Genomic DNA, 115,343 nt, shown 5'->3' with positions numbered 1-115,343 from the left:
AGTTTTTAGAGTTTTGTATGCGTCGCGCGTGGTTAACGGTCGTGGTTTTGATTGTTGGGCTTGGTGCAAGTGTTTATGGGTTTACCTTGGTAAAACAGTCGTTTTTCCCATCTTCAACCACGCCAATTTTCCAACTGGATGTGTGGCTACCGGAAGGTACAGATATTCGTGCGACTAACGATAAGCTAAAAGAACTGGAATCTTGGCTTGCTGAGCAAGAGCACGTAGATCACATCACAACAACTGCGGGTAAAGGTCTGCAACGCTTTATGCTGACGTATGCTCCGGAAAAAAGCTATGCCGCTTATGGTGAAATCACTACGCGAGTTGATAACTACGAAGCGCTTGCGCCGTTAATGGCACGGTTTAGGGATCACCTAAAAGCCAACTATCCAGAGATCAATTACAAGCTCAAACAGATTGAATTGGGCCCTGGTGGCGGCGCGAAAATTGAAGCGCGTATTATCGGCTCTGATCCAACGGTGCTTCGCACGATTGCGGCGCAAGTAATGGATATCATGTACGCCGATCCGGGCGCGACCAATATTCGCCACGACTGGCGTGAGCGTACTCAAGTGCTTGAGCCTCAGTTCAACGAGAGTCAAGCGCGTCGTTACGGTATCACTAAATCTGATGTGGATGATTTCTTATCGATGTCGTTCTCGGGAATGACGATAGGTCTTTACCGTGACGGTACTACGTTGATGCCGATTGTGGCGCGTTTACCAGAAGACGAGCGTATCGATATTCGTAACATCGAAGGCATGAAAATTTGGAGCCCTGCGCAGAGTGAGTTTATCCCACTCCAGCAAGTCACAATGGGTTACGACATGCGTTGGGAAGACCCTATCATCGTGCGTAAGAACCGTAAGCGCATGCTTACTGTGATGGCGGACCCTGATATTCTCGGTGAAGAAACCGCATCGACGTTGCAAAAACGCCTACAACCGCAAATCGAAGCGATTCAAATGCCACCTGGCTATTCTCTAGAATGGGGTGGTGAGTATGAGTCTTCAGGTGATGCTCAAGAGTCTCTGTTCACAACGATGCCAATGGGCTACTTGTTCATGTTCTTGATCACTGTGTTCCTATTCAATTCGATTAAAGAACCGCTGATTGTTTGGCTCACTGTGCCACTGGCATTGATTGGTGTCACCACGGGCTTGTTGGCACTCAATACGCCGTTTGGCTTTATGGCGTTGCTGGGCTTTTTGAGCTTATCCGGTATGGTACTTAAAAACGGCATTGTTCTGCTCGACCAAATTGAAATTGAGATGAAGTCGGGGAAAGAGGCATATGACGCAGTGGTTGATGCGGCAGTCAGTCGTGTTCGCCCAGTGTGTATGGCAGCGATCACCACCATTTTGGGTATGATTCCTCTTCTACCTGATATCTTCTTTAAACCGATGGCGGTAACGATTATGTTTGGTTTAGGTTTTGCCACCATCCTGACACTTATTGTCGTGCCAGTGTTGTATCGTCTGTTCCATAAAGTGTCGGTGCCGAAATAGGCTTAATGTAAAGTAACGATGTAAAGTTCAGCGCCTCTAGCTGGTGAGTTAGAGGCGCTTTTTATAAGGACGAAAAATGACAGAACACAAAACGTGCGCGTGGGCGATGAACCACCCTCTAGAGCGCGAATATCACGATGCAGAGTGGGGCGTTCCAGTTTATGACGACAAAGTGTTGTTCGAATTTATTACGTTGGAAGGTGCGCAAGCAGGATTGAGTTGGATTACGATTCTGAAAAAACGTGAAGGATACCGAGAAGCGTTTGAAAACTATGATTTGGACGCGTTGGAACAGAGAAATGAAGAGCGCGCCGAGTACATCGTCGAAAACTTCGATGTAGTGAAGCATCGCGGCAAAATCAATTCGGTATTTAGCAACGCTAAAGCAGCCAAAGCACTTATTGCTGAATATGGCAGCTTATCAGAGGCGTTGTGGCAGTTTGTCGATGGCAAGCCTGTGGTAAATCAGTGGCATGAAATGAGTGACGTACCTGCTTCGACAGAACAGTCCAAAGCCATGAGCAAGTTTCTCAAAAAGAAAGGCTTTAAGTTTGTCGGTGAAACCATCTGTTATGCCTTTATGCAAGCCGTTGGCATGGTGGATGACCACATCGTTGGATGCCCTAAAAAACAAAACCAGTAACGTTTCGTTTATATAATTGCTCAGTTTATACAGCTAGTTCTGGCTGTCATGAATACGTTCCAAGGCTTCGATACGGCGCCATTGAGTTGTCTCGAAGCTTTGCTTCCTCAAATTAGCAATTTCTAACTGCTTCTGTTCGCTGTCCAAAAACTCATCATCAAGAATATCTGCACGTTTTTCTAGGTAATTTGTTAGCTCTGTTTCAAACGCCGCTCGTTGTTCATCCAATTTTTGCAGCCTTTGCGCGCCTTCTTCTCCTACCAACTCGACGCGAGCAAGATACTTATCCTGTGAACTGAGTAATGCGGTTTGGTCGAGTTGCCTCGTTAAGGCATTGTTGCGTTCACTTTGCTGGATGTACTCAGGTTGTTCAGATAACGCTTGGTTGAGTAGTAGTTGCTGAGAATCAGAGTCTTGCTCGTACGTTTTAATCACCAGTTTCTCTATTGCGAGTTGGCGTAGTCGATTTTCTTCATCAAAGAGTTGGGAAATATGTTGATCGTTAAAGTATTCAAGTTGCAAATTTAGAATGGCTTCATTCAGCCGTTGCAGTTGGTTTAACGACAACGTCGTATCTTCAAGTGGTTCTAATTTAGAAAGCGCCCGTTTGTACGCGAGATAGGTTTGAAACAACTCAACATCAATGCCTAGTGAGTTTTGCTGCGAGATACTTTCTTCAATATTTTCTTGGATTTCTTCAAGGCTATATTCCCCCAAACCACTTAATGAGTACTCAAAAAAGTCTTTCTGAGAGGAGAGGTCGATAGTAGTGTCATGTTGCGATTGAGCCATCTTGGATTGTGGTGAGTCCGATACGTAGAGGGAAGCCGCTCCCACACCGAGAAGCAAACGAATGGGCACAGCGATAAGAGCGACTTTCTTCATGAGGAATTCCTGTTACAGTCCTTGCAGTTTCAAACGATTCGCATGCTGGCGATACAGCGTGACGGGGTCGGTTTCAAAAAGATGGTGGATACCGAGTAAACCGTTAATTTCGTCCAAGTGATTCATTTTGTAATCATCACGAATGACTTTTCCTAAATGAGTGCTGCATGCGCCAACGAGCCCATCGTTTGGCCCATCGAATGCCAAGCCGAGTACCATCATGGCTGCGTCTGTCGGATCGAAAACGTTGGAAAAAGTGGATGATCCGGTCCATGAGTAGTAATACACGCCGTTGGGAGCCAGCAAATCACCGTCGCCACATTCGCTGGTTGGAATGCCTTCAGGGTAATGTTGGTTAAAAGCTAGCGAGCCTTCCGTCGTTAATGCGGCTAACGAAGCCAGTGGATCTTGATCAAGATCTGAACCACCCGAAAGCAGATTGATCAGAGTGGTTAACCCCTGCGCGAGTTTAACGGCCAACTGTTCTGTCCCCGATCCTTCTGGAACGGTGCCACGTACTAAGTCTGCGACTTTTGAGCCTTTGTTCACTCCGCCGATACTGGTGACAGAAGCCACTAAATCAGGGCGTACAGAGGCTACATAACGCGCTGTTGGGCCACCATGGCTGTGACCAATGAGGTTCACTTTGCTAGCACCTGTGGCGGCGAGTAAGGTTTCGACTTGAGAAAGAAGCTGCTCACCGCGGGCTTCGCTACTGTTTGTCGCAGAAACTTGTGCCACATAAACTGTAGCGCCATCTTTGGTTAATGAGTGAGGGATACCAAAGAAATAATCCACGCCAGCCAGCGAGTCAAAGCCGAATAAACCATGAACCAACACAATGGGGTATTTGGTTTGCGTATAGCCAGTGGCGGTGTTGGCTGAAGCAATCGGCAGGGTAATTAGAGTAAAAAGCAACACTGCTATGAGTTTGAGTTTCAAAGTTATCTCCTTGTGGTATGACCTCTTATGAGTGGTAAAAGGTAGGAGACAAATTGAGAAGATGGGAAGTCTTCATGAAGCACATGTTTTTATTCTGTGATTGCTCAAATGAAAAACAACACAAATGATGAACATTGAAGGAGAGTAAGATGGGAGGCGGTAGATATCCCAGTTATTTCATTGGCTTATAAAAAAGCCCTGCTGAGCAGGGCGATAACATGAGTTATTTCAGAGAGACTTCTTTTTCAAGCACTAGGGCGTTGTATCGAGCAAATCCGGCTTCTAAATCGGCGACTAAGTCTTCAACATCTTCCAAGCCTACATGAATACGAATCAGAGTGCCTTCAAAGTTCGGATTGGCGACCGTGCGTAAGCTGTTAAAGCTGCGAGGTTCGTTAGCCAAAATCAAACTCTCATAACCACCCCAAGAGTAACCCATGCTGAAGTGTTTCATGCCATCAAGCAAAGCTGTGGTCGCTTTTGGATACGAGGTTTTCAGCACAAATGAGAACAAGCCATTGCCGCCAGTAAAGTCACGCTCAAAGAACTCATGACCAGGGCAAGTCTCTAGGGCAGGGTGACGAACATGATCCACTTCAGGGCGGTTTGCCAACCACTGTGCGACTTTCAAACTGTTTTCAGCATGCTGGCGTAAGCGAACATCCAAAGTGCGAATGCCACGTAGGCCAAGGTAAGCGTCATCAGGAGAAACGCATTGACCCATCAGGTAGCTTTGTTCGCGAAGTTGATCCCAGTATTTCTCAGACGCCACTGCGGTGCCGAGCATGACGTCAGAGTGTCCAACGATGTACTTTGTCGCCGCTTGAATAGAAATGTCCACGCCATGTTCGAAAGGTGAGAAGTTCACGCCTGCGCCCCACGTGTTATCGAGCATCACAATGATATCGTGCTCGTGAGCGATGCGCGCCATAGTTGGAACGTCTTGAACTTCCATCGTGATTGACCCCGGCGATTCAAGAAACAGTATTTTGGTGTTTGGTTGAATCAAATCACGAATGTTTTCGCCGATCATCGGATCGTAGTAAGTGGTTTCTACGCCCATCTTTTTCATGATCACGTTGCAGAAATCACGTGTTGGTTCGTAACACGTATCAACCATCAAAATATGGTCGCCAGCTTCAACGAAAGAAAGGATCGCGTTAGAAATAGCTGCCGTTCCGCAAGGGTAAAGAGCACAACCCGCACCGCCTTCGATCTCGACCATTGCATCTTGAAAAGCAAAGTGAGTGTTAGTACCACGACGTCCGTAAAACAGCGTTTTGTTTGCGCGGTTTATTGCGGCTTGGTTTTTCTCTGCAACAGTATTAAACACGACAGTAGAAGCGCGTTGTACTGGTGGGTTTACCACGCCGTTGGTCCACTTCTTATCGCGGCCTGCGGTAATGAGTTTGGTCTTTTTGCCCTCTGACATAAATATTCCCTGTCTTAAATATTACAATTTGGATTATTTAAAACATGGACGACATAGAGTTTGCAAGGGAAAAGTCACATATCGACCAATAACCGTTTGGATTGAACGTTTAGAGCGCCGTGTGGTAGAGATGATTACATGAGATGTATTGGGGAAAGCACAGAATAGTCGATGCGAAAAGTAAGACGCAGATAAAATAAACCTCCAGCATGGACTTTCATTACTGGAGGTTTGAACTGAAATGGTCACTGATTTAGAGCAATGGGTTGAAGAGGTAGAACACACGCTCAAGGAAACGAGAATAAAGGCTACGTTTTTCCCACTCGTCCAAAACGACAGGATGAGATTGCTTGATATAACCATCTTGCAACCATGACAATTGCTTAGTGAACTCTTCATCGTCGACAGCCAGAGTGACTTCAAAGTTCAGCCACAGGCTGCGCATGTCCATATTCACCGTACCAACCAAACAGAACTGGTCGTCGATAACGACCGACTTGGTGTGCAGCAAGCCACCATAGAACTCGTAAATTTTCACGCCAGCGGCCAAAAGCTCGCTGTAGAAAGCGCGCGATGCCCACTGAACCATAAGTGAGTCATTTTTGTGCGGTATGATCAGTTCAACATCAATACCGCGCTGCGCTGTCATTTTTAACGTCTCAAGCAAGTCGGTATTAGGTACAAAATACGGTGTTGTGATTCGTACCGAACGATTGGCTTGGTTAATTGCCAAAGTAAGCACTTGATAAATCAAATACTCTGGCATGCCGGGGCCAGATGGAACGACCTGAATCGGATGTTGGTATTTGCTGTTGTCAATTTTGCACTCCGGCAACTTCGGCAGATAACGTTCGCCCGTTTCTACTTCCCAGTCCCAGCAGTGAATCGCACTCAGTACGTTTACGGTTGGCCCTGTAATTCGCACCATGATATCGATCCAACGCCCAACGCCGCTGCTCTGTTTAAAGTATGCAGGATCGACAAGGTTCATTGAGCCTGTATAGGCGATTTCATCATCAATGACGATGATTTTACGGTGCTGGCGAAGATCAAGACGACGTAAGAACATACGCCACATCTTCACTTCGAGCGCCTGAATAACCTCGATACCCGAATCTTTCATCATTTTGTACCAAGGACTTCTGAAGAAGCGCGGACTACCCGCAGAGTCCAATAGCAGCTTCACATCCACACCGCGTTTAGATGCTTGGATAAGAGCGGATGCTACCGAATCGGCCAAGCCGCCTGGGTGCCAAATGTAGAACACCATTCGAATGCTCGTTTTGGCATTCTCGATGTCTTCGATGATGGAGTGCAGAATTTCATCAGGAGATTGTTGCAAGGACAGAGTATTCCCGCTCAGAGCCGGTAGCCCAAGACGGTTGTTACACAGTTCATCGATGCGGTAGATATGGCGACCCATGGTTTCAGGCATGTGCGCGTGGCAATCATTGAGTTGACTAAACCACTTGGCAAAAGGGGTAAACATCTCTTTTGCTCGTTCAGCTCGTTTTCTGCCTAAGTTCAGCTCACCAAATAGGAAATAGCACGCGACGCCAAGCACGGGAAGGATATAGATGATCATTAGCCAAGCTAAAGACACGCTCACCGCACGGCGCTTCAAAACAACGCGTAAAGTAACACCAGCAACTAAGAACCAATACAGTCCAATGCCAGTAAGAGTAAGAAAATGATAGAACTTGTCCATATACGCTCAAAGTAATATGCCCATCTAGGATATTAAGCATAAAAGTGGGTTGGGGGAACAGATTTCCCAATGAGAAGTGGGATTGACCCTACATGAGGAACAAATTTCATAACAGGTGATTCTGTTATTTTAATGTGAAAAACAAGGCTATTCTTTAACTTTTGAACAAAAAAGCAGCATTTAACGTGCGTAATACTACACTTGTGCAATAAATGTACTTTTTGGGGTTCCAATTCTAATGGGGAACTGCTTTACTTGCTATACATAGAGCGTCGAACAAACTTCTTATAAGTGTATATAAATATTTACACAAACATTTTAGACGCCTATCTCTATGCATACACAACACAACAAATCTTTGGAGAATAAGCGTGGCTACAACTAATACAGCAGCACCACGTGATACGTGGGGGTCTAAATTAGGCTTCGTAATGGCAGCAGCGGGTTCCGCTGTTGGTTTGGGTAACATCTGGAAGTTCCCGTACACAGCAGGTGAGAGTGGCGGCGGTGCGTTCGTTGCGATCTACCTTTTCTTTGTTATTTTTATCGGCTTTAGCGTCATGCTTACTGAGTTCGCTATTGGTCGTAAGACAGGTCTATCAGCAGTAGGCGCATTTAAATCCACTGACCGACGCTGGACGTTCACTGGCGTAATTGGTGTATTTAGTGGGTTACTTATCATGGGTTTTTACCCAGTCGTAGGTGGTTGGGCGTTAGCGTACATTTTTAAAGTCGGTGGTGGTCTACTAAGCACGCCGGAGGCAATCGGTGACAGCTTTGGTGGTTTCATTTCTGATCCGCTACAACCGCTGTTCTGGATGGGGGTGTACCTTTTCCTTAACGTACTGATCGTAATGAAAGGTATTTCTGGCGGTATCGAAAAAGCGGGTAAAGTTCTTATGCCGCTGCTGTTTGTCATCTTGATCATCGTATCGGTGAAAGGTTTGATGCTTCCAGGTGCGATGGCAGGCCTTGAATTCTTGTTCATGCCAGACTTCTCAAAAGTAGACAGTAACGTGGTACTTGCAGCATTAGGTCAGGCGTTCTTCTCATTGAGTCTTGGTATGGGTTGTATGATGACTTATGGCTCTTACTTGAAGAAGAAAGAAAACCTCGTTCAAACAACAGGTATGGTTACGGCAATGGATACCGGAGTAGCGATCCTTGCTGGTGTCGCGATGTTCCCGGCAATGTTTGCTTTTGGCATGGAGCCAGCAGCCGGCCCAGGTCTGGTGTTCGTCGTTGTTCCTCAATTGTTCGCGGAAATGGGCGGTGTGATTGGTTTGCTACTTGCGCTTCTGTTCTTCATCGGATTAACGGTAGCGGCGCTTACCTCTTCGGTTTCATTGTTAGAAGTAGTGGTTTCTTACCTTATCGATGAGAAAGGCATGAAACGTTCTAACGCAGTAGTTTCGGCAAGTGTCGTGATGGCATCACTTTGTGTCTTTGCATCGCTTTCGCTAGGCGGTATGGGACCAACGCTATTTGGTACCGGCGCATTCGATATCTTCGACCTACTGACAGACAAAATCTTCCTAGCGGTTGGGGGTATGTTGGTATGTATCTTTGCTGGCTGGCGTTTAAACCGTGCAGAGCTTGAAAAAGAAATCACGAATGATGGCGAAGTATCATTCCCACTATTTGGCTTATGGTACAACCTCGTTAAATACGTCATTCCGGTAGCGATTGCTATTGTTGCCTTCATGGGAATTAAGTCTGGCTTCGATAGTGGCAAAGGCGAAATCATGGTTTTAGGTATCGCGATTATTGGTTTTGCAGGATTACTTTCGAAGAAACTGTAAACGACTTAAAAAGATAAAGAAAAGCGGGGGCTTAGTAAGGCTCCCGCTTTTTTTGTGTCTGTAGGATAAGACTGACATTTTTAGATTAATTGTGTCTTTTTATAAAACTTTAATTGCAATGTGATGTCTGTCACATAAAATGCGCAACCACTGCAAAGGGGTGTCTATCGTCCCGAAATAATTCATGTGCAGATTGATACAGCAATGTCTGCACAGAACATAATTTATAAGGAACCTTGTCAGTGAAAATGTCAGTTCGTAAAAAGTTATATGCGAGCTTTGGTGCCATTTTGGCAACAATGTTGGTGATGATCGCGATTATTACGTTTGAAGTGATTAATTCACATAAAGTGGCACAAGAAGTCAGAACAGACGACGTCCCAGAGACCATCGGATACATGGCTTTGATCGATGAAGCTGGGGATATTTATCGAGATGCTGTCGGTATGATCATCAATACCAGTGGTGCACAACGTGAATATCAATCGAACAAGAAAGAGTTTGCCTCTGCGTTGGCTGATGTAAAACGTCTTGAAACCGCTGGTGGAGAAGACTATCGCAATATCGAAAAAATTGAGCAGCTTATGGCGAATTTTACGTCGAGCTTTGAGAGCCAAATTCAGCCGAATATTGGGCATCGCAGTTTGGAAGAAAACGTTGAGCAAGTCCGTCAGTTGTACGAGGTGAATCTAGCTCCAATTGAAGACATGCTCAATGCGGCAACGGCAGAAGGTCGACAAAGCACACATGATGCGCTTCTCCAATTGACCGATTCATTCAACGATATTGAGAACACCATTTACGCGCTAGGTACGCTTGCGGCGATCGCAACAGTGTTCATTGCATACTTGTTGTCTAATTCAATCACAGGGCGTTTGACCGCACTGGATACTTTGGCACAACGTGTGGCGGAAGGCGATTTGACAGCTTCTCCTATCAAAGACGAATCGGGTGATGAGCTTTCTAACTTAGCGACCTCTTTAAATAAAATGCAGGCATCTCTAACGGGGTTGATCGGCTCTATTTCAGTCGTGTCTGAAGAAGTTAAGTCGGTAACGAGTGAGTTGTCTGTTGTTAGTCAAGACATTGTTTCTGGTGCGAGTAGCCAAGCCGACAAAGCGAACCTCATCGCAACGGCGGCAGAAGAGCTGAGTTTGACCATTTCACAAGTGGCGGAACAAGGTGCGTCTACGTTTGAAGAAGCTCGTAAATCAGAAGCCACAGCCGAGCAAGGCCGTACCGTCATTGTTGAAATGGTAGAGAGCATTCAACAGGTATCGAAGCAAATGGCGGACATGTCGGTTCAGATTAATCACCTTGGTGCTCATGGCGAGAAAATTGGCGCAGTGATTAAAGTGATTGAAGACATCGCAGAGCAAACTAACTTGCTTGCGTTAAACGCTGCCATTGAAGCTGCGCGTGCGGGTGAGTTTGGTCGCGGGTTTGCGGTTGTGGCTGATGAAGTCCGTGCACTTGCTGAGCGTACGACGAAAGCAACACAAGAAGTAGGCGAGATTATCCAAGCGATTCAAGTTGGCACGCAAGAAGCCGTGACTTACACCGAAGATGGTTGCCGTTTGGTGGAAATTGGTGTTAGCCAAAGCTCGGGAGCGGTGGAATCATTGGAAGAAATCGTTGCTGGTGCAGGGCACGTGCAAAGCATGGTTAACTCTATTGCGACCGCAGCCGAAGAGCAAACTGCGGTGACAAAAGAAATTGCCGCAGATATTACGTCGATCAGCGATATTTCGGTTCGCTCACTGCAACTAGCGAATGACAGCTCACAAAGCGTAGAAGGTTTGAACCGCAAGGTACAAGAGTTGGAAACGTTAGTGGGTAAGTTTAAGCTCGCCTAATCAATCAGAATCGGTATACTTCTGGCTCCAAACGTGGAGCCAGTTTTTTATGTTCGATATTCTACATACCCATCCCGATTTTCTGATCATCAATAAGCATCCCAACGTCTCTGTTCATAAAGACGATGGCGATACAATGCTGCTGCAAGAAGTGGCTAAGCAGAGTGGTGATGAGCAGCTCTATCTTATCCATCGCTTGGATAAAATGACATCGGGTATTCTGCTCCTCGGACGCAACGCTAAAGCGGCCAGTGCGTTATCGCAAGCCTTTGCTGACCGCCAAGTGGAAAAGTTCTATCTGGCGATTGGCTCTAAAAAGCCGAAAAAGAAACAAGGTTTGGTCGCTGGTGATATGGAGCGTTCGCGCCGTTCATCATGGAAGCTGGTCAACAGCAAAAACAACCCAGCCGTCACCCAGTTTTTCTCTCTTACGGCAGAGCCCGGAGAGCGCCTATTTTTATGTAAGCCACACACTGGTAAAACGCATCAAATTCGCGTGGCATTAAAATCGGTTGGCTCAGGTATTGTTGGCGACCCGATTTACAATGCAGGCAATGAGGCTGATCGCGGTTACCTGCATGCATTTTCACTTTGCTTCCAATACCGAGATGAGCAATATCGCTTTGTTTGCGATCCACGAGAATACAAAGTGCTTGGTAACAAATGGCACAGTGAAATCGTCTCTCAGGGTTTGGATACTTGGCTTTCCCCTTGGGAACTGAACTGGCCTACGATCAAATAACCGTCACAAAGAAAACTAATAAGAGAACTCGATGCAAGCATCACAACTTCCGCTGTTCTTTCAGCATCTAGAAACCGAGCTCGCGCAAGCTCCGAATGAAATTCGTCGACTGTTTCATGGTCGTGGCCGTCGTTTTGAGGGCCTAGAGCAAATCACCTGTGATTGGTTACAAGGTCAGTTGATTATCAACTTGTTTAAAGAAGTCGACGACGCGTTTCTCGCTGAGCTGAAAAGCGGCCTGAATGCGTTGGCACAATCACAACTGTGGGCAGACAAGCAAGGTCGCACTATGGTTCTTCAGCACCGTTATGCCGATGGTGCGCCTTCAGAAGTACTTGTCGGTGAATTAGACGCTCGCCCTGTCGTTGAAGAAAGCGGTTTGAAATACCAATTGGATATTGGCCGCAACCAAAACTTCGGTCTGTTTTTGGACATGCGCTACGGTCGTGATTGGGTTCGCGAAAATGCGAAGCACAAAAACGTGCTTAACTTGTTTGCTTACACCTGTGGCTTTTCTGTCGCTGCCATTGCGGGTGGCGCAGATAAAGTGGTTAACGTCGACATGGCAAAAGCGTCGCTGTCTAAAGGTCGTGAGAACCACAAGCTAAATGGTCATAACATCAACCAGGTAAGCTTTATGGGGCACGATATATTTAAATCGTGGGGTAAGATTAAAAAATCTGGTCAGTATGACTTGATTATCATTGACCCACCTTCATTCCAGAAAGGCAGCTTTGCGCTGACGAAAGATTACAAAAAGATTCTACGTCGATTGCCGGATTTGTTGGTAGAAGGCGGTCAAGTGATGGCATGTGTGAACTCGCCATCTGTGACAAGCGACTTCTTGATTGAAAGCATGAAAGAAGAAGCGCCAGAGTTGACATTCCGTGAGCGTCTGGATAACCCACCAGAGTTTATGGACGTAGACAGCGAAGCAGCATTGAAAGTGTTGTTATTTAGTTAAAAGACTTTTGTTGCAACAGAAGTAACATCAAAAAAAGCGCCGCGAAACAACTAGACAGACGTATCGCGGCGCTTTTTTGTATTTGGAAAACTAACCAATCTGCACTTCAAGATCCGCTTCGATGGTTGATGAGCAGGCGAGCACATAACCTTGTTCAATTTCTTCTGGCGTTAATGTTTCTAGGCTGGTGGAAGAGACGTTGCCTCGACGAACCTTGCATTTGCACGAGCCACAAATGCCGCTACGACAAGCGACGATTAATGGTAAACCTGCGCCTTCAAGCACATCGGCCAGTACCTGACCTTTTTGCGCATCGATGCTTTGAGCAAAGTCAGGAACAGAAACACGAACAGCTTCATCGGATACCGATGTTTCTGCGCCAGTCGCTGGCGTAAAACTCTCTTGGTAGAAGTTCGTCATGTCAAAACCAAGGTCATTCAAATAGCCGTGAACATCTTGCATAAACTGGCTTGGACCACACAGGTAAACGGTACGTTGCTTGAAATCAGGAACAAGCTCTTTAAGCCAGTCGGCATTCAAACGACCTTGTGGGTGTGACGTTCCTTCGCGGTTTTTCAGCAACAGCTTTAAATGGAAGTTGGGATACACAGCGTCGAACGTTTCTAGCTGGTCGTAGTAAATCGTCTCTTCTGGGCTGCGTGCGATATGAAGAAATGCGATGTCCACATCGTTGTCGTTTTCATCTTGATTACTCAGCCAGTGTTTTGCCATCGAAAATACGGGCGTGACGCCGCAACCTGCACTGATAAGCAAGGCTTTTGTTTCGCCATCACGTAAAACGGGTGGATGGTCAATGCAGTTAAATTCGCCCGCTGGTGGTAATGCTTGAACGGTATCACCGAGCAGCAGCGAGTCAACGATGTAGTTCGATACTTTACCGCCAGATACTCGTTTGATGGTGAGTTGAAGGTGATCGTCTTCATTGGTCGAGCTGATTGAATAGGCACGAAACTCCATTTTTCCATCAATTTCGACGCCCAAGTTAATAAACTGGCCAGGTTTAAACTGAAACAGAAGTGATTCGGTTAGTTCGGCCAATTTGATGCTGACGGTGTCGTGTGTTTCGAAGTATTTGTCGATGCAACGGAGTGTGACGGGTTGGTTACCTTGCCATTCAAAAAACATAACAATCTCTTTGGTTGTGGCTATTTTTAGTTCGAAATAGAGAGCGCCTCCACGTAAGGAGGCGCGAACAAGCAAGTTTATTAAGCTGCTAGGATGGCTTTTAGATCATCCTGAACATTGCCAATACTGCGCATATCGAACTTCTCTTGGATTATGGCGATTAGGTTTGGCGTTAGGAATGCCGGTGCAGTAGGGCCTGTGTAAATGCCTTTCACGCCCAATGCAAATAGTGTTAGCAAGATAACGATCGCTTTTTGCTCGAACCAAGAAAGCACAAGCGTGAGTGGTAGTTCATTGATGTCACAGTCAAACTCTTTCGCCAGTGCAAGTGCAAGCTGGATTGCAGAGTAAGCATCGTTACATTGGCCCACATCCAATAGGCGAGGGATGCCGTTGATATCTCCGAACGTATTCTTGTTGAAGCGGAACTTACCACACGCCAACGTCAGGATGAGCGTATCTTCTGGCGCTTCAGCCGTAAAATCGGTGTAGTAGCTACGTTCCGCTTTATCACCATCACAACCGCCGACTAGGAAGAAGTGTTTGATGTTGCCTTGCTTCACTTGGTCGATAACCGCAGGGGCGGCGTTCATCAGTGCATTGCGACCAAAACCAACCGTGATGTGGTGTTCGATTTCATCGTGTTGGAAACCGTCTTGCGCTAGAGCACATTCAATCACTTGGCTAAAATCATCGCCTTCGATGTGAGCCACACCAGGCCAGCCAACAATACTACGAGTGAATAAACGGTCTGCGTATTGACCCACATTTGGGTTTAACAGACAGTTTGATGTCATCACGATTGCGCCAGGGAAGTTGGCGAATTCTTTCTGTTGGTTTTGCCACGCGCTGCCGTAGTTACCGACTAGGTGAGGGTATTTCTTCAGCTCAGGGTAGCCGTGTGCAGGCAGCATTTCACCGTTGGTGTAAACGTTGATGCCCTTGCCTTCGGTTTGTTGCAGAATTTTTTCTAAGTCATGCAAATCATGGCCAGAGACAAGGATACACTTGCCTTTTACTGGCTTGACGTTCACCGTGGTTGGTTCTGGATGGCCGAAGGTCGTTGTTTCACCTTGGTCGAGCATTTCCATCACTTTGTAGTTCATCAGGCCAATGCGCATTGAGCAATCAAGTAGTTCGCCGAGATCTTCAGGATCGGTGCCCAACCATGCCATGATTTCATGGTATTCGGCATAGATATCGTTGTTGGTTTGCTCAAGAACACGTGCGTGCTCCATGTACGCGGCTGCACCTTTAAGTCCGTATAGGCAAAGTAGGCGTAGGCCAATAACATCTTCATGTACTTGGTCTTTACCACGGTTAACCGCGACTTGAGGGGCAAAAGCTAAGATCGCTTCTGCGCTGTTTGGTAGCTCAAAGTGAGCAACCGCAGGAATGTCAGCGACTTCGGTATCGGCAAGCGTTGCTGCAGACATCACTTGCTCTTTTAACAATGCTTTGTACGTTGCAGCTTGAGAAGTTAACTCTAGGATGCGTTCAGGGTCGAAGTTAACGTTCGTCAATGTAGAGAAAAATGCCTTGGGTGCCCATTGGTTGACTTCATCGTTAATGATGTTGAATTCAAGTGCTTTTGATGCCCAAAAAGAAACCCCTTGCAGTGTGTAAACCAACACGTCTTGTAGGTCTGATACTTCAGAAGTTTTGCCACACATGCCTTGTGCAAAAGAACAACCTTTAACAGCAGGGGTTTGAATTGTCTGTTCACATTGAATACAGAACATATTGGGTTCTCCAGTGATTGTTTTAATAGTCGTGATGTTGACCACTAGAGAGCAGAATGCGTGCCAATTATTATCTTGTTGATTTTTAATGGTTTTGTTTGCTTTTGATAGGGCGGGTGATGTAATTAAGACAACGTAAATGATGTCTTAATTACATCGGATTCTTGTGGTTGGTTATTTATTGATCCCGAGCTTTTTACCCATTCGATATAAGTTACCGCGATCCATTTGCAAAAACTCCGCCGCTTTTGCCCAAACGCCACCAGTTTGGCTCAAAGCATGTTCAATTAAATCACGTTGATAGCTTTCTATTAGCTCTCGCATTGGTTGGCTTTCTTTGGGTAAATAATGTGATGTGTTTTTTACATCATCGAGAGCCAATGAGGTGTCGAAATGGTTAAGCATGATCGTGCTTGCGCCTTGTTGAATGGCGTGCAAAGCCGCGCGAGTTAAAGTATGTTCGAGCTCGCGCACGTTTCCGTACCAAGGTAAAGATTCCAATTGAGTCAACACTTTAGGGTGAACGTGCAGATTGGGTGCATTGAATTGTTGGCGTACTTTTTCTAACAGGTATCCTGCTAAAACGGGAATATCACCGTCACGGGCACGCAGTGGGGGGACTTGGATTGGGAACACGTTCAAACGGTGGAAAAGGTCTGCTCGAAACGTGCCAGCTTCGACCTCTTTTTCTAATTGTCGATTGGTCGCGGCGATGATGCGCACATTGACCATCAAATGCTGATCGCTACCTACACGTTGCAGCTCGCCTTGCTGAATTACGCGCAGCAATTTTGCTTGCAAAATCAAAGGCAGTTCGCCTACTTCATCAAGGAAAATCGTTCCACCGTCTGCCAGTTCAAACTTACCGGCACGGTGGCTATTAGCACCTGTAAATGCGCCTTTTACATGGCCAAACAGTTCACTTTCAGCTAGACCTTCAGGCAGGGCCGCACAGTTGACGTAAATCATCGGCTTATCGCTACGATGAGATTGCGCGTGCACCGAGTGCGCGACCAGTTCTTTACCCGTACCGGTCTCTCCTGTGATAAGTACCGCGTAATCTGATTGAGCAACGGTCGCAATGTTGTTTTGTAACTGGTTGATCTGCGGACTCAAACCCACCATTTCGCCATGTTGAGAACGGGCTTGCTGGATAAGGGTTTGAGTGACGCTTTTTTGCTTCTGGTTTTGCGCTTTGAGTGCTTTTAATTGAGCAATGTTACGCAATGTCGCAGCGGTCAAAGCCGCAAAGGTTTCGATAGCGACAGGGTCAATGTCATCAAATGCGCCAATGGTTAGGGCGTCCATGGTTAACGCGCCAACAAGTTGGCCTTCCACATACAAGCTAAAGCCCATGCAATCGTGAACATCAATGCACTGGTCTTCGGTTAATAGTGTGCCGTCAAAAGGATCAGGCAATGAACAATCGGCATCGAAACGCACCGGCTCACGGCTATGAATAATGGCATCTAAGCGTGGATGTGCTTTGGGGAAATAGCGACGACCTAAGACCGAGCTGGATAAGCCTTTTACCGCGACAGGAGTCAAAAAACCATCCTCATCAAAGATAAACAGGCAGCTCGCATCACATGGGAATACTTGCGCGACCCCATCAATGAGGTTTTGATATTGCTGCTCGTGAGAGCGATTTGAGCTGAGGTTTAGCGCGATATTAAGGAGTACGTGGTCAACAGTCGGTGTCATAACAAGCCCAAAGTTATCTGGAATGGGCTCATGCTAGCAACTTGATGTCATTTGAACATCGAAAGGTATGGGAGATTGATGTTCCATTGACGACGATCAAACTTGATACAAATAGAATCGCGCAAGCCGATGAGTAAGCAACGTACGCTTGCGCGGATTAAGCTCTTTGAGCCAAAACAGCAGACCAATGGAACGGAGTCATCGTGTTCAAATTAGCGAGGTACAACCCTTGCGTCATTACCAGACATGTTGATTTGAACGGCTTGGCCTGGCTGGAAAATCATGTTTGGGTTTGCTTCTTGAACGACAGATATGATCTTTCCATCCTCTAAGCGAATAGTCAGGTTCACACCATTTCTTTTCGCGGTTGCTTCGGCGGCTTTACTACCTGCATAGCCACCTAATAAACCACCACCAATGGCTGCGATATCCGAGCCAGAACCGCCCCCAATTTTCGAACCCAAAATGCCACCCACGGCAGCCCCTGCTATTGTACCGATGGCGTTGGATTGGGTAGAGGCATCAATGGTTACGGGTTCTACTTTTTCTATCGTGCCGTAGTAAACCTGCTGAACTTTGCGAGTGTCGGACGAGCCGTATGCATCTCCGTACGGGTTAGGTGAGCTACAGCCGCCAAGCACGATCGCACAAGTAATGGTGAGCAACATGCCTAACTTGATGTGTTTTTTCATATAGCCTCCGAATGGTTTCTCCACCCAAAGAGTATATACCTCAATTTAGCATGTGCTTTGATGCGTTAATAAACAGCCGCTTAGTGATGTTCTTTCTCAAGAATACGTACATTTCTGAGCGGTGTTAACGGCCTTTGAGCGTATGAAACCCAGAGTAAATTCGCGTGAATGTGGTAAACCAACATGCCGCACCGAAGATGTATGCAATGACCGAAAAATGTTGTGGCATCAGGCAAAACAGCACAAAACAGCCGATGGTTTCCGTGCCTTCGGTTAAGCCGCTCATGTAGTAGAGAGATTTGTGTTTATACACCGGATTATCGATGCCTTGTTTCCCTGCCATGATGGCAAAAGCCAAAAAGCTGCTTCCCGTTCCGACAAAGGAAAAAATCAAAAATGCCCCTGCAATGGCATTTTGTTCTGGATTTGCTAACACAAAACCAAAAGGAATTAGGGAATAGAACAGAAAATCCAAGCTAATATCGAGAAAACCGCCCGCATCGGTAATGCCTTGAATCCTCGCCAGTGCGCCGTCTAATCCATCACAGATTCTGTTCAGCAAAATAAACAGCAATGCCAACAAGTATTCTTCGGTGATCAAAGCCGGTAGGGCAAAGCAGCCAAGCACAAAACCAAATACTGTCGTTTGGTTTGCGGTGATGCCACATTTGTCGAGGTATGTCGCACTGAGTGCCAGCGGTTTGCGGATGAGCTTTATACTCAGGCTATCAAGCATGATTTGTCTCCCACGGCCAGTTTAGGCAGCGGCTGCCATTGGGAATATCGTCTTCATCGTGGGTTACCATCAAAGTAGGGATGTTCGCTTGCTGCAATTGCTCTACCACCCAATTGCGAAATTGTACGCGCAGATCTTTATCTAACTTGCTGTAGGGCTCATCGAGTAGCGCAACTTTCGGCTTTGCCAACAGCATACGAGTTAAAGCAATCCGAGCACGTTGTCCTCCGGAGATTTGATCTGGGAAGGATTCGGCAAGTTTGGTCAATGCAATGTTCTTCAGTGCTTGCATGGCGTGAGCTTTACGCTCATCACCTTTGATTGAGTTTGGTAGCGCGAAGGCAAGGTTTTCCCACACCGTTAAGTGAGGGAAGAGCAAATCGTCTTGGAATAGAATACCGACCTGACGCTTATGGGCAGGGAGGGCATCCAACTTTTCGTTATCAAGCGTAATGGATCCAGAGTAGTTGAACTCGGCGGATAGGTGCCCAGCTATGGCATCCAACAAAGTGGATTTACCACAACCACTTGGCCCCATCAGAGTAACAATTTCACCTTTCTCTACGGTCATGTTGAACGCAGAAAAAAGCGTGTCGCCATTGGCTTTACGGATGGCGAGGTTTTTGAGACAAAGACTCATTCAGTAGTAAACCTTTTATAGACAAGCGGCGATACTTCACGTGTAAGCGGCTTAGTAGTATCGCAAAAGAGAAGAACAAGAAAGGCAAGAGTGCTTGCCAAATGGCGTAAATCGCGGTGACACGTCGGTCAAAACCACTGGATAGCGCAACGGCTTCGGTGGTGATGGTGCTAATGCGCCCAGCCCCTAGCACCAATGTCGGCAGGTATTGCGCCAGACTTACGCTAATCCCAACCGCCCATGCGAATGCAATCGCAGGTAGGAGGATTGGCAGTTTCACTTTTAACCAAGCTTGCATCGGTGTTTTACCCAAGCTGAGTGCGACGCGAGTTAAGCCGTTATCGAAGCTGCGCCATGGACCGTCTAGCGAGAGGTAAATAAATGGGAACGCGAAGAATACGTGCGCCCAGCATACCCAAAAGAAATACGCGTTACTGTTTAAGTACAGCGTCACTACTTGCATACCGAATAGCACGGATAGCTGAGGAATCAGCATTGGGATGGCGATGATGTAACCGGGCACCTGCCAGCGATAACGAAGGCGATACTCATGTGCGATCAAGGCAAGGGCTAGAGCGACGGTCGCGCTGATAACGGCAATTAGCATGCTCTGCTCCAGTGTGCCAAGAATGTTGTGCCATTCGTATTCCCAAAAACGCAGGCTATAGCGGCTCGGTAGTAAATCTGGAAAGCGCCAGCGTTGAGCAAAGCTCCACACCACCATGAGTGGAATCATTAGAAGTGCGAGTAGCGCAATCAGTGAAAATAGGGTTTTACCGGGTAAACGAAACCCGTTTCGACCAGAGTACTGCCAGCGTTTGAAGCCTTTGGTAATACACCATTCCATTAAGCGTGCAAATCCAATCAAAAGGCTAGCGATAGCAAACAACACGACCGCGCCTGCGGCAGCTCTTGGTAGAAGTGATAAATCAGGATCGTTAAACCACTGCCATACCAAAACTGCAAACGTCGGTGGGTTGGTAGGGCCAATAATCAATGCAACATCAACAACCGACAAGCTGTAAGCCAATACCGCCAGCATTGGAAAGCGCAATTTTGCTATCCATTGTGGGAATACGCATTTCCACCACGCTTGCGCCGAACTGTAGCCCATCGAATGACTGACTTTTTCAATCTTATCGACTTTCAATTGCTGAAGAATTGGAATACTCATCAACAATAAAAACGGCACTTCTTTAATCGCAAGCATGATGACCAAACCGAGTGCATGCGGGTCTTTAATCAGCAATGCTAAGTCATTCACCGTTTGTGCATTGGGATCGTAACCAAACAGTTGGTTGAGAACACGAACGCCCATACCAGTTGGTGCAAACAAGAACGCAAAGCCAATTGCAAACGCGACATGCGGCATAGCGAGAAGTGGCGAGAGGCTAACTTCAATTTTTCGCCAAAACTTGCTGCCCCACGATGCTTGCAAAATTGCAAATGTGATCAAGCAAGCCAAGTAGCTACTAAAAATGGCAGAGTAGAAAGTCAGCCCGATGGATGTCCAAATACCCTCCCAATCAAAAACAGCGTTAAAGCCATCCAAAGAAAAGTGGTGCAAGCCGATAGGAGGTACATAACCGAGCGCAGAAACCACCACTCCGAGTAGTCCCGGAATGGTAGGTAAAATACAAACAGTGATAATGACTAAATATAGCGCTCTTAACATGGGCTCTTATTAATTCCCGTAGCGTTTCAACCATTCTTTTTCTAAGGCAGATTGCCAACTCGGATGCGGCTCAGCGATAGATTTGAATTGTTGAGTATTTTTAGCCGAACCTGTTAGGTATTGGCTGCTTAGCACTGAAGGATCGCCCCAGATGTTAAGGTTACCTTTGCGAGATTGTGCTTTAGGGCTCAATAAAAAGTTTATCGCAACTTGCGCACCGGCACTGGCATTTGCGTTCCAAGGAATCGCTAAGAAGTGAATGTTTGAGAGTGCACCTGCGTCCATCGCATACGCTTTGGTGGTTTCTGCAAGATTACCGCTCGATTGTGCAGAGAAAACCGCGTTTGGGTTAAAGGTAATCGCAAGATCAATCTGACCATCATCCAGTAATTGAAGCGTTTCAGCCGTCCCTCCTGGGAATTGCTTACCGCCACGCCAAGCAACTTTATGGAACTCATCTAGGTAAGCCCATAGCGGTTGAGTGATTTGCTCAAATGTTTCACCAGTGACTGGTTTTTGCAAAGCGGGATCGTTGTTGGTCAACTCAATCAACAAGGCTTTAATAAAGCTTGTCCCATGAAACTCTGGTGGGCGAGGGTAAGTTAGGCGATTTGGAAACGCTTTTGCGTAACTCAGCATTTCAGCAAAAGATCGAGGAGGGTTATGCAGGGTTTGCTCATCGTGAATAAACACTAATTGCCCCACACCCCAAGGTGCTTCCAGACCTTCAGTCGGCTCTGAAAAATCCACATCAATTGGCAATGATTTATCAACGTACTGCCAGCTTGGCAAACCTTCAACAAAAGGACCAAACAGTAATTGGTTATCCTTCATTGATTTGAAGTTCTCGCCATTAATCCAAACCATATCAACACTGCCACCGCTGTTTTTGCCTGCGGCTTTTTCTGCGATTAGGCGAGTGGTAGTTTCAGAAATATCAGTGACTTTCACGTGATTTAGCGTCACGTTGTAGCGAGATTTAAGCTCTTTGCCTGCCCATTGGATATAGCGGTTGATCTCTTGGCTACCACCCCAAGCATGAAAATAGACGGTTTGTCCGTCGGCTTGTTGTTCGATTTTTTGCCATTCACTAGTGGCCGATGAGTCAGCAAAAGATGAAGTCGCAAAAGTGGTGGCTAAAATGCCAATGGTACTGAGTAGCTTTTTCATACGTAGTCCGTGTTTTTCTTCTGGTTCTTGTTTGAAGCTTCGCTGAGTTTGTTCGCGAATGGCCCCTGTCCTTCTCAAGGATAGTAATCTATCTCGCGGTATTATCAATGTGAATCCCAATAGGATTTATTAATTGATTCAGAGAATTACTATCAATGATGTAAAGGGTAGAGCGCAGCACGATAGCTGCACTCTTTTAGCATCAATGTTGGATAGACCGGACTACTTCGCTAATTCTTCCATGTTGATGCCTTTTTTCTTCGCGATGTATTTTGGAATCAGAGACATACCAAACAGCACAAGACCCGCAACCGCAAATTTCACTAGTAGCATCACAGACACGCCGTTTGTCGCAATATCACCCGCCATGTAAGCGAAGATGAATGCACCTGGTGCCATTGTTAGTAGAGAAACCAGTGCGTAAGTGCCTAGGTTTAGGCTGGTTAGACCGTAAGCGTAGTTCTGTAGGCTGAATGGGAATACAGGTACTAGACGCGTTAGGATCAAGAAGCTTGTACCATTTGCTGCTACACCGTCATCGATTTTCTTGAAGATTGGGTTGTCGCCAAACTTCTTCATGATGGTATTACGCAGTAGGAAGCGCGCCACGATGAATGCCGCCACCGCGCCAAGCGTTGCAGAAAACAGCGCTAAGATACCGCCTTTGATAGGGCCAAATACGATACCTGCCACAATGGTGAACGCGCTGCCCGGTAGTAGGAAAACACACGCAAACACGAATGCTGCTACGAATACGGCGTAGCCCCACACACCAAAGCTGGCGATCCAATCTTGTAGGCTCTTGATGTCTGTGATGATTTCAAGAATGCCAGTTTGTTTAGCCGCGAACAGAGCAATAGCTACAACAGCGACAATAAGAGCGATTTTTACGAATTTCATAAGTTCAACTTCACTTAAACCTAATAATTAAAAAGATATAGCTACACAGACATACACTTGATCAGACCCGCTTTTGATTTGTAGCGGTTGAACCAAGCTTTTACAGGGCTAGCGAGTACGTTTACTGGCGGTTCATCACCTTGCATGATCACAGGGCCGAACATCAGGTCTAGAATGTGCCAAGATTTCGTACCAACACCCATCATGGATGCACGACAAGCTGAGCAATAAACCACGACGTAGTCTGTCTCGAACTCTTCAACACGGCGCTTGATTACGCGTGTTGCCACGTCTGGGTTTGCAGGTACAACCATGCCGCCGAAACCACAACAGCGCGTGTTTTCACGTGTGTGTTCTGGTTCAGAGGTTTTGTAGCCAAGCTCGTTTAAGATCCAGCGAATGCCGTCTTGCAGTTCTTTCTCGTAGCGAGTCGAACAAGAATCATGAATGGTAAACACCACGTCACTGTTTTTTGCTTTGCCGCGTAGCGCTTCTGGCAAACCGATTTCTGGAAGCAGTTTCCATAATGAAACCGGCTTTTGTGTGCCGCCAGACTTCTTGATCATGCCGTAGCAGCTTTGGCACGCCACGATGACTTCTTGTGCATCTAGCTTGTCGAAGTCGGCTTGAAGCTGGCCGTAGCGTTCTTTGAACTTCTCTGTTTGACCGATAGCCGCGGTCGGTTTGCCACAGCATTTCTGTACTGCGCCCATTTCTGGGAATACTTCTTTTAGGTAGCTCGCAATGGCCGCTACGCCTTCTGGTGAATAGGATGGCAAACTGCATCCTGGCATAAATACTTTATTACTCATTTTGTCGATACCGCTCGTTTTGCCATAGTGAAGATTTTTGAGAAGCCCAGTTTCTGGTGCATATTGATCGCTTTATGACCCGGCATTGGTGATTCACCATTGTTTGCCCTAACAAAGTCAGCACGTGCGCCTAGGAACATTTCCTTCATCGGGAAGTCTTTCGGACACACGATGGTGCACTGGTCACAGGCGTTACATGAGTAAGCCAGCAATGGATCCATCGACTTGTTGTTCACAAAGTCAGAGAAGATGGTCTTTGGACAGTCACTGAAGTCGTTCATCATGATGCACTCGGTCATACATAGCTTGCAGCTACATTGCAGACAGCGAGATGCTTCTTGTTTGATTTGTTCTTCAGTAAAGCCTACATCCACTTGTGCAAAGTCTTGTTTACGCTCTTCAGCATCACGCAATTCACCGTGTAGGCGAGGGGTATCTACCGTACCTTTTGGTAGTGGTACGTCTAGACGAGATGAGTAGCTGTATTCTTGCTCGAAGTCGCGATCTTCAGTTAGTGGACGAGTTGTTAGGAAACGCTCAACACTCATTGCTGCTTTGCGACCTAATGCCATCGCTTCAATTACGATGTTACCGCCACACGCGTCACCGGCTACAAAGACGTCTTCTAGGCTTGAAGCTAACGTTTGTTTATCGACTACGTAACGGCCGCCGCGAGTTTGCTCTAGTGCACCGTCAGTAATGTCTGCCACGATTTGACCCGTAGCGAAAACAACGGTATCCACAGAGATGGTTTTACTTTCTTCGCTGTATTGAGGTGCAAAGTTGCCTTGCTCATCAAAGATAGACAGGACTTTCTTGATAGTGATGCCGGTTACTTTACCGTTCTCACGTTCAATAGCTACTGGGCCCCAACCTGCGTTGAACTCGACACCTTCTTCTAGCGACTCGTCGATTTCGATTTGGCTTGCCGGTAGATTTTCAAGGCTCTCAAGTGAACATTGGTAAACGTCGCTTGCACCGATACGCCATGAAGAGCGCGCACAGTCCATAGCAACGTCACCACCGCCGATAACCATCACTCGTTTACCTGCACGTGGAAATTGGCGAGTTTCAGAAATCTCTTTTAGGTATTCAACCGCAGAAAACACGCCATCGTTGTCATGACCCGGCAGAGGGATGATCGAACCGACGTGTGCACCGTGAGCCAGAATCACAGCATCATGTTCGCTACGTAGAGTGTCGAAGCTAATGTCTTTGCCGATCTCAACGCCAAACTGAGTTTTAATACCCAGCATCGCGAGGTAGCTGTATTCGAAATCGATAACATCGCGTGGTAGACGGTATTCAGGGATACCCACACGCATCATGCCGCCGTAAACGTCTAGCTTTTCGTAAATCGTTACTTCGTGGCCTTGACGACGAAGCTCAATAGCCGCTTGCGCGCCAGCAGGGCCTGCACCAACGATCGCGATGTGTTTGTTCGTCATAGGGGCAATGTTGAGATCCCAGTGATCTTGGTTATCCATTTTCTCTGCGACGAAACGTTTGATGCCTGCAACGCTGATCGGCTGGCCGAATTCAGTGTTACGACGACAAGAAGCCTCGCAAGGGTGTGCACAGATGCGGCCAAGCGTTTGAGGAAGAAATAATTTGCTGCGGATCAGATCCAGAGCACCTTGAAAATTACCTTCACCCGCCATGCGAACGTACTGTTTTACGTCTGTGTGCATTGGACATGCGGTTTGACATGCCGGATCGGCATCACCCATACAGCCATCGACAATCATTTGCGCGGTGTCGTATAGCTTTTGGCTAAAAATTACATTGTTCATTAACTGCGGTTTCCGTGTTGATTAGCTCTTGCCGTTGATAACGTTCACTTCAGGATTCTTTTGCTCGTAGTGAGCATGGCTGTACTCGATCCATGAGCCGTCGTAGTTGTAGACGCCTTCTGCACCTAATACTTCAGTAAGAATCATGGTGGTGTGGGCAGAGCGAACACCAGACTGGCAGTAAGCGATAACTTTCTTACCTTTGATGATGTCGCCGTAAAGGGCTTGCAGTTCTTCTGCTGATTTCAGCGTCGTGTCTTCGTTTAACGCTTTGGTCCAGTTAATGTGAACACTGCTTGGGATAGTACCCGGACCGTATGCGCCAGAAACCGCAACTTCACCGTTGAACTCGTCGTTGCCGCGAGTATCTAGGATCACCCAATCAGGGTTGTTTTGCGCTGCGATAACCATGTCTAGCGTTGCTAGGGCATTGTTCTCTTGTTGTGTGTTAGGTGCGTTGTATTCAACCGCAGCAACGCTTTGGTTTGCAGAGCTAGTTGGGTAGCCAGCGCCCATCCAAGCGTTCAAGCCCCCGTCAAGGTAACGAACATCTTGATGGCCAAGGTTATGGATTTGCCAGTAAAGACGCGCAGCATCGTGGTGTGAGCCCGCAGCGTAGACGACGATTGTGCTGTCTGTTGTTGCGCCGAAGCTGCCTAGGATTGTCTCCATTTCTTCTGTGCTATTACTCATACCTCCGAAGTCGTAGGCGTCTTCAGTCGCTGAGTAATCGTTACGCCACATAGTGTAAGAACCAGAAATAGGACTATCTGGTTTGATAGGGTTTAGCGTACCGATCACAACCACGTCTTTGTCACCATCCATCAGCGATTTCAGTTGTTGTGCAGAAATGAAGTGTTCTGGGTGAGCGTATTGTGTGAACTTCTGCTCTTGAGCAGCAGCATCCACTATTACAGCCTCAGCTGAGAACATCGTATTGTAAGCTGAGTAGCCAACCGCTGCGACAGCGGCCAACACACCCAGCGCAATTGTCGATTTTTTCATGAGTTGCTTCCATATTTTAATTTAAAGTTTTGCTGCCGAATCCTTGATGTTTCGACAGATAGAATGCTTTTGAAGGGGGAGTACAGGCATGAACGTTTCTTAATCATTTTTGGTGTTCATGGCTTAAAATAAGCGGAAATGCGTTCTACCCCTTTGTGGGTAAGGCATTCTGAGGAAATCAATAGTTAGGCGGTATTGTGGTTTCCCACAATAATGATGTGGGATTGATCTAAAGCAACAAAGTTAGAGAGGGGAACGGTGCTAAAATGCGAAACCAATACGCTGTCGTTGTGCTTTATTAAGTGACTAAAAACTATTTTCAGAAACTCCTTTATTCTATTGTATTTGTTTGTTTTACCTGTATTTCTCAAGTCAAAGCAGAACATCAGTCTGATAGGACAACATTTGATGTAGGTGTGCTGGCATTGAGAGGGCATTCTCACGCTAAAGTATCTTGGCAACCCACAATGACATGGTTGGAAGAACAAAATCCCAGCTATGAATTCAACTTACATACTTACGATTTTGACCAACTAGAAGAAGCCTTTTTACATGGTTGGTTGGATTTCATATTAACGAGTCCAGGACAGGCAACTAAGCTTGCTCGTGAGTACCCTATTAACTGGCTAGCAACGCAGAAAACGGCCTACAGTAATGTGCCGAACAAGTCGATAGCATCAGTCGTTGTTGTGCGTGAAGAATCACCTTTTAAAACACTGAGAGACATCAATGAAGCCAGTATTGCCGCTGTATCAGAAAAGGCGTTTGGTGGTTTTCTTGCTCTACGTTATGAGCTCGACAAACTTGGGTATTTCAACTCATCGTTCTTTGAAACAATCCATTTTACTGGCCCACCGACCGATCAGTTGATTCTCGATGTGATCGACGACCAAATTGATGTTGCAATTGTTCCTGCTTGTACGCTGGAAAACATGGCGGCCGAAGGCAAGATAGAGCTGCATAATTTGCGAGTGCTCAACGAAAGAAGACCTGCTGATTCGGTTTGCGCAGTTAGTACTCCTCTGTACCCAAATTGGACCATGGCCATGACGGAGCGTGCTCCGGTAGATGTTGGGCAAAAGGTCGCACAAACCCTGTTTGCAATGCCTGCATCGCATTCAGCCGCTATTGCTGCCAACAATGTGGGTTGGACGCTACCTGCGCCTAGCGTTAACGTAGATAAAGTCTACAAGCATTTGGACTTACATCCCTTACAGAAACCTTGGGCGCAAAAGGTTCAAGAGTGGCTACATAAAAACCAAGCAGTCGCTATCGCAGCGCTGCTAACATTGGTGTTACTGACTATCTATCACTTTTGGCTAGAGTGGACGTTCAAACGTAGTAGAGAAAAGTTGAAAGCTACCCTCAATGATTTACGTCGCAAGAGTAGCATGTTGGAACACGCTCAACGTATTACGATTGTGGGAGAATTAGGCAGCAGTATCGCACATGAAATTAATCAACCATTGGCTGCGATTAAAAACTACAGCCAAGGTGCAAAGATGCGGATGGAGCAAGGCACTACACCCGAGGAAATGTTGCCGATAATAGAGAAAATTCAACAACAAGTGACGTCTGCGAGTGACATAGTGCAGCGTTTACGTAGTTTGATTCACCGGACGCCAATCGAGAAAAGCTGGGTTGACTTACCTGCCGTCATCAATGATGCAATGAAGTTGGTGGATTATGAGTTCCAACGTCACAATATCCAACTAGGTGTGATGTATTCGGGCGAGGTACAAAACGTTTATGCGGATGTGACTGGATTGCAGCAGGTGATCATTAATGTGCTTAATAACGCCAAAGATGCCTGTCTTGCTCATTCGACTTCGCAAAAAGAGTTGTTTGTTGATCTCCATGTCAGCTTTTGTGATGACGTTGTCATCATTGATGTCATGGATAACGGGGTCGGGCTCGAAGAGCAAAATCCCCCTCTTGATCAGCCTTTTTATACCACGAAGGAAAATGGCCTAGGGCTAGGGCTTGCTATTTGTCGCGATGTAATTGAAGCGCACCAAGGTTCCATCAATTTTAGGTCAATTGACCCATCTGGGTGCCAAGTGACTATCGTTTTACCGTATCAGGAAGCTCAGAATGAGTCGTAATCTTTGTCCACTTTATATCGTTGACGATGAAGTGCCTGTTTTAGAATCAATGGCTTTTATGTTAGAAAGTTATGGTTATAGCGTCGATGTCTATTCAAACGGGCAAGATTTCTTACAGAGTGTGAATCTGCATCAAGCTGGATGTGTATTGTTGGATTGCCGAATGCCAGAAATGCGTGGGCAGGAGCTTCACCTGCTAATGCGTAATCAATGCAGTCCAATCAGCGTTATATATCTGACTGGGCATGGTGATATTCCAATGGCAGTCGACGCCTTAAAAGAAGGCGCGTTGGACTTTTTTCAAAAGCCTGTGGACGGTAATGCTTTAGTGGCGGCAATCGATAATGCTATGGAATGTTCACTAAAAAACCAAGAAAAACAAAGTGCAAAACTAACTCTTCAAAGCCTTACTAGAAGAGAAAAAGAAGTACTGATTCTGGTGGTTAAAGGGATGAAAAATCAGGATATGGCGAACCAGCTGTGTGTTTCGCTTCGCACTATAGAAGTACATCGTTCCAATGTAATGAAGAAGTTGGAAGTAGAAAGTTTAGCGGCATTGATTCATAAAGTAGGGCACGTAATTTAGGTATAAAAAAAGCAGCCCGTTGGCTGCTTTTAAAAATGATTTTGTTTACTGACTTGGGATTAATTTACCCAGTCACGTAAAGTAAACTTCAACTCATGATCGGCATTTTTCAGAACAAGACCATCTTTAGTTAGAGTGATGTCACTCCAGTTAGATAGTGTTTGTGTCATTGCATTTTCGATCTTCATTTGATCTTCCATACACATCTTCATGGTCATGCCCATTTTCTCGATGCGTAGTTGGTTGTTTTTCAGCTCAGCTTGACCGAAGAAGTTGTTACAACCCGCATTGCCGTTTGCTGTTAGGTTTTCACCGATTTCTAGGCGAGCCGCTTTTTGGTTTTCGTCTAGAACGATGTTTTTACCATCAACTTGAACAAGTTCCCAGTTGTGGTGCTGTAAATCTTGAGCCGTAATTTCTTTCACATCATCACCGTTGCTAGCACAAGCAGTCATAAGAACAGGGAGAGAGATTGCTGTAACTAACGTTTTTAGGCTAAGCTTCATTTTATAGACTCCGTTTTTAGAAACGCGGTAAGTATAAGTAATAAAACACTGTTTTTGTCAGCATACGGTTATGGTTTCGTATGTTTTTGACATAACGAAGTGTATAACAGATTTTGTCGGTGAGTAATCTTCTCGTTTAGTTATTTAAACTAGGCAAATACGCCCTAACATGGAAAGAGCGTTTATAGTATGGAGCAACTGGAATTTTTCACTGTCCCAAGCCCTTGTGTTGGAGTATGTACCTCCGATGAAAAAGGGTATTGCAGGGGGTGTATGAGAAAAAGAGAGGAGCGGTTTAATTGGCTGAACTTAACCCCCGCTCAGCAGTTGCACGTTATTAAGTTGTGTCGTCAAAGATACAGAAGAAAGATGTTGGCAGGGAAGACGAAGCCAGAACAGCTTCAAGATAATTCATCACCTCAACAAGATTTGTTTTAGAAGCATTTCTAATTAAGGTGCGGACACGCCATTGTTCTTGTTTCTGCTTTTTACATATTCCCGGCCCGGCAAGGTATCCTTTAAGAACCGGGAATCTCCTATCCATTTTTCCCTATAAATCGGTAATTGGCGTTATTTCATCGACCAACGGTCGCTAACCCAGCCTCCCGCTTGTTCGTCAAAGTGATTTCCTGCAAATCGATGGTTGAGCTCAACCTCTAATTTACTTGTTGGAAGCTCATCCATTAACTGGTGAATGTACCTTGCCATAGGGTCGGTACATGCTTCACGCTCTCGGCGGATGACCACTTCTTTGATCATTTGGAGTCTGTAGCTATTGCTGGCTCGTTTCATTTTTGACCTCCAGAACTCGATGGCAGCAGTTTGAACACATTGACGTCCAGATCGCTGCTCATTGGCGTGCGCGTGGAGGCACATCACCATCGTTTGAAGTCCAAAGACAAATTGTTTGAGAGCAGTGTTTGTAACGCCATTCACATCTTTCTCAGAATCATTGACTATGCGAATAAAAATGTCTCGCGAAATTTAGCCGATGAGCCTGCATATTTGAAAGACCTTATCAAACATAGAAGCCCAGCACAGGGGCGTCAACAACACAAGTGAACAATTTTTAAACAGATTGTGAAGGTGGAGAATTATCAGCAATTTATCGAAAATAAAAAACCGAAGCACAAAGCTTCGGTTTTGATTTAGGAGCTCTGACGGATTGATTCGATAGAACCATTCTAGTCAGAGCGTAAGGTGTTGAGTATCAGCTACCAGTTGCAGGACAGCCTTTCACTGCTTGGCTATTGCTGAAGTACTTGATGTTGTCTAGGTTCTTGTTGTAGCTATCCGCCGAGATTTGCGGGTTGTTTACGAAGAACTCACGCAGTACTGATGCGTCTGTCATTTGAGTTGATTCAACTTGGATTACTGGGTAGTCATCACCGCCTGCTGCGCTGAAGCTAATTACAGCAAACGTGTAAGTTGCGTCTAGGTTGAAGCCTTTACCATTAATGTCAGTAATAGTTACTGAGCCAGCATCACAATCTACATCTAGAGTGATGTTGTCTAGTTGAGCGTAAGCACCAGAACCCGCAGATTTCGTAGCAACGACGTCTAGGTATTCTTTTACTTCTTTACCTGTCATGGTCGCTTTTGTTACGAAGTTACCAAATGGTTGTACTGTTAGTACATCACGGTAAGTGATATCGCCAGCTTGGATTGAATCACGAACACCACCGGAGTTCATCACACCAAAGTCTGCTTTCACTAGCTCGTATGTGCGGTACGCTTCACCTAGTAGGTGGCCAAGGTTTGTTTGCTGTGAGCGAACTACACCGCGGTCGCCTTCAAGTTTGCCATCCGTAGAAGATACTTTAACGTCAAGCAGATCTTGACCTTGCTCTTGGTAAGTACGAAGAATTTGCTTAACTACAGCATCTGGCTTGATTTCTTCAGCGATGAATTGGTAGTCACCGTTCGCATCTTTTGCCTTTAGGTTAACTGGAATCAAAGCGTAGTTTGCTAGGTGCAGTTTGCCATCGTAGTATTCGAAGTCTGCACGACCTACATATTTACCCCACTCATGCGCTTGCATGATGTATGTGCCGTTTTGTTGGTCTGGAGCACACTCGTCACCTGGTTTGAAGTCTGCGTATTCGTTAGTACCCGGCTCCATACATACTGGGTTTTGTGAGTGGCCACCAATAATTGCATCTAGTTGGCCTTCTTCAAGAGAACGCGCTAGTAAAACGTCACCTGGTGCTTCGCTACCATGGTTACCATCTTGGTAGTGACCCATGTGTGTTGTTGCAAAAACTAGATCGACAGTTTCGTTTGCTTCGATTTCCTTAAGTACTTTTTTGATTTCAACTTGAGGATCTTCGAAGTAGATATCAGCAACGTTACTTGGGTTTACCAGTTTCGCTGTATCTTTTGTTGTTAGGCCAACAACCGCAACTTTAAGTCCGTTAATCGTGAAGACTTTGTAAGGCGCGAAGTAACGTTCGTCGGTTACTTTACCATCGGTGTCTTTCTTGTAGATGTTTGCAGCGAGCATAGGGAAGTCAGCCCATTGGATCTGCTTGTTCAAAACATCTAAAGCGTTATCAAACTCGTGGTTACCGACAGCCATTGCGTCGTAACCAAGCAGGTTCATCCCTATGAAGTCCGGTTCTGCATCTTGCATGTCTGACTCAGGAACACCTGTGTTGATATCACCGCCAGACAATAGAATGGTTTCGCCACCGCTTGATTCCACTTCTGCACGAATAGAGTCGATCAAAGTTTTGCGTGCAGCCATGCCGTATTCGCCTTTGCTGTTTTCCCAAAAGCGGCCATGGTTGTCGTTAGTGTGTAGAACGGTGAATTTAGTACAAGAATCTGCAGTCTCACAGGTTACTGGTGAATTGTCGCTGTCTGAGCCGCATCCTGCTAGCGCAGCGCCCACTGCCACTACCAATAGAGATTTGGAAAACTTCATAAGGGATCCTTTCTTTGTGATTTTGTTATTGTTACGGCGTGAAATATACGGAATTAATGTGAAAGTTTAGTGATCTATCTCTTATTTATACTTCTATCGAAGATACGAATTAATAAGCATGCAAACTACGTCTATAAATAAACAGAATTGGTATTTAGCATTTATTTTATGTGGCTTAAGCTATTTTTTGTGAGGCAGTTAATTGAATGCGTGTTGTTTATGTGAATCAATACGCATTTTGGTGAGGTATGACGCTAAGTTTGGTTATTATTTTGCCAAATTCATGTTTTTCTAAGTTCCTACGAAACAAATAGTTATAATTTTCTACTGCAAAGGTAGAGAGGTAGGGATGCTTATAAAATCATCTGCGAAAACAGCAGAAATCGATTGCTCTTGGCGCAATCAGTTTGAACTCAGTCAAAAACCGTACAACGGTTATTACTATGACTCCCAATTTTGGAAAAGGTTTTCCGAACACACCGCTGTTTATTTATTCCAATCTGATGCGTTTACTCTTTTATCCTGTCCGGAAAATCTCTGGCATAAAATTAAACATTTTCAGCCGAGTGAGCTAGAGATAAAATTAAATAACCTGCAATTACTCTGCGAATATGACGACGTCGACTATCATTTATTTAATGATAATACCTTCAATAAAGATGCTGATGTTTTCACTTTGAATATTGAATCTGACAATGAGTTGCTTGACGCATTTTTACGTAGTAACAGCGCAGAAGATATTGAGAAAGCCGATTTCGAGCTCGATAGCCACTTCTTCTATGGCATTTTAGAAGAGGGTAAATTGGTTGCGGCATTAGCGTCATATTGCTACGAAGGAAAGGAGCCATTTGAGTCGTTATCGTTACTAGTCAGCCCTAAAGCGAGAGAAAAAGGGTACGGTAAGCGCTTGCTTTCACACTTAGTGGCGGAGGTTAAAACGCGAGATCGTAAAGTGAGATACCGAGTAAATATCGAAAATATACCTTCGATTAAGTTGTGCGAATCTTTGGGATTTGAAGCTTATAACCGATTGCGCGTATTTACTCAGGATGAATAGAAAGGAAAGTAATGGGATACACAGTAAGGAATGCTGTCAGAGAAGAAGCAGCTCAAATTGCTAAAATACATGTCGATTCGTGGCAGGTGGCGTACAAAGGGTTAATGCCACAAAGCTATATAGAGCAGTTTATCATTGAGCGCCGAGAAAGGATGTGGATACGAGTTATGACGGAGCAACTGGCTCAATTGATCGTGGTTGAGAAGCAAGGGGAAATCGTCGGGTTTTTAAGTTACGAGTTGCCTAACCACACCAGTGAAGATAAAACGGCGTTGGTAACGTGTTGTTATGTCTCGCCGTTACATTATGGGCAAGGGGCAGGAAGTGCACTGTTAGATGAGCTCGAAACACGTCTACTCTCCACGCCAGTTATGCAGATAAGTCTGAAAGCACTGAACACCAATAATCAAGGGCTGAACTTTTACAAGAAGTGTGGTTTTGTGCGTATCGGGGAAGAAGAATCCGAAGTCATTGATAGCATGACGCTGACTGACCTCACTTTAATGAAGTACATTGCCCGTTCGTAAATCAAATGCCATATATAGTAAAACCCCGGAGGTGGTAAGACTCCGGGGGTTTGAAATTTTTTAGATGTCTCGGTTGGTAAATCCGATTATCTTTTATGCAAAAGGTCTGGATTTAATCCGATTAATTCCTTGGTAGGGAATTAGATACGGATGAAGTCCATGTGTTCAACTTTTGGCTTGAACGCGTGACGTTGAACGTCTTGTGGCTTAACTTTAACTTCTTTGCCATCGATAACTAGAACGATGCCTTCGTAGAATTCAGGCTTGTCCATTTGGTTTACGATGTCGTCGTGGTTAAGAACGATAGCTACTGCTGCTTCTTCACCGCCGTATACAACTGCAGGGAATTTGCCAGCGTGACGTAGGCGGCGGCTCGCACCTTTACCTAGTTCAGTACGTACTACTGCTTCGAATTTCATAGTATTTACTCTCAAATTAGTAAAAATCAAATGTTCACAATCAACAATGCGACCTTGTTGTTCGTGGTAAAGCTTGAAACAGGAACTGTTCAAGCGAGCGCGGATACTATCATTCCACTTAGAATTGGGCAACCCAAATCGTATCTAAATCAATAAAAACACATCATTTGGCGGATCCGAAGTTGATGGTTTTCATCACTTAGCGTGAAAAATGCTCGTATCGCTTCTATTTTCATCGGTTTGATTAGCGTTTACCGATGAAAAAGAGTCTTTCGTGATTCGTTTTAAGTACGGCTACGGTGCAACGTTAATGTGGCTTTTAAGCCACCCATTTTGCTCTTTTCCAAAGCCAATTGGCCTCGATAGCTGTGCGCCATTTCACTCACAATATTTAAACCGAGCCCAGAACCTGGCGTTGTTTCGTCTAATCTGACACCACGTTTGATGACTTGGCCTAATTGCGCTTGAGGGATTCCAGGCCCATCGTCTTCGATAATCAGGTGGATACTATCCTTATCCTGAGTAGAGTGGACGCGAATCATGCTATTTGCCCATTTATAGCCATTTTCAAGCAAGTTACCGATCATTTCATCGAGGTCGGTTTTTTCGACTGCAACATTCAACTCAGAATCAAGCTCATTAACTAAGGTGATGTCTCGCTCGGCATAGACTTTATCGAACGCCATTGAGATAGCATCCACTCGCTCTGCTGGATTGGCTTTGACAGAAAGGATGTTCATGGAACCCGCCATTCGAGCGCGACCTAAATGATAGTCAATGTGATCTTGAATCTGGTTGAGTGGGGCGTTTAAGCGGGCTTGCGTTTTGGGCTCTAGCGTTTGCACTTCATTTTTTAACACAGATAGCGGCGTTTTAAGTGCGTGTGACAAATTACCCGCGTGGTTACGCGCACGTTCCAGTAACTCCTGATAGTGGAAAAGAAGAGCATTGAGGTCAGAAATAAGCGGCGAAATCTCTTTCGGATAAGTTTCTTCTAAACTCTTTTTATTTCCAGCTTTGAGCTCTGCCAGCTCTTTTTGCAGTTTAGTTAATGGACTCAATGACCAAACGATTTGCAAGAGAATGACAGTCAAAACGCCAGCAAACAACAATCCTAGAATTAGCCAGAGTTGACCAATAAGGGTTTGCAGTGTGCTTCTTATTGGCTCTTCGTCGATACCTACGATGATATGAATTGGACCATCGTAGTCGGGTAGATATAGCGCTTTTTCCAGAGTAATCAGTTTTTCGTCTCTTGCACCATAAGCATCTTTATCGAGTCCTTTATACTCGATTCTTTTATCCCACAACGAGCGAGAGCGTTCGAGGCTTGAGTCTGTCGATGCACTCCAATATAAGCCGCTGTACGGGCGACTAAAGCGAGGATCCGACAGCTGAGCTGCTAACGAAAGATGGCCTGTATGATCGACTTCCAATTGAGCGGCGATTTCATCCATAAAGATGCTCAGCTGGGAGCGCGTGTCGTCCACCATATAGTTATAAACTTGGGTAGGAATGGTGACACCCGCAGCAAGGATCATGGCGGTGAGCCATACAACCGCCGCCAACACCAATCGGCTTTTGATACTTAATCGCTTTAAGGCATGCAGCGGCAGTTTGTTCTTATTCGGCATTCAGTTGATACCCTAAGCCACGCACGGTTTTGATGATTTTTGGGGCGATTTTCTTACGAATACGACCGATAAATACTTCAATCGTGTTGGAGTCACGATCAAAGTCTTGCTTGTAAATGTGCTCCACAAGCTCCGTGCGTGAAATGACTTTTTCAGGATTATGCATAAAGTAAGCGACTACTTTATATTCCAGCGCTGTTAGGCTCACTGCTTGGCCTTGCCACATCACTTTTGAGGTTCTGGTATCTAGGCTTAAATCGCCTATTTGCATGACCGGAGAAGCGTTACCAGATGCTCTGCGCAGTTGGGCGCGAAGACGAGCGATAAGCTCAACCATTTCAAACGGTTTAGTCAGGTAATCATCTGCGCCAGCGTTTAGGCCTTCTACTCGTTGAGTTAAGGTATCACGCGCACTTAGGATCACGACCGGAGTGTTGATGTTTTCATCTCGAATGCCTTTTAAAACGGTTAAGCCATCGAGTTTCGGTAGACCAAGGTCGAGCACAATCGCGTCCCATTCTTCGGATGTCGCTCGGTAGAGCGCGTCAATGCCATCTTGTGATAGCTCAGGTACCCAACCGTTATTTTCCAACGTTTCGATAATTTGCTCGCCTAGACGAGGATCATCTTCGACAACAAGTATTTTCATGGCAGCGTTTCTTATTATTTAGTTTTGTGGTGGTTTTAAAGCTTTATTGAAGTTTCGACCTTTGACTTCCAGCATTTCCAATGTGGCAGCGTCATATTCGACCTTCAACACACTATTGTTGAAGAGTATTTTCAGTTCGTAAACCCATTCATTGTCATCTTCTTCAAGCTCGACTTTGATGATGCGACCATAAAGGTCATTTTCGACGGCCGCGTAAAGCTCAGAGAAGGGACGAATGTAGCCTTTTTGTACGGCGCGGTAGACCTCATCCTGGTCTTCATCAAATTCGATACGTGTGCCGGGCTTTTCGACATCTTGCACGATGGCGTGGCCATTTTGCGTGGTGTAAATATCATTTTGCTGCGCGAAGCTTGGTGCAGAAAGCAGCATCGGGGCGAGGCTGAAAAACAACGCAAGATTTTGAGAAGTCACTGGTTTATACATAGCAAAACCTTTTCTGAAGAGTTGGCAAAATTATATCTAGCTGTACATGAACAGAAAGTGAATCATCGTGTGAACTGTCGGTTCAGTCACATTCACTTTGCTCTTGGCAAACTCATTGGTGCGAATCGAGCGTTATTTAAGTTCATCTTCAAAAATCTTGTCGCGCAACTTCCAAAAGCGCCCAGACTTTCTGGCAATGACAAACTGTGGTAAACGGAAACGGTGTTGATTGGCGACGACTCGTGTAGGCGATGCTTCTTCAAACGGGCGATGTTTATCTGCAAGGTGAGGGCGCACAAACTGGTCTTTAAAAGTTTGCTTCTGTTTCTTGGTGTTTAATGACCAAAACTCATGAACTAATGCATGACCTTCGCCTTGGTATGGTTCCCCAGAATACGTGACTTTGAGCTGTGATTTGCCGTCATTTGATTTGAACACGGACAAGTCCATTTCTGTGCACTCGAAGATCAGTGCGTCTTTCAAATTCAGTGCTTCTTTTAGTTTCTTATCTGGGTCGACCAATGTTGCATCACATTCATGGCATATACGAGCGGCAATATCATTATCTGCGCCACATTCGCTGCAATATTTGGCACGAAAACGGTAGCCACAATGTTCGCGTTCGCCCGTGTCTTCATCTTCAAAGTAACCTTGGCATCGTCGGCCAAAGTGTTCGAGTAAAAAGCCATTGCTGTCCAATTTACCCCAGAAATTGTTGTTAAATCCGCAAGCAGGGCAAGGGATAGTAATGATCTCGCTGGTGGAGTCGGGTTTTGGATCTCCCACTTCTGGCTGATACAAATCGTAGCTGTTACCCGCGTAATCGAGTACCAGACATTCATTTTTACCTTCCGATAAACGCAAACCTCGTCCAACAATTTGTTGATATAAGCTGACCGACTCAGTGGGGCGCAAGATGGCAATCAAATCTACATGAGGCGCGTCAAATCCGGTGGTTAACACAGAGACATTAACCAAGTATTTGATTTCGCGATTTTTGAAAGCTTGAATGATCGCATCGCGCTCTGGCGTTGGAGTATCACCAATGACGATGGCGGTTTCGCCTTCTGGCAGCAGGCCGTGAATTTCTTGAGCATGTCGAACTGTTGCAGCAAAGATCATCACGCCTTTACGATCTCTCGCGTATTGAATGATTTGCTCCACAATCTGAGGAGTGGCGCGTTTGGCTTTGTCGATAACCATGTCCATTTCCGCTTCTTTGTAGCGTCCGGTATTAGCGGGTTTCAGCTGCGAGAAGTCGTAAGACAAAACGGGCGCATCCATCATGCGTGCGGGGGTGAGGAAGTTTTCGTCCAGCAAGTAACGGATCGGCAGCTCGAAAATGCAGTCGCGGAAAAAGCGCGACTCTTCGGTGCGTACTTGACCTCGGGTGTGGTATTGATAAATCCATCCCATTCCTAAACGATAGGGTGTTGCCGTTAAGCCCAAAACTTTGATGCCAGGGTTGAGCTCTCGAAGGTGCGTAATCACTTTTTGATAGCTGCTGTTTTTATCGTCTGGCACACGGTGACATTCATCGATAACCAGAAGTGAGAACTGGTTTTTGAATGAGTCCAAATTGCGCACTACCGATTGCACCGAGGCAAACACCACTTGTTGGTCGGTTTCCTTTCTTCCTAATCCTGCCGAAAATATGGCGCCTTTCAAACCGTAGCCTTCATATTTCGCGTGGTTTTGTTCCACCAGCTCTTTTACGTGGGCCAAAACCAGCACACGCCCTTTGGCAAGGCGTGCCAGCTCTGCAATAACTAAGCTTTTCCCAGCACCAGTTGGTAGTACGATCACTGCGGGGGTGGAATGTTTGCGAAAGTAATGAATAACGGCTTTAACAGAGTCAGCTTGATATGGGCGAAGTGTGTACATGAAAATATGTGAAATTGCTCAACTATTCGAACTAGGAAGGCTATAATACCTGACTTTTATACCCAAGTGACCTTTGAACCGTAATTCGGAGATCACTTGGGTATAATTCAATGAGGTATTCATGCGTTTAGATAAGTATTTGTGTGATGCTCTGGGTGCGACTCGCAAGCAGGCAACAAAGATCATCAAAAGTGGCGAAGTGCTCGTCGATGGCGAAGTACAAAAAAGTGGTTCATTCAAAGTGCCAGAAGGTGGTGTTGTAGAATGGGATGGCCGAGAAGTCGGTGCGCCAGGGCCTCGTTACATCATGTTGTACAAACCAGCGGATTTTGTTTGTTCACACGAAGATGGTTACAACCCTACGGCCTTTGTATTGCTTGATGAACCTAAAGTCGAAAACCTTCACTTCGCTGGCCGTTTAGATGTGGACACGACGGGTTTGGTGTTGATTACAGATGATGGCCAATGGTCTCACCGTATTACATCACCGAAACACAAATGCGAAAAAACATACCGCGTGTGGCTAGCGGATGCGATTCAACCTGATTACGTTGAAAAGTTTGCGCAAGGTATTGAGTTGAGAAACGAACGCGAAGCGACGTTACCAGCGCACCTTGAGATCGTGAATGAAGCAGAAAACGAAGTGCTGCTTACTATCGTTGAAGGTAAGTACCACCAAGTGAAACGCATGTTTGCTGCACTTGGTAACAAAGTAGAACTGCTTCATCGTGAGCGAATCGGCGATATCGTGTTGGATGACACTCTAGAACCGGGTGATTACCGTTATCTGACTCAAGAAGAAGTGGATTCTGTGTGGAATTAATCGTCGCTCTCGGAAATTCTTTAGTTCCTAGCAGGAACTAGTCTTTTGGTAGGAATTGGCTCAGAATGACGATTCCTACCAAAATGTTTTCGTGCCTAGACAATTTCGGTATGCATGCTTAACCTCAGTGATATGCCGCGGTGTTTTATCACAGGCTCACGCATACTTTTCTCGCGAAACATCCGTTCGTAGTGAATCAATCATGCTGTCATCTTTGGTTTATTGCGTGCAATTATCGGGTGAACATGCATCGTTATCATGCGCTTTTCTATGTCGAGCTCGTCAAGGCCACCTTGGTAAACATTCGTCCTTATGATCCTCGAAAATTGAATCAGCAAAGCACTGTGCTTTGTTTTCAATGGTACGAGAAGCATCCTTGCTAGTTTCTGAAAAGAAATGGCTGATGGCAAGGACACAACTAGAGGTAAAAGAATGACAGAAAAAGCTCAAAGCGCTCCCCAATCTCAAATCAGTTTTTTACTGTTTCTTGTGCTCGGCGCAATTGGCGCGCTAACGCCATTGGCGATCGACATGTATCTACCGGCAATGCCGACCATCGCAAAAGATTTGGGCGTTGCACCTGGTGCGGTTCAAATTACATTGACGGCTTATACGGCGGGTTTTGCGATTGGTCAGTTAATTCATGGGCCGCTTGCCGATAGCTTTGGCCGCAGACCTGTACTGATTTTGGGTGTGCTTTTCTTTGGATTAGCAGCGGTGGTGAGTGCGACCACAAACGGCATTGATGCGTTAACCTATGTTCGTACCGCCCAAGGTTTTGCTGGCGCGGCTGCGGCGGTCATTATTCAAGCAGTGGTGCGTGACATGTTTGACCGTGAAGACTTTGCGCGCGCAATGTCTTTCGTCACATTAGTTATCACGATTGCCCCGTTGGTTGCGCCGATGATTGGCGGTCACCTTGCGATTTGGTTTGGATGGCGTTCTATCTTTTGGGTGCTGGCTATCTTTGCTGTGGTTGTCATTCTGCTGGTGTTTTGGAAAATTCCGGAGACGCTAAAACCAGAAAACCGCCAACCACTGCGTTTTCGCACCACATTAAAAAACTACGCCCGTTTGTGTTCAAGTTCTGAAGCGTTGGGCTTGATGTTGTCTGGTGCATTCTCGTTTTCGGGGATGTTTGCATTCCTAACTGCGGGTTCGTTTGTTTATATTGATTTATACGGTGTTCGACCTGACCAATTTGGTTACTTATTTGGTTTGAACATTGTGGCGATGATCATCATGACCAGCATTAACGGTCGTTTGGTGAAAAAAGTGGGCTCTCATGCCATGCTTCGTTTTGGGTTGTTCGTGCAACTTTTGGCGGGTATTGGTCTGTTCGTAAGTTGGTTGATGGACTTCGGACTGTGGGGCATCGTGCCTTTTGTTGTGCTGTTTATCGGCACATTGTCGACGATTGGTAGTAATGCGATGGCGCTGCTTTTAAGTGGCTACCCATCAATGGCGGGTACGGCATCGTCTCTGGCGGGGACGTTAAGATTCGGTATCGGCTCATTGGTTGGCGCGCTGGTGGCATCACTACCTGGTAATGTTGCGTGGCCTATGATCATCGTTATGTTTGCTTGTTCTGTGCTTTCAGCACTGTTTTATTGGACTTTAGGAAGAAAGGCGTAATGTCGAATTACACCAAAGAAATTCAAAACTTGGTTAACTCTGCTCTGAATGAACTGGAGCAGGAGCATCGTTCTGGCAAGTTGGCCAATGCGCCAGTGGCGAACAACCACTATCTTGTTCGTTGGGTAACAAAAGCTCTGAAATCTCAGCGTTTTGGTCGAACGGTCGGCGATGACTTAACTCGTTGGCAAAAGGCGGGTCGTTCAAAGGGGAATGACGCTGGTTTGTTGTTTATCTTCAAACGTATTTCTGCTTTCTACGCGCAATTCTTCCCTGAAGGTGAAGATTCAAAAGTGATCAAAGACTCTGACGTCGAAGCTTTTTTGGACGTAATGGAGCAAGCGGGTTGGGAGGTTTCTACCTCTGAACAATTGGTTGGTTGTGGCAAAATCCAAATCTTCACGGAAGGTCAAAATTCTTTGGCACTGTGTGCAGACCAATGCGAAAGCTGCTTCGACGGCGAGTTGCTCGTTAAACCGATGAGCTGGTTTGTGCGTGGCAACCATGCTGAGTTTGTTGAGAAAGCAGCGCAAGCGGGCTTTATGGTGCATAAAGTGACGGACTACAAATCGATGGTGAAATACCACGGCGAGTACCTTATCTTCCCTGCAAACGAAGGTAACCAATTGGCTGAGATTCCTTTGAGCTTCCAAGCTTAATCAACTTCTCACAGTTGTAGAATTGAAATACGAAAGCATCAGGCGCTTAAAACGTCTGATGCTTTTTTTGTTACGTCACTCTGTGTTTAAAAGCGATATTTCCAATAGACGCCGCCATACAGACCTTCATAGCTTTGCAAAACGTCGCCCATCGTTCCGGTTTCGTTGTTAAACAAGTAATCCTCTTCTGAGTAGTCTTCATAACGAAGGTTAAGCTGCACGTTTTGATTTTCAGATACTTCATAGTCAGCGATGACTTCAAATCGATACGAGTTCGCCTCGTTATCAGGATATTGGTAACCACCAGATGTGGTTGAAGATTTACTGTCCGCTTGGCTGTAGCTGTAATCAAATGAGATAGAAAGTTTGTCGTCCAGCAGTCGCTCTTTACTCACACCAAAACCAATGGTTGTGATGTCATCTTTGAGCTTGGTGGTGTAGCGATTCCAGCCGACAACGTCAGAGTTTGCTTGTTGTTGCTCGGAGCGGATGATCTGTTGATTGTAAAAAACATGCCCGCTTAATCCGTCGAGTAAATTGAAGTTGAGGCTGAGGTCGTAGCCGTAATCTTCCCCTTCGCTTAAACCAATATCGGGTTTTGCATAGTCATCATTTCCGTACCAAAGTTCTGCAAGTAGCTGGACATCGTCTGTCATGTCATAACTGCCGTCGCCACGGAGCTCAATCCTCTCTTTGTCGGCTAAATAGTATTGGCGCAAATTAGGCGAGTCACTGCTGTCGTCCTGCCAATCAGAGCCATCGCGGAAAGAGTAGGAGACTTTACCGCCTAATTGCCACGGACTGTTTGGTCTGTACTGAGCACCAACAAAAACGCGTTGTTCATCGGTACGTTTTCGGTCTGCATAGCTTCGCTCGTCTTGTTTGAAGTGATAACCAGCATTCACTTTCAAATCAGACGCAACACGATGCGTTAACGTTGTTTCCAGTTTGGTTTTTGTGTGGTCGTATTTTTCTCTTGTAGAGCCGATGATGGTGTTTCTATCGGAGTTATCGTCTTTGTCTGAATAGTCCGCAGAAATGGCGAAAGCTGTGTCTCGCGAAAGTTTGTTGTGGTAATCCGCGCTCATTTGCCAAGTGTTGGTTTCGCCATGGAATGTATTGGAGTTAACGGGGGACTGCGGAAACGGATTTAACCCGCCTTCAGAAGACGTTTGTGACCAAAGTAAGCGGCCACTGAACGTTTGTTGATTCAACCGATAATTCCCCGTGACAGCAAACTGGTGAAAGTCGTTGTCAGGCTCATACGCGATGTGGTTGGCGTAAGGGTTAGTAACACCGCCGTAATAGAGTGCGGACTTGTCATTGCGGAAAAACGAGCCGCGATACGCAATATCCACCAGCCACAAATCTTCAATGTAGCTCACTCCTACTTGAGTATTTAAGGTTTCATGATCGACGGCTTTGGGTATGAATCCAGGCGCGTTGGCGTAACCCGGAATGGTCGATGAATAGAGCGAAGTTGTGCCTTCTTTACGTTCGTGCTTCATGGATGCATATGGCTTCCATGGCGTATGTGGTGTGTACTTGAGTTCTAACTTAAACGTCTCTCGCGTCACTGAGTTTTCATATTTCGATAGGTCACCACTAACGAGTGCATCTTCTCTTGGATGATACGCACTGAGTGAGGACTGATTCCAGAAATACGGAGTTTCACTGTAGCTGCCGAGGATACGTAATCCGTCGTACTGGCCCATTTCCCACTGCAGTAAGAAGCGTTGCAAACCAAGATCTTCGACGACGATTCGATTGTAGAACCCGTCGTCTTCATATTGTTCGATATCGGCGTTTAGGCTAGCGTTAAAGTGTTTGTTGTCAGAGTTTGTACCGTAAACGGGCGGATTCCAATTATAGAATCGCGAGGAACCATCGTTGTTAAGGAACCCTACGCCCGCGCTGACTTCTCCACTCCATGTGCCGTCGCTGCTGCATCCACTGCACTGCCAGCGGCTAGTGTCGGCTGGTTGAGAACGTTGTAACGAATAATCGTTGGCGTGCGCTTGCACAGCAAAAGCAAGGGAAATAGCGATGCACAGTTGAGATAGTTTCATGCCTCCCTCCTAATAACTTAATGTTTGACCACGTGGGTGGTTAGAGCCATGCACTTGATTGTGGCAGTTTAAACAACTTCCGCCGCGCACTCTCAAGTCGTTTTCAGGAATGGCTACGTTTGCATGTGGCACACGGTGACATTCCTGACATAGCATTGGCAGTCGTTTATTGAGCAGGGCTTTGTTCACTGAACCATGAGGTGTGTGGCAGGATGTGCAATCTTCAGTTACCGGCTCATGCTCCCATAAAAATGGGCCGCGTTTTTCCGCATGACACTCGTAACAAGCGTTATTGACGGTTGACCAGTTCAGGCTCGCTTCATTTAATGTCTGATGTGGATTGTGGCAGCTAGAACAAGTCATGACGCCGTCGATAATAGGGTGACGACTGCGTTTGTGGATATCTGATTTGGTGCGGGAGTGACAATCGGTGCATTTGTCTGCTTGCATTTCGTCAACCATCATCGGATCGTCTTTTTGATGCAGTTGGTGACAGCTTGCACAAGACAGCCCTTCAAAAGCGTGCTCGCTACTATGCCAAGTCGAGCGTTTCGCATCTTGGTGACAAGATAAACACACGCTGTTTTGCTTTTCGGCCGGAACAGGGGAGTTTGGCCCAAAAGTGATCATCGGTTCACGAACTTGTCCTTTTCGTGGATTGCGTTCGTGATTGTTCGCTGGGCCATGGCATGCTTCACACTGTTTATCATTCATTGGGCCATGCAGGTTTGCGGACTTGCCATGAATGTTGTCGAAAATACCCGTAGCAGGTTTGTCTGATGTATCGTCATGGCAACGAAGGCAGCCATCTGGTCCGCGGCGTGAATATTTCCCCTCGGAAAACTTGGTGTCTAATATGGTTTCCATTTCTTCTGGAGTTAACGTCGCCGCTTCGGGTTCTGGCTTGGCGACATCTTCCGAACTGACGGTGAAGATGACGCCTAACCCAAGTATCCCAGCTACCAACCACCGCAGAAACATTGCTTTCATAGCTCTTCCTTTTCTTATCCTTAATTGTCAAAGCATTGTGTTCAATGACGAATTCAACGGTAGTCGTATACCTTGTGAACCTTATCTACCCCTTGTGACTGACCAATAGCATGGCAAGTCGTACATTGTTCGGTGCCCATGGCTTGTGCTGCTGTGTCTGCTCCAAATACCGCGCCGTGATTCAGCATATGGTTCAGAGGCGCATCTCCTGCCACGGTATCCGGGTCAGCATTAGCTAAAGATGACTCTAGGTGACACGCGCCACAGGCGACTAACGCAGGACTAAAGTACTTACCACTTGCCAGAGAAGGGCGCGTATTTTGTTGGCTAGGTAAGTTGTATTGAGCATTGGTATGGCAGGCCTCACAGTTGTTGACTGCGCCAGGGAAAGGCGCTTCACCGCTATGAGCGGAGCCAAAGGCGTGGAATGAGTGCACGTGGTACTTTAGATCAGCCGCCATTCCAGGATAAAACGCAGAACGTTCAGAGTTATGGCAATTTTTACATTGTTGGAAGTCGGTGGCGGCATGTGGATGCTCACCGAGCTTATGGATAGTCAGCTCTTTGTGACAATCGTTACACGATGAAATGTCCGCGCCCACTGGCAGTTTGTGTTGCTTGTTGATACCAGACACATCAAACGAGCCAGATGCGTTATTGGCGGCAATGACGAAAGGCGATTTGATAAGATCGATGCCTTCAAACGTAACGCATTCGGCGAGCTCGCCATCTCTACGGTCGGCGCAAAGTGGCATGTCGGCAATGTTAACCGTCAACGTAGAGTTGGAGATTGGCTTAATCGCAGCGTCAGTGAAGTCTTTATGACACAAGAATAGGCCTTCTCCTTGAGCCTCACAGCCGTCACCAAGTGCGCCATCATCGGCGACGTTGAGACTGTTGTTTGCGACTATCGGGCCTTGGCCGTTATCCCAGTTCAGCAACAAATTGAGGTGCCCATGTTCATTAATGAAAGGGGTCAGTTCGTTGATGGATCCAATACCTGAGCCCGCTTTCGACACTCTTAGTTCAACCTCAAACTGGTCATCAATAAATCGCGCGCTTTCAACGTTGATTTCAAGCGAATCACGTGCCTTTGCAAGATTCTCTAAACGCATTACGTGAACCGTTTTAGCACTTCGGCTTGCGTCTTGGCCGATGATTGGATCGCCATTGTCATCTCGGTCATAAGGTCGGTGACAGCCCGAGCAGGAGTTTTGTGGCTCGCCGTTTCTTACCCAAGCCGTACCCACTTGGTTATCATGCGCGCCTCTGTCTCGGTACAAGTGACAGGTCTCACAGGCAACTTGGCTTGGGTGTTCAAACCAATTGTTGGCGTCTGATGCTTTCGCGACATCGGTCGAATGGCAGGTTGTACAGTTGCGGGCATCTTGCGGGAAAGGGTTGCCTTCAATGACTAAACCATTGATGTCGGTAACGAGCATGTCATTCTCGTCGACAGGCTGTTTGTAAGTGTCGGTGTTATTTCTGTCGCTACCTAATTTGAAAACATTACCGTGGTATTGATGAACAACGGCAGCGAGAGGGCGTCTGGCTGGCGCAGCGCCAGGATTACTGTCATTGTGGCAAGCGGTACAAACGGCAATGTTGTTATCAATTGAGCGATAGCCGGGTCCATGATGAAGCGGTTCGCCCATATGACAGTTTTCACAGGTACCTGTTTCAATCACATTGCGGGAGACTACTGCATCTGAACTTTCTTGCGGTACCCATTCAAACACGTAGGTAAAACCATTGCCTTGCTCGCCATACGCCATGACGATTCGGTGGAGTTTATCCGCATCCCAAGCAATAAAACCATTGTTGTTAGAAGAGTCGGCAGTATAAGGATCGGACACTTTTAAAACGTCAGGAATGGCAAACGTGTAGCGATACCCTTCGTCTGTTTTTACTAGTGTTCCATCCCAAACACTCTCCATGCTGGCACGGTTATTTGTGGTATTACTTGAGTGATGGAAACTCTTCCAATAGGTATTGCCATGACGCCCATTGAAGGCAAAGGCTGGATCGCTCGAATTTTGTGTGTCGACACGAGAGGGCATTGCTTTAAGAAGTGCGATGCGAAAGTCTTTCGTTTCGTCTAGCTCATGAGATCTGCCACTGCCGTCTTTGACGGTAAAATCGACTACCAGTTTGGTTTCTCCGGTTTCTTGAGTGACCAATGATGACTCGGAAACACTGATCTCGAAATCACCAAGTGCAGGTGGTGATGTATTCTGATCGTTTTTGCTGTCTGGACCACATCCGGTGAGCAGTAAAATAAAAAATATTAATGTAGCGATCGACTTTAAACCGTTCATAGTCCCTCTCGATTCGTCCTAAAGTAAGTGGGAATGCGTTGGAATGGTTAAATATCTCAATAAGCAATTGATTGAAATATTAATTTTGTATTCAAGCCAAAAGCAAAATATCCATATTTACATCGCTTGAATAAATCGAAATACATGGCTTGTAAGAGTATAGACGCAATATGAAATATTATTAAAATAAACCGCTTTTTCTATGTGTGAATTTTGGGTTTTAAATTATTGTGTTTTTAAATCAATTGTTTGTATTGAGGTTTGTTGTTCTTGAAGAGGTCGGTGCAGAAAAAGTAAGGGTATTGAACTACGCTACTTTAAATGGTTGACGGCTTAATATTTTTATCTTGGATATCGTTGGTTTTAAGTCGCGTTTATAAAATGATTTTCTTATCGTTTATTCGCTGTCTGGTTTTGATTAACAAAGATAATTACTACGGAGTCAGTCTAATATGCACCAACTAATTAAATTATCTCTAAAATTTTCCTCGGTGTTAGCCATTAGCTCAGTTTTGGCCTCCCACAGTTTAGCGTCACCAAGTGAGCTAATTTCACAACATGAATGTGAAGCTTGTCATGGGCCAAACGGTGTTAGCTCAGACACTAATATTCCGACCATCGCAGGGATTCCCGAGTTCAACTTTTTCGACCAGATGTTGCGTTACCTTGAGGGCAGACCCTCAGCTTCGGTTAATCACGTTTATGGAGACACGAGCCAAAAAGGCGACATGGTGACGATAGTCAAATCTTTATCTGAAGCGCAGATTGAAGAGTTAGCAAAACATTATGCTGGGCTTGAGTTTGTGCCTGCTAAGCAGTCTTTCGATCAAGCGTTAGCGATGAAAGGTAAGGCTATCCACGCGAAAAGTTGCGAGAACTGTCATTCGGATGGTGGCAGTAACGCTCTGGATGAAGCTTCGGTTTTAGCTGGTCAGCAGAAGGGCTATCTCGCCACAACGTTACAGCAGTTTAAGCAAGGCAAACGCTCCGTTGATAAAAAAATGGATGAGGCGTTCAAAGGGCTTAGTTCCGATGATATAAACGCGCTCGTAGAATACTATGCGAGTTATCGCTAGCGCTGTTTTGGGATGAACACCAATGAGTTTATGGCGTAAACCAAACAGAAAATGGATGCTCGGCATACCAATTGGTGGCTTATTGGCGTTTATCCTTGGTGGGGCGGCCCTCAGTGTTTTTCACTTTGGTATGGATTACACCAATCGCAACGAGTTTTGTTACAGTTGCCATATTGGGATGGATACGATAGTTGAGGAGTACCAAGCATCCCCACACTTCAAAAATGCTCAGGGTGTGGTTGCCGCTACGTGCAGTGATTGCCATGTCCCTCGGGAGTTTTTTGCTAAAATCGCATTGAAAATCGGCGCTACAGCCGACATCTATCACAAACTGACTGGTGACATTACACTTGAGAATTTCGAGGCGGAGCATCGTCCGAGGTTGGCTGCTGAAGTCACACAGCAGTTTATCGAGAATAAATCTAAACAGTGTCGATATTGCCATTCCGTTGACAAGATGGATTTCGAAGCGCAAGGACGAACCGTTGCGCGTCGACATCAGATGATGGAAAGTCGAGAGCAATCGTGCATTGATTGCCATGCGGGGATTGCTCATCACCTGCCTATTTCTCCAGATTCTCCAGAGACTGTTCCTCCTGAGGAGTAATACTGATACTTTCGGCTTCTTTCGCGATGGCTTTGACCATGCCTTTGAATATGAATAGATGGGCTGGCATCATGGCAAACCAGTAAAGCAGTCCGAGAAATCCCTGTGGGTGCCACCAAGCGGTGATATCCAGTTCTCGTTCATCACCATGATCTTTGATGGTAATTTCTAAACGTCCAAGCCCTGGGCCTTTCATCCCAAAAAACAGTGAGAGGAACTGATCTTCCTCGCAGCGAATTACTTTCCAAGAGTCAATATAATCGCCGACTTTGAGCTCCGGCCCCGGAGGAGAAACGCGAATCGGTTTCCCACCACCAAAAAAGATGTCGAGCCATTCACGTGTGCGCCACAAAATGTTGGCAAAGTAATAGCCTTTTTCACGACTCCCGATTTTTTGAGCCACTTTCCATAATGCCGCAGCGGAGGCTTGAGTTTTTATGCTCGCACCGGCTTGTTTAGGGTAGTAGCCATACCCCGGTTGCCATCGACGAAGTGCCGCTGGCTCAAAGCCCCAAACATTACTGCGCACAAACGTGCCTTCATCTTGGATGGTGTCGGATACCGCTTGCTCGTAACTGATCAGCGTTTGCGGAAATCGTGCTTCAATCGCTTTGGAATCGGCGATGTAGTCATGCTCTAACCCTGCGAGTAATGCTTTGCCGATGTTTGCTGGCACAGAGGTGACCAAACCGAGCCAGTACGATGCCATTTTGGGTGTAAGCAACGGTGTCGACCACAGCCGATAAGGCTTGTTGGTGATTCGGCAAATGATTTTAAATTGCTCGCGGTAGCTGAGTGTATCTGGCCCACCAACTTCATAAATTTGGCTTTCTTCTGGGGGTGATGCTTCGGCCAACTGCAATAAATAGTGATTGAGGTTGGGTAGGGCGATGGGGTTGGCTTTTGAGTCGACCCATTTAGGCGCAATCAAAATAGGTAAGTTGTAGACAAAATCTCGCATGATCTCGAAAGCGGCGGAGCCAGGACCAATGATGACACCAGCACGTAACTCTGTCACCGGAACACCGGATTGTCGAATGATCTTTCCAGTGGCTTTACGAGCGGCTAAATGGCGCGAGTTTCCAGTTTGTGGTTGGATGGCACTTAAATAAATAACGTGTTTGACACGGCTTTGCTCCAATGCGTATTTAAAGTTCAAAGCAAGGTTCAATTCGTATTCAACAAAATCATCACCTTGTGCCATGCCGTGCACCAGAAAGAACACCAAATCAAAGTCATCAACTAATGAAAGTGTACTTTCTGCGTCCGCCAAGTCTAAGTAAGTCAGTGTAAGGTTAGGATGTGGGCTGGTCCTAGATTCCAAATAATCAATATGTCGAGATGCTGCAGTTACGCTGTAACCTTTGTCGAGCAGTTGAGGAAGAAGCTGAGAACCAATGTAACCAGAGGCACCTAATACCAACACCTTTTTCATTATCCGTCCTTTTATTGCTGGTGGAAAAATCACCGCTGGGTATAATCATGAGACACTTTTCCCATTCTATCAATAAGTTGTCGTTGGAGTGCTCGTGACTTTTCTATCTCAACTCTCAACTCACGCAGATAAAGCCTTTTTGCGTCGATTGTTCGCAATAGCACTTCCCATCACGCTGCAAAGTATTATGTTTTCCAGCCGAAGCCTAGTCGATGTATTGATGCTAGGGCAACTTGGTGAAGCCGAAATTGCCGCTGTGGGAGTCGCAGCTCGAGCGACGTTTGTTACCACCATCATGTTAGTTGGTGTGACCACGGGTGGCGCACTGCTTACCGCGCAGTACTGGGGAGCGGGAGACAAAATTGGCGTAAGACAAAGTACGTCGCTGACTTGGATGATTGCGATGGTGTTTGCCGCGCTGGCCGTTTGTTTATTCGTCTTTTTTCCGCAGCCAATCATGGGCTTGACCACGGATTCCCAAGAGGTGATTGAGCTTGGGTCAAGCTACTTGGTAATTTCATCAGCCAGTATGTTCGCAGTGGCGTGTGTTGCCAGTATGGCGGTGGGATTACGTGCTATGCATCAACCAGGGTTGAGTACTTTCTTTAGCGGCATCGGTATTCTCTCTAACGTGTTTTTAAACTGGGTGTTGATTTTCGGTCACCTAGGCTTTCCTGCCCTTGGTATTACCGGTGCAGCAATTGCAACGGTGATCAGTGGAGCCATTGAAGTTGGTTGCTTATTTGGTTATTTGTGGTTGAAAAAACACATTATCGCCTTTGGTTGGGGCGATATTCGTGCCAGCTTAGTGTTGGACAAAATCACTCGTTTTCTTAGCTTATCTTTACCCACGACGTTCAACTTTCTCGCTTGGGCTGGAGGGCTGTTTGCTTACCACGCGATCATGGGACAAGCAGGCGTGCAAGGTTTGGCAGCGTTGTCGGTGATGACGCCCGTTGAGTCGATTGCTCTCGCTATGATGATTGGCCTATCGAACGCGGCTGCGGTTTTAGTGGGTAACCAACTCGGCGCGAAAAACTTTGAACCTGTGTATTACCAAGCTTGGGCGACGGTAATCTTGAATGTTCTGATTGCTTTCGGTGTTGCGGTACTTCTATTTTTTACCAATCAGCTCATACTCGATGCGTTCAGTGCATTGAGCGCCGAGACTCGTCATTTGGCAGAGCAGTTCATGGTGATTCTGGCACTTGGCGTCGTATTGCGCTCAGTGCCTATGATGGTCATTGTGGGGGTTCTTCGTGCTGGTGGAGATGTGAAATTCTGCCTGTATCAAGATGTGTTTGCTCAATGGATAATCGGTATTCCGCTCGCTGCGTTTGCAGCGATATATTTGGGGTGGGAGCCACAGTGGGTGTATCTACTTTTCCTCACTGAAGAGGTAGTGAAGTGGTGTATCTGTTTGCCTCGAATGAAGAGCAAAAAATGGATGAAAAACTTAATTGAAAAGTAGCGATATTGAAGCTGGTTGAAGTTTCTAATAAATCTCGTTCATAGTTTGCTTATATTTCGCATTTTGCAGCCGTTTCAAGTTTTTTGCTTGCTATAGCTAGAAAAATTGCTGCAAAAATCTGCTTATAACGTCAACAAAATCTGTTGTAGAAAGTGAATCGAGTTGCATTTGTACTCTCATAGTGTGATCAAGCATTCAAAATACTTCCTACTAACAGGATTTTAGTGTAGATTCTGATCCCAATTTTTAAACACCATTTGAGCGGCAAAATCAATGTTAAAACTGTCAGACCTATGTAAAGGCTATGTAGACGGGGGAGAGTTTCATCCTGTGCTACAAGGGGCAGAATTAACATTACAGCAAGGTGAGCAAGTCGCTCTGATGGGGGAAAGTGGTTCTGGTAAAAGTACGTTGCTGAACGTCATTGCTGGTTTAGATACCGCCGATTCAGGCGAGGTTCAGTTTCCAAACTTTGCGATGCATGATGCTCCAGAACACTTAAGAACGCTCTACCGCCGCAACAATATTGGTAACATCTTCCAACAATTCAACCTTCTTCCTACTTTGAACATCGCCGATAACATCCGTTTTTGCCGTCAACTAAAAGGGTTACCGGAAGATAAAGGTCTCTGGCGTCAAATTCTTTCGGCTCTGGATCTCATGCCTTTATTAGGACGCTATCCAGAAGAAGTGTCGGGTGGCCAGCAACAACGTGCTGCGATTGCGCGCGCGTTGTACATGGAACCCAAAATTCTGCTTGCCGATGAACCAACGGGAAGTTTGGATGAGCGAAATGCGGAAGCGGTAATGCGTTTGCTGACCAGTCTTGCACGCCAATTGGACTGCACCTTGTTATTAGTGACGCACAGTGAGAAAGTTGCGGCACACATGGAAGGGAAAATTCGTCTTCAAGGAGGGCAACTGCATGTTATGGCCCGTAGTTAAGGCACTACTCGGTCATTACCGTCGTTACCCACTGCAAATTATTCTCGTCTGGTTAGGCTTAACGCTTGGTGTTTCGCTTCTTGTTGGTGTTACTTCTATCAACCAACATGCGAAGCAGAGTTACGAAACAGGTGAGAAGCTTTTCTCAAACCCTCTTCCTTACCGAATTCGTACCAAACATTCTGCAAATAAAATTCCTCAAGGGTTTTACATTCAGTTGCGCCGCGCTGGTTTCAACCAATGTGCGCCTTTTGACGTCCTTCATTTGGATGCCAAAACGGACATGAACTTGATGCTCGTTGGCATCGATCCTGTCGCAATGATCCCCCTTCAGCACGGCAAGTCACTTAATGAGATGCCCGTTCTCTCCTTGATGAAGCCGCCGTATCCGATTTTGATCAGTCAAGATTTGGCGTCTTACATGAACTGGCAAGACGGTGACTTTATTGAGTTGAATGACGGCAGTCGTCTTGGCCCTGTCCAAGTGGATCAAAACAAGCTCTTATCAGGTACACGTTTAGTTACCGACATTTCTTTATTAAGAATGTTGAAGCGAAGCTCGGGCCTTTCAGCGATTTCATGTGGCGAGATGCCAGAAGAAAAACTGATCGCATTAAAAAACATACTGCCAAATGGCATGACCTTGGTACGAAACACTCGTACTGAGCTTGAATCTTTGACCAAAGCATTCCACATGAACCTAACCGCGATGGGGATGTTGTCATTTTTGGTTGGACTTTTTATCTTCTATCAAGCGATGTCACTATCTTTTATTCAGCGTCAGAGATTAGTCGGCATTTTGCGTCAAACCGGTGTGAATGGAACCCAATTGGCGCAAGCGTTATTACTTGAGCTCTCGATACTCGTTTTGGTCGCTTGGGCTTGCGGTAACTTCTTTGGACTCATGTTGGCGAACGAGTTGATCCCTGCAGTATCTTCCAGTTTGAGCGATCTATATGACGCCAACGTTGGCCTTACTATCGGTTGGTCGTGGCAGTCGAGTTTATACAGTTTGATTATGTCGGCAATGGGCGCTCTGATTTCCTGTTTGTGGCCACTGATTCGATTGTTGAAATCGCAACCAATTCGTTTGTCTTCGCGTTTATCGTTAATGCGCTTTGCTGGAAGAGAGTTTTCTTGGCAAGCATTGGCGGCATGTGCTTTCTGTGTAGCCGCGGTTGCGGTTTACCAAGCACCTAAAACGCAAGAGACGGGTTTTGCCATTATCGCATTGATGTTGGTGAGTGTGGCTCTATTCATGCCATTTTTGATGTGGCACATGTTCCAAAGCTTCTCATACACGTTACGCTGGGTTCGTGTGCGTTGGTTCTTTGCTGATGCGGCGGCAAGTATGAGCTATCGTGGTGTCGCAACGATGGCGTTTATGTTGGCACTCGCTGCGAATATTGGTGTTGAGACCATGGTGGGTAGCTTTAGAGACACCACTGACAAATGGTTAAGCCAACGCTTGGCCGCAGATATCTATATTTATCCAACAAACAACTCGGCTGGGCGAATGAGCGCATGGTTACAAGATCAGCCAGAAGTTGAATCGGTTTGGTGGCGCTGGGAAAAAGATGTTCCTACCGAGCATGGCGCGTTGCAAGTGGTCAGCACAGGCCCTTCTGAAGGGGAGCTAGATTCGCTAACGGTTAAGCTGGGTGTTCCAAACTACTGGTATCAGCTGCATCAAACTAAGAGCTTGATGGTTAGTGAATCTATGGCTCTCAAACTGGATATTCGTCCGGGCGATTACATTGATCTGCAAGCGCCACTGGGTGAAGGTTGGCAAGTCGTGGGTGTGTACTACGATTATGGCAACCCATACAACCAAGTGATGATGTCCCATCGAAACTGGCTTTATGCGTTTGCCGGAACGGGCAACGTAGGGTTAGGCGTATTGCTGAAAGACAGCGTGAATGGAGAAGGGTTGAAGAATCGTTTAGAAAATGTCTTCCGATTGCCACAAGACCGCGTATTCGACAACAGCAATATCTACAATCAAGCCATGAGAGTATTTGATCACACGTTCGCAATCGCTGGCACGCTAGGCAACATTACTCTTATCATTGCTGTATTTGGTCTTTTCTTTGCAACCCTAGCAGGAGAACTCTCTCGTCAAAGACACTTCTCGCTGCTGAGATGCATGGGTGTTTCTGGCAAAGAGTTGGTTGCCCTAGGGGGCTTGCAACTGTTCGCCTTTGGTGCCATTTCTGCGATTATAGCAGTACCGTTAGGATTGGCCTTGGCCCACCTAATTGTTGATATCATCATTAAACAATCTTTTGGTTGGTCACTCGAACTGCAAACCATTCCTTGGGAATATGCACAAACTATCGCTTGGGCAATGCTCGCGATTATGATCGCCGGGGCGTTACCCGTAATTCGAATGATTAAGAGTACGCCAATGAAGTCGTTGAGGGATGCGTTGTAGTGGAAAAACAAAACTCTAAAAAGCGCGTTTTTGCTTCGATGCTGATCGTTGTCGTTTTTGCCATGTTGACTGGAGCGACGTTGTATTCAACGTTTTGGCTAGAGCCTACTGCTACCCAAGAAAATGAAATCAATTCGGTACTGACGCGAGAAAATAAAACCATTTTTGAGCCCGTTTTACCGGACGAGCATGTCTCATTGCCTTCAGACTTTCGCTTCCATCCTGAATATCAACATGAATGGTGGAACTACTTTGCGAAGCTGCAAGATAAGCAAGGTCGTACTTACAACGTGCAGTGGAGCTATTTTCGCGTCGCCACCGATGAACGAGAAACCAGCGGTTGGCAAAACCCGCAACTGTACATTTCACATGTTGTCGTGAGCCATGGTTCGCATGTGTGGAAAGAACAGCGTGTTGCGCGTGGTGGTATTGGTCAAGCTGGCATGACAAACCGACCATTCCGTTTATGGATAGATAACTGGACTTGGCGCTCATTAGGCTCTACACCATTTCCAGGCAACCTCAATGTTACAACGGACACATTCGGACTCGAACTGAATACCATGACAAGCGGGCCGTTTGTGGTAAATGGAGACAAAGGCTTTCAAGTTAAACATGCACTGCAATCTGTGGCTTCGTTTAGCTTTAGCGCACCGTTTCTTAATGTAAAAGGCACATTGAACTTAAATGGCCGCTTCATCCCCGTAACAGGCTCAGCCTGGACGCAAAAAGAATGGGGCAGTGGCTTAATCGGCCAAGGCCAACAAGGTTGGGATTGGTTTGTCTTTAACTTGGATGATGGACGTGCGTTAACGGTTAGTCGTTACCGTCATCACGGTCAGACGCCTCATATTTTTGGTACGCTATCGACCCGTTCGGGAAAAGTGGTCAATCTATCAGAGAAAGAGGTCTCGATTACGCCAATGCAGGTAACAAGCCTGTCGAATGGCAGACGTTTACCGTTGCAATGGATCATCAATGTACCTGAACACAAAATTAATTTGACGACTCGTATCATAAAATCCGATATGTGGTTGCCATTTGTTGTTCCTTACTGGGAAGGCCCAATCTTGGCTTCTGGCTCCAACGAGGCGTGGGGCTTTATGCAGCTCACCGGCTACTAAAATCTATCGAAAGCCACTTAGCAAAGTGGCTTTTTTGTGTCTGAAGCACGTTAGTTCTGTCTAAAAAATCACAGACTTACCGTGAAGTGAGACATCATCTTATGCTACTTTAATAACGATCTTGGTTAATAACTGGATAGATAAGAGGAGGCGAGAAGGCTTACTTCGTCTCAATAGTTTGTTGAAAAATACGATGAGTAATGAAGATAACCTCGGAAAAATCGAAGTTTATACTCTGAACAAGCGATTATTCTAAAATTTTCTGCAGCTATACACTCTTATCATTCTTTGTTAATCGTTTATTAAGATAATAAATATAAGGACGAAACCATGAACGATGTCATCCGTGACTTTTTCAAAATGGAATCCGCAGGTGGTATTCTTCTCGTGATTGCAGCGGCAATTGCGATGACCATTGCAAACTCACCACTGGGCGAAACTTATCAATCTCTACTGCATACTTATGTATTTGGTATGTCTGTTTCTCACTGGATCAACGACGGTCTGATGGCTGTGTTCTTCCTACTTATTGGCCTTGAAGTAAAGCGCGAGCTGCTTGAAGGCGCGTTAAAATCGAAAGAAACTGCCATCTTCCCTGCAATTGCTGCGGTCGGTGGTATGTTGGCTCCGGCACTTATTTACGTTGCTTTTAATGCAAATGACCCTGAAGCGATCTCTGGTTGGGCAATTCCTGCGGCGACAGACATTGCATTTGCTCTGGGTATCATGGCATTACTTGGTAAGCGCGTACCAGTGAGTCTAAAAGTATTTTTATTGGCTCTTGCGATCATTGACGACTTAGGTGTTGTTGTCATCATTGCTCTGTTCTACACCGGTGATCTTTCTTCAATGGCATTGCTTGTCGGCTTCGTCATGACAGGTGTACTGTTCATGCTGAACGCGAAAGAAGTCACCAAGCTAACACCGTACATGATTGTAGGTGCGATTCTGTGGTTTGCTGTACTTAAGTCTGGTGTTCACGCAACATTGGCAGGTGTAGTGATCGGTTTCGCGATTCCGCTGAAAGGAAAGCAGGGCGAACACTCTCCACTGAAACACATGGAGCATGCTCTTCACCCTTATGTTGCATTTGGTATTCTTCCTCTGTTTGCATTTGCGAACGCAGGTATCTCGCTAGAAGGCGTATCGATGTCTGGCCTAACTTCAATGCTGCCTCTAGGTATTGCACTAGGTCTGTTGATTGGTAAACCTCTAGGCATCTTTAGCTTTAGCTGGGCAGCTGTGAAGCTGGGCGTTGCGAAGCTACCAGAGGGTATAAACTTCAAGCATATCTTCGCGGTATCAGTGTTGTGTGGTATCGGTTTTACGATGTCGATCTTTATCTCTTCACTGGCGTTCGGTAACGTAAGCCCTGAGTTTGATACATACGCTCGATTAGGTATTTTGATGGGCTCAACTACTGCAGCGGTACTTGGTTACGCTCTACTGCATTTCTCATTACCAAAGAAAGCACAAGACTAACTTCGTATTTAACTGATTTTTAACTCAAAGCCTCCCACTTGGGAGGCTTTTTGTTTTTGAAGAGCGTTAGATTAAGCCTGATCGACAGGCGAAAAAAAGCCCAGCCGAAAAGTTGACTGGGCGGATACAAACATAGGAGTTAATAAGAAAAAAGCAGCAACGTAACAATTAGATTGAAACAAGTTTGACGGCCAGTGAAACTTTAAATGCCCTAGTTGTTACATCTATTCAGACCAAGCTATTTCAGAACAGTTCCATTTTTTTTCAAAAAATTTTTCACTAAATTTATTCGTTTCAAATTCATTCTTTTAAGTGGCTTATCTACTTCGTGGTCCGACCAATGTCTGGAAATGTGATGTTAATCGTTTGTTAATCTAAAGTTTCAGGAGTATATTTTCAAACAGTTGTTTAATACGAGTGATTAAAATGGCCCCGAGAAGCACAACAAAAGAAAAAATACTCGATGTCGCAGAAGGACTTTTTGCTGAATATGGTTTCAATGATACGTCGCTAAGAACCATTACAGGCAAAGCAAATGTGAATCTTGCATCGGTGAATTATCACTTTGGTGACAAAAAGACGTTAGTGCGCGCGGTATTAGACCGGTACCTTGAAGCACTGATGCCAAGCATAAAGGCGTCTCTCATTGAGTTGAATACCCGCGAAAGCTACAACATGGACGAAGTGTTTGAATCATTACGTTTACCGCTGCGTACACTTAATGATGTTAGACCAAATGGTACTGCACTATTTATGTTGTTGATTGGTCGAGGTTACACCGATGTACAAGGGCATTTACGTTGGTTTATCAGCACTCGATACTCAGAAGTATTGAATTTGTTTACTTTCTCTATCATGAAAGCAAACCCAGAGCTGACGGAAGAGTTGTTGTTTTGGCGATTACATTTCACGTTGGGAACGTGCGTATTTACGATGGCCTCTAGTCAAGCTTTGACCGAGCTGGCTGAAAGCAAATTTGAAAAAGAAATCGATGTGAAATCTGTCGTCGATTTACTGATTCCTTACTTGTCCGCTGGTATGTCGGCGAAATAGTCGCTCGATAACGACAAGTAAAAAGTGAAACCAATAATAAGGATTAGCCGCAAGCGGTGACGTGAACAAAAGGATCTGAACTATGAGCTCTCTACGAAGAAAATGGATTAGTGACCCAGCATTTAAAGTGTTTAAGAAAGTTCTTCCTCCGCTGTCGAGTACAGAAAAAGAAGCGATGGAAGCCGGTAGTGTATGGTGGGATGCCGAGTTGTTTTCTGGCAAGCCAAACTTTACGACGCTACACCATTACCCAGCGCCGACGTTAACAGCTGAAGAGCAAGCGTTTATGGATAATGAACTTGAAACGCTCTTAGACATGCTAGACGATCAAAAAATCGTGAAAGAAGATCGTGATTTGCCACCGGAGGTGTGGGAATACTTGCGCAAAGAACGTTTCTTCTCACTGATTATCTCGAAAGAGTACGGTGGCCGTGAGTTTTCTGCATTGGCAAACTCAACGATTGTGTCTCGTATTGCAACGCGCAGTATTAGTGTTGCGGTATCGGTAATGGTTCCTAACTCGTTGGGGCCAGGTGAGCTTCTTTCTCACTACGGCACTCAGGAGCAAAAAGATTACTGGTTACCACGTCTTGCTGATGGTACGGACATTCCTTGTTTTGCTTTGACTGGACCGGAAGCAGGTTCAGATGCGGGCGGCATTCCTGACCAGGGTGTGGTGTGTTACGGTATGCACGATGGCGAAGAGGTGCTTGGTGTTCGAGTTAGCTGGAACAAGCGTTACATCACACTTGCACCTGTTGCGACTGTTCTTGGTCTAGCTTTCAAGCTGCAGGACCCAGACGGTTTACTCGGCGATAAGAAAGACGTAGGCATTACTTGTGCGCTCATTCCTGCTGACCATGACGGCGTTGAAATTGGTGAGCGTCACGATCCACTTGGTTCTGCTTTCATGAATGGTCCGACTCGTGGTGAAGATGTTTTCATTCCAATGGATTGGCTCATCGGTGGCTCAGATTACGCGGGCAAAGGCTGGCGTATGTTGGTTGAGTGTTTGTCTGCTGGCCGCGGTATTTCACTGCCAGCACTTGGTACTGCAATCGGCCACCTGACAACCAGAACCACTGGCGCTTATGCATACGTACGTAAGCAGTTTGGTATGTCTATCGGTAAGTTCGAAGGGGTAGCAGAAGCGATGGGCCGTATTGGCGGTCTGACTTATCTTTTGGAAGCAACGCGTACGTTGACGACTACCTCTCTCGATATGAAAGAGAAACCTGGCATTGTTACGGCTATTGCCAAATACCACATGACTGAAATTGCACGTACGATTTTGAACGACTCGTTCGATATTCACGCAGGTCGTGCGATTCAAGATGGTCCAATGAACTATCTTGCAAAACACTACTTGGGTATTCCTGTTGCGATTACAGTTGAAGGTGCAAATATCCTAACGCGTAACTTGATGATCTTTGGTCAAGGTGCGACACGTTGTCATCCATATGTGCTTAAAGAGATGGAAGCGGCGGCGAATCCAGACTCAGAGCAGGGTGCGAAAGAGTTCGATTCTCTATTGTTCAAACATATTGGTCATGCGATGGGGAATACGTTTGGTGCGCTAGGTGCAGCACTAACAGGCTCGCGCTTTGTGAAAGCGAATATGAGTGGTCCAACTCAGCGCTATTATAAAGACATCACCCGCCTGAGCCGAGCATTAGCAGTAAGCGCCGATTTTGCCATGTTGACGTTAGGTGGTGACTTGAAGCGTAAAGAGATGATTTCTGCACGTTTGGGTGATGGTTTGAGCTACCTGTACATGGCATCCGCGACGCTGAAGAAATACGAAGATGAAGGGCGTCAGCAAGGCGATTTAAACTTCGTGCATTACGCTGTCCAATACTGTTTGTACAACGCAGCTAAATCGCTGAATGAAGCGTACGCAAACTTCCCAGTGAAATATGTTGGTGGCGTGTTGAAAGGCTTGCTATTCCCACTAGGGAATCACTTCGACAAACCAAGTGATGAGTTAAGTGTCAGCATTGCTGAAGCCATGATGACCCCAGGCGTGCAGCGTGACCGTTTAACCCACTTGTGTTACATCGGCAAATCCGAAAATGATAGCGTAGGTTTGATGGAAAATGCCTTCCTAGCCATGTACGACGTCAAACCATTGGAGCGTAAGCTAATGAAAGCAGCGAAAGATGGCAAAGTGGCTCGTAAAGGTCTTCTGCAAGATCGCTTACAGCAAGCACTTGACGCTGGTGTGTTGACAGAGCAAGAGGTTGAAAAGATCACTGCTGCTGACCAACTTCGTTACAAAGCTATTCAAGTAGACCACTTCAGTCATGATTTCTCTGAAGTTCGTACTGATAGCCCGAAAAAATCACACTTGAATCCAGCAGCCTAATGAGTGAACCTTGGTAATGAAAAGCACCTCCTAGAGGTGCTTTTTTGTGTCCTTTATTCATGACAAGGAGAGATAGTGCTCCAACCACTTGCATTTTCGAAGCATTTTTACAGAAATTAGATGCGAACTTCGAGCGAAACTTTTATCCTAACAAGGTTTTTTAAAGGAAGTTGAATATGATCATCAAACCTAGAATTCGTGGATTTATCTGTACTACAACGCACCCAGTTGGTTGTGAAGCTAACGTAAAAGAACAAATTGCTTACACAAAAGCGCAAGGCCCAATCAAAAACGCGCCTAAACGCGTTCTTGTCGTTGGTGCTTCAAGTGGCTACGGTCTATCTTCTCGTATCGCTGCGGCATTTGGTGGCGGCGCATCAACTATCGGTGTGTTCTTCGAAAAAGAAGGCACAGAGAAGAAACCTGGTACGGCAGGCTTCTACAATGCGGCAGCTTTTGAAAAGCTTGCTCGTGAAGAAGGCCTATACGCGAAAAGCCTAAACGGCGATGCTTTCTCAAACGAAGCGAAACAGAAAACCATTGATCTGATCAAAGAAGACCTAGGTCAGGTTGATATGGTGGTTTACTCACTGGCTTCACCAGTGCGTAAAATGCCAGAAACAGGTGAGCTTATTCGTTCAGCTCTTAAACCTATCGGTGAGACTTACACATCGACAGCGGTTGATACCAACAAAGACGTAATCATTGAAGCAAGCGTTGAGCCTGCGACAGAAGAAGAAATCAAAGACACAGTAACCGTAATGGGCGGTGAAGACTGGGAACTTTGGATCAATGCACTTTCTGACGCTGGTGTATTAGCGGAAGGTTGTAAGACAGTCGCTTACAGCTACATCGGTACTGAACTAACGTGGCCAATCTACTGGGATGGCGCGCTAGGTAAAGCTAAAATGGACCTAGACCGTGCGGCAAAAGCACTAAACGAGAAACTGGGTGCAACTGGCGGCAGCGCAAATGTTGCTGTACTTAAGTCAGTTGTTACTCAAGCAAGCTCTGCAATTCCGGTTATGCCTCTTTACATCGCAATGGTATTCAAGAAGATGCGTGAAGAAGGTGTACACGAAGGTTGTATGGAGCAAATCTACCGCATGTTCAGCCAACGTCTTTACAAAGAAGATGGCAGCGCAGCAGAAGTGGATGATATGAATCGTCTACGTCTGGATGACTGGGAACTGCGTGAAGATATCCAACAACACTGTCGTGAGCTATGGCCACAAATTACAACTGAAAACCTAAAAGAGCTAACTGACTACGTTGAGTACAAAGAAGAGTTCTTGAAGCTATTCGGTTTTGGTGTCGAAGGTGTTGACTACGAAGCGGATGTAAACCCAGCTGTAGAAACAGACTTCATTCAAATCTAATTGATTGGATAGATATGCAAAAGGCGCTCATTGAGCGCCTTTTTTGTACTTGATGATTGAGCCGTTTCATCAAACTCAAACCTGTTAACTCAGAATTATCAAAATCGTACCAGCTAGCGTCATTAGGATGTTGGCTATCGCATAAGTACCCGCATAACCAAGAGCTGGAATCGTCGACTTCGCGTATTCGTTTACAACATCCATCGCCGGTGCACAAGTACGTGCGCCAATGATCGCCCCGAATAGCAATGCGCGGTTCATCTTCAAAATGTATGCACCAACAAGGTAAGCAATCACAACAGGCACGACACTAACAATAAACGCAAGGCCGATCACCTGTGGGCCGACTTGAGTCAAGTGCTCGAACATCTTGCCACCAGCACTCAAACCGATACCGACCATAAAGAACATTAAACCAAGGTCTTTGACCATGTTTAACGCGCCTTGCGGTACGTAGCCGAAAGTAGGGTGGTTGGCTCTAAGGAAGCCTAGTGTAATACCTGACAGCAAAAGGCCTACCGCGTTACCTAAGCTAAACGACACTTGACCAAATGTCATGGTCACTAGGCCAAACATAATGCCAAGAATAAAGAAGCTACAGAACGCCAATAAGTCGGCCATTTGGCTGTGGATCGAGATAAAACCGATTTTCTCAGCAAGGCCATGTACACGACTCTTCTCACCACTCACCTGAAGTACATCACCTTTGGCAAGAACAATGTCTAAATCCATTGGCATTTCGATTTGCGCACGAACTACGCGGTTAAGGAAACAACCGAACTCAGACAGGTTCAAATCAGATAGACGTTTGCCGGCAATCGCGTCGCTCTTAACGACAATCTCTTCTTCCACAATACGCAGATCGAGAAGGTTACGGTCGAACACTTCTTTACCGTTGCGGAAGCTTGGGTCCAAACGAGCGTGGCTGTCAGGGAAGCCTACCAACGCAATTTCATCACCTTCTTGCAAAATCGCATCACCATCAGGGTGGGCGAGGATACCATTACGGCGAATACGCTCAATGTAACAACCCGTTTGGCGATAAATACCAAGTTCTCGTAAGTTTTTGCCGTCTGTCCAATCGATAAGCTCAGGGCCAACTCGATATGCGCGAATAATAGGTAGATAAACTTTGCGCTGGCTTGAGTTACCAAGGCCACGCTCTTGAGCGATTTGTTGAGCAGAGTCTGAAAGGTTCTGCTTTTGTAACTTTGGTAGCAACTTAGCGAACATGATCATGCTGATCAGACCAATCAGATAAGCCATCGCGTAACCTACGGATAGATTTTCTAATACCAAAGAAAAATCCATATTGCGCGGTATTGTTGCAAGGCCTGAGTTCAAAGCATCTTGAGCACCAACTAGAACAGGTGTCGCCGTCAATGCTCCTGCCATCATACCGGCAGAAAGACCGAAATCGAGGCCAAAGTAGTGGCTTAAACCGTAAGTTAAGCTCACTGCAGCGACAAGCACGGTCATACTGAGGATGAAGTAGTGTTTACCATCCCTAAAGAAGATGCCAAAAAAGTTAGGTCCAGCTTCTATGCCAACGCAATAGATAAAGAGCATAAAGCCGATGGTTAGCGCTTCAGCGTTGAAGGAAAAGCCTAAATGACCCATGATCAGCGAGGTAATTAGAACACCTATAGAGTTGCCTAACTGTAGGTTTCCAAAGCGAATTTTTCCGATGGCAAGGCCAATGGCTAATACGACGAAGATTAGAAGAATGGGGTTTTGATCGAGAAGTTGTACGACGTCTATGTTCACTGTGTGGCTCGGTATAGTGTGTGCCAAAAAAAGGTTTAGAACTGCGAATTGTAACTAAATATAGCAAAAAGATAAGTGAATTTTTTTAGGTTTTGCTATTAGTTGACTTAGGGAAGTAACAAGCTGAAAAATAATAAAAAAGCCGCATCATGCGGCTTTTAAAAAATCTAATGCTTATTACTCGTCGAATAGACCTAGGTGCTCTTTCGCGTAAGCTTCGAAATCGTCACAACCACCGATGTGTTCTTGGTCGATGAAGATTTGAGGAACAGTTTCAACTGGTTTGCCAACTGTCTTCTCAAGGTCTGCTTTAGAAATGCCTTCAGCTTGGATATCAACGTAACGGTAGTTAAAGTCATCACGTTTAGCTTTTAGTGTTTCTGCGTGTTCTTTAGCGCGAACACAGTAAGGACATGCAGGACGACCAAAAATAACAACGAACATATTCTTATTTCTCCTAATTCTATTCTTTTTTGAAAGCGTACAAACATAGAGGCTTGGTGCGCTCTCTTTTGTTGAAGTAACTATGCCTTATCCAGATACGGAAATAAAGCAGCAATTACCTCTTGTATCTATAGGCGAAATCTATCGGATAAAAACTAAACGAGCTTTAAACCAAAAGACGTAAATAACCGCTTACTCGGACAAAAATAAACCTTAAAAATGACATGGTAACTATGTGAAGCGACGCATAAAAACATACTTTTTGAAGGGTTATTAATGGCAAGGTGGATTGGGTCAACTTTTTTTAACGCAAACCATAGCAATCTATTAAAAGTTGTCGTTTTGGGGAGGAAGTGTATGTTTCAGTTTATGACTGCAACAAGGATTATTTTCGGTGAAGGAGCGCTCCAATCTTCACTATCAGTTATCAATCAATTTGGGTATAGCGTCTTGCTCGTGACGGGAAAAGAGACTCAGCGCGCCACGCCCATCATCAATTATCTCAAAGCTCAAAATATGCGTTATCAGCACGTCGCCATCAATGGGGAGCCCAACATTACGATGGTGGAAGAGACGGCGGTGCTCGGGCGAAAATTTCAACCTGATATGGTCATCGCGATCGGCGGTGGTAGCGTCATCGACATGGGCAAGGCATTGGCCGCAATCATTCCCAATCAGGGTAATGTCTACGATTATGTGGAAGTAGTTGGAAGAAACGTTCCTCTCAAAGCGAAACCGATTCACTTCATCGCGATTCCCACGACTGCGAGTACCGGCTCAGAAGTGACTAGAAATGCCGTTCTGAAGTCAGGGCAGGACAAAGTAAAAGTAAGTTTAAGAAGTCCGGACATGTTGGCTGACGTTGCGATTGTCGACCCAACATTGACTTATGGGACAGATCAATACACATCTGGACGAGGCGCTATGGATGCGTTTACGCATCTGATGGAAGCTTATGTGTGCGGCGAACCGAATCCTCTCACTGATATGGTATGCGAAGAAGGGCTTCGTCGATTGAGTCGATCAGTGATTGCAGGCTGTAAGCAGGATAATCATAAGGCTCGTTCGGATTTATCTTTTGCGGCTTTGCTTGGAGGGATGGCGATCACTAACGCTAAGTTGGGCGCTGCTCATGGGTTAGCCTCTGCTCTTGGTGGGAAACTTGATGCTCCGCACAGTGTGATAACTGCACGTTTAGCACCCCATGTGATGCAAGAAAACATCAATGCAGCAAAGCAAGCAGGCAGGAATGATGTGATCAATCGTTATCGAAAACTGGCTCAACTTGTCACGGATAGAGCGAATGCGAATGAACATGACGGCGTGCTTTGGGTCAAGATGGTGTTAGATAAGCTAGAGTTGCCATTGCTTGGTAAGTTTGGTGTTTGCCAAACTTCGTTTGAACAGGTAGCAAACGATGCGCTTAAGTCTGTTGCGATTAAAGGTAACCCTTTACCTCTTAATCAGGAGCGTTTGGTGTTCATACTAAAACAAGTGTGCGATTGCAGTGGAGATTGCGCTGCAGAAAGCACGCCGCACATGAGTTCAGTAGAGGTATTGGAATCGAGAAGCGATTTATCAAGTGTAAATGAATAAATACAAGTAAAGTCGTTGCGAGAAGAAATAAAAAGGGGAGCGAATTGGCTCCCCTTAATCAATGCTTAGTACTGACTTAGCTTGTCATAACGACTGTCTTTTAAGGCATCTTTCACGCGTTTTAGGTTTTCGCGGAAACCTGTACCACGGCGAAGTGTAAAGCCTGTGGCTAATACGTCGATAACGGTCATTTGAACGACACGGCTTGCCATTGGCATGTATACGTCCGTATCTTCAGGAATATCTAAAGTGATAGCCAGTGAACTTGCTTTCTCTAATGGAGAATCTTTCGCAGTGATAGCGATAACAGTTGCACCGTTCTCACGAGCCAGATTCGCAATTTCAACTTGGCTTTTCGTACGACCAGTATGAGAAATAAGAACAATCACGTCGTTGTCGCTGCAGTTAATACAGCTCATGCGTTGCATGACAATATCTTCAAAACAAGTAATTGGGATATTAAAACGGATGAACTTGTTTTGAGCATCGCGAGCAACAGATGAAGACGCACCAAGACCAAAGAAAGAAATACGTTTTGCTTGAGTCAGCAAGTCAACCGCACGGTTTACTTGCATCGGGTCTAGGCTATTTTTCGCAACATCCAAACACGCCATTGTCGATTCGAAAATCTTATGCGTGTAAGCATCTGGGCCGTCATCTTCTTCCACATTACGGTTTACATATGGCGTACCGTTAGCAAGGCTCTGAGCCAAGTGAAGTTTAAAATCCGGGAAACCTTTGGTATCCAGGCGACGACAGAAGCGGTTTACAGTGGGCTCACTCACGTCAGCCATTTTTGCTAACGTTGCAATGCTAGAATGAATCGCAGTTTGTGGAGACGCCATAATTACTTCTGCAACTTTGCGCTCTGACTTACTGAAATTCTCCAGATTTTTTTGAATTTTTTCTAATGTATTCATAGTGTTCACGAGGGTATAGAGAACAACTCGCTGGCTCTGTTAACGGGTGGAAACACATCGGTTTCTAAGTTAGAGAGGGGCGTTAACGAAAACTACCAGCGCCATAGTTTCAGTATAAACCTGATCTTCAATCTGGCTAAACCAAATACGGTTACTATTTAGTGAGAATTTGACAGGCCTCAAACAAAATGTTGTAAAAACTACAGAATTGAATGTGGAATCGTAGTTTTGTTGCGCCAGTCGCACGAGAATGATGTTTGAGTTACATCAAAAAGAAAGAAATTTTCAAGTTGATGTAACTCATTCTTAAGCTTACGCGCCTAAAATATCTGAGGCCATTTCTTCGATTTTTGCGGTCAAACTTGGTGCTTGTTTGGCGATTTCGCGTTGTTCGTCCAGTACTGAACTCAAGATATCTCTGGTCGTCAATGGGTTGGCAAGCACCACTCGGAATACGATGGTGTTCATTCTTTGCCATTGGTCAGGGTTCAGTCTTGTACGAGAAACAAACGATTTGCCCGTTTCACGTTGACGCTTCTGGATAAACTGCGTGAGCTGGTTGATGAGCTCGTTTAGTTTTTCCTTTTGAGTACCTTCCGCTTTATCTAGCGCTTCACGAATCAATGGCGGTAGATAGCGGTATGTCAGTAGACAAAGCTCCGGTTCAGAAACGAGTTCGAAGTCATCTTGCTGTTTGATGAGGTCAGCAAAGTAGCGCGCTTTCTCGATACTTTGATCGATCAATAGTTCGTAGCCTGGGCGACTAATAATGTGCATCGCCGCATACACTAACATGGCCATGCCTGAGCGAGAGCCTTCTAGTGTATGACTGCCTAAATCTTTTGAACCTTTACGTAAGATGTATTGCGCATGGTGTTCAATGGACTTCATCGCGTCGGGGTCTTTGAACAACACCATGCCTGCACCCATAGGGATGTACAGTTGTTTGTGCGCGTCGATAGTCACTGAGTCAGCCAGTTCAGCACCTTCGAGAAGATGACGGTAATGATTAGACATCAACGTTGCACCACCCCAAGCGGCATCCACATGGAAGTGACAATTGTGCTCTTGGCACACTTGAGCGATCTGCGACAGAGGATCGACGCTCCCCGTTTCTGTCGTGCCAGCTACACCGATAACCGCAATTGGTTTGATGTTTTGTTCTTTAAGCTCGGCAATTTTTGCTTTTAGGTCGTCAACAACAATACGGTTGTTTGCATCGGTTTTCACCGCGACTAAACCCTCTTGACCTAAGCCAAGTACGTCTGCTGCTTTTTTCAGTGAATAGTGACCACGTTCAGAAACCAGAACTGCAAGGCCTTCGTAGCCATAGTACTTCATGGCTTTGAATAGACCTTCTTTTTCTACCCCTTTGAAATCACCATCTGCTTTCAACGCTTTATTGCGTGCAACCCAAAGCGCCGTAATGTTCGCGATTGTGCCACCAGAGCAAAACGCACCAAGTGAATGGTTCGCGCTGTGCATCCATTTACGATAAAACTTGTCGTTTTGACCGTAAATTAAGCGGTGTAACATCCCTAAAACTTGACGTTCAAGAGGTGTGAATGCTTTTGATGTTTCGATCTTAACCAAGTTTTGGTTTAGCGCGATCATGATCTTGGATAAAGGCATCAAGAAGTAGGGTAGCGCCGAGGTCATGTGACCGATAAAACTTGGGGCTGAAGTGTGAACCGAGTGCGACACTAACGTGTCTAGCAGGTGCTCGGTGTGATCTGACACGAATTCAGGTTGCTCAGGAATCTGAGCAGAAGAAAAGTCTTTCTCGATTTCACGTAAAGGCTTTTCTTCTGCCACGATGTGTTCACGAAGAAATTGGTTCAAGTTTCGGGAGAGACTTTCGTCAATTTTTGTCAACGTAGAATCAGGACCTTCAGGTACGGTGAAGATCTTTAGCAAGCTCTCAAAGCTAACGTCAGCGGTTTTTTGTTCCTTAACCATGGCAAAGAATCATTTGTAGTTATTTTGGTAATGCGAGCGGCACAATCTAAACTAAAACGGGCGCAAAGTCCCGTTTTAATTATTGAAACCCATGTTACTGAAATGAAAGCGTGGTCATATCTAATCGCTCTAAACCGGAGGTTTTAGAGTCAGTTAGAGATTAGTCACACTTTTGTTTTTCAAGCTTCTCAATCGATTGGTTGTACTTGTTGAGTGCTGAGTCAATTTGTTGAGGGTGACTTAACAAATCAGCAAACGCTGAGCGAAGTTCGTAGTTTTTCGGATGATTGGTTGATTGACGATCACTAAATGTTTTCTTAGCGGCTTCACCTAAATCATCACTGCGACTTGCAAGCTGTTTGACATCGTGTTGCTCTAATTTCAACCAAGCTTCGATAGGTTGTTCTGTTGCTACGCGGCTTGGATCATTTTTAAGAAAGTAATGAACAGCCTCACGATTAAGTTCAAAGTGGTGTTTGCGACCATCTAAGAACCACTGGCTGACTTCTTTTAAGTCAGGATATTGGGAGACCGTTAAATCAACAAGATCTTGATACCATTGTAGTGAAGCATCGACATAGCCATCGTACTTGTTAGCAAGACACTGTTGATCTGCGGCAAACGTAAAAGTTGAGCTTGTAGCGAGGAGCGCTGCAACGACAAAGCGTTTCATTCTTCTTCCTTCTGGTTGTTATCCCTTCATTAACGTTAAAGCGCATCGAATGATGTTGCTCTTATCAATTGGATTTGTTGTATAAATCGTTGGGCTAAATAACAAAATTCAAATTAATAAGTTGTCAGTGTACTGACCACTTTAACGTTAACTGGGTATTTAAATTTTTGCCGTATTGTAATGGATGTTAAAGATAAAACCTGAGATCTAGCTAGCAAGTGATACAAAGAAAAGCATCATAACGGGCACAAGTAAACTCAAGATAAAACCACTAACAATAGCGACAGGGACGCAGCGGACGCCACCTGTGGTTTGAATCACAGGTAATGTAAAGTCCATCGCAGTTGCGCCCGCATAACCGATAGCCGTACAAGGGTAGCTACGGATAAAGAGTGGGATTGCGACCAGCGCTATCAACTCACGCATGAGTTCGATAAGGAAAGACGCCCCACCAAACACAGGACCAAATGCGTCGCCCATCAAAATGCCTGCTAATGAGTACCAGCCAAATCCGGAAGACATCGCTAATGCTTGATAAAGTGGTAAGTCTAAAATCACAGAAGCGATAACGCCGCCGAGCATACAAGTGGCGATAACAATGGCAGCAATCGCCATGCCTTGTTTGTTGAGCAAGATCTGTCTCAGAGTTAAACCGCTGTTTCTGAGTTGAATGCCGATGAAAAAGAGCAGAAGGAAGAGGATCCATTCGCTCGCGGTGTCTACCCACTCCAGACCTATCGGCAAAATGAGACCAGCAATTAAGCCTCCACCAACGACGACAATCAGTTTTACTGATTCTAATGCCATAGAAGAAAGTGGAAGCTTGTTTTGGTTGTGATTGGTCTGCAACGGAATAATCTTATCGATTATCGGCAGAGCGAGTAAGTTACATAGACTCAAGCAGACGAAAAAAGTACCAGCGTACAGCAGTATACTCTGCAAGTTGCTACTCAAGTTGTCTAAGGCAGCTAAACTTAAACCCATCAACGAAAGAATGACGTAAATAAGGTATGAAGTTGATTGGTTAATTTTCTCTAGTAAAGCTGCGCGAGAAATAGGAATTAAGTACCCCACTACAAGAGGGGCAAAAATGAATAGCATCCCTGAGAACATAAAACTTGATAATTCCTTAGTGAGACAAGCCGGAGACAAAAGCCACTGATAAAACAACACTCGACCTTGAGTTTAATGTTTATCGTGGATGACGTTAGTTAACTTAATTACAAGCCGCTAGCACTGAGTACTGCGTTGATTTCGTTTTGAAAGTCAGTATCACTCATATTGCTTAGGTCATACAAGACCTCTGCACCTGTTAAATTGAATTCCACTTCATGTTCATCAATACGTTCGTCTTGATTGCGGAACATCAATAAGTGGTTTGCAATTCGAGCAATGTCCAAATAACTGACTTCTGGACGAGCGGTAACAAACTTTTCGTTTGAAGAGACTTCTCGAAAATCGTTGTCGAACCCCCAGCGTTCTAGCACCAACTTACTGGTTGCAGAGCAGCGAGTTTGGAAGATTTGCAACGCGATATCAGGGTCAAGGTAATTGCCACTATCCAGATACAGGTGATATTCGTTAATGAGGCAGAACAAGCCAATATCGGCCAATAAGCCAACTAGAAGTGCCTTTTCCAGCTCCAGATGTGTGTAAACAGAAGGCTCGTGTTTGTGGAATTCTTGTACGACCAGCACCATCGTGGCGCCAAGCTCTCGAGAGACGGCCGCACTTTTTACCAGTATGTCATTGCACTCTTTACTCAGATTGACCGCGTGTTTCAATTGCTCGATAGCTTGTGCGGTCACGATGTCTCGAACGCGGAAGATGCCTAAACGAGAGACGGCGGTAGTTAAATCACTACAAGTAATGTTTCTTCGGTTAAAAATCACCGAGTTAGCTACGCGAATCACAATAGCAGCTAACCCTGGATCTTCTAAAAGGCAATTTGCGACATCAGAAACCGTGGTGTTTTCTTCTATACAAAGTTTTTGAATTTTGATGACTACATCGGGGATGGGTGGTAACGAAATTTTACCCGTAGATATGGATTGTTCGACCAACTGGGCGAATTCAGATTCAAGCGCTTTTATAAGCTTATCTTTGTTATTTGGTAGCCAAAAAAATGATAGATGTTCCATTGTGACGTGGTGTTAGAGAACTTTCGTACAGTGTACCCTTACCCGAAGAACATTATCAATGAAATGCGTACTAAGTTCTCTATAAATGGTATACGGATCATAACGATGCGTGGTTTTTGGCACGCCATGCGTCAAAAAAATATCGCTAAATACCCAATAAGTGTGAAACTAATCACGTATGATGAATTTATACTTTTTTATATGTGACCTATGTCCTAACTTATTTTTCAACGTTAAGTATGATTAAGCAAGTTGGTGAGCACAACTCACAAAAATATCGCCAACAAATCGACATTTTAAATTCGCTACAAGCTGCTGTTTATCTGGTGACATCGCTAATCGGGGTAATTTATTCAGATTAAAGAGGTCAATGGACATGACAGACCAAGCTTTTTTTAAATATGTACGCAATTTTAATGAGTATCAGAAACGTTCTATGTTTGGTGGTATCGGCTTGTTTAGCGATGACGCCATGTTTGCGCTTGTCAGCAATGATTGCTGTTATTTGCGCGGCGGTAATGGTTTAGACGAAGAATTTACTCTGCTTAATTGTGAAAAATACAAGCACGTCAAAAAACAGACGACGGCTACTGTAAACTATTATGACGTAACCGATTTATTTGAGTCCGGATTTACTGGTCTTGACGATTTGTTACGCAAATCTATTGATTGCTCAATTAAGGAGCGAAAATACCAAAAGTCTTCTGCAAGTAAACGTTTGAGAGATCTACCGAACATGCAGCTTACATTAGAGCGCATGGTTAAAAAGGCGGGTATTGATGATGTTGAAACCTTTTTGGAACTTGGTCCAGTTGAAGTGTTCAACAAAGTAAGAGTTGCTTACGGCAATGATGTTGACGTTAAACTGCTGTGGAAGTTTGCTGGTGCCATTGATGGTGTGCACTGGAAACTAATCCAAGAGCCGCGCAAAAAACAGTTACTGGCACTGTGTGAATAAGGCAACTGAACCACACAATGATTGACTCGTTTCTAATGGAGTTAGCGAGTCAGAAAAGTAAGTGTTAAAAGCAGAAAAGGGATGTTGATGTTTTTGACCACTTCATTTGAGTTAGTCATTTTATGAATAAAAAAACCGAGGCAATTGCCTCGGTTTTGCTTTTTTCACGCCAATTAGAACTTGAAGCGTGTAGTGAACATGATTTGATCACCGTAGAAATCGTTGATGCGAGCTTCAGCACCAAGAGAGAAAAGCTCTGTTGAATGGAAGCGCGCGTAAGCAGAACCTGTCCAATCGTCATCGTTGTCGATTGAAACGTAACCAACTTTACCACCCACTTCAAGTTGAGGACCAAGCCATTGGCGCACGCCTAGGTTTAGCTCCATACCAACATCTGTGCTGCTTGAGCTTGTTGGCTGAACCACACGCATTAGCATTTCACCTGTAAGGTCTGCCCAGTTGTTTAGCGGTGAGTGAAAGCCAAAACCTGCTGCAGAATCAAAGTCGCTATCAAACTCAGAGTCGATACGAGCAATAACGTGCGCATTCGGGTGAATAGATTTGCTGAAGCCAGCACCAAATGTCACAGGGCTTGCGCCGATACGAGCTTCGAAATAATCGTAGCTAAAGTTGCTCATAGTTGCAGGCGCGTTGCGGTCTGCGGCTAGGGCATGGCTTGATGCCATTAATAGGGCAGCGGCTAATAGTGTTTTACGCATAACTAACGATAAACCTTGTTCTTTATTTCCATGGATTCAGGCAAATGCTTGAACCGTAATCTGATTTGTCCGACATCATAATAAAAACGAAGGTCTACGACCAACAAAAATGTGTCGAGGTTTTGTCAATTGACTTAATGGTGACGTAACAAAAGCAAAAAGCGCGCCACTAGTTGCTAGAGAGCTATTCTCAACTATTACTCTCCGAAGCTGGCTCTGCGATCTGCCATTGCATTCAAGATTGCTTCTGAATCGAGAATCGTCGTCCAAGACAACAAATTGTCATCATTTTCAATAACAAAGGCTGTTAGCTGGGATGTAATTGCTTGTCTTAGCTCCTCACCTTTCCAAGGCTTGGCAATGTAATAATCTAAGCTAGCATGGTTTACCGCTTCAACGGTGTCTTCAAGACCCGCTTGTCCGGTTAGGAGCACTTTTCTTGCTGCTTTGGTGTCACCATTTTGACTCAGTTCTATAAGAAAGCTGATGCCCGTTTGTTCTGGCATGATGTGGTCGCACAAAATCAGCGCAAGCTGAACTTCTTCTTCCGCCATCTCTTCAATCACTTGCTTTGCTTCCGTAACGGACTCTGCACCCTCAACGATGAAATGTTCTTCGAATGGTGCTAAATCTTGAAGGACACTATCCAAGACTTCTCGTTCGTCATCGACACATAAAATCAGATACTTAGTCATGTTTCATCTCCTTCTTCAATGACTGGTAACCAGACGGTCATACAAGTAAAGGCATTGAGTTCCGATTGAACATCAATCCAGCCTTTATGTGCTGCAACGATTTGTTGGCAAATAGACAGTCCAATACCTAAGCCAAAGTTGCCTTCTTTTTTGGTTGTAAAGTTGAGTTCAAAAATTGCTTTTTTCTGCGAATCCGGAATACCGCATCCATTATCTTCAAATGAAATCACGGCATAACGCTGTTGGTTTTTTTCAACTTCTCTCGTTTGTATTTTTAACGATCCTTTATCAGGAAAGGCGTCAATCGCATTAGAAATTAGGTTGGTCCACACTTGTTGCAATGCAATAGGTTGGCAAAGCATATGCGGAAGTGGGGCGTAATCTGTTGAGACTTGATGCACTTTTAGCTTGTTTTCGAAAATCACTAAAGTGTCTTCGATGCCTTCATGGATATCGGCGTAGTGCATGCGTTCATCATCAGATCTCGCGTAGCCTTTTAGACTCTTCACCATGTCAGCGATGCGAGCGGCACAAACATTGATAGAACGGAGAGAAGCACCTGCTTGATGGTATTGTTCTAACGTCTCTAGCGTAGAGGAGGCATTGTCTTTCTTCTTGGCGAGTTGGGAAACGAGTTCGGAATCGCTCTCTAGGCCTAAATTGACGACTTTTTTGGCAATGGCACGATCAGGTAACGTGCTGTTGAGTTCTTTGACGCGTGAGCGCAGTTCGGCAGTCGAGGCTGGCTTGGCGGTTTGAGCTCTGGTTAGAAGCTGAACGCCTTTGATTTGTACTTCTGCTGTCGGAAGTTGAGTTAGTAGCCCTTCGAGGGTATGAGTGAGGTTTTCTACACCACGCAAAATCGCAGCTATTGGGTTGTTCAGCTCATGGGCCACGCCCGCAACCAACTGGCCGAGCATGGCCATTTTTTCTCTTTCAATCAGTTGTTGATGAGCAGATTCAAGTGACTCGAGTGTTTTCTGCAATTGTAATTTTGTGTTGATGCTTCTCTGTAATCGGCGATTGAAATGACGAAGAAGTAAGTTCGTAAATAGGGGGAGAAGGTTTGAGTCACTCTGCATTACTTTACGGAACACATTTCTATCAAGTTTAATTACTTCTGTTTCGGTAAGCGTAAGTGCAGTAGAAAAGGAGCATTCCCCAGTTACAAATGACATGCCGCCGACAATGTTCCCTTTGGTATGGCGAACCACTTCTCGCTGCATACCTTGTTCGTCTCTTTTGTAAAGCGCCACTTCTCCGCTGGTTATGAACCATAAAAAGCTGTTAGGTTCTCCTTCAACCGTCAGCAAATGCTCAGGAGAGTAGGTTCGACAAGCTTTTGTTTCGTCATTTTCTTTGAAAAATTGTTGCAAGGCAGAGATTACTTGTTCTGCCAGTTCATTATCAGACATCGAGTGATAGTCGTGTAAGAAACCGGCTTGGTAATTGCTCATCTGATTTTCGATATGAGCACGTAGCAATTTGTGCTGGTCCAAGATTTGGCTATAACTGAGCAAGTCTTCTTTGCAATTACGTAAGATAAACTGCGTCAGCTCTTTTTGAGCGGTATTAAAAAGGACGTTATCTGGCAGAGGCTTGGTCAAACAATGATCCAAACGACCTTCGTTGACGGCCGTGAGTATCGCGTCAATATCTGAAGAGCAACTGATGAGAATTTTACGAGCGCGCTCTGTGTGCGGTGTTTTGTCCAGCCCAATGAGAAAATCCACACCATTAAAGTGCGCGTGATGGCTGGCGATCACTAACGCGACAGTTTGTTCTCTTTCTTCAAGATATTCCAACGCGCTTTGCGCTTCTTCTATCGACTCGACAGAAAAAATATCAAACTTGCTAGAGAAAGCCGACAGTTCCAATCGAAACTGCTCGGCACTGATTGGATTATTGTCGAGACACAATACAGCGTAACGATTCACAGGTGGTTGAGCTCCGGTTAAAACTTGGCCAAGCAAACTTTATCAATAAAACGGCGCAATGAGTGCGAGCTGCGTATGATTCCTGACTAATGGACTAGAATTAGCATCAATAGTCTGATTTATCTCAATGTTTTATCCGTTATTAGTTTGGGGTAGACTGAGCGCAAATACCTGAAAAGTGATGTTATGCAAAACTTAAAAAAACTAGGCGCCATCGGTGGTGCAATCTCATTGGCGTTGTGTTGGCCGCTTGCGGTTGGTCAAATTGGTCAGTCGATCATTGAAGACGGTATCGCCAATATGAACGATAAGATGATCAAAGGCGAAGTCGTTGAATACCAACGCGGCTACCTTTCTTCCGTTGTATTAACTCGATACTCAGTGGTTGACCCTGAACTGAAAACACAGTTTGAACGCGATGGTTTGCCGATTATGTTCGAAGTCACGAGTGATGTAAGCCATGGTTTAACTAGCCTGACAGCAGACTCTAAGCTGGTGGATAACGATTTTCTCCCGCTTACCATGCATAGCAAAACACAGCTTAATGGTAACACTGCGTTTACGTTGGATTTAGACAGCTGGAACTATCGCAATGAAGCGCAAGGCGTATCGGTTTCGACAAGTCCTGCGCAAGTGACTGGCGATGTTACCGTGCTTGGTGATTTGAAGTACCAAGTATCGATTCCTTCAGTTCAAGTCGATTTTGAAAATGGTGACGAGTTACACCTGAATGATCTGAGTGGACAAGGTAAGGGTAAGCAAGCGAAAGGTTATTGGCTTGGTGAACAAACCTTTTCTCTAGAAAAGTTAGATGTGGTTGATTCATCGCTTAAACAGGTATTTTTGATTGAAAAGGCGAGCTACAGCGGCAACACGTCGAATGACGAAACCGGTGAGAAGCTAAACAGCCAATTGAACATTAATGCTCAAAAAATGCGCCTAACGGATGGCACTGATGTTGATAACTTTAAGTTGAATTTTGCTATTGCAGATGTCGATAGTAATTCGTTCGATCAAATTATGTCGATCTATCAAAGCTCACCAGTACTTGATGAACAACAGGTGTCCGAATTAATGCCTCACATCGACACGCTATTTAGTAAGGGCTTTAAGCTTTCAGTTAATGAGCTTTCTTTGGCGTTTGGTGAAGGTAAATTCCGCAACGAGTGGCAATTATCTGTCCCTCAAGGTACAGACCATATCACGCAAGACCCAATGAAGTTGATGACCGCAACAAACGGCGAATTGAGTACTTACTTCTCAGATGAACTTGTTGAACACTATCCATTTATCCAAGAAGGCATTGATGAGCTTTTGATCATGGAGTTGATTGAAAAAGTCGATGGTGGTTATGAACTTAAAGCTCAAATCGGTGAAGGCAAGCTTAAGTTTGAAAATGGTCATGAATTTCCATTGATTGGTCTGTTAATGCCCGCGTTGATGCAGAAATAAGCCGATTACGATTAGAGCTTTCCGTTAATTTGACGTTTTCAGTTTAAAAGAGGTCTTAAGACCTCTTTTCTTGTTTTTATCACCATAAAAACGTGATATTAATTTCGTAATATTTACATAGCAGGAGCAATGAGCATCATGGAACAAAATACGGACAACGTATTTAACTTCAGTGCAGGGCCAGCGGCTTTGCCAAAAGCTGTCATGCAGCAAGCACAACAGGAACTTATCGACTGGCAAGGTCTTGGTACTTCGGTAATGGAAATCAGTCACCGAAGTAAAGAGTTCATCAAAGTTGCACAAGAAGCAGAGCAAGATCTACGTGATTTGCTGAATATTCCAGACAACTACAAAGTACTGTTCTGCCAAGGTGGTGCTCGTGCTCAGTTTGCCGCTGTTCCGCTAAACTTACTTGGTGATGCAGAAACTGCAACCTACATCGATGGTGGCTACTGGGCTGAAAGTGCAGTCGAAGAGGCGAAGAAGTACTGCGAACCTGACGTATTTGATGCCAAAACAGAGATTGACGGTAAAGTAGCTGTTCTACCTGCAAGCGAATGGAAAATTGCCCCAGAAGCGGCTTATGTTCACTTTTGCCCAAATGAAACCATCGATGGCATCGAAATCAATGATCTTCCGATCACCGACAAACCAATTGTTGCTGATATGTCTTCGACAATTCTTTCTCGTGAAATCGACGTGTCGAAATACGGTGTGATTTACGCGGGCGCACAGAAAAACATTGGTCCATCAGGTATTGCCATCGCGATCGTTCGTGACGATCTACTCGGCATGGCGAAACAAGTGCTGCCAAGTATTCTTGATTACAAAGTTCTTGCTGAAAAAGAATCAATGTTTAACACGCCACCAACGTTTGCTTGGTACTTGTCTGGCCTTGTTTTCAAATGGCTTAAAGCACAAGGCGGCGTTAAGAGCATTGAAACAGTGAATCGCGAAAAAGCAAAACTGCTTTACGATTACATTGATCAGTCTGATTTCTACCGCAACGGCGTTCATCCATCGAACCGTTCATTAATGAACGTTCCTTTCCAATTAGCGAAGCCTGAACTTGACGCGACTTTCCTTGAGCTTGCAGATGCAAAAGGACTAAAAGCGCTAAAAGGTCACCGTGTGGTGGGCGGTATGCGCGCATCGATTTACAATGCAATGCCGCTAGAAGGTGTGCGAGCGTTGGTCGATTTCATGAAAGAGTTCGAGCAAAACTACGCATAGAGCACAAATTGAATGGGTTAAAAGCGTCGCAATTGCGGCGCTTTTGTTTATGTGCGTAACCAATTGAATGGAAGATTCTAAAGAACAAATTGCAGGATAGAGGATATGAACAAGCTGAATGTGGAAGTGCTTAAAAAACAATTCCCACTTTTAGAGCAACTGATCAACCTAGATGAAGTTTGCTGGTTTAATCCCAACGTGACCTCGCTTGAAGAAGGTTTGCCGCACGTCGGATTGAACGCAGAAGATATTCATGTCGCGAGTGCAAGGCTCAAGCGCTTTGCTCCTTATCTTATGAAAGCTTTTCCTGAAACCAAAGCCGCTTCTGGTCTCATTGAGTCGCCTGTAGTGGACATTCCAAAGATGAAAGCGGCTTTGGAAACTCAGTACAACGTCCCAATATTCGGCCGCCTTATGCTCAAGCTTGATAGTCACCTACCAATATCCGGCTCGATAAAAGCCCGTGGTGGCATTTATGAAGTGTTAGTTCATGCAGAAAAACTGGCGATTGCCACAGGGTTGTTAAGTGAGAGTGATGATTACAGCAAGCTGCTGAGTGGTGAGTTCCGACAATTTTTCCAACAATACAGCATCGCGGCTGGTTCAACGGGAAATCTAGGCATGTCGATAGGCATGATGAGTGCCAAGCTTGGTTTTTCAGTATCGGTTCATATGTCCGCCGATGCGAGAGAGTGGAAGAAAAATAAACTTCGATCGCACGGTGTCAACGTGGTTGAGTACGAGCAAGATTATGGTGTTGCGGTTGAGCAAGGTCGAAAACAGGCAGAGAGCGATCCCAACTGCTTTTTTATCGATGATGAAAACTCACAAACCTTGTTCCTAGGTTACTCGGTTGCAGGTGAACGCTTAAAACAACAATTTGATGATTTAGGTATTGTGGTTGATGAACGCCATCCACTGTTTGTGTATTTACCATGCGGTGTTGGTGGTGGGCCAGGTGGTGTTGCTTTTGGGCTAAAGGTGGCCTTTGGTGACCACGTGCATTGCATCTTCGCTGAGCCAACACATTCTCCTTGCATGTTGTTGGGAGTACATACTGGTTTGCATGATGAGATAGCGGTGCAAGATATCGGTATAGATAATCTCACCGCGGCAGATGGCTTGGCCGTTGGTCGTCCTTCTGGTTTTGTTGGGCGAGCCATGGAGCGGCTAATTGATGGTTACTACACAGTGACGGATGAACGTATGTATCAGCTTTTAGGAGAGTTGAGCGAACGAGAAGGCATCAATTTGGAGCCCTCTGCATTAGCCGGAATGATGGGCGCGGTGCATGTATCGAGTTCTCTACACTACCAGACTCGTTTACAGCTTACGGATGAACGTTTGAAAAATGCCACACACTTAGTTTGGGCGACCGGGGGAGGGATGGTGCCAGAAGCCGAAATGTCAGCTTACTTGGCGAAGTCTGGTCGTTAGAGCGTTCTTCAAATTTGTTGAGTTAGTCAATGAAAAAGCTCATCCGAAGATGAGCTTTTTTTAGTCTTACTTATAGAGATTGAAGCAACTGGTAGTAACGACCGTGTTGAGCGAGTAGAGTTTGATGGTCGCCTTGCTCAATGATCTCGCCCTGTTCCATAAGGCAAATGTTGTCCATGCTCTCTAATTCTATGAGTCGGTGAGTGATGAACACAACCGTCTTGTTGGCAAAATACTCGTTGAAAAGCGCCATGACTTTTTGTTCGGTACGCTTGTCGAGGCCTTCGGTTGGCTCATCAAGAAGCAAAATCGGAGCATCTCGTAGTAACGCTCGCGCAATACCAATACGACGTTTCTCGCCACCAGAAAGTTGACGACCGCCATCACCCAGCCAAGCATCAAGACCCGGCTCTTCAAGCAGAGCACCCAGTTCAACTTTTGTTAGGATCTCCGCCAGTTGCTCATCAGTCGCATTTGGTGACGCCATTAACAAGTTGTCACGTAGTGTGCCGTTTAACACATCTACTCGTTGGCTCACTACGGTAATTGCTGAGCGCAGATCGGATTCACACCAATCTTTTAGTGAAGCGCCACCAATGCGAACCTCACCTTGGTTTACATCCCAGTAGCGACAAAGTAGTTGAATCAGAGTCGACTTGCCTGAACCCGTTTGACCAACAATTGCGGTTTTCGAGCCTAAAGGAAGTGAAAGCGAAAGGTCTTTCAGCACTTTCTGTTGTCCATCAGGGTATGCAAAATCAATGTTGATGAACTCGATATCCAGTGGCTTTTCTTCGCGTTTAGATTGCTCAGGGAAGACAACATCAGGCTCTGCGAGAATCACTTCGTTCAAGCGACGGGCAGAAGTCAGCGTTTGACCAAGGTATTGGAACGCACCCGCAATAGGCATCAAAATTTCAAAACTTGCCATTGTTGCAAAAGCGAATAGGGCGATCCAAGGATCAGGTGCCCGACCACCAACGCCATCAGCAGCAAACCAAAGCATGACAACTAAAGTCAGGCCGTTCACCAACATCAGAAGTCCTGACGCCATACCAGTCAGATTAGCGTTTACAAACTGGTTTGAAAGCAGTTGTTTTTGCTTTTCAAGAATCAGGTTACGGTAGCGTTCTTCTGCACCAAAAATACTCAGCTCGCTATAGCCTTGTAGCCAATCGAGTGTCGCGACACGAAGCTGAGCTTTGTTTTGCGTTAAGTGCTCACCGTTGTTTTTGCCCAGTTTGTAAAAAAGCACTGGCCACACCAAAAGCATGATCGTAAGAATTGAGCCTAAAAGTAGCGCAAGATGCCAGTCAAAGAACGCTAAGACTGCGGTTAAACTCAGAATGCCAAAGATGCCAATAATAACGGGGCTGATAAGTCGCAGATAAACGTGATCCATTGCGTCCACATCGGCTACCAGACGGTTCAGCAGGTCAGCATCGCGCATTGTTGACACTCGGCCTGGGATCAGCGGAGCAAGTTTCTTGAAGAAGAAGATACGCAGGTCTGTCAGTAATTTAAATGTCGCATTGTGGCTTACAACACGCTCCCCCCAACGGCCAGCAGTTCGTGCCATTGCGGCACCGCGCACGCCAGCACCTGGCAGCATGTAGTTGAAGGTTTCACGCGCAACGGTTAAACCAGCCACTGCTGCTGCGGAGATAAACCAACCAGACAGAGTGAGCAAGCCGATAGATGCAGCAAGTGTTAGGAACGCCAATAGCATACCCAGCGACAAACCGAACCAATGTTTTTTATACAGTTTTAGATAAGGGAGTAAATCACGCATCTAGGTTCCCCTTGTCTGATTCACGCTGCGCTAGGTTGGCAGCTAACATGTCTTTAAACAAACCTTCTTGTGAGGCTAGGGTAGCGTAGTCGCCACGTTGTACGATTTGACCATCTTGCATCACGAGAATTTGTGAAACGTTTTGCAAAGGCGCAAGTTGGTGAGTGATCATCAAGTTAGTGGTGGATTGGGTATACTTATTAATTCCCTCCATCACCAGTTTTTCACTGCGCGCATCCAAGCTTGCCGTCGGTTCGTCAAGCAACCAGAAACGGCCGTTTTGTAGCATTGCTCGCGCAAGTGCAAGACGTTGAGCTTGTCCTACAGATAAACCGCCTGAACGGTCAGAGATTGCGTAATCCAGGCCATGCATTTCAACAAACTCAGCCGCGTAAGAATCGTTGAGCACTGTATTCACTTGTGCGTCTGGAATATCGTGTTTACCAAGCGTGACGTTATCACGAATGCTGCCGTGCAATAACATTGGGTTTTGACCAATCCAGCTGACAGCTTCGCGCCAAGTCGATAGATCAAGTTGAGACAACTCGCAGCCGTTAATTTTTAAACTGCCCTTGTATGGCATAAAGCCAAGAATGGTATTAACCAAACTGGTTTTACCTGCGCCACTTGGGCCAACAAGCGCAGTGCTTTGATTGGCTTCCAATGAAAATGACAGAGGGCCAGCCAATTGTTTGCCTTCAGGGCTGAAAACAACCAAATCTTGAGCTTCGATTTGAATTGGCGTGTTCTGTTCAAGAGATTGAGTTCCGTCTTTCACTTGATCTACCTCTAGTTCAAGAAACTCGACAATACTTTCAGCAGCGCCCACCGCTTGTTGCTTCGCGTGATAGAAAGTACCGAGATCTCGAAGTGGTTGGTAAAACTCAGGAGCTAAAATAAGAATGAACAGGCCAGCAAACAAGGTGACGCCAGCACCGTAGTAACCAAAGTTCAATTCACCGATGTAACTGAAGCCGAAGTAAACCGCAGTAATAGCGATAGAAATAGAAGTGAAGAACTCCAGTACCGCAGAAGAAAGGAATGCGATTTTTAGTACATCCATCGTGCGGGTACGAAATACCTCTGATGCCCCTTTCAGGGTCTCAGTTTCTGACTTTGTACGGTCGAAAAGGCGAATGGTCGTCATCGCTTGCAATCGGTCGTAGAAGTGACCGGATAAGCGTTGCATTGCTTTGAAGTTTTTACGGTTCGCTTCCGCGGCTTTGATACCAACTAATGCCATAAAAATAGGCACTAACGGGGCCGTCACAAGGAAGATTAAACCTGCCGCCCAGTTAACTGGGAATACCACAACCAAAATGATGAAAGGAACTAATACCGACAGCGACATTTGAGGCAAGTAGCGAGAGAAGAAGTCTTGCATGTTCTCAACTTGCTCTAGAATCAATGTCGCCCAACTGCCTGCTGGTTTGCCTTTAATGTAAGCAGGCCCCAGCTTGTGGACTTTGTCTAAAATGAGTTGTCGAATGTAAACTCGGATTTGTTCGCCACAGCGGTAGCCCGCAATTTCGCGGCCCCACGTACATGCAGCGCGGCCGATGACGGTTCCGACTAATCCGACAAAGTGCCAAATGAGCTCACTTTTATCGACTTGTTCGATGATTAATTGGTGAAGAATGGAGGCGAGCAGGGCTGCTTGAGCCAATAAAAACACGCTTGAAAGTACGCCTAGGCCTATCGCAATCATGAGCCAGCGCTTGGCTAACTTGCTCTGTTGCTTAAGCCACTTATTCAAGCTGCTTTGCTTTTTCTTATCCATCGTGAAGGCTTAATGATAATTGTTTTAATGAGGCGGTAGTATACAAAAGAAAACCCAGCGGGAATACCGCTGGGCTTTAAGGATATGACACAAATGTGAAAAGTTATTTGTCACTAAGTGCGTCTAGGAAGCGTTCCGCATCCAGAGCTGCCATACAGCCTGTACCTGCTGATGTGATTGCTTGACGATAGTTGTGATCCATTACGTCACCAGCTGCAAATACACCTTCAATGCTAGTTTGCGTCGCGTTGCCTTCTAGACCCGACTTCACAACGATGTAGCCATCTTTCATTTCTAGCTGGCCTTCAAAGATCTGGGTGTTTGGCTGGTGGCCGATCGCGATAAACGCGCCCATCACTTCAAGATCTTCAGTTGTGCCTGTGTTTACATCTTTAATGCGAACACCAGTTACGCCCATATCGTCGCCCAGAACTTCATCTAGTGTGCGATCGGTGTGAAGAATGATGTTGCCATTTTCCACTTTGTCCATAAGACGATTAATGAGGATCTTCTCCGCACGGAATGAATCACGACGGTGGATCAAGTGAACTTCAGATGCGATGTTAGATAGGTACAGCGCTTCTTCAACCGCTGTGTTACCGCCGCCGACAACCGCAACTTTTTGGTTGCGGTAGAAGAAACCGTCACACGTAGCACATGCCGATACGCCGCGACCTTTGAACGCTTCTTCTGATTCCAGACCTAGGTATTTAGCTGATGCACCTGTTGAAATGATCAAAGCATCACAGGTGTACTCACCAGAATCACCTTTTAAACGGAATGGACGTTGAGACAGTTCAACTTCGTTGATGTGATCGAATACAATTTCTGTTTCGAAACGTTCCGCATGTTCTTTCATGCGTTCCATTAATGCTGGGCCTGTTAGGCCTTCTGCATCACCTGGCCAGTTTTCTACTTCTGTTGTAGTGGTTAGCTGACCACCTTGTTGCATTCCCGTCACAAGCACAGGGTTTAGATTCGCGCGCGCAGCGTATACTGCCGCGGTGTAACCTGCTGGACCAGAACCAAGAATTAATAGTTTACAGTGTTTTACGTCGCTCATTGTGGCTCCAAAGAGGGCTGAACATTTCTCTCGATTGTATGGAAATTCTTATAGCTTTAAAAGCATAAACGGCGATTGAGATCGAATAAATGGTTATAGATTAGAACTCACTATCGCGTGATAGAAATTGTCTCAATCCAGCATAAAATTCTATTTACAGTAGAGAAATCTAGTTTCAAATGTTGCTTAAGCTTTAATATAAAACATATACCTAATTTAACTTTTGTTTGTGGGTTTTCATCTCGTTTTTTTATTTATGTTGAAGCTATCAACGTTAAAAGCTGGTAATTGCAGAATATTTGCGTAATCTATGTTGTAAATTAAATGTTAATTAAATGTACCTCATTAAAGGAGTCAATGATGTTACATTCGCGTGAGAACACTCTACATTTAACTCAGCTCAGCATGGCAGCAATTGAGCAACTTTCGCCTTCATTTGAAGCGTTACCTCATACTGAGCACGCTGATGGGCAATATCGATTACGACGCTACTCAGTCGTGAGTTTTGAAGATGGACAAGTGATCGATTTGAACAAGAACAGCTTTGTACAGTCTTCAGATATCAACCGATTTCAGGGTGATGTCATTCGTCAATTTGAACCTATCGAGAAAGACATTTTAGCAAGTGAAGGCTTTCGCGAAATGTGTGCGCTATTTGTGAGCGCAAACCACCTTCCAAATGGTCAAGAAATCGAAATTCACCAGATTCGAATCACTGCATTAGATAGCGAAACGCAGGTCGCGCCAGAAGGTGTGCACCAAGACGGATTTGATCATATCGCGATGGTTGGTGTTGGTCGTCACAACATCATTGGTGGTGACATCATGCTATACAGCAGCCATAACCAAGCCCCATTTTTCCGCAAAGTATTAGAAAACGGGGAAGTGGCGATGTTGGCTGACAGCAAACTTTGGCACAACGCCTGTCCAATTCGTTCTGTGATTGATGACCAAGCAGGCCACATGGATGTCTTTGTATTAACCGCTACGGACAAACGTAATGAACTTCAATCTTAATCAAATCAGAGAACAGTTTCCCGCGCTGGCTCAGTATCATAATGACAAACCAGTTACGTTTTTTGATGGGCCTGGCGGCTCGCAAGTTCCTCAATCTGTGCTTGATTCAATGGTCGGTTACCTTGGGCGTTTTAATTCCAACTTGGGTGGGCATTACTTCTCTAGCCAAGCTACGGTTGATGTCATGCAGAGTGCGCGAGAGTCGGCACAAGCGCTATTGAATGCACCTTCGTCTGGTAATATTGTCTTTGGCGCGAACATGACATCACTGACGTTCCAGTTAAGCCGTGCAATCAGTCGTGATTGGCAAGAAGGGGATGAGATCATTGTCTCAGCGCTTGACCATTACTCGAACGTTTCAAGCTGGCAACAAGCAGCGGAAGACAAAGGTGCTAAGGTTCACCAAGTTCGAATCAATGAAGCTGATTGCACTTTAGATCTTGAGCACTTACAAAGCCTGCTTTCAGAAAAAACACGCTTGGTTGCCGTGACATATGCGTCAAACACCACGGGATCGATAGTCGATATTCAGCGCGTAGTTGACATGGCGCACGGTGTTGGTGCTCAAGTTTATGTCGATGCAGTGCATTATGCCCCTCACCACTTAGTCGATGTACAAGCGCTGGGCTGTGATTTCTTAGCGTGTTCAGCTTATAAGTTCTTTGGACCGCATGTAGGTATCGCTTACGTGGCTGACCAATGGTTGCACAGCCTTCGTCCTTATAAAGTAGAACCGGCTACGAATATTGGTCCGGGTCGTTTTGAAACGGGTACACAAAGCTTCGAAGGCCTTGCTGGTGTTGCGGCCGCAGTGGAATATTTGGCTCAGTTTGGCGATAACGACTTACCACTTCGTCAGCGATTAGAACAAAGTTACGCGCTTTACAATCAACACGAACAGCGTTTAAGTGAGCGTTTTTTGCAACGACTCGACGCGCTAGAAGGTGTGAAACTGTATGGCATTGAGAGCGAAGATTGTCAGCAACGTACGCCGACGTTTGCCCTAACATTTGACAAGTATTCACCAGAGTTTATCGCTAAGACCTTAGGTGAGCACAATATCTGTGTTTGGAATGGCCACTTTTATGCACTTGGTTTGGTTCGTCAGCTTGGCATTGAAGAATCAGGTGGGGTCGTACGAATTGGTTGTATGCATTACAACACTATTGAAGAAGTGGATATGTTGTTTGATGTGCTAGAAAGCATCCTTGATGCTTAATCTCTCATCGCTCTGAACGAAGAAAAACAAAAGCTCGAGCCAGTGCTCGAGCTTTTTCTATCTAGGAAGTTTGTATAGTAAAGCAGACGTATCTACGCGCTTACTTCAACTTCGTAAGATGTAAATTTGCGGACGTTAATCACACCGGTATCAAAAATCAGATACTGACCTTTGATGCCTTGCAAAATGCCAGTCACAACCGGGTTTTTGTCGAAGTTATGAGAGGTGATTTTCGTTGGGTGTTGCTGAACGGGGTAGCTAAGATCGGTAATGGTTTCGCTCAGCACCTCGATGGCATCTTCACCAAATTGCTGTTTGATTTCAGCAATCTTGTCTTGCACAAGAGGAAGCAGTTCAGCAAAACGATCTTGTAACTCAATCGGTTCACCATCGCCTTTAAGCAAAGTGCGCCAGTTTGTTTTGTCTGCAATATGCTTTGCCAGTTCCACTTCAATCAAGCCTGAAATATGACGCGTTTTGACTTTGAAAATTGGCAGACCCTGAGTTGCACCTTGATCAATCCAACGTGTTGGAATTTGAGTGTGGCGAGTGATGCCCACTTTCAAGCTTGATGTATTTGATAGATACACGAAGTGATCCACCATACAGTTTTCTTCTCCCCACTGCGGTTCGCGGCATGTGCCTTGGTCGTAGTGGCAAGTCTCTGGCTTCATGATGCACATATCGCAGCTCGCAAGCTTCTTCATACACACGAAACAGTGGCCTTGAGAATAGCTCTTCTTGGTTTTCTTACCGCATGAGCAACAAAAAATATTGCCAGTATGCGTCAACGTGAGTGTTTTACCGAGAAACGGTGACAGATCGACTTCTTCATCACCCACAGGAAGACGATAGCTGACGGCACCATCGAGAGAAGCACGCATTTTGTTTAGCGTACCAGTAGCAATTAATGACATGACATTACTCGTTATTGTGTTTTTCGACAGTATATAACGAAGTGCGCTCAAGATGCAGGGTTGACAGGGTTAATAACTGGCAATGTTTCCACAATGAATGGCCATTGTTTCTCGTCGCAAAGCTTGATGGTGCCTCGCTTGAGTGGTTGTGAATTGCTTCGCAAATAACAAGTAAGTCATCAAATTGGACGATTTTAAACCGTGATAACGGTTCAAAACGCGTTACCATGTATCGGAAATAAGAACTCAAGCCAAAAGTAATTTTGTTTCTTGATAAATGACTTTATTTGAAGTTCGAAATATCATTGGGTACACTGTGTTGTATATAAGTTAAGCAGGTCACTTGCCTATGAAGTGGATACACAAATTAATCTTCGCTCTTTCGATTTGTACGATCAGTTTAGTTGCTCTGTACAGTGTGTTAGGTGACACGCGTAAGCTCGTCATCACACCTGAACAATTCAATATTTATGCGACAAAAGATGCGAGCGAAGGTGGGCTAAGTACGGCCGATATCACCTATGATGCGCAAAGCTTGGTACTCAATTGTGAGCTAAAAAAAAGCAGTTATGCTTGGCCGTATTGCGGTATCTCGGTTTATACCGATGTAGCGCAGCCAACACACGGCATCGATCTTTCTAATTACCATACCATCCGATTAAAGCTTCATTATGAAGAGGCGGGCAATGGGCAAAACCCAAGCCATGACCTACGTCTTTATCTGAGAAACTACAATCCGGAATACTCGAAACCGGATGATGAATACACCATCAAATACAATGGCATGCAGTTTTCTCCATCGAATTTTAGTGAAACCATCGAGATTCCGATTAAGAACTTACAGGTAATGACCTGGTGGCTTGCGGATAACAAGGTCGATATTGAACATTCTGCGCCAGAGTTTTCGAACATTACGCGTATTGATATTGCCACTGGTTCGGGTGCTGCGCTTGGTCAGCACAAAATTGTGATTGATAAGATCGAATTTGAAGGTGCCTATCTTGCACAAGAGACGTTGTTGTTTGCTCTATTGTTTTCTTGGATGGCTTTAGGGCTGGCTTTCTCTCTGCATGAACTACGGAAAAACAGAGCGGCGTATGAAAAAGCGAAGCGTCGTCATCGTCATCTAGAAAAAGTGAATGGCACTTTGCGCGCGCAGAATTACGAATTTGCCGAGTTGGCGCACCGAGATGCGCTAACCGGAGCGATGAACCGTCATGCTGTACAAACTTGGTTAGAACAGCAAGCACGCCAAGTACGTTGGGGGCACTCGACGTTGAGCATCCTTTATATGGATTTAGATAACTTTAAGAAGATTAACGATAAGTTCGGGCATCAAATGGGGGATGATATTCTGCGTGAGTTCGTCATGGTCGTTGCCAGTTCTATTGCACCTGATGACCGTTTGGTTCGTTGGGGTGGTGAAGAGTTTGTGGTTTTCTGTCCAGATACCAATATCGAACAAGCCGTGAAAAAGGCCGAGATGATACGCAAGAATGTCGCAAACCACTTGTGGGTTCATGGTGAGGCGCTTACTTGCAGTATTGGCGTGGCCCAAATGCAAAATGAGCGGGTAACCGAGACCATGGCAAGAGCCGATGAAGTATTGTATCTCGCTAAGCGTAATGGTCGAAACCGCGTTGAAGTGAATTACGGATTGTTGAGTTGCCAAAAGAATGAGGCATAAATAAATAGCATGACGTTCTAGCGATTCACACTTTTCGTTTAAACGCGCCGTTGTACTGAGCTTATGAAAGCAAAGTATGACGGCTTTTTTGTGTCTACAGTTTGTGTTGGCAGGCTATTGAGTTCGATTGTTCATTGAAGCTGGTATGAGAGTTTGTTCAGGCTTTAAGAGTAAAGGTTGATTGAGCACTAGGAATTCCCCCTTTAGAGGGAAGAGTGCAAAGTGAATCCGCCAATACGAGGTAAGAAAGAATAAAAAAAGGTGGCCAACTGGCCACCAAGAGGGAAACTGCTGAACACCACTTTAGGGGAAGTTTGGGCTATCAATTCGATCACCGTGAACAGCAGTGTAGTGCTAATCGAGTCAGTGTTTCTTTACCAGAACAACCAAGCGAACAGTGTCAGTGCACCGATACAAGCAATGTTTAATACGAAGCCGATTCTCATCATTTCTTTTTGCTTGATGTGACCCGTACCGAACACAATTGCATTTGGTGGCGTTGCAACTGGCAACATGAAGGCACAAGATGCGGCTACCGCGATAAGCGCTGACAGAATCACTGGTGATAGACCAAGTGCTTCGGCAATGGTCGCGAACACTGGTACCAGTAGCGCAGCACTTGCTGTGTTACTTGCAAACTCAGTCAAGAAGACGACAAAGGCAACCACAGAAAGGATAGTGAGTAATACACCTGCTTGCTCAAGGAAGCCAGTTAGGCTGTGCGCTAGGAAAACGCTGGTGCCTGTCGCTTTTAGAACGTTACTCAAGCAGATACCGCCGCCGAACAGGATCAGAACACCCCAGTCTGTTGTCTTTTCAATGTCCTTCCATTCGACTGCTCGAGATGCGCCTAGCAGCAAGATGGCACCAATCGCAACCAAGGTGTCGAATTTTGCAAAACCGCCAAGCATGGTGTTGATCGGCTTGCTGAAAATCCACAAAGTGACGGTAAGTAAGAAGATTGCCAGTGTGACCATTTTGCCGTTCGTCCATTCAACAGGTTTGTGGTCAAGTTCAAACTTGTGGCTCAAATCTGGCTTGGTCATGGTGTACAGAACCAAAATCGCAATTGGCATCAAAATCAAAGAGATTGGCAGACCTAGCTTCATCCATTCCGTGAAGTTCAAACCTACTTCGGCCGCAGCAATCGCGTTTGGTGGGCTACCAACTAGCGTAGCGATACCGCCGATAGAGGCGCTGTAAGCAATACCGAGAAGAACGAACAAGAATGTGTTGTGGTTTTTCTTCGCGTCCAGTTTCGTCATGACACCTAATACCAAAGGAAGCATCATTGCGGCTGTTGCTGTGTTGGAAATCCACATTGAAAGACCTGCGCTCACACCGAACAGCATAAATACCGCGACAGACATTCGACCACGAGCAATCAGCAACACTTTGTCAGCAAGTGCTTGGTCAAGTTTCTGCTTGTGCAACGCAGCGGCGAGAGCAAAGCCACCCAAGAACAAGAAGATGATTGAGTTCGAGAAGTTATTCAGTGCTGTTTGGGTGTTAAACACGCCCAAGAAGACGGCAAGCATCGGGATCAGCAAAGCAGTAATGCTGACGTGAATCGCTTCTGTTAACCAAAGAATCGCAACAAACACTAAGATGCTGATGCCGGTTACGACTTGTGGTTCAAAGGGTAGGGTATTAAACAAGATAATGAACAGCAGAATGTTGGCATTCAAAATCATGCTGTTGCGAGTGAAGAACCAATTCTTCAGTGTCACAGCGAGTGCGGTCATGGGTGTGCTCCTTTTGCATTGCCTTTTTGTCGGTTTTTTATGGCAAGGTAACTGACTTGTAGTTATTTATTGATTAAATGTTACTGCGAATGCGAAGGGCAATTTGGCCTGAATCGTAGGCGAAATAAGAAAATGTGAGGTTGAGATTTGGAAATGGGTAGAACTCTACCCATTTGTTTTTAACGAATTGTTATTCATGTGTGACGTGATGCACGAAAATGGTGCCAGCCGATTATTCTATAGGAATGTTGCGCTCAGCATTTGATGCTTCTGTTGGGTCTTCTACCGCAAGAATTGGCTCTTGAGGGCCAAGGAAGCGTGGCTGCGTATTCATCACGTAGAGATCCAAAAATGCTTTCACACGAGCAAGCAGTTCACGAATTCGCATCGAAGTTTTTTGTTTATTCGCTGTTGGGCCTGCAACCGCAAGACACTGTGCATCAATATTATACGCATCGGCAATGAACAGCGCGCGCTCACAGTGAAAGCGTTGAGTCACGATCAAAAAACGCTCTGAGGCGAAGATCTTTTTTGTTCGCACTATGGAATCCAAAGTCCGAAATCCAGCGTAATCGAGATGGATGACTTCTTCTGGAACGCCGGCTTTAAGCAGATCTCGTTTCATGGTCCATGGCTCATTGTAAGAGCGATGTGCGTTGTCTCCGCTAAGCAAAAACTGTTTCACTTTGCCTTGCTTATAAAGCTCGATCGCTGCATTGATGCGATGAGTGTAATAGGTGTTGAGTGTCTTTCCGATGTATTTACTCGTACCAAGCACCACCGCGACTTCGTGCTGGGGTATTTGGTCGTAATCGATAAAGATATTGTCTTTGGCCTGTAATGCGACCCAGCGGTCGATGGCAACGACAGACAGAAGGAGTCCAAATAAAGAGATCGACAAAATCAAAGCAATTTGCTTCCACGAACACTTAAGCTTCCACTTTGACCTTATACGAGAAAACAGCAAAACGTCTTATACCCTTTAATAAATGTGTATTCCTCATCATATCTGATAGAAACAAAAAGAGAGAAGCCCATTTATGCCAAAATCTGGTTAGGATGATAAAAAACAGCTTAAAAAACAAAAGCCCCTACAGAGTAGGGGCTAATAATTATACAAGTTGTCTCAAGCTTAGAATGCTGTGCGTTTGTAGCGGCGGTAAACTGGCTGCCAGAACGCTTGGTCAATAGCATCGTTTAGCGCTTCGTCTGTGATTTCCAGTGCCACACCTTGCTCGATTGCTTTCTTTGCAACGGCAAAAGCAATCTTCTTCGATACTAGGTGGATTTCTTCCAAAGGAGGTAGAAGTGCACCACGACCATTAATCGCAAGTGGAGAGCATGTAGCCAGCGCTCGGCTTGATTCCATTAGCATTTCGTCAGTCACGCGTTTTGCGTTAACCGCTAAAACGCCAAGACCGATGCCTGGGAAGATGTAACTGTTGTTACATTGTGCGATAGGGTAAGTGCGACCTTCGTGAACCACAGGATCAAACGGACTACCCGTTGCCACTAGCGCTTCACCGTTTGTCCAACGGATGATGTCGTTTGGTGTTGCTTCAACACGGCTGGTTGGGTTTGACAGCGGGAAGACAATCGGACGCTTGCAGTGTTTGTGCATCTCTTCGATGACTTCTTGGCTAAATAGGCCAGGAGCACCTGATACACCAATCAGTACCGTTGGTTTCGCGTTACGCATTACATCCAGTAGTGAGAAGCCATTTCCTTCATTTTCCCACTCTTTTGTGTTGCTGTGTTTTTGGACCAAACGCTGTTGGAAATCAAGCAGGTTAGGCATACCTTCTTGTAACAGACCCCAGCGATCGACCATGTAAACTTGAGAGCGTGCTTTCTCGTCAGAAATCCCTTCCGATACCATTTGCGCAATGATCGCTTCTGCGATACCACAACCCGCAGAACCCGCACCTAAGAAAGTGATGCGCTGTTTAGAAAGTTGAGTACCCGCCGCTTTACATGCTGCCAGTAGAGAGCCTACGGTTACTGCTGCCGTACCTTGGATGTCATCGTTGAAACAACAAATACGGTCTTTGTAGCGCTCTAGTAGAGGCATCGCATTTTTCTGCGCGAAGTCTTCAAACTGGATAAGTGCATCTGGCCAACGGCGTTGTACTGCTTGGATGAATTCTTCTACAAATGCATCGTAGTCAGGGCCCGTAATTCGAGGATGACGCCAGCCCATGTACATTGGATCAGCAAGACGTTGAGGGTTGTTTGTACCCACATCCAGAACGATAGGCAATGTGTAAGCAGGGCTGATACCACCACATGCGGTGTACAGAGAAAGCTTACCGATAGGAATACCCATACCGCCGATACCTTGGTCACCCAAACCTAGGATTCGTTCGCCATCAGTCACAACAATCACTTTTACGTTGTGGTTGGCTGCGTTGTTTAGCAGGTCATCGATACGATCACGGTTCGGGTAAGAGATAAATAGACCACGACCACGACGGTAAATGTTCGAGAAGTTCTCACACGCAGCACCAACGGTTGGCGTGTAGATGATCGGCATCATCTCAGAAATATGGTTTTGTACTAAACGGTAGAATAGGGTTTCGTTGGTATCTTGGATATTGCGCAGGTAAATGTGCTTATCCATGTCGCTTTCGAAACTCTTGTATTGTTGGTAGGCACGTTCTACCTGTTCTTGAATTGTTTCTGTTGTCTCTGGAAGCAGACCTTCTAAGTTGAATGAACTACGTTCTTCAGCAGAAAAAGCACTGCCTTTGTTCAATAGAGGGGTTGCCATAAGAGCCGGACCCGCATATGGAATATATAGTGGGCGTTTATCGTTGTTCATTGGGTGCCTTAATGTAGGGTTGAAGGATGCGCACGAAATTTTAACGGGTTCACCATTTAGTTGTAAACATGCGTTGACGCACATCAATGTAATGTCGCAAAAAAACTCGTTTACCGACGAAAATATCGTCAATATTTGTTGTAAGAGATACCTAAAGCAGGATTTTTTCACTTGGGTATAATGCTCAGCATTATCACAACAAAATCCATTCTTTATGTTTCAACTGCCTATCGATAGCTTACAAGCTGAATTTGACCAACACGTGAAGCACCACCACCTCGTTGTGGAAGCCGAAACGGGTTCGGGTAAGTCAACACGCCTTCCTCTTTGGGCGGCAAAGCACGGACGTGTTTTGGTCATCGAGCCACGTCGAATTGCTTGTACCTCATTAGCTGAGTTTCTTGCGGAGCAATCTGGTGAGCCGATAGGTAACAAAATTGGTTACGCGATCAAGCTGCATGCGTATTTCGATGAGAACACGGAAGTTGTGTTTGTGACGCCGGGTGTAGCGTTGCGTTGGTTTGCGGAAGACAAACTTGCAAGCTTCGACATCGTGATAGTGGACGAATTTCACGAACGTCGCTGGGACATTGATCTACTAACCGCAATTTTGAAGCAAGAAAATCAGCATCGATTGATAGTGACTTCTGCCACATTAGAGGGCGAAAAACTCGCACATTATCTTAATGCTCATCGTCTTCGCTCAGAAGGGCGCTGTTTTCCTGTCTCGGTGACTCATCGAGTAATAGACAGTCGTCATCTGCCCAATAAAAAAGGGTGTGAAAATGACGTGGTGAAAACAGTAAAAGAAGCCCTTGAAGATGAAGAAGGCGATATCTTGGTGTTTTTACCGGGTCGAAAAGAGATCACTCAGTGCGCGCAGATGTTACAGCACTTGGATGATGTGCTGGTGGTGAAGCTTCATGCCTCGGTCAGTGATGAAGAGCGACATCGAGCTTTAACTGTTCAAGCGCAGCGCAAAGTGGTGCTGGCAACCAATGTCGCGGAAACGTCGCTTACCATTCCTAACATCCGCGTTGTGATTGATAGCGGTTTGGAGCGAAGAACGGTTCAGCGCAACGGACGTACTGCTCTCACATTAACCAACATTTCAAAAGCCAGTGCAGCACAGCGAATGGGGCGTGCAGGGCGTGTAGCAGAAGGCACTTGTATCCGTTTATTTGGCGAACATGCTCCATTAGAGTTGGTCACGCCACCGGAGTTGCATCGTGAAGAGCTGGTAGAGCCCATGCTTGCGGCGGCGTGTTGTGGCTATCGTTTATCTGAGCTGCACTTTCTTGATGCGGTTCCAGAAAAGTCATTGAACGCAGCACTTCTGTGTTTGCAAGCGATGGGTGCATTAGACGATAACGGTGACGTAACTGAGCACGGCAAAAAAGTCTATCCACTGCCAATTGATGCGCTATTCGCCGATCTGGTGACTCGCATTCCGACCAAAGCCGAAAAAGAAGCCATGATCGATTTAGCGGCAGCGCTCTCCGTGCCTGCACAGCTATATCAACTGCAAGGGGGAGAGGCAACAGAGGCACTAGAGCAAGAAGAACCTTTGGGGTGTGACGCGTCGCTAATGATTCGGTTGGTGCGTGGAGAACAGCTTCCTGCTGTGATTGTTGATACCAGTGTGCTGGAAGAAGCGCAAGGCTTAGCAAAGCAGATGCGGGACGTATTTGAATTGCCTCAATTGGAAGTGGCTTCGCGTTATCGACGAGATCAACTGACTCAAGCGATAGCGGCTTTGCATCCTGAATTGGTGTTTGTGCGCAGAGAGCGTCGCCGAGATGCACTTGGCAATGGTTCGATGGAAATGGTCGTTGGTCGAAACAGTCGTTTTCCGGATAAAAGTGAAGCGGCTTTGGTGCTAGATAGTCACAGCGTACCGGGTAGGGGAGTTAAACAAACGCTCAACCTTGCATCTGTCATGATGCCGATTTCGCTCGAACTCATTAAAACGCTCGAACTGGGAGAATGGCACCAAGGTGATACTCAATACGAAGATGATACTCCGCTAGCAACTATGCACTTAGTATACGCTGGTCGGACAATATTCACCGAGCATCAAGCGTTACAAGGTGAAGTGGCGATTCAATCTATTGCCGACATGATCGAACAAGAAATGTTGTTGCCAGGCTTTGCTCCATTGCGAAAACAACAAATTCAGCACTGGAAAATCTACAACTCCCTAGGTCTGAATACTGAACTGGTGGATAAGAAAGCTCTTGATGAGCTTTGTTTTTCTACTTGGCTGACCGAACAATTGGAAACGCTCGGCGTTGAAAGTGTTGATGACATCGAATTGTTCGCGGCCGATGACCTTCCATTTGAAGGCATTCCCGAGTGGGAATACAACGACTTCGCAGAGCAGTACCCTCTGAAGCTCGTGTTAGCTGAGCTCAAGCTTGAAGTGGAATATTTTGTGTCTCGCAAGTTGGTTCATGTCATCTACACAGAAGGAAATCGCAAAGGTGACCCTAAACGCTGGGAACTTCCAAGATGGGCTGGGTGGAAAGTTCAGTACAAAAAAGCCAGCCGTGTAGTGGATGTCAAATAAACGAATTTTATCAACGAGTTGGTAGAAATTGATCTGTGTATCTACGGCTTATTGTAAAATCTTCAGCTAATTATAAAATCCGGAATGAAAATTGCTTTAACCGCTTTTCCCTTGCTGTTTATTGTCGAAGTTATCGATGATAAGGAATGATATTGCCGCCTTATGATTTGGCGGCAAAAGGATAACGATGAAGTATAAAGTAATTCCGCTCTTGTTGTGCCCCGTACTTGCTTACGGAAAAGACATTACCCATATCTCTACCTACGAAGACAACTACGTTCTAGGTACATACACCACAGACATCAACCAAAGCGCCTATAGCGAAATGGGCTCAGAGATGGATTCACTGCAAGATTTTGAAGTGAAGTTTCAGATCTCAGCATCAATTCCATTTTATCGCTTCAGCTCAGGCACTGCTTTGATGGGGGCTTATACTCAAAAGTCCCTATGGCAACTGGCAAACTCTGATATCTCATCGCCATTTAGAGAAACAAACTACAAGCCGCAAGTGTTCTTAGCACATCAATCGAACATGTTGTTGTTCAATCATGTTGAAGCCGGTTACAAACATGAATCGAACGGTCAATCCAGCAAACTGTCACGCAGTTGGGACCGTCTATATGTCGCTGCCGAGCGTTTTTCTGGCCCAGTCGAATATGGCGTACATGCATGGTGGGTGATTACCACAGAAAATGACGACATGGAAAATTACTACGCACCTTACGAGTTGTGGGCGAAAGTTTATACCCGTGCGGGCGTGGTCAATACACGCGGTTTTTACAACTTTGCTGATGATAAAGGTGGGATTGAACTAGGTTACACATTCTATTTCAATGACATTCTTGGTGTATATCTTCAAGGTTACCATGGCTACGGTGAAACGCTGATCGACTATGATCATTCTCAAACCCGTGTTGGGCTTGGTATTAAGCTGATGAATCTATAAGCTTTTGGTATTGACATCGTCGCTTAAGACCTGCTTTTAGTTTGCTGTTTGAAATATTAATCAATTGAATGCTTATATATGGCGAAGCTGTGCATCACTTGTTACAAAGCTGGTTTTAATATTTCCTTTTGAATGTAATTAAGGGCATAAAAGACTATTCTTTTATATCCCATTGCTATATCAAAATAGTTGAACGATATTTGGTATATCTCATTTTCGAGTGTCGGGGGCAGAGAATGGATCAACAAGGAAAGACATGCATTGAGTTCGACTACACCAGCTTTTTAGGAGCTACAGGAAGTAAGAAATGGACCTTCTTAGAGGCGTTCGCCACCATTGCGCCCATTTTTGGTTTGATGTGGAAGCAGAACATTGCAGAGTTGAGCCGACCGGAAGATCGACTCTGGGATGCGGCATTAAAATCGATGTCTTCACGCCAAAGTGACGAATCGAACTTAGTTCGTTTAACTCAGCTCGCAAAGCATGAAGGGATAAATGAATTACGTGTTGTCATGCCATATTCACTCGACTCAAAGCAGATTGAATATATTGAATCTCGCAGTAAGTTGAAGGTCGATGCATCGGAGCAAGATGTTCTGAATATCAAGTTTTAAGCGTGGCCTTCTAATCTCACTTATACGCTTAAATAGAATCACCACAAAAGCGACCTCTCTGGGTCGCTTTTTTCGTATCTCAAGCGCCATGCATTCCACCTGCTCTGTCTAGCTCATATTATTGATTGGCTTAGTCCAATGCCACATTTGTTGGAAGTGTGATGAATATAGAGTATTTACACTTAATTTAACAAAAATGTAACCTTTGGAAATGCAATTGTCATAACTAGCTTCTAACTTAGTGTTTTTAGGACAAATTACCGACCCAAATCATCGGCGCTGTGAGCTCGAATCAATACCCTTTTGTCTGCGGATAGGGAGATTTTTATTCGTTGCGTTATTTGGGCAAAAACAAAAACACAATAAGAAAGGAAGTCAGTATGTCTTTGTCTCGTCGAGACTTTATGAAAGTTGTCTCTTCAACCGCCGTTGCTACCGGTCTAATCGGTTGTGGCAGCGACGATAATGAACCCGTTGCCGTTAGTTTTGAACATGGTGTCGCCAGTGGCGATCCGACTCAAACACAAGTGATTATTTGGACGCGGGTGACTACAGCCGCGAGTTACGTGGATGTGAGCTGGCAAGTCGCATCCGACATGGAGTTTTCCAATGTCGCGCAAAGTGGCGTATTCACTACCGATACAGGACGTGATTTCACGGTAAAAGTGGACGTACAAAACCTCAACGCCAATTCTCAGTACTACTACCGATTTATAGTTGGCGAGATGATGAGTGAGGTAGGGCAAACTCAAACTCTGCCTGAAGATGGTTTAGAAAAAGCATCGATGGCGGTGGTGTCTTGCGCCAACTATCCAGCGGGTTATTTCCACGTTTATCGCGAGATCTTAAATCAACATGAACAATCGCCATTTGACGTTGTGTTACATCTTGGTGACTACATTTATGAATATGGGACTGGAGGTTATGCCAGTGAAGATGCCGCTGCATTAGGGCGCGAACCGAGCAAAGGTGCAGAATGTATCACGCTGGACGATTACCGAAAAAGATACGCCCAATATCGTCAAGACGCCGATCTGCAAGCATTACATGCCAAACTGCCCATGATTGCAGTTTGGGATGATCACGAGTTAGCTAATGACACATGGAAAAATGGCGCAGAGAACCATCAGGACGATGAAGGTAGCTTTATCGACCGTCGAGCCGCCGCTGCGGCTGCATGGACTGAGTGGTTGCCAGTTCGTGAGAATACATTCTCAAACATGTTGATTTATCGTCAGTTCTCATTTGGCAACTTAGTGAATCTCATGATGCTCGATACGCGCCTTGTCGGTCGTGATAAACCGTTGGATTACTTCTCACTCTGTGCACCAACAATGGAAGCTATCGGTGGGTTAGTTGCTCAATCACGCAGTGCAGACAGAGAACTGCTAGGCACTGAACAACTTGCTTGGTTGATGAAAGAGTTCAACACGCACGATGCAAAATGGAACGTTCTAGGCCAACAAGTTTTGATGTCGCGAATGGAGCTACCAAGTTCAGTGATGACGGCGATGTTCCAACTGTTTACGTCAACAGAAGAGAAGAAAACAGAAGCGTTGTTGGCGGTGAATACAGCGATCACGGGTTATCTTGCCGATCCAAGTGCAGATCCCATTTCTCTGCCTTACAACCTCGATGCTTGGGATGGTTACTATGTCGAGCGTGAAAAAGTCTACCAACTGGCCAAAGCAAGTAGTGGCAATTTTGTGTGTTTAGCGGGCGATACTCACAACGCGTGGGCAAGTGAGTTAAAAGATGTGTCAAACAATCCGATAGGGGTCGAGTTTGCGACGAGCTCGGTGAGCTCTCCGGGGTTGGAAGAGTATTTGGCGTTGGACCCGGTGGCGATTGCTCAAATGGAATACACCTTGCCGCATTTAGTCTCCGAGCTGAAATGGGCTGACATCAAACAACGTGGCTTTATGCGAGTGACCTTTACTGCTGAGGCCGCTCAATCGACGTGGTACTTGGTGTCGACCATCAAAGATAAAAAGTATCAGGTGACGACGAAGTCGGCGTCTACGACAAATGGCACAACGTTAGACATTATCTAATCTAAACTGGCGAAAAAAGTAAAAGTCCGCTCATCAAGGCGGACTTTTTTGTTGGCAATTTTCAATCAGCTTTCAGATAGCTAGTCGATCAAACCGTACTCTTTGCTGAGAATTTCGATGATTTCAGCTTTTGGATTTTCGCTTAACGTAATTGGTTTACCTGTAATTTTCTCGGCGATACCAATGTAGGTTGTTGAAATATCCATCAAAGATTCAACAGGAAGATCGTTATCGCGTGCAAGAGCTTCGCGCTCTGGCATACGTTCTTTGTTTAATAAGATATCTGGGTCAGGGAAGTGGTTAAGTAGGAACTGACGGAAACCTTCTTTCGAGTTTTCAACGATGTTACCTGCTTGGTACTCCTTTGCATCCCAAATACGAGAAGAATCTGGCGTGCCAACTTCATCCATGTAGATCAGCTTTTCATTACCTGCGGCGTCATGGACATAACCAAATTCGAATTTGGTATCGACAAAAATTTGATCGATTTCTTCTAACGCTTGGCTGATAACGTTAAAGCCTTCTTTCAACAGTTTTTCGTACTGAGCGATATCTTCTGCGCTTGAGAAGTTAAACGCTTCATAGTTGTCCACGATATTTTGGCGAGTGATGTTCACATCGTCTGCTTCTGGTACGCCAGGAATGCCTTTTAGGATGCCTTTGGTTGACGGCGTCATTAGCAAATCCGGTAGCGCTTTATCTTTTTCTAACCCTTCAGGAAGTTGAATACCACAAAACTCGCGCTCACCATTTGCGTATGCACGCCACATGGAACCAGTGATGTATTTACGGCAGATTGCCTCAATTTTTACCGGTTTTGCTTTTTGAACGATCCAAACAAATGGGTGAGGAATATCTAAGATGTGGCTGTCAGCTAAGCCGTTGTCTTTAAAAAGCTTAAACCAATGATTTGAAATGGCATTCAATGCGGCACCTTTACCCGGTACACCTTTAAGCCCACCTTCACCATGCCAAATACAATCGAAAGCAGAAATACGATCGCTGATCACCATGATGGCCAGGGGCGCATCTGGTGCGACATCGTATCCTTTCTCTTTGATCAGTCGGGCACTGTCTTCTTCAGTTAACCAGTAAACTGAACGAACTTTTCCGCTGTGTACGGGTTTGTGGGTGCGAATTGGCAGGTCGTCATTGACGGCAAGTACTTGATTAGCAAGGCTCATTGCGACATTCCTATCATCTTAATCAAACGTCTTAAGGAGAAGATATTCAGCGGAAAATATCAGCTGAATAAATCGAATGAGGGCATCATACCAGAACTATTTTAACTCGCCAGAGAAAAAGCAAACGTTTGCCTCTTTTCTTTAATACAAAAAATGCCCCCTTAAAAGGAGGCGAGATGCAGGATGGATAACGTCGATCTTGTTAGTGATACTGGTTTACTCTGCCATCGACGAAAAACACTTCACACTGATAACGCTGAGCGATGTCACGCAACATGGATTGGTTCATAAGAGCAATTTTGTTTGATGCGACAACCGCGCTGGCATTGCCAGACTGAATGGCTTTGATAACGATTTCGACTTCAGAAAGCTGTTGGGACGCCTTCATCTGAATAACGTTTTTGCAGCAAATATTGGAAGCAGTGAGTTGCTCAAAATCAGGACGAGGACACTCAGCGGTAAACAGAATCCATTGTTTTTGCTGTGACAATACTGCCAACTTAGAAAGAAGCTGATCAGACACATCCATTGGTTGAGTGGTTTGTGCCAGTACGTTGTAACGTGAGTATGTACGAGATTGACTTTGTAACTGCATCTTACTGTTCCTTTATGCATGCTGTATATGTATACAGTAGTTTGTTTTGGGTATCTGATCAACCCATTTTTACTGATGAGTACGTGAGATAACGCTCGCTGATAGTTGGATGTTTTGATTAAAGTATTGATTTTTAACGAATTGTTTTTGTTCTTGATATGTTGGGCATGGATTGAAAAGTGTGAAGTTAGCAACATTATCCGAGTGGTATATACAGGTGTTTACTACTGTATACACAGTGCTTTTGTTGGTGTTATACAGTGGTTTTTGATGGTCGATACAGGTATGAGTCACACAATGAGCGTGTTTACGTCGTGATTATGGGGAAGAGATGTGAATCATAAGCGATCAAAAAAGCGCCCTAAAAGGCGCTTTTGAAAATCAGTTCCATTGATTCTAACCGGATTAGCTCGCTCGTTGTGCCATGCGCTCACGCATTTGCATTTCGCCTTGGTTAAACAGACGAACATCGATCTTCGCCATGTCGTAGCAGGCTTGGCAAGAGTGATGATATTTGCCATCTACATAATCGTGACGAGTAACAAAACTAGGTTTTTTACACCAATCGCAGGTGCCTTCTTCAGTGAACATTGATTTTCTCCCCACCTAGATAAATATGAGTCGTTAGGTGTTATTTTTCGCCGGGCATTATGGCATGAAAAAGAGATTGACGTTAAATGTCTGTTAATTTGTTTGAGAGCGAGATCGATTGCGAACCTTGTTTTACTTAGACTTAAAGCTAGCCATCAAGCGCCTTCTAGTTATGCTTTACGATTTTGTAACATTTTGTGAGATGATTTTAAACGCCTGGTTCAAACGTTTCATTTCTTCTTCACTTCCACGAGTATCTGGATGATAGAGTTTTGAAAGTTGTCGATAGCGGAGTTTCACTGCTTGGCTATCAGGAATGGTTTGTGGTGTGTAACCAAACATCGCGCAGGCAACCGCAACTTTATGATTGTCGGATTGGCTGCGAGTCTTTTTAAACTCTTTGAATACTTTCTCCAGCTGACGCTTCAATTGTTTATTCGTGAACTCTAACTCTTTTACTTTCGCATCAAGTTGCTGAGTTTGGTTTGCCTCTTGGGAAGACAGTGCGGCCAAGGCTCGTTGTTGTTTCCTTAGAGTTACCCATCCACCGAAGCCTGCTAGAGCGATCACCAATCCACCAATAGCCAACCACATAATCGTGTCATTATCAGACGTTACGGTTGATTGTGGAGCGACAGGCTGCTCTTCTTTTGTCGCTTCTTTATCTAATTCCACAATTTCGGAGACTTGCTTTGCACGCAGTTGATTGAAGCGCTCTTCGAGATAATGATTGTAAGCTTCTTCCGCTTGAGGGTTTGTGTCCGAGGCTAATTGGTACCACGCCTCAACGAGATCGCTGGTGGTGATGTCTTTTTGGTGATGCTGAACAAAGTCCGCTAACAAGAACCCGCGGTCGCGAGGGTCATTCAACGCTACAGAGGTAAACCAATACGTTGCCTGTGAGTAATTAACCGCACCGGTCAATCCTCGGGAATAGTCTTCGGCCAGCTGTTTCTGTGCAGGTAAATAGCCTTGGCTTGCGGATTGCTCTAGCCAATAGCGAACATCCGATGGCGAATCTGACTTTGGAGAAAGAGCCAGTTGCTGCGCCAGTTCAAATTGTTCTGCTGGGGATGTTGGTGCTTGAGAAGCAAATGCAGATACAGATACAGAAAGACAGCTGCTTAACGTAAAGGATAGGGTGATGGTTTTGAATGACATTGAATGTGTCAGGCCTAGCGTAAGTTGCTAGGCCTGCTCCGGTAATTTTTGTTATTACCGTTATGGTGCTACCAAATTACTTCAGTGGCAAGATCTGGATTTCAACACGGCGGTTGCAAGCACGACCTTCAGAAGTTTGGTTTGAGCAAATTGGATTGCGCTCACCGTAGCCACGTGCAATTGCACGGCCTGGAGCCACTTTTTGAGACACTAGGAACTGACGAACAGATTCCGCGCGACGCTCAGAAAGCGTTTGGTTGTATGATTCGCTACCAGTGCTGTCTGTGTAGCCATCAATGACTAGGCTTGTATCTGGGTATTCAACCAGAATACGAGCAACACCACGTAGAGTATTGTGGATGCTTGCATCCAGTTGGTATGAGCTTGAAGAGAAGCCAATGCCATTTTCCATGCGAAGTAGAAGTTGGTTTTCACCTACACGCTGTACTTGTACGCCAGAGTTTAGCAACGCACGACGCAGTTCTGCTTCTTGTTGGTCAAAGTAATAACCGACGCCTGCTCCAGTAGCACCGCCTGCCGCCGCACCAATAAGAGCATGTTTACGACGTTCTTTTGCGTTATCACCAGTTGCCAAACCGATCGCTGCACCAGCAATAGCACCAATTAGCGCGCCTTGCGTGGTAGAGTTCGTTTCGTATTCACCCGTTGTTGCATTTTGGCGTTGAGTAGCTTGACAGCCTGTAAGAGCTAGCACTAGTGCCAGTGCAATAGACATCTTTTTCAAGGGAAAATCTCCGTATAAAACTGAGGCGAAACAGTGCCTCATAATGGGATGCGAATTATGAATCAGTAGATATTGATATTTGTTATGCGAAAGTAAGATTGATAGAGAGCTGTGTAAGAATTTTCTTATAACGCTCAATATCAACCCACTTTTACGTATCTAGTTGAGTATGTTGCGCTTATTTCGAGGTGTTGCCCAACATTTTTCTGGCTTGTTCTCCACCGACACCACGGTTTACAGAGACTTTTCTGCCTTTCTTTAATCCGACTTCGTAGTCTTCAGTCAGATTCTTCATGGCTTCTCTTAATTGTTTTTTGAACGTTTCACGGTCGATGTTCTGAAACTCTTTATCAATGTAATCATTGATTTTGTTTGCAGACTCTTCATCCGGAGAGATCACTGGCAGCTTTTCAAGTGCGCCTTCTACCCAGCCAGAAACAAAAGAGTTAACACGGCGAGTCACTTCCATTGAAGACGTACCAGAACCTGCAAAGCTATTACGGAACTGGCCGGTGCTTTCATTCAATTCTCGATAGATGATGTCGAAAGCAAAGGCAGCAAAGATAGCGCGATCGGCTTCACCAATAAACTCAACGCGTTTAAGCCCTTTGTGATTCAACAATACGGCTTCAACACCAAACTTAGTGTTAATGCCACGAATCACGCGCAATAGGGTAGAACTGATGTTGGACGGCAACAAATGGGAAGATTGAGTTTTTCCCATTTTGATAAACTCAATATCGTCTTTGTCCAAACCATATTTGAGCATAAGGCGATGCGCCATCTTGATGGCGTTAGCCGCCTCATTCACGTTGGCGGAGTTACCCAGTTCCAAACACTTGGCGATTTTTTTCAGAGCTTTTTGTTTATCCATCGACAACCAGTAACGAAAGCAGAAAATTTACGAAGTCAGACATATTACCTTTTTTGACATAAAAACGAAATACAAGGCGAGGTGGAAGTGGGTTCTTCCGAGAAAAAATAAGCCCCGCAAGGAGCGAGGCTAGGCGTTTTTAGGTCGTCTTAATCAGGCGAAACGATATTACCTTATCGAGATGACTTCTTTTGGGATGGCATGGCTGACGGTTACAAACCCAGTTGGCTCAGTAAGTCGTCAGCGTCATCTTTAGGGTTCGAAGATTCCGACTCTTTTTCTGCCATGTTTTTACGCGCGGCTTCTAAGATGTCATCTGGGTTTTCATCTTCTGCAATTTCAAATTCTTCAAGCTGGATGAACTCTGTTTTGTCCATCGCTAGCTCTAAATAGAAAATGTTGTTGTTCGCGGTCGAGAACGTCACACGACGTGCTTGAGGGCGATCCAAATTGGTATCAACTTGCAAAATTACCTGTTTGTTCAGTGCCAGCATCTTCGGCTGGTTTTGCGTGATGTTGGTTTGCAGTTCTTTACGGATTTTATTGGTAAAGTCACCGACCAATTGGTTCATGAGTTCACCCAATACGTCTGCAACTTCATCAGAAGTATGGGAGATAGCCAGTTCTTCTTCTGGCATGCCCATGTTACGCATGTAGTTGGTGTAAATCTCTAAAGCGGCTTTTGCAGTAAAGTTAATCACTACAAGTCCGGTAAATCCGCCATCAAATAGGACAAAACAGCCAAAATCTGGTTTGAGGCTGGTCTTGTTGATCTTTTGAACCATTGCGGAGTAATTAACTTGAGAAGAGGTGGCCGAAGTAAGAACGCCAGAAACAGACTGGCAAAGTTTTAGAAGGATATCTTCCGTGGTAACAACTTTATTTTTTTTCATTCTGAAAGCTCATCTAGAAACGCGATTTCTATCCCAATGTAAGGCATCAAGCCTCAAAAAATAAAGCATAAGTTTAATTATTGTATTGAGATTCTGATTTGATCGCCTTTTTAAATGTTGTAAAGTGACGAAATTCAAAGAATATTACTCCTCTCACTTTTTTTGCGGCGTCTTGTTGTGCTGATAGCTGCGCTGTATGAGAAATGAGCAAATAATTAGATAACCCGCAGCTGATGGGATCAGCGTCGTAGGGGCAGGAAGCAAATGTTACCAAGATTACACTCGCAAACTGATGTCGATCCTCTTGTTCTTCGTTTTCTGAAAGAGCTTGAACAAGCCGGATTCACTGGCGACATCGAAAGCCAATATTCAAGTCGTTTAGCCGTCGCTACTGACAACAGCGTTTACCAGCAACTTCCTCAAGCAGTCGTCCATCCTCGAACGACTCAAGATGTTTCTCTCATCGGGAAACTGAGCAATCAAGAAAAGTACGAAAGAATCACGTTCTCCCCTCGTGGTGGCGGTACCGGTACAAATGGCCAGTCGCTGACCAAAGGAATTGTGGTGGATTTGTCTCGCCACATGAACAAAGTATTGGAAGTGAATGAAGATGAAGGGTGGGTTCGCGTTCAAACTGGTGTTGTGAAAGATCAGTTGAACGATGCGGTTCGTCCTTACGGCTACTTTTTCTCTCCAGATTTGTCGACCAGCAACCGCGCAACGATTGGCGGGATGGTAAATACCGACGCCTCTGGTCAAGGTTCTCTTAAATACGGGAAAACGTCTGACCATGTACTGTCGTTGCAAGCGGTGTTTGCTGATGGCTCGATTTTAGAGTCTGATTTGTCTCATGGTTATCCAAAAGAAGGCGAGTTTGCCGCTACGGCGTTACAAGTGACGGAATCAGTTTGTCGAGATAAACGCCAGCAGATCGTGGATAAATTTCCTCCTCTTAATCGCTTCCTAACGGGCTATGACTTAAAGAACGCGTTAAATGAAGAAGATGACCGTTTCGATATCACACGAGTGCTGTGTGGAGCAGAAGGCTCATTGGCCTTTATTACGGAAGCGAAGCTAAACCTGACGCCAATTCCGAAAGCGCGTACCTTAGTTAACGTGAAATACAATAGCTTTGATTCTGCACTGCGCAACGCGCCATTTATGGTCGAAGCGAAAGCGCTATCTGTCGAAACTGTTGACTCAAAAGTACTTAATCTCGCGAAGCAAGACATTGTCTGGCACACCGTGAGCGATTTGATCACCGACGTGCCAAACAAAGAAATGCTTGGCATCAATATGGTGGAATACGCAGGGCAAGACGAAGAAGAAGTTGCTGCGCAGGTCGCGGCGTTAACCGCCAAACTCGATATCATGTTGGAAACAGAAGAAGCGGGCATTATCGGCTACCAAGTTTGTAACGATGTAGCGAGTATTGGACGTATCTACAACATGCGTAAAAAAGCGGTGGGTTTGTTAGGCGCTGCAAAAGGACGCGCTAAACCGGTCGCATTCGCTGAAGATACGTGTGTACCACCAGAAAACTTGGCCGATTTCATCGTAGAGTTCCGCGAACTATTAGATAGCAAGTCTCTGAATTACGGTATGTTTGGTCACGTTGATGCAGGGGTGCTGCACGTGCGTCCTGCGTTGGATTTGTGTGACCCGCACCAAGAAGCATTGATGCATGAAGTCTCTGATGAAGTCGTCAAGCTGGTAGCGAAATACGGCGGCCTGATGTGGGGAGAGCACGGAAAAGGTTTCCGTTCGGAATATGGTCCGGAGTTCTTTGGTAAAGAGTTGTTTACTGAGCTTAGACGAGTAAAAGCTGCATTCGACCCACACAATAAAATGAACCCAGGTAAAATCTGCACACCACTTGATAGCGATGCAGAGTTGGTAAAAGTAACCGACACCAAACGTGGTTACTATGATCGCCAAATTGACGTACAAGTACGTGACAGCTTTAAGCAAGCGATGGAATGTAACGGTAACGGTTTGTGCTTTAACTACGATACCAGCTCGCCGATGTGTCCATCTATGAAAGTGACGGCTGATCGTCGTCATTCGCCAAAAGGGCGCGCTGGATTGGTTCGTGAATGGTTGCGTCAGCTTACTGAGCAAGGTATTGATATTCTTGATCTAGAAAAGCACACGTTAGAAAACAAAACATCGATCAGAACCATGATTGATCGTGTGCGTCATTCCATTAATCGTCGTCACGAATACGATTTCTCTCATGAAGTTTATGAAGCAATGAACGGCTGCTTAGCGTGTAAAGCGTGTGCGAGCCAATGTCCGATCAAAGTGGATGTCCCAAGTTTCCGCTCCCGCTTTTTAAACATTTATCACTCGCGCTATCAGCGTCCGGCAAAAGATTATTTGGTTGCCAACATTGAAACCATGCTGCCAATGATGGCAAAAGCACCAGCAGTCGTGAACGGCGTATTGAAACAGTCGTGGGTTAAGAGTTTAACGGCTTCAACAATAGGGTATGTGGATGCGCCGTTGCTGTCTGTTCCTACGTTGAAACAGCGCGTAGAGTCGCTGACAACGCCGTATGATCTGCAAGTATTGAGTGGTTTGTCTTCGACTGAAAAGAGCAAGCACGTATTAATCGTTCAAGACCCATTTACCAGTTATTACGATGCGGACGTTGTTGAAGACTTCGTCAAGTTGGTTAAAAAGCTAGGTATGTATCCAGTGCTTTTGCCATTTAAGCCAAATGGTAAAGCGCAACACATCAAAGGTTTCCTACGCCAGTTTAAAGATACCGCGGCTGATACGGCGAAGTTCTTGGCGATGGTGGCGGAATTAGACATTCCGTTGGTCGGCGTTGATCCGGCATTGGTGCTGTGCTATCGAGATGAGTACGCGGAAGTACTCGGTAGCAAGCGAGGCGATTTCGATGTGCTAACGGCACACGAATGGCTGTACCCAAGGTTGGAAGCGTTTGAAGTAGCAAAGCAACGGGAAAATCAGGAACCGTGGTACTTGTTTGCGCACTGCACTGAAAAAACCAAAATGCCGAACGCAGAGAAAGAATGGGGCGCTATTTTTGCTCACTTTGGCGCGGTATTGAACACAGTACCGGTTGGTTGTTGTGGCATGGCGGGGACATTTGGCCACGAGGTGGATAAGCTGTCGATGTCGAAAGACATATACAATTTAAGTTGGAAGCCAAACCTAGATAAGTTAGATAACGAAAGATGTTTGATTACTGGTTATTCTTGCCGAAGCCAAGTAAAACGCTTTGAAGGAACAAAGCCTAAGCATCCCGTTCAAGCACTGTTAACTTTGGTATAATGACATCAAGCCCAGTCTAACTGGGCTTTTTTGCCCAATGATGAACATTCCATTTCAAAGGATCTGAACCTTGAGAAAACTTGAACTCAAAGTCCCACCTGTTGCGGTGTTTTTGCTGGTCATACTCTTGATGTACGGGCTTAAAGTCTTGACGCCGAGCATGAACATTCGAGTGCCCTTTGTTGAGTTTGTAGTCGGTGCACTAACTTTGTTGTCTGGCTACATGGGGATTGCCGGTGTATATGAATTTCGCAAAGTAAAGACTACCGTGAACCCAGTAAAACCTGATGCAGCATCTTCCGTTGTAAGAACTGGTGTGTTTGCCTTCTCACGTAACCCAATGTACATGGCGTTGTTACTGCTCATCATTGCGGTGGGTTTATGGTGGCAACATTTAAGTGTGGTGCTTTGCGGTGTGCTGTTTGTTAGTTATATGAATCGATTTCAAATCAAACCAGAAGAACATGTATTGGAAAGGTTGTTTGGTGAGGAATACTTGGATTATAAAAACCAAGTTCGTCGCTGGATTTGAATACCGAGCTGCCATCGAATCATTTTTTAAGTAAAAAGAAAGCCCAACATCAATCGTTGGGCTTTCTTTTTGGTATCCGATTGTTATCGCTAATTCGGCAGTCTGTTACGCTGCCTTAACGAACTTTGCTAGGAATGCATCCTTACGCTCATTAAAGCGGTGTACAAGGTCGTCAACGGCTTCTTGATCGTATGGCTTCAAACCACTCGCTACCATACGTTTAATGCCTTTACCGACCACTTCACCATCTTCTTTGAATGCGAAGTTCAAAGTCACCACGCCGCGCTTACCATCTACATCAAACGTCGCACCAGTGAAATCCACTTCAGGATGTGTAAGGTCTAAGCGTGAAAATTCCACTTCCATGCTTTCATAAATAACCAGTGGACGCTGACAGTTGATCATCATTTGTTTCTCTTCCATAAGAGGAACCATGATGTGCGGGAAGTTCATGCCAGAAAACTGCACGTAATTTGTTACCACATGCTCAATAAAAGCCGGGTTGTGGTTGGTTTCGCCTTCACGAGACATGTGCAAGTATTCTTTGCCTGCCTCATCTACGACTGCGCTTTCTTTTTCACACTTATTTTCAATATGCAGCTCAATGCCATCATTTACCATGCCAGAGAAACGAAAGCGCATTTTTTGGCTGATGCCTTCTTTACTTAGTAGAACGGCAAATAGCAGGTCGCCAGGCACACAAAAGCGTTTGTTATCTTCATCATGAATAGGGTTGTAATCACCAGCCACGCGCTTAGCAAAGTGACTTGCTTGTTCACGAGTGAATTGAAATTGATGATTATTGTTTGAAAAATAAGGTGTTAGAAACATAATTATTAAGTAGTAACCAAAACTGTAAGGGATTATATGCGAATATCTGAGTAGCAATGGTCCATCCAGTAGAAAGTTCACTGCATTTTGACAATGCGCACCCAAATCAGCAGATAAACGTTTAAAAACACATGCTTGAATAGCTTATCCATTTATGATGCGAATAAGTGCGTCGCGCGACTCTGATATCACTCACGAATTGTTAAGAGTATAGACACAAAAAAGGCCCCACGAAGAGGTGGAGCCTAGACTGAAGTTTGCTTCTACAGATTAATGTACGCTTGGCAGAAGGTTCTCTGGCATCAGTGCGTTATGTAGAGCGAGTTTCAACAATGTGTTTGCTTGCTCGATATCGGGTGCAAAGTAACGGTCTTTATCGTAGAACGACACTTTTTCACGCAGCATCTGTTTTGCAATTTCGATTCGCTCTGACGATTTATTTGGCGCTCTAAAATCCAAACCTTGCGCCGCCGATAGATATTCGACAGCCAGAATGCCGCGAGTGTTTTCACCCATTTCTTTCAGCCTGCGAGCCGCGAATGTCGCCATTGATACGTGGTCTTCTTGGTTTGCTGATGTTGGTAAGCTGTCTACTGAGGCTGGGTGAGCAAGGGTCTTGTTTTCACTTGCCAATGCCGCAGAGGTTACTTGAGCAATCATGAAGCCAGAGTTCACGCCACCATTATCGACTAAGAATGGCGGCAGTTTTGATAGCGCGCTGTCGATGAGAAGTGCCATACGACGCTCGGACAAACTGCCGATTTCTGCAATGGCGAGAGCTAAGTTGTCGGCTGCCATCGCAACAGGTTCTGCATGGAAGTTACCGCCAGAGATGATGTCGTTATCTTCTGCAAATACTAATGGGTTATCAGAAACGGAGTTCGCTTCTACTTGCAATACTTCAGCGGAGTTACGGATTTGCTGCAAACACGCGCCCATCACTTGCGGTTGACAACGCAGTGAGTATGGGTCTTGCACTTTTTCACAGTTGGTGTGCGATTCACCAATTTCACTTGATGTATCCAGTAGGTGACGGTATGCCATTGCCGCGTCCATTTGGCTACGATGGCCACGTACGCGGTGGATTCGAGGGTCAAACGGACGTCGGCTACCTAGCGCAGCCTCTACAGACATTGCGCCACACACGGTTGCTGACGCAAAAAGGTCTTCAGCAATAAACAGACCTTCTAGCGCGAATGCTGTTGAAGCCTGTGTACCATTGAGTAACGCCAAGCCTTCTTTTGGCGCTAGTGTAATAGGCTCAAGACCAGCAATTTTTAGTGCTTCGTAGCCGGATACGATTTGGCCATTGTGACGTGCTTGACCTTCACCAAGCAGCACCGTACTCATGTGGGCTAGGGGAGCCAAATCGCCTGAAGCTCCCACTGAGCCTTTTTGAGGAACGCATGGATAAACTTGTGCATTGACCAAATCAATCAACATGTTGATGACTTTCAAACGAATGCCAGAAAATCCACGAGACAAGCTGTTGATTTTTAAAACCATCATGAGGCGGACGGTTTCATCAGACATGAATTTGCCGATACCCGCAGCGTGAGATAAAACAATGCTTCTTTGCAGCGTTTCTAAGTCTTCTGGTGCAATTCGAGTGTTTGCCAAAAGACCGAAACCGGTGTTGATACCATAGACGGTGCGATCTTCTGCGATGACGCGATCGACGACTTGAGTACTTTCTTCAATGCCCGGAATGGCCTCTGAGTCTAAAGTAAGGTTGACCGGGGAACGGCTCACTTGACGCAGTTCGTTTAAGCTAATATGACCTGGCTTTAGCGTTAAATTTAACATCTCTTTCATCCTTACTTGAGCTTCTTCAATTCTTCGTTGAGCATTGGTAAATCCAGTCCTTGCTCGGCTGCACATTGTTTGGCGATATCATATCCAGCATCAGCATGACGCATTACACCCGTTGCAGGGTCGTTATGCAGTACGCGAGCAATGCGTTGAGAAGCATCGTCACTACCGTCACAACAAATGACCATACCCGAGTGTTGGGAGAAGCCCATACCTACGCCACCACCGTGATGAAGTGATACCCATGTTGCGCCGCCAGCAGTGTTCAATAATGCGTTTAATAGTGGCCAGTCTGATACTGCGTCAGAGCCGTCCATCATGCCTTCTGTTTCTCGGTTCGGGCTTGCTACAGAGCCTGAATCTAAGTGGTCGCGACCAATAACGATAGGAGCTTTCAGCTCACCATTTTTCACCATTTCGTTGAACGCTTGACCAAGGCGCTCACGATCTTTCAGACCTACCCAACAAATACGAGCCGGAAGACCTTGGAACTGAATACGTTCACGCGCCATATCTAACCAGTTATGCAGATGTGGGTTGTCAGGAATTAACTCTTTTACTTTTTGGTCGGTTTTGTAGATGTCTTCTGGATCGCCAGATAGAGCTGCCCAACGGAAAGGACCAATGCCTTCACAGAATAAAGGACGAATATAAGCTGGAACGAAGCCTGGGAAATCAAACGCATTTTCTACGCCTTCTTCCAGTGCCATCTGACGAATGTTGTTACCGTAATCGAGAGTCGCCGCACCACGGCTTTGCAGATCAAGCATCGCTTGCACTTGTACTGCCATGGATTTCTTCGCTGCTTTTACAACAGCGGCTTCATCTTGCAGACGCATTTCTGCTGCGTGAGACATGCTCCAACCTTGTGGTAGGTAACCATTTAGTGGGTCATGCGCAGAGGTTTGGTCAGTAACTACATCTGGTGTGATATTACGCTCAACAAGCTCAGAGAAAACGTCGGCCGCGTTACCTAGAAGACCTACAGATACTGGCGTGTCCGATTCGGTGATGATTGCGAGTGCTTCGTCTAGGGAAGTAGCTTTTTGGTCAACATAACCAGTACGCAGACGGTAATCGATACGTGATTCGTCACACTCAACGGCAATCATTGAAAAACCTGCCATGGTGCCCGCAAGTGGTTGAGCGCCACCCATGCCACCAAGACCACCAGTTAGAACCCAGCGACCTTTTGCATCGCCGTTAAAGTGTTTTTTCGCAACTGACACGAAGGTTTCGTAAGTGCCTTGGACGATGCCTTGTGAACCGATATAAATCCAGCTACCCGCGGTCATTTGGCCGTACATCATCAAACCTTGCTTATCAAGCTCGTTGAAGTGTTCCCAATTTGCCCAATGCGGAACCAAGTTTGAGTTAGCAATGAGCACACGCGGTGCGTTTTTGTGGGTTGGGAAAACACCCACAGGTTTACCCGATTGCACTAAAAGCGTTTGGTCATCTTCGAGTCTTTCTAGTACTTCTACAATCTTGTCGTAACATTCCCAGTTTCGTGCTGCGCGACCAATGCCGCCGTATACCACTAATGAATGTGGATGTTCTGCCAC

At 45.4% G+C, this 115,343-nt stretch carries 93 protein-coding genes (2 of these 93 running past the window's edge); 38 read left to right on the top strand and 55 right to left on the bottom strand.

Going from position 1 to position 115,343, the window contains the following annotated elements; genetic code table 11:
* Both vmeI and NL646_RS07185 read left to right on the top strand, forming a co-directional pair.
* Positions 1-1,511, top strand: the final stretch of a protein-coding gene (vmeI, locus tag NL646_RS07190) for an efflux RND transporter permease subunit VmeI (protein WP_005462306.1). 1,591 nt of this gene lie to the left of the window's left edge; only the last 1,511 of its 3,102 coding nucleotides appear in the window; its start codon lies off the left edge, out of view; it ends in the stop codon at positions 1,509-1,511.
* Between the two features lie 76 nt (positions 1,512-1,587).
* Positions 1,588-2,154: a DNA-3-methyladenine glycosylase I gene (locus tag NL646_RS07185; protein ID WP_023623988.1), complete on the top strand. Its 567-nt coding sequence runs from the start codon at positions 1,588-1,590 to the stop codon at positions 2,152-2,154.
* 33 nt (positions 2,155-2,187) lie between these two features.
* Here NL646_RS07185 and NL646_RS07180 read toward each other — a convergent pair whose 3' ends face one another.
* From NL646_RS07180 to cls, 4 genes are all read right to left on the bottom strand, one after another.
* On the bottom strand, positions 2,188-3,039 hold the full coding sequence (locus NL646_RS07180; RefSeq protein ID WP_253664040.1) for a lipase secretion chaperone: 852 nt from the start codon (positions 3,037-3,039) through the stop codon (positions 2,188-2,190).
* Positions 3,040-3,051: 12 nt separating this feature from the next.
* Positions 3,052-3,981, bottom strand: coding sequence for a triacylglycerol lipase (locus NL646_RS07175; RefSeq protein WP_005495671.1), 930 nt, complete (start codon positions 3,979-3,981; stop codon positions 3,052-3,054).
* A 223-nt stretch (positions 3,982-4,204) separates the two neighbouring features.
* Entirely contained in the window at positions 4,205-5,413 is a 1,209-nt protein-coding gene (locus NL646_RS07170) for a cystathionine beta-lyase (protein WP_025624269.1), read from the bottom strand.
* A 253-nt stretch (positions 5,414-5,666) separates the two neighbouring features.
* Positions 5,667-7,121 carry a cardiolipin synthase gene (gene cls, locus NL646_RS07165; RefSeq protein WP_017448347.1) on the bottom strand — a complete coding sequence of 485 codons (1,455 nt, stop codon included), beginning with the start codon at positions 7,119-7,121 and terminating at the stop codon, positions 5,667-5,669.
* 371 nt (positions 7,122-7,492) lie between these two features.
* On the opposite strand from cls, the gene NL646_RS07160 reads away from it, so the two are divergent.
* The 4 genes from NL646_RS07160 (at position 7,493) to NL646_RS07145 (ending at position 12,485) form a co-directional block, all read left to right on the top strand.
* Positions 7,493-8,923 carry a sodium-dependent transporter gene (locus NL646_RS07160; RefSeq protein WP_024702722.1) on the top strand — a complete coding sequence of 477 codons (1,431 nt, stop codon included), beginning with the start codon at positions 7,493-7,495 and terminating at the stop codon, positions 8,921-8,923.
* Between the two features lie 242 nt (positions 8,924-9,165).
* Positions 9,166-10,779 (top strand): methyl-accepting chemotaxis protein, encoded by a 1,614-nt coding sequence (locus NL646_RS07155; protein WP_253664039.1) that lies wholly within the window; start codon positions 9,166-9,168, stop codon positions 10,777-10,779.
* Between the two features lie 49 nt (positions 10,780-10,828).
* Entirely contained in the window at positions 10,829-11,521 is a 693-nt protein-coding gene (locus NL646_RS07150) for a TIGR01621 family pseudouridine synthase (RefSeq protein WP_053805682.1), read from the top strand.
* A gap of 31 nt (positions 11,522-11,552) precedes the next feature.
* A complete protein-coding gene (locus NL646_RS07145) occupies positions 11,553-12,485 on the top strand; it encodes a class I SAM-dependent methyltransferase (protein ID WP_029838003.1) in 933 nt (310 codons plus the stop codon).
* A gap of 90 nt (positions 12,486-12,575) precedes the next feature.
* Here the strand turns inward: NL646_RS07145 and NL646_RS07140 are convergent, their stop codons facing one another.
* From NL646_RS07140 to NL646_RS07085, 12 genes are all read right to left on the bottom strand, one after another.
* Positions 12,576-13,631, bottom strand: coding sequence for a hybrid-cluster NAD(P)-dependent oxidoreductase (locus NL646_RS07140; protein WP_253664038.1), 1,056 nt, complete (start codon positions 13,629-13,631; stop codon positions 12,576-12,578).
* A gap of 80 nt (positions 13,632-13,711) precedes the next feature.
* On the bottom strand, positions 13,712-15,373 hold the full coding sequence (gene hcp / locus NL646_RS07135; protein ID WP_140250350.1) for a hydroxylamine reductase: 1,662 nt from the start codon (positions 15,371-15,373) through the stop codon (positions 13,712-13,714).
* Positions 15,374-15,547: 174 nt separating this feature from the next.
* Positions 15,548-17,077 (bottom strand): nitric oxide reductase transcriptional regulator NorR, encoded by a 1,530-nt coding sequence (norR, locus tag NL646_RS07130; protein WP_047123468.1) that lies wholly within the window; start codon positions 17,075-17,077, stop codon positions 15,548-15,550.
* Positions 17,078-17,289: 212 nt separating this feature from the next.
* Complete coding sequence (locus tag NL646_RS07125; protein WP_005462302.1) at positions 17,290-17,769, bottom strand: glycine zipper 2TM domain-containing protein; 480 nt, start codon at positions 17,767-17,769, stop codon at positions 17,290-17,292.
* Between the two features lie 124 nt (positions 17,770-17,893).
* Positions 17,894-18,505 (bottom strand): CDP-alcohol phosphatidyltransferase family protein, encoded by a 612-nt coding sequence (locus tag NL646_RS07120; protein ID WP_025524933.1) that lies wholly within the window; start codon positions 18,503-18,505, stop codon positions 17,894-17,896.
* The gene (locus NL646_RS07115; RefSeq protein ID WP_047724570.1) at positions 18,498-19,145 is read right to left on the bottom strand and encodes an ATP-binding cassette domain-containing protein; all 648 of its coding nucleotides are present in this window, start codon (positions 19,143-19,145) and stop codon (positions 18,498-18,500) included. The genes NL646_RS07120 and NL646_RS07115 overlap by 8 nt, the downstream gene beginning before the upstream one ends.
* A complete protein-coding gene (locus NL646_RS07110; RefSeq protein ID WP_253664037.1) occupies positions 19,111-20,820 on the bottom strand; it encodes an ABC transporter permease in 1,710 nt (569 codons plus the stop codon). The genes NL646_RS07115 and NL646_RS07110 overlap by 35 nt, the downstream gene beginning before the upstream one ends.
* 9 nt (positions 20,821-20,829) lie before the next feature.
* Positions 20,830-21,990 (bottom strand): ABC transporter substrate-binding protein, encoded by a 1,161-nt coding sequence (locus NL646_RS07105; RefSeq protein ID WP_253664036.1) that lies wholly within the window; start codon positions 21,988-21,990, stop codon positions 20,830-20,832.
* Between the two features lie 222 nt (positions 21,991-22,212).
* Positions 22,213-22,890 carry a TVP38/TMEM64 family protein gene (locus tag NL646_RS07100; protein ID WP_005462335.1) on the bottom strand — a complete coding sequence of 226 codons (678 nt, stop codon included), beginning with the start codon at positions 22,888-22,890 and terminating at the stop codon, positions 22,213-22,215.
* 41 nt (positions 22,891-22,931) lie between these two features.
* A complete protein-coding gene (locus tag NL646_RS07095; protein WP_005478886.1) occupies positions 22,932-23,702 on the bottom strand; it encodes a (Fe-S)-binding protein in 771 nt (256 codons plus the stop codon).
* Entirely contained in the window at positions 23,699-25,495 is a 1,797-nt protein-coding gene (locus tag NL646_RS07090; protein ID WP_253664035.1) for an FAD-dependent oxidoreductase, read from the bottom strand. The genes NL646_RS07095 and NL646_RS07090 overlap by 4 nt, the downstream gene beginning before the upstream one ends.
* Positions 25,496-25,516: 21 nt before the next feature.
* Complete coding sequence (locus tag NL646_RS07085; protein WP_253664034.1) at positions 25,517-26,500, bottom strand: sulfurtransferase; 984 nt, start codon at positions 26,498-26,500, stop codon at positions 25,517-25,519.
* 416 nt (positions 26,501-26,916) lie between these two features.
* Between NL646_RS07085 and NL646_RS07080 the strand changes: the two genes are divergently transcribed.
* Both NL646_RS07080 and NL646_RS07075 read left to right on the top strand, forming a co-directional pair.
* On the top strand, positions 26,917-28,605 hold the full coding sequence (locus NL646_RS07080; RefSeq protein ID WP_367618100.1) for a PhnD/SsuA/transferrin family substrate-binding protein: 1,689 nt from the start codon (positions 26,917-26,919) through the stop codon (positions 28,603-28,605).
* Entirely contained in the window at positions 28,595-29,191 is a 597-nt protein-coding gene (locus NL646_RS07075) for a response regulator transcription factor (RefSeq protein WP_140260174.1), read from the top strand. Before NL646_RS07080 ends, NL646_RS07075 begins: the two co-directional genes overlap by 11 nt.
* 59 nt (positions 29,192-29,250) lie before the next feature.
* Here the strand turns inward: NL646_RS07075 and NL646_RS07070 are convergent, their stop codons facing one another.
* A complete protein-coding gene (locus tag NL646_RS07070; protein WP_025635442.1) occupies positions 29,251-29,697 on the bottom strand; it encodes an META domain-containing protein in 447 nt (148 codons plus the stop codon).
* Between the two features lie 189 nt (positions 29,698-29,886).
* On the opposite strand from NL646_RS07070, the gene NL646_RS07065 reads away from it, so the two are divergent.
* Positions 29,887-30,135, top strand: coding sequence for a DUF1289 domain-containing protein (locus NL646_RS07065; protein ID WP_253664032.1), 249 nt, complete (start codon positions 29,887-29,889; stop codon positions 30,133-30,135).
* Positions 30,136-30,267: 132 nt separating this feature from the next.
* On the opposite strand, the gene NL646_RS07060 is transcribed toward NL646_RS07065, so the two are convergent.
* Complete coding sequence (locus NL646_RS07060) at positions 30,268-30,489, bottom strand: hypothetical protein (RefSeq protein ID WP_005462330.1); 222 nt, start codon at positions 30,487-30,489, stop codon at positions 30,268-30,270.
* A 418-nt stretch (positions 30,490-30,907) separates the two neighbouring features.
* Positions 30,908-32,623, bottom strand: a complete 1,716-nt coding sequence (ushA, locus tag NL646_RS07055) for a bifunctional UDP-sugar hydrolase/5'-nucleotidase UshA (RefSeq protein ID WP_005495634.1) — start codon at positions 32,621-32,623, stop codon at positions 30,908-30,910.
* 349 nt (positions 32,624-32,972) lie between these two features.
* Here ushA and NL646_RS07050 point away from each other — a divergent pair, with 349 nt between their 5' ends.
* Together NL646_RS07050 and NL646_RS07045 are read left to right on the top strand one after the other, a co-directional pair.
* Complete coding sequence (locus tag NL646_RS07050; protein ID WP_253664031.1) at positions 32,973-33,680, top strand: GNAT family N-acetyltransferase; 708 nt, start codon at positions 32,973-32,975, stop codon at positions 33,678-33,680.
* Between the two features lie 11 nt (positions 33,681-33,691).
* On the top strand, positions 33,692-34,207 hold the full coding sequence (locus NL646_RS07045; RefSeq protein ID WP_253664030.1) for a GNAT family N-acetyltransferase: 516 nt from the start codon (positions 33,692-33,694) through the stop codon (positions 34,205-34,207).
* A 140-nt stretch (positions 34,208-34,347) separates the two neighbouring features.
* Here the strand turns inward: NL646_RS07045 and rplY are convergent, their stop codons facing one another.
* The 5 genes from rplY to NL646_RS07020 all read right to left on the bottom strand — a co-directional run bounded on the left by rplY (position 34,348) and on the right by NL646_RS07020 (position 39,237).
* Complete coding sequence (rplY, locus tag NL646_RS07040; RefSeq protein ID WP_005378066.1) at positions 34,348-34,626, bottom strand: 50S ribosomal protein L25; 279 nt, start codon at positions 34,624-34,626, stop codon at positions 34,348-34,350.
* 284 nt (positions 34,627-34,910) lie between these two features.
* Complete coding sequence (locus tag NL646_RS07035; protein ID WP_253664029.1) at positions 34,911-36,260, bottom strand: ATP-binding protein; 1,350 nt, start codon at positions 36,258-36,260, stop codon at positions 34,911-34,913.
* Positions 36,250-36,909 carry a response regulator transcription factor gene (locus tag NL646_RS07030; protein ID WP_005478918.1) on the bottom strand — a complete coding sequence of 220 codons (660 nt, stop codon included), beginning with the start codon at positions 36,907-36,909 and terminating at the stop codon, positions 36,250-36,252. Before NL646_RS07030 ends, NL646_RS07035 begins: the two co-directional genes overlap by 11 nt.
* A gap of 18 nt (positions 36,910-36,927) precedes the next feature.
* Positions 36,928-37,353 carry a PepSY domain-containing protein gene (locus tag NL646_RS07025; protein WP_005495629.1) on the bottom strand — a complete coding sequence of 142 codons (426 nt, stop codon included), beginning with the start codon at positions 37,351-37,353 and terminating at the stop codon, positions 36,928-36,930.
* A 132-nt stretch (positions 37,354-37,485) separates the two neighbouring features.
* Entirely contained in the window at positions 37,486-39,237 is a 1,752-nt protein-coding gene (locus NL646_RS07020; RefSeq protein WP_253664028.1) for a DEAD/DEAH box helicase, read from the bottom strand.
* 121 nt (positions 39,238-39,358) lie between these two features.
* Here NL646_RS07020 and rsuA point away from each other — a divergent pair, with 121 nt between their 5' ends.
* The 3 genes from rsuA (at position 39,359) to NL646_RS07005 (ending at position 42,354) form a co-directional block, all read left to right on the top strand.
* Complete coding sequence (rsuA, locus tag NL646_RS07015) at positions 39,359-40,060, top strand: 16S rRNA pseudouridine(516) synthase RsuA (protein WP_020840423.1); 702 nt, start codon at positions 39,359-39,361, stop codon at positions 40,058-40,060.
* Positions 40,061-40,492: 432 nt separating this feature from the next.
* Entirely contained in the window at positions 40,493-41,695 is a 1,203-nt protein-coding gene (locus NL646_RS07010) for a Bcr/CflA family multidrug efflux MFS transporter (protein WP_005462380.1), read from the top strand.
* Complete coding sequence (locus NL646_RS07005) at positions 41,695-42,354, top strand: DUF2913 family protein (protein ID WP_005462414.1); 660 nt, start codon at positions 41,695-41,697, stop codon at positions 42,352-42,354. Before NL646_RS07010 ends, NL646_RS07005 begins: the two co-directional genes overlap by 1 nt.
* 86 nt (positions 42,355-42,440) lie before the next feature.
* Here the strand turns inward: NL646_RS07005 and NL646_RS07000 are convergent, their stop codons facing one another.
* The 3 genes from NL646_RS07000 to NL646_RS06990 are packed head-to-tail and all read right to left on the bottom strand — an operon-like array spanning position 42,441 to position 47,731.
* Positions 42,441-44,423 (bottom strand): MtrB/PioB family decaheme-associated outer membrane protein, encoded by a 1,983-nt coding sequence (locus NL646_RS07000; RefSeq protein WP_253664027.1) that lies wholly within the window; start codon positions 44,421-44,423, stop codon positions 42,441-42,443.
* A 9-nt stretch (positions 44,424-44,432) separates the two neighbouring features.
* Positions 44,433-45,413, bottom strand: a complete 981-nt coding sequence (locus NL646_RS06995; RefSeq protein WP_069525059.1) for a DmsE family decaheme c-type cytochrome — start codon at positions 45,411-45,413, stop codon at positions 44,433-44,435.
* A gap of 53 nt (positions 45,414-45,466) precedes the next feature.
* Positions 45,467-47,731 (bottom strand): OmcA/MtrC family decaheme c-type cytochrome, encoded by a 2,265-nt coding sequence (locus NL646_RS06990; RefSeq protein WP_069525060.1) that lies wholly within the window; start codon positions 47,729-47,731, stop codon positions 45,467-45,469.
* A gap of 452 nt (positions 47,732-48,183) precedes the next feature.
* Here NL646_RS06990 and NL646_RS06985 point away from each other — a divergent pair, with 452 nt between their 5' ends.
* Positions 48,184-48,807: a c-type cytochrome gene (locus tag NL646_RS06985; protein WP_053340563.1), complete on the top strand. Its 624-nt coding sequence runs from the start codon at positions 48,184-48,186 to the stop codon at positions 48,805-48,807.
* Between the two features lie 22 nt (positions 48,808-48,829).
* Positions 48,830-49,414 (top strand): NapC/NirT family cytochrome c, encoded by a 585-nt coding sequence (locus NL646_RS06980; protein WP_025442035.1) that lies wholly within the window; start codon positions 48,830-48,832, stop codon positions 49,412-49,414.
* On the opposite strand, the gene NL646_RS06975 is transcribed toward NL646_RS06980, so the two are convergent.
* On the bottom strand, positions 49,371-50,849 hold the full coding sequence (locus tag NL646_RS06975) for a DUF2867 domain-containing protein (RefSeq protein WP_029828683.1): 1,479 nt from the start codon (positions 50,847-50,849) through the stop codon (positions 49,371-49,373). The genes NL646_RS06980 and NL646_RS06975 overlap by 44 nt on opposite strands.
* 94 nt (positions 50,850-50,943) lie before the next feature.
* Here NL646_RS06975 and NL646_RS06970 point away from each other — a divergent pair, with 94 nt between their 5' ends.
* From NL646_RS06970 to fabV, 8 genes are all read left to right on the top strand, one after another.
* Complete coding sequence (locus NL646_RS06970; RefSeq protein ID WP_015296569.1) at positions 50,944-52,320, top strand: MATE family efflux transporter; 1,377 nt, start codon at positions 50,944-50,946, stop codon at positions 52,318-52,320.
* A gap of 273 nt (positions 52,321-52,593) precedes the next feature.
* On the top strand, positions 52,594-53,265 hold the full coding sequence (locus NL646_RS06965; RefSeq protein ID WP_005462397.1) for an ABC transporter ATP-binding protein: 672 nt from the start codon (positions 52,594-52,596) through the stop codon (positions 53,263-53,265).
* Entirely contained in the window at positions 53,246-55,699 is a 2,454-nt protein-coding gene (locus NL646_RS06960; protein WP_005462410.1) for an ABC transporter permease, read from the top strand. Before NL646_RS06965 ends, NL646_RS06960 begins: the two co-directional genes overlap by 20 nt.
* Complete coding sequence (locus tag NL646_RS06955) at positions 55,699-56,823, top strand: lipocalin-like domain-containing protein (protein ID WP_253664026.1); 1,125 nt, start codon at positions 55,699-55,701, stop codon at positions 56,821-56,823. The genes NL646_RS06960 and NL646_RS06955 overlap by 1 nt, the downstream gene beginning before the upstream one ends.
* Before the next feature lie 330 nt (positions 56,824-57,153).
* Positions 57,154-58,305 (top strand): Na+/H+ antiporter NhaA, encoded by a 1,152-nt coding sequence (nhaA, locus tag NL646_RS06950; protein ID WP_005462393.1) that lies wholly within the window; start codon positions 57,154-57,156, stop codon positions 58,303-58,305.
* Positions 58,306-58,731: 426 nt separating this feature from the next.
* Positions 58,732-59,358, top strand: coding sequence for a TetR/AcrR family transcriptional regulator (locus NL646_RS06945; protein ID WP_005462382.1), 627 nt, complete (start codon positions 58,732-58,734; stop codon positions 59,356-59,358).
* Between the two features lie 82 nt (positions 59,359-59,440).
* Positions 59,441-61,723 carry an acyl-CoA dehydrogenase gene (locus NL646_RS06940; protein WP_015296571.1) on the top strand — a complete coding sequence of 761 codons (2,283 nt, stop codon included), beginning with the start codon at positions 59,441-59,443 and terminating at the stop codon, positions 61,721-61,723.
* A gap of 176 nt (positions 61,724-61,899) precedes the next feature.
* Positions 61,900-63,102 carry an enoyl-ACP reductase FabV gene (fabV, locus tag NL646_RS06935; RefSeq protein ID WP_005462412.1) on the top strand — a complete coding sequence of 401 codons (1,203 nt, stop codon included), beginning with the start codon at positions 61,900-61,902 and terminating at the stop codon, positions 63,100-63,102.
* Positions 63,103-63,186: 84 nt separating this feature from the next.
* On the opposite strand, the gene NL646_RS06930 is transcribed toward fabV, so the two are convergent.
* Positions 63,187-64,869, bottom strand: a complete 1,683-nt coding sequence (locus NL646_RS06930; protein ID WP_005483552.1) for an aspartate:alanine antiporter — start codon at positions 64,867-64,869, stop codon at positions 63,187-63,189.
* 177 nt (positions 64,870-65,046) lie between these two features.
* The gene (locus NL646_RS06925) at positions 65,047-65,313 is read right to left on the bottom strand and encodes a GrxA family glutaredoxin (protein WP_005459605.1); all 267 of its coding nucleotides are present in this window, start codon (positions 65,311-65,313) and stop codon (positions 65,047-65,049) included.
* Between the two features lie 357 nt (positions 65,314-65,670).
* On the opposite strand from NL646_RS06925, the gene NL646_RS06920 reads away from it, so the two are divergent.
* The gene (locus NL646_RS06920) at positions 65,671-66,909 is read left to right on the top strand and encodes an iron-containing alcohol dehydrogenase (RefSeq protein WP_015296573.1); all 1,239 of its coding nucleotides are present in this window, start codon (positions 65,671-65,673) and stop codon (positions 66,907-66,909) included.
* Between the two features lie 65 nt (positions 66,910-66,974).
* Here NL646_RS06920 and NL646_RS06915 read toward each other — a convergent pair whose 3' ends face one another.
* The 5 genes from NL646_RS06915 to NL646_RS06895 form a co-directional block, all read right to left on the bottom strand.
* Complete coding sequence (locus NL646_RS06915) at positions 66,975-67,829, bottom strand: MurR/RpiR family transcriptional regulator (RefSeq protein WP_005483567.1); 855 nt, start codon at positions 67,827-67,829, stop codon at positions 66,975-66,977.
* Between the two features lie 312 nt (positions 67,830-68,141).
* Positions 68,142-69,788 (bottom strand): pyridoxal-dependent aspartate 1-decarboxylase PanP, encoded by a 1,647-nt coding sequence (panP, locus tag NL646_RS06910; RefSeq protein WP_253664025.1) that lies wholly within the window; start codon positions 69,786-69,788, stop codon positions 68,142-68,144.
* Between the two features lie 160 nt (positions 69,789-69,948).
* Positions 69,949-70,461 carry a hypothetical protein gene (locus NL646_RS06905; RefSeq protein ID WP_005485575.1) on the bottom strand — a complete coding sequence of 171 codons (513 nt, stop codon included), beginning with the start codon at positions 70,459-70,461 and terminating at the stop codon, positions 69,949-69,951.
* A gap of 207 nt (positions 70,462-70,668) precedes the next feature.
* A complete protein-coding gene (locus NL646_RS06900) occupies positions 70,669-71,574 on the bottom strand; it encodes a lysine exporter LysO family protein (RefSeq protein ID WP_025610695.1) in 906 nt (301 codons plus the stop codon).
* A 107-nt stretch (positions 71,575-71,681) separates the two neighbouring features.
* Entirely contained in the window at positions 71,682-72,602 is a 921-nt protein-coding gene (locus NL646_RS06895; protein ID WP_021449227.1) for an HDOD domain-containing protein, read from the bottom strand.
* 370 nt (positions 72,603-72,972) lie between these two features.
* Here NL646_RS06895 and NL646_RS06890 point away from each other — a divergent pair, with 370 nt between their 5' ends.
* A complete protein-coding gene (locus NL646_RS06890) occupies positions 72,973-73,560 on the top strand; it encodes a TfoX/Sxy family DNA transformation protein (RefSeq protein WP_005459593.1) in 588 nt (195 codons plus the stop codon).
* 173 nt (positions 73,561-73,733) lie between these two features.
* On the opposite strand, the gene NL646_RS06885 is transcribed toward NL646_RS06890, so the two are convergent.
* The 3 genes from NL646_RS06885 to NL646_RS06875 all read right to left on the bottom strand — a co-directional run bounded on the left by NL646_RS06885 (position 73,734) and on the right by NL646_RS06875 (position 76,911).
* Positions 73,734-74,279, bottom strand: coding sequence for a hypothetical protein (locus NL646_RS06885; RefSeq protein ID WP_005459590.1), 546 nt, complete (start codon positions 74,277-74,279; stop codon positions 73,734-73,736).
* 197 nt (positions 74,280-74,476) lie between these two features.
* Complete coding sequence (locus NL646_RS06880) at positions 74,477-74,974, bottom strand: response regulator (protein WP_005483573.1); 498 nt, start codon at positions 74,972-74,974, stop codon at positions 74,477-74,479.
* Positions 74,971-76,911, bottom strand: a complete 1,941-nt coding sequence (locus tag NL646_RS06875) for an ATP-binding protein (protein ID WP_025639841.1) — start codon at positions 76,909-76,911, stop codon at positions 74,971-74,973. The genes NL646_RS06880 and NL646_RS06875 overlap by 4 nt, the downstream gene beginning before the upstream one ends.
* 186 nt (positions 76,912-77,097) lie before the next feature.
* Between NL646_RS06875 and NL646_RS06870 the strand changes: the two genes are divergently transcribed.
* From NL646_RS06870 to NL646_RS06860, 3 genes are all read left to right on the top strand, one after another.
* Entirely contained in the window at positions 77,098-78,363 is a 1,266-nt protein-coding gene (locus NL646_RS06870) for a DUF945 family protein (RefSeq protein WP_005483545.1), read from the top strand.
* Between the two features lie 138 nt (positions 78,364-78,501).
* Positions 78,502-79,596: a 3-phosphoserine/phosphohydroxythreonine transaminase gene (serC, locus tag NL646_RS06865; protein WP_025592719.1), complete on the top strand. Its 1,095-nt coding sequence runs from the start codon at positions 78,502-78,504 to the stop codon at positions 79,594-79,596.
* Positions 79,597-79,701: 105 nt separating this feature from the next.
* Positions 79,702-81,033: a D-serine ammonia-lyase gene (locus NL646_RS06860; protein ID WP_065779430.1), complete on the top strand. Its 1,332-nt coding sequence runs from the start codon at positions 79,702-79,704 to the stop codon at positions 81,031-81,033.
* Positions 81,034-81,103: 70 nt separating this feature from the next.
* Here the strand turns inward: NL646_RS06860 and cydC are convergent, their stop codons facing one another.
* The 3 genes from cydC to trxB all read right to left on the bottom strand — a co-directional run bounded on the left by cydC (position 81,104) and on the right by trxB (position 85,668).
* Positions 81,104-82,825: a cysteine/glutathione ABC transporter ATP-binding protein/permease CydC gene (gene cydC, locus NL646_RS06855; protein WP_025627344.1), complete on the bottom strand. Its 1,722-nt coding sequence runs from the start codon at positions 82,823-82,825 to the stop codon at positions 81,104-81,106.
* Positions 82,818-84,605: a cysteine/glutathione ABC transporter permease/ATP-binding protein CydD gene (gene cydD, locus NL646_RS06850; RefSeq protein WP_020903922.1), complete on the bottom strand. Its 1,788-nt coding sequence runs from the start codon at positions 84,603-84,605 to the stop codon at positions 82,818-82,820. Before cydD ends, cydC begins: the two co-directional genes overlap by 8 nt.
* A gap of 103 nt (positions 84,606-84,708) precedes the next feature.
* Entirely contained in the window at positions 84,709-85,668 is a 960-nt protein-coding gene (gene trxB, locus NL646_RS06845; protein WP_005495561.1) for a thioredoxin-disulfide reductase, read from the bottom strand.
* Between the two features lie 360 nt (positions 85,669-86,028).
* Between trxB and NL646_RS06840 the strand changes: the two genes are divergently transcribed.
* Together NL646_RS06840 and NL646_RS06835 are read left to right on the top strand one after the other, a co-directional pair.
* Positions 86,029-86,685 (top strand): 2OG-Fe dioxygenase family protein, encoded by a 657-nt coding sequence (locus NL646_RS06840; protein ID WP_015296577.1) that lies wholly within the window; start codon positions 86,029-86,031, stop codon positions 86,683-86,685.
* Complete coding sequence (locus NL646_RS06835) at positions 86,669-87,904, top strand: cysteine desulfurase-like protein (protein ID WP_020840450.1); 1,236 nt, start codon at positions 86,669-86,671, stop codon at positions 87,902-87,904. The genes NL646_RS06840 and NL646_RS06835 overlap by 17 nt, the downstream gene beginning before the upstream one ends.
* 92 nt (positions 87,905-87,996) lie before the next feature.
* On the opposite strand, the gene NL646_RS06830 is transcribed toward NL646_RS06835, so the two are convergent.
* The gene (locus NL646_RS06830) at positions 87,997-88,821 is read right to left on the bottom strand and encodes a DUF2797 domain-containing protein (protein WP_005483526.1); all 825 of its coding nucleotides are present in this window, start codon (positions 88,819-88,821) and stop codon (positions 87,997-87,999) included.
* 349 nt (positions 88,822-89,170) lie between these two features.
* Here NL646_RS06830 and NL646_RS06825 point away from each other — a divergent pair, with 349 nt between their 5' ends.
* Entirely contained in the window at positions 89,171-90,508 is a 1,338-nt protein-coding gene (locus NL646_RS06825) for a diguanylate cyclase (RefSeq protein WP_015296580.1), read from the top strand.
* 374 nt (positions 90,509-90,882) lie between these two features.
* Here the strand turns inward: NL646_RS06825 and NL646_RS06820 are convergent, their stop codons facing one another.
* From NL646_RS06820 to NL646_RS06810, 3 genes are all read right to left on the bottom strand, one after another.
* Complete coding sequence (locus tag NL646_RS06820) at positions 90,883-92,253, bottom strand: DASS family sodium-coupled anion symporter (protein WP_005495550.1); 1,371 nt, start codon at positions 92,251-92,253, stop codon at positions 90,883-90,885.
* A 232-nt stretch (positions 92,254-92,485) separates the two neighbouring features.
* The gene (locus tag NL646_RS06815) at positions 92,486-93,220 is read right to left on the bottom strand and encodes a vancomycin high temperature exclusion protein (RefSeq protein ID WP_253664024.1); all 735 of its coding nucleotides are present in this window, start codon (positions 93,218-93,220) and stop codon (positions 92,486-92,488) included.
* Positions 93,221-93,385: 165 nt separating this feature from the next.
* Positions 93,386-95,074, bottom strand: a complete 1,689-nt coding sequence (locus NL646_RS06810) for an NAD-dependent malic enzyme (protein WP_005462599.1) — start codon at positions 95,072-95,074, stop codon at positions 93,386-93,388.
* Positions 95,075-95,288: 214 nt separating this feature from the next.
* Here NL646_RS06810 and NL646_RS06805 point away from each other — a divergent pair, with 214 nt between their 5' ends.
* From NL646_RS06805 to NL646_RS06790, 4 genes are all read left to right on the top strand, one after another.
* Complete coding sequence (locus NL646_RS06805; protein WP_253664023.1) at positions 95,289-97,643, top strand: helicase-related protein; 2,355 nt, start codon at positions 95,289-95,291, stop codon at positions 97,641-97,643.
* 187 nt (positions 97,644-97,830) lie between these two features.
* Positions 97,831-98,589 carry a phospholipase A gene (locus tag NL646_RS06800; protein ID WP_017448646.1) on the top strand — a complete coding sequence of 253 codons (759 nt, stop codon included), beginning with the start codon at positions 97,831-97,833 and terminating at the stop codon, positions 98,587-98,589.
* A 236-nt stretch (positions 98,590-98,825) separates the two neighbouring features.
* Complete coding sequence (locus NL646_RS06795; RefSeq protein WP_005462601.1) at positions 98,826-99,203, top strand: hypothetical protein; 378 nt, start codon at positions 98,826-98,828, stop codon at positions 99,201-99,203.
* A 380-nt stretch (positions 99,204-99,583) separates the two neighbouring features.
* Positions 99,584-101,257, top strand: coding sequence for an alkaline phosphatase (locus NL646_RS06790; protein ID WP_253664022.1), 1,674 nt, complete (start codon positions 99,584-99,586; stop codon positions 101,255-101,257).
* An 80-nt stretch (positions 101,258-101,337) separates the two neighbouring features.
* Here NL646_RS06790 and NL646_RS06785 read toward each other — a convergent pair whose 3' ends face one another.
* The 7 genes from NL646_RS06785 to NL646_RS06755 form a co-directional block, all read right to left on the bottom strand.
* Positions 101,338-102,441, bottom strand: a complete 1,104-nt coding sequence (locus NL646_RS06785) for a phosphoribosylaminoimidazolesuccinocarboxamide synthase (RefSeq protein ID WP_025536756.1) — start codon at positions 102,439-102,441, stop codon at positions 101,338-101,340.
* A gap of 202 nt (positions 102,442-102,643) precedes the next feature.
* The gene (locus NL646_RS06780; protein WP_005495539.1) at positions 102,644-103,036 is read right to left on the bottom strand and encodes a SulA-like leucine-rich domain-containing protein; all 393 of its coding nucleotides are present in this window, start codon (positions 103,034-103,036) and stop codon (positions 102,644-102,646) included.
* A gap of 405 nt (positions 103,037-103,441) precedes the next feature.
* Positions 103,442-103,627 carry a hypothetical protein gene (locus tag NL646_RS06775; protein ID WP_005462602.1) on the bottom strand — a complete coding sequence of 62 codons (186 nt, stop codon included), beginning with the start codon at positions 103,625-103,627 and terminating at the stop codon, positions 103,442-103,444.
* 177 nt (positions 103,628-103,804) lie between these two features.
* Positions 103,805-104,788 carry a J domain-containing protein gene (locus NL646_RS06770; protein ID WP_253664021.1) on the bottom strand — a complete coding sequence of 328 codons (984 nt, stop codon included), beginning with the start codon at positions 104,786-104,788 and terminating at the stop codon, positions 103,805-103,807.
* A 76-nt stretch (positions 104,789-104,864) separates the two neighbouring features.
* A complete protein-coding gene (locus NL646_RS06765) occupies positions 104,865-105,533 on the bottom strand; it encodes an OmpA family protein (protein WP_005483532.1) in 669 nt (222 codons plus the stop codon).
* Positions 105,534-105,711: 178 nt separating this feature from the next.
* Positions 105,712-106,407, bottom strand: a complete 696-nt coding sequence (locus NL646_RS06760; protein ID WP_005462644.1) for a DUF2786 domain-containing protein — start codon at positions 106,405-106,407, stop codon at positions 105,712-105,714.
* Positions 106,408-106,619: 212 nt separating this feature from the next.
* On the bottom strand, positions 106,620-107,300 hold the full coding sequence (locus NL646_RS06755) for a DUF3334 family protein (protein ID WP_025635710.1): 681 nt from the start codon (positions 107,298-107,300) through the stop codon (positions 106,620-106,622).
* A 264-nt stretch (positions 107,301-107,564) separates the two neighbouring features.
* Here NL646_RS06755 and NL646_RS06750 point away from each other — a divergent pair, with 264 nt between their 5' ends.
* Both NL646_RS06750 and NL646_RS06745 read left to right on the top strand, forming a co-directional pair.
* Positions 107,565-110,603, top strand: a complete 3,039-nt coding sequence (locus tag NL646_RS06750; protein WP_253664020.1) for an FAD-binding and (Fe-S)-binding domain-containing protein — start codon at positions 107,565-107,567, stop codon at positions 110,601-110,603.
* Positions 110,604-110,673: 70 nt separating this feature from the next.
* Entirely contained in the window at positions 110,674-111,135 is a 462-nt protein-coding gene (locus NL646_RS06745) for an isoprenylcysteine carboxylmethyltransferase family protein (protein ID WP_020840461.1), read from the top strand.
* A 105-nt stretch (positions 111,136-111,240) separates the two neighbouring features.
* Here the strand turns inward: NL646_RS06745 and NL646_RS06740 are convergent, their stop codons facing one another.
* From NL646_RS06740 to hutU, 3 genes are all read right to left on the bottom strand, one after another.
* Positions 111,241-111,966: a DUF3581 domain-containing protein gene (locus tag NL646_RS06740; protein ID WP_005462640.1), complete on the bottom strand. Its 726-nt coding sequence runs from the start codon at positions 111,964-111,966 to the stop codon at positions 111,241-111,243.
* 270 nt (positions 111,967-112,236) lie between these two features.
* Complete coding sequence (gene hutH / locus NL646_RS06735; RefSeq protein ID WP_253664019.1) at positions 112,237-113,772, bottom strand: histidine ammonia-lyase; 1,536 nt, start codon at positions 113,770-113,772, stop codon at positions 112,237-112,239.
* Positions 113,773-113,783: 11 nt separating this feature from the next.
* On the bottom strand, positions 113,784-115,343 hold the 3' portion of the coding sequence (gene hutU / locus NL646_RS06730) for a urocanate hydratase (protein ID WP_005462647.1). It continues 138 nt past the right edge of the window; 1,560 of the gene's 1,698 nt are visible here — the last part of the coding sequence; its start codon lies beyond the right edge, outside the window; the stop codon is at positions 113,784-113,786.

This window comes from Vibrio sp. Y20_XG_PY13 (assembly GCF_024181925.1).
Lineage (GTDB): Bacteria > Pseudomonadota > Gammaproteobacteria > Enterobacterales > Vibrionaceae > Vibrio > Vibrio parahaemolyticus.
Note: the sequence above shows the minus strand (reverse complement) of the source record. Positions and strands in the feature narration are given on the sequence as shown.

Coding starts and splice junctions, on each gene's coding strand:
- ushA (WP_005495634.1), bottom strand. CDS start 32,623: ATGAAGTTTTCCAAATCTCTATTGGTAGTGGCAGTGGGCGCTGCGCTA.
- rsuA (WP_020840423.1), top strand. CDS start 39,359: ATGCGTTTAGATAAGTATTTGTGTGATGCTCTGGGTGCGACTCGCAAG.
- NL646_RS06915 (WP_005483567.1), bottom strand. CDS start 67,829: ATGAATACATTAGAAAAAATTCAAAAAAATCTGGAGAATTTCAGTAAG.
- NL646_RS06785 (WP_025536756.1), bottom strand. CDS start 102,441: ATGAGCCTTGCTAATCAAGTACTTGCCGTCAATGACGACCTGCCAATT.
- NL646_RS06995 (WP_069525059.1), bottom strand. CDS start 45,413: ATGAAAGCAATGTTTCTGCGGTGGTTGGTAGCTGGGATACTTGGGTTA.
- NL646_RS06770 (WP_253664021.1), bottom strand. CDS start 104,788: ATGTCATTCAAAACCATCACCCTATCCTTTACGTTAAGCAGCTGTCTT.
- cls (WP_017448347.1), bottom strand. CDS start 7,121: ATGGACAAGTTCTATCATTTTCTTACTCTTACTGGCATTGGACTGTAT.
- NL646_RS06925 (WP_005459605.1), bottom strand. CDS start 65,313: ATGTTCGTTGTTATTTTTGGTCGTCCTGCATGTCCTTACTGTGTTCGC.
- NL646_RS07065 (WP_253664032.1), top strand. CDS start 29,887: ATGGAGCAACTGGAATTTTTCACTGTCCCAAGCCCTTGTGTTGGAGTA.
- NL646_RS06960 (WP_005462410.1), top strand. CDS start 53,246: ATGTTATGGCCCGTAGTTAAGGCACTACTCGGTCATTACCGTCGTTAC.
- NL646_RS06810 (WP_005462599.1), bottom strand. CDS start 95,074: ATGAACAACGATAAACGCCCACTATATATTCCATATGCGGGTCCGGCT.
- NL646_RS06825 (WP_015296580.1), top strand. CDS start 89,171: ATGAAGTGGATACACAAATTAATCTTCGCTCTTTCGATTTGTACGATC.
- NL646_RS07025 (WP_005495629.1), bottom strand. CDS start 37,353: ATGTATAAACCAGTGACTTCTCAAAATCTTGCGTTGTTTTTCAGCCTC.
- NL646_RS06920 (WP_015296573.1), top strand. CDS start 65,671: ATGTTTCAGTTTATGACTGCAACAAGGATTATTTTCGGTGAAGGAGCG.
- NL646_RS06775 (WP_005462602.1), bottom strand. CDS start 103,627: ATGTTCACTGAAGAAGGCACCTGCGATTGGTGTAAAAAACCTAGTTTT.
- NL646_RS06780 (WP_005495539.1), bottom strand. CDS start 103,036: ATGCAGTTACAAAGTCAATCTCGTACATACTCACGTTACAACGTACTG.
- NL646_RS07150 (WP_053805682.1), top strand. CDS start 10,829: ATGTTCGATATTCTACATACCCATCCCGATTTTCTGATCATCAATAAG.
- NL646_RS06820 (WP_005495550.1), bottom strand. CDS start 92,253: ATGACCGCACTCGCTGTGACACTGAAGAATTGGTTCTTCACTCGCAAC.
- NL646_RS07140 (WP_253664038.1), bottom strand. CDS start 13,631: ATGTTTTTTGAATGGCAAGGTAACCAACCCGTCACACTCCGTTGCATC.
- NL646_RS06860 (WP_065779430.1), top strand. CDS start 79,702: ATGAACAAGCTGAATGTGGAAGTGCTTAAAAAACAATTCCCACTTTTA.
- NL646_RS07100 (WP_005462335.1), bottom strand. CDS start 22,890: ATGAAATTCGTAAAAATCGCTCTTATTGTCGCTGTTGTAGCTATTGCT.
- NL646_RS07000 (WP_253664027.1), bottom strand. CDS start 44,423: ATGAAACTATCTCAACTGTGCATCGCTATTTCCCTTGCTTTTGCTGTG.
- NL646_RS06980 (WP_025442035.1), top strand. CDS start 48,830: ATGAGTTTATGGCGTAAACCAAACAGAAAATGGATGCTCGGCATACCA.
- NL646_RS07145 (WP_029838003.1), top strand. CDS start 11,553: ATGCAAGCATCACAACTTCCGCTGTTCTTTCAGCATCTAGAAACCGAG.
- NL646_RS07170 (WP_025624269.1), bottom strand. CDS start 5,413: ATGTCAGAGGGCAAAAAGACCAAACTCATTACCGCAGGCCGCGATAAG.
- panP (WP_253664025.1), bottom strand. CDS start 69,788: ATGGTTAAGGAACAAAAAACCGCTGACGTTAGCTTTGAGAGCTTGCTA.
- NL646_RS07070 (WP_025635442.1), bottom strand. CDS start 29,697: ATGAAGCTTAGCCTAAAAACGTTAGTTACAGCAATCTCTCTCCCTGTT.
- NL646_RS06880 (WP_005483573.1), bottom strand. CDS start 74,974: ATGACTAAGTATCTGATTTTATGTGTCGATGACGAACGAGAAGTCTTG.
- NL646_RS06905 (WP_005485575.1), bottom strand. CDS start 70,461: ATGAAACGCTTTGTCGTTGCAGCGCTCCTCGCTACAAGCTCAACTTTT.
- hutH (WP_253664019.1), bottom strand. CDS start 113,772: ATGTTAAATTTAACGCTAAAGCCAGGTCATATTAGCTTAAACGAACTG.
- NL646_RS07185 (WP_023623988.1), top strand. CDS start 1,588: ATGACAGAACACAAAACGTGCGCGTGGGCGATGAACCACCCTCTAGAG.
- NL646_RS07010 (WP_005462380.1), top strand. CDS start 40,493: ATGACAGAAAAAGCTCAAAGCGCTCCCCAATCTCAAATCAGTTTTTTA.
- trxB (WP_005495561.1), bottom strand. CDS start 85,668: ATGAGCGACGTAAAACACTGTAAACTATTAATTCTTGGTTCTGGTCCA.
- NL646_RS07005 (WP_005462414.1), top strand. CDS start 41,695: ATGTCGAATTACACCAAAGAAATTCAAAACTTGGTTAACTCTGCTCTG.
- NL646_RS07050 (WP_253664031.1), top strand. CDS start 32,973: ATGCTTATAAAATCATCTGCGAAAACAGCAGAAATCGATTGCTCTTGG.
- NL646_RS06835 (WP_020840450.1), top strand. CDS start 86,669: ATGAACTTCAATCTTAATCAAATCAGAGAACAGTTTCCCGCGCTGGCT.
- norR (WP_047123468.1), bottom strand. CDS start 17,077: ATGACACCGACTGTTGACCACGTACTCCTTAATATCGCGCTAAACCTC.
- NL646_RS06790 (WP_253664022.1), top strand. CDS start 99,584: ATGTCTTTGTCTCGTCGAGACTTTATGAAAGTTGTCTCTTCAACCGCC.
- NL646_RS06940 (WP_015296571.1), top strand. CDS start 59,441: ATGAGCTCTCTACGAAGAAAATGGATTAGTGACCCAGCATTTAAAGTG.
- NL646_RS06890 (WP_005459593.1), top strand. CDS start 72,973: ATGGACATGACAGACCAAGCTTTTTTTAAATATGTACGCAATTTTAAT.
- NL646_RS06895 (WP_021449227.1), bottom strand. CDS start 72,602: ATGGAACATCTATCATTTTTTTGGCTACCAAATAACAAAGATAAGCTT.
- NL646_RS07105 (WP_253664036.1), bottom strand. CDS start 21,990: ATGAAAAAGCTACTCAGTACCATTGGCATTTTAGCCACCACTTTTGCG.
- NL646_RS07180 (WP_253664040.1), bottom strand. CDS start 3,039: ATGAAGAAAGTCGCTCTTATCGCTGTGCCCATTCGTTTGCTTCTCGGT.
- NL646_RS07075 (WP_140260174.1), top strand. CDS start 28,595: ATGAGTCGTAATCTTTGTCCACTTTATATCGTTGACGATGAAGTGCCT.
- NL646_RS06755 (WP_025635710.1), bottom strand. CDS start 107,300: ATGAAAAAAAATAAAGTTGTTACCACGGAAGATATCCTTCTAAAACTT.
- NL646_RS07035 (WP_253664029.1), bottom strand. CDS start 36,260: ATGCCGAATAAGAACAAACTGCCGCTGCATGCCTTAAAGCGATTAAGT.
- NL646_RS07115 (WP_047724570.1), bottom strand. CDS start 19,145: ATGAGTCTTTGTCTCAAAAACCTCGCCATCCGTAAAGCCAATGGCGAC.
- NL646_RS07120 (WP_025524933.1), bottom strand. CDS start 18,505: ATGCTTGATAGCCTGAGTATAAAGCTCATCCGCAAACCGCTGGCACTC.
- nhaA (WP_005462393.1), top strand. CDS start 57,154: ATGAACGATGTCATCCGTGACTTTTTCAAAATGGAATCCGCAGGTGGT.
- NL646_RS07110 (WP_253664037.1), bottom strand. CDS start 20,820: ATGTTAAGAGCGCTATATTTAGTCATTATCACTGTTTGTATTTTACCT.
- cydD (WP_020903922.1), bottom strand. CDS start 84,605: ATGGATAAGAAAAAGCAAAGCAGCTTGAATAAGTGGCTTAAGCAACAG.
- NL646_RS07085 (WP_253664034.1), bottom strand. CDS start 26,500: ATGAAAAAATCGACAATTGCGCTGGGTGTGTTGGCCGCTGTCGCAGCG.
- NL646_RS06800 (WP_017448646.1), top strand. CDS start 97,831: ATGAAGTATAAAGTAATTCCGCTCTTGTTGTGCCCCGTACTTGCTTAC.
- NL646_RS06885 (WP_005459590.1), bottom strand. CDS start 74,279: ATGCGTAAAACACTATTAGCCGCTGCCCTATTAATGGCATCAAGCCAT.
- NL646_RS07020 (WP_253664028.1), bottom strand. CDS start 39,237: ATGTACACACTTCGCCCATATCAAGCTGACTCTGTTAAAGCCGTTATT.
- NL646_RS06985 (WP_053340563.1), top strand. CDS start 48,184: ATGCACCAACTAATTAAATTATCTCTAAAATTTTCCTCGGTGTTAGCC.
- NL646_RS06945 (WP_005462382.1), top strand. CDS start 58,732: ATGGCCCCGAGAAGCACAACAAAAGAAAAAATACTCGATGTCGCAGAA.
- NL646_RS06975 (WP_029828683.1), bottom strand. CDS start 50,849: ATGAAAAAGGTGTTGGTATTAGGTGCCTCTGGTTACATTGGTTCTCAG.
- hcp (WP_140250350.1), bottom strand. CDS start 15,373: ATGTTCTGTATTCAATGTGAACAGACAATTCAAACCCCTGCTGTTAAA.
- NL646_RS06870 (WP_005483545.1), top strand. CDS start 77,098: ATGCAAAACTTAAAAAAACTAGGCGCCATCGGTGGTGCAATCTCATTG.
- NL646_RS07095 (WP_005478886.1), bottom strand. CDS start 23,702: ATGAGTAATAAAGTATTTATGCCAGGATGCAGTTTGCCATCCTATTCA.
- fabV (WP_005462412.1), top strand. CDS start 61,900: ATGATCATCAAACCTAGAATTCGTGGATTTATCTGTACTACAACGCAC.
- NL646_RS06795 (WP_005462601.1), top strand. CDS start 98,826: ATGGATCAACAAGGAAAGACATGCATTGAGTTCGACTACACCAGCTTT.
- NL646_RS07090 (WP_253664035.1), bottom strand. CDS start 25,495: ATGAACAATGTAATTTTTAGCCAAAAGCTATACGACACCGCGCAAATG.
- serC (WP_025592719.1), top strand. CDS start 78,502: ATGGAACAAAATACGGACAACGTATTTAACTTCAGTGCAGGGCCAGCG.
- NL646_RS06900 (WP_025610695.1), bottom strand. CDS start 71,574: ATGTTCTCAGGGATGCTATTCATTTTTGCCCCTCTTGTAGTGGGGTAC.
- NL646_RS06740 (WP_005462640.1), bottom strand. CDS start 111,966: ATGTTTCTAACACCTTATTTTTCAAACAATAATCATCAATTTCAATTC.
- NL646_RS07030 (WP_005478918.1), bottom strand. CDS start 36,909: ATGAAAATACTTGTTGTCGAAGATGATCCTCGTCTAGGCGAGCAAATT.
- NL646_RS06840 (WP_015296577.1), top strand. CDS start 86,029: ATGTTACATTCGCGTGAGAACACTCTACATTTAACTCAGCTCAGCATG.
- NL646_RS06805 (WP_253664023.1), top strand. CDS start 95,289: ATGTTTCAACTGCCTATCGATAGCTTACAAGCTGAATTTGACCAACAC.
- NL646_RS06750 (WP_253664020.1), top strand. CDS start 107,565: ATGTTACCAAGATTACACTCGCAAACTGATGTCGATCCTCTTGTTCTT.
- NL646_RS06830 (WP_005483526.1), bottom strand. CDS start 88,821: ATGTCATTAATTGCTACTGGTACGCTAAACAAAATGCGTGCTTCTCTC.
- cydC (WP_025627344.1), bottom strand. CDS start 82,825: ATGCGTGATTTACTCCCTTATCTAAAACTGTATAAAAAACATTGGTTC.
- NL646_RS06760 (WP_005462644.1), bottom strand. CDS start 106,407: ATGGATAAACAAAAAGCTCTGAAAAAAATCGCCAAGTGTTTGGAACTG.
- NL646_RS07045 (WP_253664030.1), top strand. CDS start 33,692: ATGGGATACACAGTAAGGAATGCTGTCAGAGAAGAAGCAGCTCAAATT.
- NL646_RS06990 (WP_069525060.1), bottom strand. CDS start 47,731: ATGAACGGTTTAAAGTCGATCGCTACATTAATATTTTTTATTTTACTG.
- NL646_RS07125 (WP_005462302.1), bottom strand. CDS start 17,769: ATGAAAAAACACATCAAGTTAGGCATGTTGCTCACCATTACTTGTGCG.
- rplY (WP_005378066.1), bottom strand. CDS start 34,626: ATGAAATTCGAAGCAGTAGTACGTACTGAACTAGGTAAAGGTGCGAGC.
- NL646_RS06965 (WP_005462397.1), top strand. CDS start 52,594: ATGTTAAAACTGTCAGACCTATGTAAAGGCTATGTAGACGGGGGAGAG.
- NL646_RS07060 (WP_005462330.1), bottom strand. CDS start 30,489: ATGAAACGAGCCAGCAATAGCTACAGACTCCAAATGATCAAAGAAGTG.